Annotated in this window: 98 protein-coding genes and 1 riboswitch; of the genes, 85 read left to right on the top strand and 13 right to left on the bottom strand. The window is 30.5% G+C overall.

What is annotated here, in order from left to right; genetic code table 11:
- Positions 1-116: 116 nt before the first annotated feature.
- A complete protein-coding gene (locus tag ABWP20_RS01235) occupies positions 117-3,053 on the top strand; it encodes a ligand-binding sensor domain-containing protein (protein WP_353092942.1) in 2,937 nt (978 codons plus the stop codon).
- 140 nt (positions 3,054-3,193) lie between these two features.
- Complete coding sequence (locus ABWP20_RS01240) at positions 3,194-5,659, top strand: ABC transporter substrate-binding protein (RefSeq protein WP_353092944.1); 2,466 nt, start codon at positions 3,194-3,196, stop codon at positions 5,657-5,659.
- 52 nt (positions 5,660-5,711) lie between these two features.
- Here ABWP20_RS01240 and ABWP20_RS01245 read toward each other — a convergent pair whose 3' ends face one another.
- Positions 5,712-6,563, bottom strand: a complete 852-nt coding sequence (locus ABWP20_RS01245) for a YihY/virulence factor BrkB family protein (protein ID WP_353092946.1) — start codon at positions 6,561-6,563, stop codon at positions 5,712-5,714.
- A gap of 247 nt (positions 6,564-6,810) precedes the next feature.
- Here ABWP20_RS01245 and ABWP20_RS01250 point away from each other — a divergent pair, with 247 nt between their 5' ends.
- Positions 6,811-8,817 (top strand): methyl-accepting chemotaxis protein, encoded by a 2,007-nt coding sequence (locus ABWP20_RS01250; protein ID WP_353092948.1) that lies wholly within the window; start codon positions 6,811-6,813, stop codon positions 8,815-8,817.
- Positions 8,818-8,874: 57 nt separating this feature from the next.
- Here ABWP20_RS01250 and ABWP20_RS01255 read toward each other — a convergent pair whose 3' ends face one another.
- Positions 8,875-9,939 (bottom strand): ArsR family transcriptional regulator, encoded by a 1,065-nt coding sequence (locus ABWP20_RS01255; protein ID WP_353092950.1) that lies wholly within the window; start codon positions 9,937-9,939, stop codon positions 8,875-8,877.
- A gap of 190 nt (positions 9,940-10,129) precedes the next feature.
- Here ABWP20_RS01255 and ABWP20_RS01260 point away from each other — a divergent pair, with 190 nt between their 5' ends.
- The 7 genes from ABWP20_RS01260 (at position 10,130) to ABWP20_RS01290 (ending at position 18,500) form a co-directional block, all read left to right on the top strand.
- Positions 10,130-11,815 carry a peptide ABC transporter substrate-binding protein gene (locus tag ABWP20_RS01260; protein ID WP_353092952.1) on the top strand — a complete coding sequence of 562 codons (1,686 nt, stop codon included), beginning with the start codon at positions 10,130-10,132 and terminating at the stop codon, positions 11,813-11,815.
- A 73-nt stretch (positions 11,816-11,888) separates the two neighbouring features.
- A complete protein-coding gene (locus ABWP20_RS01265; protein ID WP_353092954.1) occupies positions 11,889-12,824 on the top strand; it encodes an ABC transporter permease in 936 nt (311 codons plus the stop codon).
- Positions 12,825-12,834: 10 nt separating this feature from the next.
- Positions 12,835-13,755, top strand: a complete 921-nt coding sequence (locus tag ABWP20_RS01270) for an ABC transporter permease (RefSeq protein WP_353092956.1) — start codon at positions 12,835-12,837, stop codon at positions 13,753-13,755.
- Positions 13,756-13,766: 11 nt separating this feature from the next.
- Positions 13,767-14,792, top strand: a complete 1,026-nt coding sequence (locus ABWP20_RS01275) for an ABC transporter ATP-binding protein (RefSeq protein WP_353092957.1) — start codon at positions 13,767-13,769, stop codon at positions 14,790-14,792.
- Positions 14,785-15,741: an ABC transporter ATP-binding protein gene (locus tag ABWP20_RS01280; RefSeq protein ID WP_353092959.1), complete on the top strand. Its 957-nt coding sequence runs from the start codon at positions 14,785-14,787 to the stop codon at positions 15,739-15,741. Before ABWP20_RS01275 ends, ABWP20_RS01280 begins: the two co-directional genes overlap by 8 nt.
- Positions 15,742-15,759: 18 nt before the next feature.
- On the top strand, positions 15,760-17,145 hold the full coding sequence (locus tag ABWP20_RS01285; RefSeq protein WP_353092960.1) for a TldD/PmbA family protein: 1,386 nt from the start codon (positions 15,760-15,762) through the stop codon (positions 17,143-17,145).
- Between the two features lie 2 nt (positions 17,146-17,147).
- The gene (locus ABWP20_RS01290; protein WP_353092962.1) at positions 17,148-18,500 is read left to right on the top strand and encodes a TldD/PmbA family protein; all 1,353 of its coding nucleotides are present in this window, start codon (positions 17,148-17,150) and stop codon (positions 18,498-18,500) included.
- Positions 18,501-18,794: 294 nt separating this feature from the next.
- Here ABWP20_RS01290 and ABWP20_RS01295 read toward each other — a convergent pair whose 3' ends face one another.
- Entirely contained in the window at positions 18,795-20,783 is a 1,989-nt protein-coding gene (locus ABWP20_RS01295; protein WP_353092964.1) for a S9 family peptidase, read from the bottom strand.
- 167 nt (positions 20,784-20,950) lie between these two features.
- Here ABWP20_RS01295 and ABWP20_RS01300 point away from each other — a divergent pair, with 167 nt between their 5' ends.
- The 4 genes from ABWP20_RS01300 (at position 20,951) to ABWP20_RS01315 (ending at position 25,000) form a co-directional block, all read left to right on the top strand.
- The gene (locus ABWP20_RS01300; RefSeq protein ID WP_353092966.1) at positions 20,951-21,493 is read left to right on the top strand and encodes an RNA polymerase sigma factor; all 543 of its coding nucleotides are present in this window, start codon (positions 20,951-20,953) and stop codon (positions 21,491-21,493) included.
- Positions 21,486-21,797, top strand: a complete 312-nt coding sequence (locus tag ABWP20_RS01305) for a hypothetical protein (RefSeq protein WP_353092968.1) — start codon at positions 21,486-21,488, stop codon at positions 21,795-21,797. Before ABWP20_RS01300 ends, ABWP20_RS01305 begins: the two co-directional genes overlap by 8 nt.
- Positions 21,787-23,913, top strand: coding sequence for a hypothetical protein (locus ABWP20_RS01310; RefSeq protein WP_353092970.1), 2,127 nt, complete (start codon positions 21,787-21,789; stop codon positions 23,911-23,913). Before ABWP20_RS01305 ends, ABWP20_RS01310 begins: the two co-directional genes overlap by 11 nt.
- 235 nt (positions 23,914-24,148) lie before the next feature.
- Complete coding sequence (locus ABWP20_RS01315; RefSeq protein WP_353092972.1) at positions 24,149-25,000, top strand: HDOD domain-containing protein; 852 nt, start codon at positions 24,149-24,151, stop codon at positions 24,998-25,000.
- Between the two features lie 14 nt (positions 25,001-25,014).
- Here ABWP20_RS01315 and ABWP20_RS01320 read toward each other — a convergent pair whose 3' ends face one another.
- The 5 genes from ABWP20_RS01320 to ABWP20_RS01340 form a co-directional block, all read right to left on the bottom strand.
- Positions 25,015-26,730 carry a DUF7986 domain-containing protein gene (locus ABWP20_RS01320; RefSeq protein WP_353092974.1) on the bottom strand — a complete coding sequence of 572 codons (1,716 nt, stop codon included), beginning with the start codon at positions 26,728-26,730 and terminating at the stop codon, positions 25,015-25,017.
- A 110-nt stretch (positions 26,731-26,840) separates the two neighbouring features.
- Entirely contained in the window at positions 26,841-27,872 is a 1,032-nt protein-coding gene (locus tag ABWP20_RS01325) for an ABC transporter permease subunit (protein ID WP_353092976.1), read from the bottom strand.
- On the bottom strand, positions 27,869-28,906 hold the full coding sequence (locus ABWP20_RS01330; RefSeq protein ID WP_353092978.1) for an ABC transporter permease subunit: 1,038 nt from the start codon (positions 28,904-28,906) through the stop codon (positions 27,869-27,871). Before ABWP20_RS01330 ends, ABWP20_RS01325 begins: the two co-directional genes overlap by 4 nt.
- Complete coding sequence (locus tag ABWP20_RS01335) at positions 28,907-30,490, bottom strand: sugar ABC transporter ATP-binding protein (RefSeq protein ID WP_353092980.1); 1,584 nt, start codon at positions 30,488-30,490, stop codon at positions 28,907-28,909.
- A gap of 62 nt (positions 30,491-30,552) precedes the next feature.
- On the bottom strand, positions 30,553-31,722 hold the full coding sequence (locus tag ABWP20_RS01340) for a DUF3798 domain-containing protein (RefSeq protein WP_353092981.1): 1,170 nt from the start codon (positions 31,720-31,722) through the stop codon (positions 30,553-30,555).
- 405 nt (positions 31,723-32,127) lie between these two features.
- On the opposite strand from ABWP20_RS01340, the gene ABWP20_RS01345 reads away from it, so the two are divergent.
- The 12 genes from ABWP20_RS01345 (at position 32,128) to ABWP20_RS01400 (ending at position 47,999) form a co-directional block, all read left to right on the top strand.
- Positions 32,128-33,825 (top strand): M3 family oligoendopeptidase, encoded by a 1,698-nt coding sequence (locus ABWP20_RS01345; protein ID WP_353092983.1) that lies wholly within the window; start codon positions 32,128-32,130, stop codon positions 33,823-33,825.
- A 134-nt stretch (positions 33,826-33,959) separates the two neighbouring features.
- On the top strand, positions 33,960-34,334 hold the full coding sequence (locus tag ABWP20_RS01350) for a flagellar protein FlaG (RefSeq protein ID WP_353092985.1): 375 nt from the start codon (positions 33,960-33,962) through the stop codon (positions 34,332-34,334).
- A gap of 11 nt (positions 34,335-34,345) precedes the next feature.
- Entirely contained in the window at positions 34,346-36,388 is a 2,043-nt protein-coding gene (gene fliD, locus ABWP20_RS01355) for a flagellar filament capping protein FliD (protein ID WP_353092987.1), read from the top strand.
- A gap of 16 nt (positions 36,389-36,404) precedes the next feature.
- The gene (fliS, locus tag ABWP20_RS01360) at positions 36,405-36,794 is read left to right on the top strand and encodes a flagellar export chaperone FliS (protein WP_353092989.1); all 390 of its coding nucleotides are present in this window, start codon (positions 36,405-36,407) and stop codon (positions 36,792-36,794) included.
- A gap of 8 nt (positions 36,795-36,802) precedes the next feature.
- Positions 36,803-37,273, top strand: coding sequence for a flagellar export chaperone FlgN (flgN, locus tag ABWP20_RS01365; RefSeq protein ID WP_353092990.1), 471 nt, complete (start codon positions 36,803-36,805; stop codon positions 37,271-37,273).
- A 477-nt stretch (positions 37,274-37,750) separates the two neighbouring features.
- Entirely contained in the window at positions 37,751-38,284 is a 534-nt protein-coding gene (hpf, locus tag ABWP20_RS01370) for a ribosome hibernation-promoting factor, HPF/YfiA family (RefSeq protein WP_353092992.1), read from the top strand.
- A 128-nt stretch (positions 38,285-38,412) separates the two neighbouring features.
- Positions 38,413-41,151, top strand: coding sequence for a preprotein translocase subunit SecA (secA, locus tag ABWP20_RS01375; protein ID WP_353092994.1), 2,739 nt, complete (start codon positions 38,413-38,415; stop codon positions 41,149-41,151).
- Positions 41,152-41,227: 76 nt separating this feature from the next.
- Positions 41,228-42,335 (top strand): peptide chain release factor 2 gene (gene prfB, locus ABWP20_RS01380; protein WP_353092996.1). Its coding sequence is split into 2 segments (ribosomal slippage): positions 41,228-41,302 and positions 41,304-42,335, totalling 1,107 coding nucleotides; the frame shifts between segments, so codons are not numbered across the junction.
- Between the two features lie 95 nt (positions 42,336-42,430).
- Complete coding sequence (locus ABWP20_RS01385) at positions 42,431-44,530, top strand: Tex family protein (RefSeq protein WP_353092998.1); 2,100 nt, start codon at positions 42,431-42,433, stop codon at positions 44,528-44,530.
- 93 nt (positions 44,531-44,623) lie between these two features.
- Positions 44,624-45,781: an amidohydrolase gene (locus ABWP20_RS01390; protein ID WP_353093000.1), complete on the top strand. Its 1,158-nt coding sequence runs from the start codon at positions 44,624-44,626 to the stop codon at positions 45,779-45,781.
- A 29-nt stretch (positions 45,782-45,810) separates the two neighbouring features.
- Positions 45,811-46,932, top strand: a complete 1,122-nt coding sequence (locus ABWP20_RS01395; protein WP_353093001.1) for an ATP-NAD kinase family protein — start codon at positions 45,811-45,813, stop codon at positions 46,930-46,932.
- 44 nt (positions 46,933-46,976) lie between these two features.
- Positions 46,977-47,096: riboswitch (FMN riboswitch) on the top strand.
- Positions 47,097-47,390: 294 nt separating this feature from the next.
- Positions 47,391-47,999, top strand: coding sequence for an ECF transporter S component (locus ABWP20_RS01400; RefSeq protein ID WP_353093003.1), 609 nt, complete (start codon positions 47,391-47,393; stop codon positions 47,997-47,999).
- A 35-nt stretch (positions 48,000-48,034) separates the two neighbouring features.
- On the opposite strand, the gene recQ is transcribed toward ABWP20_RS01400, so the two are convergent.
- Complete coding sequence (gene recQ / locus ABWP20_RS01405; protein ID WP_353093005.1) at positions 48,035-50,188, bottom strand: DNA helicase RecQ; 2,154 nt, start codon at positions 50,186-50,188, stop codon at positions 48,035-48,037.
- Between the two features lie 453 nt (positions 50,189-50,641).
- On the opposite strand from recQ, the gene ABWP20_RS01410 reads away from it, so the two are divergent.
- From ABWP20_RS01410 to tsaD, 14 genes are all read left to right on the top strand, one after another.
- Positions 50,642-51,142, top strand: a complete 501-nt coding sequence (locus ABWP20_RS01410) for a M15 family metallopeptidase (protein WP_353093007.1) — start codon at positions 50,642-50,644, stop codon at positions 51,140-51,142.
- Positions 51,143-51,149: 7 nt separating this feature from the next.
- A complete protein-coding gene (locus ABWP20_RS01415; RefSeq protein ID WP_353093009.1) occupies positions 51,150-51,374 on the top strand; it encodes a hypothetical protein in 225 nt (74 codons plus the stop codon).
- 11 nt (positions 51,375-51,385) lie between these two features.
- The gene (locus tag ABWP20_RS01420; RefSeq protein ID WP_353093011.1) at positions 51,386-51,640 is read left to right on the top strand and encodes a hypothetical protein; all 255 of its coding nucleotides are present in this window, start codon (positions 51,386-51,388) and stop codon (positions 51,638-51,640) included.
- A complete protein-coding gene (locus ABWP20_RS01425; RefSeq protein WP_353093013.1) occupies positions 51,630-51,881 on the top strand; it encodes a type II toxin-antitoxin system RelE family toxin in 252 nt (83 codons plus the stop codon). The genes ABWP20_RS01420 and ABWP20_RS01425 overlap by 11 nt, the downstream gene beginning before the upstream one ends.
- Before the next feature lie 518 nt (positions 51,882-52,399).
- Complete coding sequence (locus ABWP20_RS01430; protein WP_353093015.1) at positions 52,400-53,338, top strand: linear amide C-N hydrolase; 939 nt, start codon at positions 52,400-52,402, stop codon at positions 53,336-53,338.
- A gap of 197 nt (positions 53,339-53,535) precedes the next feature.
- Positions 53,536-53,781: a hypothetical protein gene (locus ABWP20_RS01435; protein WP_353093017.1), complete on the top strand. Its 246-nt coding sequence runs from the start codon at positions 53,536-53,538 to the stop codon at positions 53,779-53,781.
- A 1-nt stretch (position 53,782) separates the two neighbouring features.
- Positions 53,783-54,175: a retropepsin-like aspartic protease gene (locus tag ABWP20_RS01440; protein ID WP_353093019.1), complete on the top strand. Its 393-nt coding sequence runs from the start codon at positions 53,783-53,785 to the stop codon at positions 54,173-54,175.
- A gap of 114 nt (positions 54,176-54,289) precedes the next feature.
- A complete protein-coding gene (locus ABWP20_RS01445) occupies positions 54,290-54,631 on the top strand; it encodes a hypothetical protein (RefSeq protein WP_353093021.1) in 342 nt (113 codons plus the stop codon).
- Positions 54,632-54,770: 139 nt separating this feature from the next.
- The gene (locus ABWP20_RS01450; protein WP_353093022.1) at positions 54,771-55,871 is read left to right on the top strand and encodes a glycerol dehydrogenase; all 1,101 of its coding nucleotides are present in this window, start codon (positions 54,771-54,773) and stop codon (positions 55,869-55,871) included.
- Positions 55,872-56,354: 483 nt separating this feature from the next.
- The gene (locus ABWP20_RS01455) at positions 56,355-57,032 is read left to right on the top strand and encodes a DUF6199 family natural product biosynthesis protein (RefSeq protein WP_353093024.1); all 678 of its coding nucleotides are present in this window, start codon (positions 56,355-56,357) and stop codon (positions 57,030-57,032) included.
- A 301-nt stretch (positions 57,033-57,333) separates the two neighbouring features.
- A complete protein-coding gene (gene tsaE, locus ABWP20_RS01460) occupies positions 57,334-57,792 on the top strand; it encodes a tRNA (adenosine(37)-N6)-threonylcarbamoyltransferase complex ATPase subunit type 1 TsaE (RefSeq protein ID WP_353093025.1) in 459 nt (152 codons plus the stop codon).
- Complete coding sequence (tsaB, locus tag ABWP20_RS01465; protein ID WP_353093027.1) at positions 57,789-58,490, top strand: tRNA (adenosine(37)-N6)-threonylcarbamoyltransferase complex dimerization subunit type 1 TsaB; 702 nt, start codon at positions 57,789-57,791, stop codon at positions 58,488-58,490. The genes tsaE and tsaB overlap by 4 nt, the downstream gene beginning before the upstream one ends.
- A gap of 2 nt (positions 58,491-58,492) precedes the next feature.
- A complete protein-coding gene (gene rimI / locus ABWP20_RS01470; RefSeq protein WP_353093029.1) occupies positions 58,493-58,936 on the top strand; it encodes a ribosomal protein S18-alanine N-acetyltransferase in 444 nt (147 codons plus the stop codon).
- Positions 58,937-58,954: 18 nt separating this feature from the next.
- Positions 58,955-59,959: a tRNA (adenosine(37)-N6)-threonylcarbamoyltransferase complex transferase subunit TsaD gene (gene tsaD, locus ABWP20_RS01475; RefSeq protein ID WP_353093031.1), complete on the top strand. Its 1,005-nt coding sequence runs from the start codon at positions 58,955-58,957 to the stop codon at positions 59,957-59,959.
- Positions 59,960-60,123: 164 nt separating this feature from the next.
- Here tsaD and ABWP20_RS01480 read toward each other — a convergent pair whose 3' ends face one another.
- Positions 60,124-62,034 carry an ABC-F family ATP-binding cassette domain-containing protein gene (locus ABWP20_RS01480; RefSeq protein ID WP_353093033.1) on the bottom strand — a complete coding sequence of 637 codons (1,911 nt, stop codon included), beginning with the start codon at positions 62,032-62,034 and terminating at the stop codon, positions 60,124-60,126.
- Positions 62,035-62,153: 119 nt separating this feature from the next.
- Between ABWP20_RS01480 and ABWP20_RS01485 the strand changes: the two genes are divergently transcribed.
- Positions 62,154-62,441, top strand: coding sequence for a CC/Se motif family (seleno)protein (locus tag ABWP20_RS01485; RefSeq protein WP_353093035.1), 288 nt, complete (start codon positions 62,154-62,156; stop codon positions 62,439-62,441).
- 39 nt (positions 62,442-62,480) lie between these two features.
- On the opposite strand, the gene ABWP20_RS01490 is transcribed toward ABWP20_RS01485, so the two are convergent.
- Complete coding sequence (locus ABWP20_RS01490) at positions 62,481-62,708, bottom strand: hypothetical protein (protein ID WP_353093037.1); 228 nt, start codon at positions 62,706-62,708, stop codon at positions 62,481-62,483.
- 137 nt (positions 62,709-62,845) lie between these two features.
- Between ABWP20_RS01490 and ABWP20_RS01495 the strand changes: the two genes are divergently transcribed.
- From ABWP20_RS01495 to ABWP20_RS01530, 8 genes are all read left to right on the top strand, one after another.
- Entirely contained in the window at positions 62,846-63,481 is a 636-nt protein-coding gene (locus ABWP20_RS01495) for a redox-sensing transcriptional repressor Rex (RefSeq protein WP_353093039.1), read from the top strand.
- Between the two features lie 233 nt (positions 63,482-63,714).
- Positions 63,715-64,854, top strand: coding sequence for an acyl-CoA dehydrogenase (locus ABWP20_RS01500; RefSeq protein ID WP_353093040.1), 1,140 nt, complete (start codon positions 63,715-63,717; stop codon positions 64,852-64,854).
- An 18-nt stretch (positions 64,855-64,872) separates the two neighbouring features.
- The gene (locus tag ABWP20_RS01505) at positions 64,873-65,664 is read left to right on the top strand and encodes an electron transfer flavoprotein subunit beta/FixA family protein (RefSeq protein ID WP_353093042.1); all 792 of its coding nucleotides are present in this window, start codon (positions 64,873-64,875) and stop codon (positions 65,662-65,664) included.
- Between the two features lie 30 nt (positions 65,665-65,694).
- A complete protein-coding gene (locus ABWP20_RS01510) occupies positions 65,695-66,921 on the top strand; it encodes an FAD-binding protein (RefSeq protein WP_353093044.1) in 1,227 nt (408 codons plus the stop codon).
- A 234-nt stretch (positions 66,922-67,155) separates the two neighbouring features.
- Positions 67,156-68,421 carry a Glu/Leu/Phe/Val family dehydrogenase gene (locus ABWP20_RS01515; RefSeq protein WP_353093046.1) on the top strand — a complete coding sequence of 422 codons (1,266 nt, stop codon included), beginning with the start codon at positions 67,156-67,158 and terminating at the stop codon, positions 68,419-68,421.
- A gap of 97 nt (positions 68,422-68,518) precedes the next feature.
- A complete protein-coding gene (locus ABWP20_RS01520) occupies positions 68,519-69,406 on the top strand; it encodes a DNA-3-methyladenine glycosylase family protein (RefSeq protein ID WP_353093048.1) in 888 nt (295 codons plus the stop codon).
- Positions 69,407-69,561: 155 nt separating this feature from the next.
- Positions 69,562-70,275, top strand: a complete 714-nt coding sequence (locus ABWP20_RS01525; protein WP_353093050.1) for a hypothetical protein — start codon at positions 69,562-69,564, stop codon at positions 70,273-70,275.
- Between the two features lies 1 nt (position 70,276).
- Positions 70,277-72,463 (top strand): DUF3160 domain-containing protein, encoded by a 2,187-nt coding sequence (locus ABWP20_RS01530; protein ID WP_353093052.1) that lies wholly within the window; start codon positions 70,277-70,279, stop codon positions 72,461-72,463.
- A 30-nt stretch (positions 72,464-72,493) separates the two neighbouring features.
- Here the strand turns inward: ABWP20_RS01530 and ABWP20_RS01535 are convergent, their stop codons facing one another.
- The gene (locus tag ABWP20_RS01535) at positions 72,494-73,162 is read right to left on the bottom strand and encodes a Crp/Fnr family transcriptional regulator (RefSeq protein ID WP_353093054.1); all 669 of its coding nucleotides are present in this window, start codon (positions 73,160-73,162) and stop codon (positions 72,494-72,496) included.
- Positions 73,163-73,296: 134 nt separating this feature from the next.
- Here ABWP20_RS01535 and asrA point away from each other — a divergent pair, with 134 nt between their 5' ends.
- From asrA to ABWP20_RS01630, 19 genes are all read left to right on the top strand, one after another.
- Positions 73,297-74,319 (top strand): anaerobic sulfite reductase subunit AsrA, encoded by a 1,023-nt coding sequence (gene asrA, locus ABWP20_RS01540; RefSeq protein ID WP_353093056.1) that lies wholly within the window; start codon positions 73,297-73,299, stop codon positions 74,317-74,319.
- The gene (gene asrB, locus ABWP20_RS01545; RefSeq protein WP_353093057.1) at positions 74,319-75,107 is read left to right on the top strand and encodes an anaerobic sulfite reductase subunit AsrB; all 789 of its coding nucleotides are present in this window, start codon (positions 74,319-74,321) and stop codon (positions 75,105-75,107) included. The genes asrA and asrB overlap by 1 nt, the downstream gene beginning before the upstream one ends.
- Before the next feature lie 12 nt (positions 75,108-75,119).
- Entirely contained in the window at positions 75,120-76,076 is a 957-nt protein-coding gene (asrC, locus tag ABWP20_RS01550; protein ID WP_353093059.1) for a sulfite reductase subunit C, read from the top strand.
- Positions 76,077-76,103: 27 nt separating this feature from the next.
- Positions 76,104-78,176 carry a molybdopterin oxidoreductase family protein gene (locus ABWP20_RS01555; RefSeq protein ID WP_353093061.1) on the top strand — a complete coding sequence of 691 codons (2,073 nt, stop codon included), beginning with the start codon at positions 76,104-76,106 and terminating at the stop codon, positions 78,174-78,176.
- Between the two features lie 12 nt (positions 78,177-78,188).
- Positions 78,189-78,605, top strand: a complete 417-nt coding sequence (locus tag ABWP20_RS01560) for a 4Fe-4S dicluster domain-containing protein (protein ID WP_353093063.1) — start codon at positions 78,189-78,191, stop codon at positions 78,603-78,605.
- A gap of 1 nt (position 78,606) precedes the next feature.
- Complete coding sequence (locus ABWP20_RS01565) at positions 78,607-79,836, top strand: NAD(P)/FAD-dependent oxidoreductase (protein WP_353093064.1); 1,230 nt, start codon at positions 78,607-78,609, stop codon at positions 79,834-79,836.
- A 10-nt stretch (positions 79,837-79,846) separates the two neighbouring features.
- Complete coding sequence (locus ABWP20_RS01570) at positions 79,847-80,809, top strand: TDT family transporter (RefSeq protein WP_353093066.1); 963 nt, start codon at positions 79,847-79,849, stop codon at positions 80,807-80,809.
- 130 nt (positions 80,810-80,939) lie between these two features.
- On the top strand, positions 80,940-81,632 hold the full coding sequence (locus ABWP20_RS01575) for a response regulator transcription factor (protein WP_353093068.1): 693 nt from the start codon (positions 80,940-80,942) through the stop codon (positions 81,630-81,632).
- 195 nt (positions 81,633-81,827) lie between these two features.
- Positions 81,828-82,961, top strand: a complete 1,134-nt coding sequence (locus ABWP20_RS01580; RefSeq protein WP_353093070.1) for an MGDG synthase family glycosyltransferase — start codon at positions 81,828-81,830, stop codon at positions 82,959-82,961.
- Positions 82,951-84,057 carry an MGDG synthase family glycosyltransferase gene (locus tag ABWP20_RS01585; protein ID WP_353093072.1) on the top strand — a complete coding sequence of 369 codons (1,107 nt, stop codon included), beginning with the start codon at positions 82,951-82,953 and terminating at the stop codon, positions 84,055-84,057. Before ABWP20_RS01580 ends, ABWP20_RS01585 begins: the two co-directional genes overlap by 11 nt.
- 17 nt (positions 84,058-84,074) lie before the next feature.
- A complete protein-coding gene (locus ABWP20_RS01590) occupies positions 84,075-84,848 on the top strand; it encodes a polysaccharide deacetylase family protein (protein WP_353093074.1) in 774 nt (257 codons plus the stop codon).
- Entirely contained in the window at positions 84,845-85,870 is a 1,026-nt protein-coding gene (locus ABWP20_RS01595) for a lysylphosphatidylglycerol synthase transmembrane domain-containing protein (RefSeq protein ID WP_353093076.1), read from the top strand. Before ABWP20_RS01590 ends, ABWP20_RS01595 begins: the two co-directional genes overlap by 4 nt.
- A 30-nt stretch (positions 85,871-85,900) precedes the next feature.
- On the top strand, positions 85,901-86,965 hold the full coding sequence (locus ABWP20_RS01600; protein WP_353093078.1) for a sensor histidine kinase: 1,065 nt from the start codon (positions 85,901-85,903) through the stop codon (positions 86,963-86,965).
- Positions 86,966-87,080: 115 nt separating this feature from the next.
- Positions 87,081-87,848: an ABC transporter ATP-binding protein gene (locus ABWP20_RS01605; protein ID WP_353093080.1), complete on the top strand. Its 768-nt coding sequence runs from the start codon at positions 87,081-87,083 to the stop codon at positions 87,846-87,848.
- The gene (locus ABWP20_RS01610; RefSeq protein ID WP_353093082.1) at positions 87,835-89,790 is read left to right on the top strand and encodes an ABC transporter permease; all 1,956 of its coding nucleotides are present in this window, start codon (positions 87,835-87,837) and stop codon (positions 89,788-89,790) included. Before ABWP20_RS01605 ends, ABWP20_RS01610 begins: the two co-directional genes overlap by 14 nt.
- Positions 89,791-89,993: 203 nt before the next feature.
- Complete coding sequence (locus tag ABWP20_RS01615) at positions 89,994-90,689, top strand: DUF554 domain-containing protein (protein ID WP_353093084.1); 696 nt, start codon at positions 89,994-89,996, stop codon at positions 90,687-90,689.
- Between the two features lie 430 nt (positions 90,690-91,119).
- Positions 91,120-91,401, top strand: a complete 282-nt coding sequence (locus tag ABWP20_RS01620; RefSeq protein WP_353093086.1) for a co-chaperone GroES — start codon at positions 91,120-91,122, stop codon at positions 91,399-91,401.
- Between the two features lie 55 nt (positions 91,402-91,456).
- The gene (gene groL, locus ABWP20_RS01625) at positions 91,457-93,094 is read left to right on the top strand and encodes a chaperonin GroEL (RefSeq protein WP_353093088.1); all 1,638 of its coding nucleotides are present in this window, start codon (positions 91,457-91,459) and stop codon (positions 93,092-93,094) included.
- A gap of 86 nt (positions 93,095-93,180) precedes the next feature.
- Entirely contained in the window at positions 93,181-93,984 is an 804-nt protein-coding gene (locus ABWP20_RS01630; protein WP_353093090.1) for a divergent polysaccharide deacetylase family protein, read from the top strand.
- A gap of 179 nt (positions 93,985-94,163) precedes the next feature.
- Here the strand turns inward: ABWP20_RS01630 and ABWP20_RS01635 are convergent, their stop codons facing one another.
- A complete protein-coding gene (locus ABWP20_RS01635) occupies positions 94,164-95,774 on the bottom strand; it encodes a helix-turn-helix domain-containing protein (RefSeq protein WP_353093091.1) in 1,611 nt (536 codons plus the stop codon).
- A 197-nt stretch (positions 95,775-95,971) separates the two neighbouring features.
- On the opposite strand from ABWP20_RS01635, the gene ABWP20_RS01640 reads away from it, so the two are divergent.
- The 17 genes from ABWP20_RS01640 (at position 95,972) to ABWP20_RS01720 (ending at position 115,339) form a co-directional block, all read left to right on the top strand.
- Positions 95,972-97,975 carry a methyl-accepting chemotaxis protein gene (locus ABWP20_RS01640; RefSeq protein ID WP_353093093.1) on the top strand — a complete coding sequence of 668 codons (2,004 nt, stop codon included), beginning with the start codon at positions 95,972-95,974 and terminating at the stop codon, positions 97,973-97,975.
- A 315-nt stretch (positions 97,976-98,290) separates the two neighbouring features.
- Positions 98,291-98,992, top strand: a complete 702-nt coding sequence (locus ABWP20_RS01645; RefSeq protein WP_353093095.1) for a DUF5058 family protein — start codon at positions 98,291-98,293, stop codon at positions 98,990-98,992.
- Positions 98,993-99,003: 11 nt separating this feature from the next.
- Positions 99,004-99,684, top strand: a complete 681-nt coding sequence (locus ABWP20_RS01650) for a hypothetical protein (RefSeq protein ID WP_353093097.1) — start codon at positions 99,004-99,006, stop codon at positions 99,682-99,684.
- A gap of 32 nt (positions 99,685-99,716) precedes the next feature.
- Complete coding sequence (locus ABWP20_RS01655; protein WP_353093099.1) at positions 99,717-100,892, top strand: M20 family metallopeptidase; 1,176 nt, start codon at positions 99,717-99,719, stop codon at positions 100,890-100,892.
- A 31-nt stretch (positions 100,893-100,923) separates the two neighbouring features.
- Positions 100,924-102,108, top strand: a complete 1,185-nt coding sequence (locus ABWP20_RS01660; RefSeq protein ID WP_353093100.1) for a M20 metallopeptidase family protein — start codon at positions 100,924-100,926, stop codon at positions 102,106-102,108.
- A 143-nt stretch (positions 102,109-102,251) separates the two neighbouring features.
- On the top strand, positions 102,252-103,892 hold the full coding sequence (locus tag ABWP20_RS01665; RefSeq protein ID WP_353093102.1) for a PucR family transcriptional regulator: 1,641 nt from the start codon (positions 102,252-102,254) through the stop codon (positions 103,890-103,892).
- 124 nt (positions 103,893-104,016) lie between these two features.
- A complete protein-coding gene (locus ABWP20_RS01670) occupies positions 104,017-105,462 on the top strand; it encodes a flotillin family protein (protein ID WP_353093104.1) in 1,446 nt (481 codons plus the stop codon).
- 252 nt (positions 105,463-105,714) lie between these two features.
- Complete coding sequence (locus ABWP20_RS01675) at positions 105,715-106,221, top strand: hypothetical protein (RefSeq protein WP_353093106.1); 507 nt, start codon at positions 105,715-105,717, stop codon at positions 106,219-106,221.
- Between the two features lie 96 nt (positions 106,222-106,317).
- The gene (locus tag ABWP20_RS01680) at positions 106,318-106,872 is read left to right on the top strand and encodes an RNA polymerase sigma factor (protein WP_353093108.1); all 555 of its coding nucleotides are present in this window, start codon (positions 106,318-106,320) and stop codon (positions 106,870-106,872) included.
- Positions 106,869-107,354, top strand: coding sequence for a hypothetical protein (locus ABWP20_RS01685; RefSeq protein ID WP_353093110.1), 486 nt, complete (start codon positions 106,869-106,871; stop codon positions 107,352-107,354). Before ABWP20_RS01680 ends, ABWP20_RS01685 begins: the two co-directional genes overlap by 4 nt.
- Position 107,355: 1 nt before the next feature.
- Positions 107,356-108,129 (top strand): hypothetical protein, encoded by a 774-nt coding sequence (locus tag ABWP20_RS01690; RefSeq protein WP_353093112.1) that lies wholly within the window; start codon positions 107,356-107,358, stop codon positions 108,127-108,129.
- Positions 108,119-109,021 carry a hypothetical protein gene (locus ABWP20_RS01695; RefSeq protein WP_353093114.1) on the top strand — a complete coding sequence of 301 codons (903 nt, stop codon included), beginning with the start codon at positions 108,119-108,121 and terminating at the stop codon, positions 109,019-109,021. Before ABWP20_RS01690 ends, ABWP20_RS01695 begins: the two co-directional genes overlap by 11 nt.
- 601 nt (positions 109,022-109,622) lie before the next feature.
- Positions 109,623-110,624 carry an ABC transporter ATP-binding protein gene (locus tag ABWP20_RS01700; RefSeq protein ID WP_353093116.1) on the top strand — a complete coding sequence of 334 codons (1,002 nt, stop codon included), beginning with the start codon at positions 109,623-109,625 and terminating at the stop codon, positions 110,622-110,624.
- A gap of 1 nt (position 110,625) precedes the next feature.
- The gene (locus ABWP20_RS01705) at positions 110,626-111,591 is read left to right on the top strand and encodes an ATP-binding cassette domain-containing protein (protein WP_353093118.1); all 966 of its coding nucleotides are present in this window, start codon (positions 110,626-110,628) and stop codon (positions 111,589-111,591) included.
- Complete coding sequence (gene opp4B, locus ABWP20_RS01710; RefSeq protein WP_353093120.1) at positions 111,569-112,534, top strand: oligopeptide ABC transporter permease; 966 nt, start codon at positions 111,569-111,571, stop codon at positions 112,532-112,534. Before ABWP20_RS01705 ends, opp4B begins: the two co-directional genes overlap by 23 nt.
- A 12-nt stretch (positions 112,535-112,546) precedes the next feature.
- Complete coding sequence (locus ABWP20_RS01715) at positions 112,547-113,479, top strand: ABC transporter permease (protein WP_353093122.1); 933 nt, start codon at positions 112,547-112,549, stop codon at positions 113,477-113,479.
- A 15-nt stretch (positions 113,480-113,494) separates the two neighbouring features.
- Positions 113,495-115,339, top strand: a complete 1,845-nt coding sequence (locus ABWP20_RS01720) for an oligopeptide ABC transporter substrate-binding protein (protein ID WP_353093124.1) — start codon at positions 113,495-113,497, stop codon at positions 115,337-115,339.
- Positions 115,340-115,343 lie beyond the last annotated feature (4 nt).

The raw sequence follows: 115,343 nt of genomic DNA on the forward strand, positions 1-115,343 counted from the left end.
GCACGTACGGTTCTGTAGAGGAGTATGGGCGGTGACGCCTATGTTTACTCAAGGAGGAGTTACAAAAGGAAATCAATAAGTTTGAGTTAAGGGAAGAAAACTTAAATAAGGAAAAAATGAAATTAGAGGAATACTATGATTCAGTGAGCCTAATGTTTCCAGAAAGAATATTAGAGGATTTATTTGAGACAAAGAAAAGAACTGAGGAAGCTATAGATAGCTTAATTGAACAAAGAGAGATATATAAGGATATATTATCAGAACTTAGTAATGGTATAAATATATCCACATATGATTTAAAAGCTAAAGAAAATAAAATCAAGGCTTTAGAGGAGAATATAGAAGAAAAGGAAAGATATGAGATAGAATTGGCAAGAAGAGTTTCCAAACAATTATTAGAAAACTATGATGGTTCTTTACTTAATCATAGTTGGTTTACTAATAAATATAATAGTCTTATATATATAGAAGAAAAGAAGAAGAGTAATTTAGAAGATGTTCAAAGGTTCATATGGGAGAAAAGTATAGATAAACTATTAAATAAAGAAGATTATTTTATTCCAAATAAAGATATAGTCCTAATAAAAGAGGGGATAAATGGTATTGGAATCCATGCAGAAACAGGTGCTGAATATTTGAATGGATTAAATGATAAGGAGAAAGAAGAGATATTAGGATATTATCCTGGATTTCTATATTCTGTAGTTATAGCAAATGAAAGGGATTGGGAGTTAATAGATAAGAACATTGGCAGAGGATTATTTTTGAATAATATGGTACCAATTTATATTCGTTCTGAAATGAAATCAAGGGATAATTCATTTAAGGTTATCCTCGGTAAAGCCTACGAATTGGTAGAGAAATCTAGTTATGAATCTTGGAAAGCTCATATGGAAGAAGAATTTAAAGAATTGGCCGATACAGAAAATAATATAAGAAAAGATTTAAATAATATAGAAAACATAAAGCAAGAATTAATATTTATTGCCAAAAATGATACTGCTTATATATTAAATCAGAGATTAAAGGATTTTAAAAAGGATATATTAGAAATTACTGATAAAATAAAAACTTATGAGGAAGAAAAATTAAATTACGAGAATTTAATCTATAGAATCGAGAAAGAATTAAATAGAAATAATATTGAACTGGATAATATAAATTTTTCTGTTCAGAGAATTCAAGCATATATAAAGATGGTAAAGGAAGTTGAAAAAGAGAGAATAGAGATACTTAAAATTAAAGAAAATTTAAGTCAGATAAATATTGAAACTTCAAATCTTCAATATGATAATGAGAGTGTACAGGATAATCAGAATAGAGTAAGAGAGTCTTATAATGAGTGGAAAGTTAAGATTAAATATATAATAGAGGATTTAAAATCTGTTTCTAAAGATGTTGTATATGAACCTAAAATTGATTACGATTATATAAACTTTAAAATACCAGATTTTTCTGCATCTAATGATATTTTGAGAGTATTGATAAAAGAGAGGAAGGTTTTAGAAGAAGATATCCGGACTAAGAATAATAAAATTGTTAAAATAGATGCAGACATTGAATATTTAAATAAGGACATTAGTCGAAATATTAAAGAACTGATAAAATTAGATAATAATTGGATTAGATATCCTAAACTAAAACTTTCACCAAATGAGATAATTATGAAGATAGAAGAAATAAAGAAAGCCATTAAAATACTTGAAAAAGAGAGGGAAAATATAAAGTCAGTTTTAGATAGCTCACTTGGAAGCATTGGAACAATAAAGGAAGTATTTGAAACTAAAGGGAAACAAATACTAAAGGACCATAAAAGATCACCTATTATCTTAGAAATTGAAAATTTTTCTAGTGAGATAGATATTGTAAATAGGGATATAGAATCTAATAAAAAATATTTAACTCTTTGCATTGAAGAAATAGAAAAAAATAAGGATACTAAATATAGATTACAGAATAATTTAGCTAAGATAAAAACTGGATATGAGCTAGAGTGGACTAAAGGTAAGATGGATAGGATATTAAAGGAGAAGATTCAGAATAATGCAGATTTAATAGTTGATGATTGGATTCATAGATGTTTAAGTAATGAAAGGGAAATCAAGAAAACTGTAGACGAAGGAGAAAGATATAGAAGTGAGTTTATCAAAAAAATAAATATTAGGCTAGAAGAAGATAAGCTAAAGGAGCAAATTGTTTCCACAGTAAAGGAAGCAAATATCAATAATTTTAAAAATAATATAATATCCTTTAGAAGCATGAAAAGTCATTTTGAGAATGAAATCCTTACTTTGTCTAAGGATAAGGAAAAGGCTGAAAATGCTATGAAACAATGGAGTGATAGAGCATCTATATATGTAATTAGAATGATAGAGGGTTTAAAGGATATGGTAGCTAGTATGAATTATACCAATGAGCAGGATTATGTATTTCCTCTAGTTAAGCTAAAGGGAGCAGATAGACTTCCTAAGGCAGAATCTGAAATTATACATTTGTTAGAGGAATATTTTGTGGAGTCCATAACTAAGATTTTAGAAACAAATGAGAATATAGATAAGATAGATGGTAAAATATTAAATGAATTAATGGGGGATAAAGTTATATTTTCCAAGGCATTACAGGGGAGATATCCGACATTATTAGTATATAAAATGTCAGAGAAAAATGAATTTAAGTTTGCCAGACCTAGAGAAGAATATTATACAACTTGGGAAGCTATTAATAAAGGTGAGGGAGATTTACCGGAAGGCAGTGGGGGACAAACTCTTTCTGTAAATACATTTGTAATAATGATGATTATGAGTTTTAAGAAAAAGCATATTGGAAATGAAAATCCTTCTACTGTATTGATTTTAGATAATCCCTTTGGTAAGGCTTCTGCTAAGCATGTATTAGATCCGATATTTGAAATAGCAGATAAATTGAATTTCCAGCTAATATGCTTTGCGGCTCCTGAAATAATTAAAGTTGAAATAAGCGAGAGGTTTCCAATTTTTTGGGAACTAAAGATTGAGGATGGAAAGGTAATACATGGAGGGAGAATAATAAAATGATAAAGAAGTTAATTAAGTTTATCAATTCTTAATTCCTTATATTCTTTATTTTGAGCAGGATTATGTATTTCCTTTTAATTATGAAGGTCTTGTGATATAATTCTAACATGTAAGAATAATTTCTAACATAGGAGGCTGCCATGATTAAGGAATGGAGAAATAAATGGAACTCAAAAAGAGTAGAAAATATTGATAAAATTAATTTAGATGGTACAGGAGAGGTAAATGAAAAGTTTTTAAAAATAGGGATGATAAAACAAAATGAAGAAAATTTATTATATAATCTAAATATAAAGATTCAGGATTCAAATAATCAAACAGAAAGCTTAACAAGTATAATAGAAGCCCTATCAATAAAAACAGAAGAACAAATAGCATTTATATCTAAAGTAGTTGAAGAGATAGGTAATTACTCTGCTATGGCTGAAGAGCTGAATGCCAGTTCAAATACATCATATGAAACAGCAAAAAACACTCTTAGAGTAGTAGATGAAGGAAGTAAGGCTTTGTATAATACAATTCATTCAATGGATGATATAAAGCAGTCTATATCTTCTGTAATGGCAGAAATAAATGGATTAAAATCATCTACTGTTCAAATTGATAATATATTGAATATAATCAGGGATATAGCTAAACAAACTAATTTATTGTCTTTAAATGCTAGTATAGAAGCTGCTAGAGCAGGAGAGGCAGGACGAGGGTTTGCTGTTGTAGCCAATGAAGTAAAGGAATTGGCAGAGAAAAGTACAAAATCTGCAAATGACATTTCATCTATAATTAAGAATATAAATATAAATGTAGCTAGAACTATAGATGCTATAGAAAAGAGTAATGAAAAAATAATAGAAGGCTCTGAAATTGCAGAAGAATCAAATCTCTCATTTAAAAAAATTGAAATGGCTATAGAATCAATGTTAGAAACCATAGACGAAATAAATAATGCTATAACAATACAGACCAATAGTTTGGAAGAAATAGTAAGTTCTACAGATGAAATGTCAAATATATCCGAGAAGGCTATGTCCATGGTAGAGAGTGCATTGCTCAATACGCAATTTACTAAATCTGCCTTAGTAGCATTACATCAAGTAGCTAATCTATTAAATGGAATGACTAAGGAGCTAATTGGCGAGATAGATGAGCAGGAGAAAAAGGAAATTACAATAAGACATAACTTATCAGAATCTATATTTACCCTTGATCCAGCAATGGTAAATACAATGGAAAATATGAGGTTTTTAATGAATATACATACAGGATTATTGACTACAAGTGAAACTGGTGATGTACTGCCATCTTTGGCTAAGAATTGGTATGTAGAAGATGATAATCTGACTTGGATATTTAATCTTAAAAATAATGCTATATTTCATAACGGTAAGAAAATTTGCAGCAGAGATGTAAAGTATTCATTGGAAAGAATGTTATTGCCAGAACTTAAATCTCCTAATACTTGGTTTATAGATTATATAGAAGGAGCAAAGGAATATATTGATGGTAAGGCAAGAGAAGTTACTGGAATAAAAGTATTAAGTGATTATAGATTATCCATTAAACTATCAGAACCTTTTAGCGGATTTTTAATGTTTTTATCACAGATTTCTTGTGCAGTGATGGATCCAGAGGAATTAAAGAAAGGCAATATAGTAGGATGTGGTCCGTATATACTTAAAAGTTATAATGATAATATTTATAGATTAAAGGCTTTTGAAAATTACATAGGTGGAAGACCTTATTGTGATATCATGGAGATAGTGAGTAATGATGCAAAGCCTTTAAATAATTTTTTAGATAATAAATATGATTTTTATGTAGTTCAAGGTAAATCAGAGCTAGATAGATTAAAGAAGAATAAATACCTTAAAAATTTTAAGAGTACAGAATTATTGGCCACATTATATTTAGGATTTAAGATAAAAAATGAAGATTCTAGTTATACATTAAAACCAGTTAGACAGGCCATTAATCATGCTATAAATAAGAAAAGAATTATCGATGAAGTAGCAGGAAGTCTTGCATCAGAGGCAAAATGCATGATCCCTCCAGGATTAATACCATATGACCATGTTAAGGGATATGAATATAATCCTGAAAAAGCAAAGGCGATATTAAAGCAGAACAATGTAAATCTAAGTCGACCTTTAAATATTTTGTGTGGAGAGAGTATTAATCCATTATTTAAATTTGTGGAGGAGGATTTAAATAATATAGGAATTAAATGTAAGTATAATCAAGTATCAAATAAGGAATTTGCAAATTCAGCTAATTTATATAAGGGGTATGACATATATATGTATGGTTGGTATGCAGATGCAGTGGAACCTTCTTCATTTATAGAACCTTTATTTTCTCCAACTAGTGCATCTAATTTTAGTGGATATAATAATGAACAAGTTATGAGATTGCTTAAAATGGCAAAAGCCACAGTAAATCCTATGAAACGATTAGAATATTATAAAGAAATACAAAGCATAATATCTGATGATGCACCTTGTATACCTTTATATCATCCACATAATGGAGTTTGCACTCAAGATGGAATAACAAATGTAAATCTTTCCTCATTAGCTATGATTAAATTTGACAACATAATAAAAGAATAGAAGTAAAGAAAGGGACAGCTTATAATTTTCTGTCCCTTTTTCAACCTGATTTCTAACTATCTAATGATCTTAAAGTTGCATTAATTTCTCCGCCCATTATAATAACGATACTGCTTATATAAAGCCATATAAGTAGGACGATTATACCTCCCAAACTACCATAGGTTTTTCCATAATTACCAAAATTATTTACATAATAGGAAAAGATTGTAGATGTGATTATCCATCCAATAGATGTAAAAACAGCACCAGGTATTGCATGTTTAAAGCTAATTTTATGATCATTTTTAATGGATGGGACAAATCTATATAATAAAGTAAATATAAAAATCATAGAAAATAAGGATATAGTCACCCTAAAATATTTCCAAAAAGAAATAAATTTTTTGGTGATTCCTAGGAATTCAAATATTCTATTGCCTAAAACTTCACCGAAGACCAAAGTAAGGAGTACTAGAAGAAGTAATGCCAATAATGCTATAGTAAACAATACAGCTATTCCTCTTAATTCAAGATAAGTTCTAGTTTCTTCTACATCATAGGCTTTATTTAATACACGAATGAGAGCTAAGATACCTTTAGATGCAGCCCAGATACCGGTTATAGCACTTAAGGAAAGTAAAGTTTCATTACTAGTAACTATAGTTTCGATTAGCAAGGTATAGATTAGCCTTTGTGTGTCTAATGGCAATAATACTATTATGCTATGTAATACATCTTCTCTGGCAATAGATGTATAGCTTAATATATTTAGAAAAAATATAAGAAATGGAAAAGCAGATAATACCAAAAAATATGATAGCTGTGCACCTATGGCAGTGACACTATCATCCTTCATTCTAAAAATAAGTTCTTTTAAAAATTTTGCGTAATTATTATTATGTTTATTTAGCCAATTTAACAATATGTCCACCTCCTGCTATCAATGTATTATTATTTTATCATATAAATATATATTTAAACAGTATAGATGAAAGTAAAATACAGAAGTTAAGAAATAATTTGGTAAATTTTGTATAAAGAAAAGCAGAAATTTGTCGACTACTATTATAGTAGAGCTTTATTACAAAGAGCTATCTTGATTTAATATTATGGAAGGATAACCATTAAACCAAACTATGAATTAGACTACAGAACAGGAGGCGTATAGGATGAAATCAATAAAATCAAGATTAGTAATTATATTTACAGCAATTATATTTATCCTAACAGCAGGATTAGGATTTATATCAATTAAAACCATGGGTAACAGTCTTATGGAGGATGCTCATTATAATTTAAGGAGTATTGCAGAGGCAAATGCCAGATACATAGAAGCAAAGGTAAGTGAAGAAATTGAATATGTTCAAGGACTTGCTCAGAATCCAATGATAACAGATGAGGAAATCTCATTGGAAAAGAGACTTGCATTTTTAGAAAAAGAAGCAAAGAGGACAGGATATATTAGTTTTATTTTTGCAGATAAAGATGGAAATGGAAGTGAATTAAGTACCAAAGGTGCTGAATATAGAGTTGGTGATAGAGATTATTTTATAAGGGCCATGAAAGGTGAAGATGTGATATCAGATGTTATTATGAGTAAGGATACCGGTGAGCCAGTTATGGTATATGCATCACCAGTCTATGTAGGAGGAGTACAAACTGGAGTATTGCTTGGAGTGGCAGATGCTTTTGTTCTAAGTGATATTGTAGATGAAATTAAATATATGGAAACAGGCGGCGGCTATATAATTAATGGTGAAGGCACCGTTGTAGCAGATGAAGATAGAGATTTAATTGTTGAACAATTTAATTTTATAGAACGTGGTGAGGATAATAAGGAATTAGCAGAGCTTACAGAAAATGAAATGCTAAAGAGAGAAATAGGCAGTGGAGAATATAAGACTTTCACTGGAGTAGAAAAGATAGTAGGCTTTTCCCCTATTAAAGGAACTCCTTGGATAATGGTAATAGGAATTAAAGCTGATGAAGTACTAAGTGAAGTAAATAAAATGAAAGAATATTTATGTATTGCAGCTTTTATTGGAGTAGCTATAGGTGCTGTAGTTACCTATTTTGTAAGTAAAACTATTACAAAGCCTATTGTTGATGTGGCTACAAATTTACAAAAGTTATCTGAATATGATTTTTCATTTGATGAAAATAATAATATGAATAAATATTCAATGAGAAAAGATGAGATAGGAACTGCTAGTAAAGCATTAGATATAATGCAGCAGAATATAGTGGAACTCTTATCTAATATTACTCATGCATCAGAAACTGTATCGGCAACAGCTGAAGAACTAACTGCAACAGCACAGGAAACAGGGGTTGCCTCTGGTGAAGTAGCAAGGACTATTGAAGAAATTGCAAGAGGAGCAGGAGAGCAAGCACATGAAACAGAAGTTTCTGCATCTAATGTTGAAGTACTAGGAAACTTATTGGAACAAAATCAGCAATATACTATAGAATTAAATGCAGCGGCAGAAGAGATTAATAAAGAGAAAAATGAAGGTTTTATTATTCTTAAAGAGTTAATAGAAAATACTAGAAAAACTGATGAGACAACAGAAAATGTTTATAATATTATACTAGGTAATAATGAAAGTGCAGAAAAAATAGAAAGTGCCAGCACTATGATTCAAAGTATAGCGGAACAGACTAATCTATTGGCACTTAATGCTGCTATTGAAGCTGCTAGGGCAGGAGAACATGGCAGAGGATTTGCAGTTGTAGCAGAAGAGATTAGGAAGCTTGCAGAGCAATCTAACAACTTTACAAATGAAATCCAAGAAGTTATCCAAGAATTAAAGATAAGATCTGAAGATGCAGTAGAAAGCATAAAAGGAGCAAGAGAAATAACCGAATCTCAGTCAGAAAGTGTTAAACAGACAGAAGAAAAGTTTGAAATGATAGCATCTTCCATAGAAATTACAGGAGAAGTAATCAAAAAAATTACACAATCAGTAGAAACTATGGAAGAAAATAAAAATACTTTATTGGATTTGATGCAAAACTTATCATCTATTGCAGAGGAAAATGCAGCAGGAACAGAGGAGGCATCTGCTTCTATGGAAGAACAAGCTGCATCCATTGAGGAAGTAGCAAATGCTAGTCAAGAGTTAGCACATATTGCAGAAGAACTTCAATCCCTCATCGGTAAGTTTAGGATATAGATAGATAAATTAAAATAAGTATCATTTTTGGTGCCAGGCACCAAAAATGATACTTATTTATTCTAATAAATCCTTTAAAGCTGCATCAAATAGCTTTTTGAGATTTTCTTTATTTGTTGTATAGTAATACCTGTTATTTATAATACTAGGCTCAAAATTTAGTATCTCTAAATCTAATAATAGATTTAGATGATAGGAAAGTGTAGCAGTAGTTAGATTAAAATAATCTGCTAATTCTTTATTATACCACGGCCTCTTGGAGGTCATTTTTAAAATTTCAATTCTTTTTTCGTCAGATAGTGCTTTAAATAATGCTTTATAAGTATCTAGTGTTTTTCTGGATTCAAATCTATGCTCAATAGTTTGACCACAGTACATAACTAAAGTATCTTTATAGGTAAAATAGAATAAACCTACATCAATAAAGAAACTCATATATATAATAACTTTATTATGGAGCTCAATTGCTTTAGAATAATCCCCCATACCTATGGTATTTATAAAATAAATAGGGTCCTTTTTAAAAGTCTTATTGTGGAAATCCCGCCTTTTTTCCATATAACTATAAACTGTCTTCTCAAAGGGCTTATAAAACTTTTCATAAAAACTTAATAGTACTTCTCTTGCTCTGTTCTTATATTCATCTGGATGATTTTTAAAATGTAAAAAAGAGGATGCTATTTTGTCAGAATAGTTTTCATTTAAAGCAAGTTTTAATTTTTCCTCATTGTCTAATGGAGCATCAAGTTCATAATATTTATAGGCTATTTTTACCATAGTAGATGTGTCGATGGATGTTAAAGCTTCTATTAGTTCTAAAGGCTCTTTTATATCTTCCATTAGAACGAGATGAAAACAAACGTCTAATAATCTATAGATTTCATCTGTTATAAATATTATATCATTTCGTAAAAATGGGGAAATATTAGTGTCCACATATTTTAGCCATTCCTTTACCTTTTCGTTTGGAGAAAAGTCCATAATTTCTTTGGCAATATCTCTTTTAAGTTCCGGAGTGTTCCAATGGACCTGCCGTGATTTATTGATTCTATATTTTAGAACTGCTGTAATGAACTCTACCGCCTTATTGTACTGAATTTTACAGGGGAGATTAGATTCCATATTTTATCCTCCTAATAGTAGTATTAAGTCAATGATACATTATACAAAAAAATTATTCAATACTATAACGGAACATGTTAGAAGATTTTCTAACATAGTGTTAGACAATTCATTGACTTATGTTGAAAAATATTCTATACTAAAGTTAATAAAATTAATATACTTAATAACAAAAAAGGAGGATTCACAGATGAAAAATAAGAAGTTTTTAGCATTATCAATGGCGATTTTGTTAATTTTACTTACTGTAACAGGCTGTGGAGAAAAAGAAAATGTAGCAGAAACAAATGGTGAAACAAATGGTGAGGCGGCTATTGACAGTGAACAATATCTAAATCTTTATTTACTCGCAGAACCAAGTACCTTAGATTCTTCTAAAGGTTCAGATATGTATTCAAATAGAGTACTTTATAATGTATTAGAGCCGCTTGCTAGATTGGAAGAAGATGAGAATCAAAATAACTTCCTAGTACCAGCAGGAGCAGAAAGCTGGGAACATAGTGAAGATGGTACTGTATGGACATTTAAAATTAGAGAAAATACATGGTCAGATGGGGTTAAAGTAAGAGCTCAAGACTATGAATATGGTATAAAAAGATCAGTAGCTCAAGAGACAGCATCACCTTATGCGTGGATTTTGATGTCTATTAAAAATGCAGAGAAGGTAAATAGTGGGAAACTTACAGTTGATGAGCTAGGAGTTAAATCTTTAGATGATAATACTCTTGAAATAACTTTAGAGTCAGCAACTCCATATTTTGAGCAATTAACTTATCAAAGAGTAATGTACCCTCAAAGACAAGATATAGTTGAAGCACAAGGAGATAAATATGGTTCAGAATTCGATACCTTAGTATATAATGGACCATTTACTTTAACATCTTGGGTTCATAATAGTGAATTGCTTTTAACTAAGAACGATAATTATTGGGATAAAGATACTGTTAAATTACAAAATGTAAATCTGAAGATTATTTCAGATCAAAATGCTATTTACAACTCCCTAGCAAATGGTTCCTTTGATTCAGCAATGGTTAATAAGGGAGAATGGAAAGATAAGTTCATGAAAGATGAGAACTTAAATCATATAGAAATAATTTATCCAAGTATTAACTTCATGTTATTCAATACTCAAGATAAGGTATTTAAAAATGCAAATATAAGAAAAGCTTTTACAATAGCTTTAAACAGAGAAGAATTAGCTGATACTGTATTCTATGGAGTACCTGCTCCAGCTTATGGTTGGGTACCACCAAGTATAAATATAGGTGATGACGAATATAGACAAGTAGCAGAATCACCAATTAAGAAATTAGCTGATGAAAATAAAGATCCTAAAGCACTTTTAATCAAAGGGTTAGAAGAATTAGGAATGGATACAGACCCATCCAAATTAACAGTAAAGATTTCCTTAGGCGGAACAGATCAATGGTTCAGAACTTATGGAGAATATCTACAACAAACTTATATTAAAACATTGGGAATTAATTTCCAAGTTGAGCAAATGGAATGGCCAGTATTTGATGGTAATGTAAAAAAAGGAGATTTCCAAATTGGTTATATGCAGTGGGGGGCAGATTTCAATGACCCAATTAATATGCTAAACTTATTTAAATCAGATGCACCAGCTATAGGTACTGGCTGGGCAAATGAAAGATTTGATGAACTTATAACTTTAGCTTCTTCAGAGATGGATAGTGCTAAACGTTTAGAGTACTTTAAAGAAGCAGAAAATATATTATTATATGAAGAGGCAGTAGTAGCTCCAGTAGTATATCCAAGAGACCATGTATTTAGATATAAATATGTTCATGATTTACAAGTTACTCCATTTGGTACCCAAGGATATAAATATAGCTTTACTCAAGGCAGATAGTTTAAATTTATATAGCAGTCCATAGACATGTCTATAGACTGCTATATTGCTAAATAAGCAAAGGAGGAAGATTATGGGTAAGTATATAATGAAAAGAATTGGATATATGATTCTTACTCTATGGGTTGTTGTAACTATTACTTTTTTCTTGATGCATAGTATACCAGGAGATCCCTTAGCTCATATGGCTAAGAATTTGCCAGAACAAATTAAGTTAAATTATTATCAAAAATATGGATTGGATAAACCTGTTATAGTTCAATACGGAACATTTCTGAAAAATTTAATTACAAAGGGAAATTTAGGGGAATCTCTAAGATATCCAGGTAGGTCAGTTACAGAAACTGTACTAACAAATGCAAAGGTATCAGGTAGACTAGGCTTCCAAGCAATAGCCATAGGTATTACTATAGGTATTACTCTTGGAGTAATTGCTGCTTTAAATAGAAACAAATGGCCAGATTATTTAGTTATGTTTATAGCAATTTTAGGTATTACTGTTCCAGTATTTATTATTGCTGCACTTTTGCAATATACATTATCGGTTAAGTTTGAGCTTTTACCAACTACTGGCTGGGGCAAATTTAAGCATACTATTCTTCCTACAATAGCTATGTGTTTTAGTTCCATAGCCACATATGGAAGATATATGCGTTCAAATGTGTTAGAAGTATTAAATCAAGACTATATTCTTACAGCTCAGGCAAAAGGTGTAAGTCCTTTTAATGTTGTAAGAAAACATGTACTTAGAAATGCAATACTTCCTGCTATTACCATACTTGGACCACAAATTGCAGGAATATTTACAGGTTCTTTTGTTATTGAAAGGATATTTGGTATTCCAGGATTAGGCTCATATTATATTACTTCCATTAATGATAGAGATTATACTATGATTATTGGAACCACAGTTTTCTATGCAGCATTATTTGTAGTAGCTCAATTAGCAGTAGACTTACTTTATGGTGTTGCAGACCCTAGAATTAGAGTTTCAAAAAATAGCAAATAGGAGGTCCAAAATGGAAAGCATTTCAAAAGATAAATTTAGAAAAATTGGTATAGATCCATCATCAAATGAAGCCATGGCACGTCCTAGAGTCGGTTATTGGCAAGATGCTTGGAGAAGACTTAAAAGTAACAAAGTTGCAATGTTAGCCATTGTGATACTTTTAACCATATGTATAATGACTGTAATAGGACCACATATAAACGGTTATAAATATGAGGAAATGGATTCTACAAAGATTAATCTGAAACCAAATAGTGAGCATTGGTTTGGTACAGATGAATTAGGACGTGATGTTTTCTCTAGAGTATGGCAAGCAGGTAGAACATCTATGATAATAGGTATTGTAGGTGCATTTATTTCTACAATAGTGGGAAGTATTTATGGTGCCTTTTCTGCATACTTTGGGGGAAAAATAGACAATATTATGATGAGAATAGTTGAAGTTTTAACTTCTATTCCATATTTAATAATAGTTATTATAATTTCCATAGTTACAGAATCAAGAGACATAGGAACCTTGCTTTTAACTTTAACTTTAACTGGTTGGTGCAGTATGGCAAGACTTGTTAGGGGGCAGATGCTACAAATAAAACAGCAAGAATATATTATGGCAGCAGAAGCATTAGGAGTTAGTCCTTGGAAAATAATCATAAAACATTTAATTCCAAATTCTTTAGGTATAGTTATAGTAACTATTACTTTTGATATTCCGGGGTATATCTTTGCTGAGTCATTCCTATCCTATCTTGGACTTGGACCTCAGCCACCAGCAACTTCATGGGGTGCTTTAGCATCAGCTGCACAGCAAAACTTTATATTTTATCCGCATCAATTGTTTTTCCCGGCTCTTATGATTGCTTTAACCATGTTGTCATTTACATTACTAGGTGATGGACTTAGAGATGCTCTAGATCCTAAACTAAGACAATAGGAGGGAGAAAAATGGAAAAGGTACTAGAAATTAAAGACTTAAATATATCATTTCATACTTATGCAGGAGAGGTAAAGGCTGTTAGAGGTATTAGTTTTGACGTTCACAAGGGAGAAACATTAGCCATTGTTGGAGAATCAGGTTGTGGTAAAACTGTTACAGCAAAAGCTGTCCTAAGACTATTAAAAACTCCACCAGCAGAAATAAAAAAAGGTTCACAGATTTTATTTGATGGTGAAGATGTTGTAGAAATGGATAAAAAAAGACTGCTTTCCTATAGAGGGGAAGATGTAGCCATGATATTCCAAGACCCTATGACATCTTTAAACCCGACTATGACAGTAGGTAAACAAATAATGGAAACTTTACAGATTCATAAAAAGATCAGTAAGAAAGAAGCAGAAACAGAGGCAATAAAACTTCTTAAGTTAGTAAATATTCCAAATGCAGAAGAAAGAATAAATCAATATCCTCACGAACTATCAGGTGGAATGAGACAAAGGGTTATGATAGCTATAGCTTTATCTTGTAATCCTAGGGTGCTTATTGCAGACGAGCCAACTACTGCCCTTGATGTAACTATTCAAGCTCAGATTATGGATTTATTAAAGGAATTAAAAGATAAATTTGGTACTGCTATTATTCTTGTAACTCATGACCTCGGAGTTGTTGCAAACTTTGCAGATAGAATTCAAGTTATGTATGCAGGAAATATTGTGGAAACTGGAACTAAGGAAGAGATATTCTATAATAGCCAGCATCCATATACCTGGGCACTGCTTAACTCTGTACCAAGTGTAGATACAAAGAGTAAGGAAGAGCTTTACTCATTAGGTGGTACACCACCAGATTTAATTCTTCCATTACCAGGTTGTCCGTTTGCTTCAAGATGTGAGCATGCAATGGAAATATGTAAAGAAATGAGACCAGAAGAAACTAATCTTTCAGGTACACATAAAGTAAATTGCTGGTTACAGCATCCGGATGCTCCTAAAGTAGACAGAGTAAGGAACTTAGGAGGTGGAAAAAATGAGTAAGGATAATTTAATAGAAATAGTAGAGTTGAAAAAATATTTTCAAGTAGGAAAAAATGCAACTTTAAAGGCTGTAGATAATGTAACTTTTAATATAAAAAAAGGTGAAACCTTAGGCTTAGTTGGTGAGTCTGGATGTGGAAAGACTACTTGTGGTAGAACAATTTTAGGTATTTATCCAGCTACATCAGGTCAAGTTTTATTTAATGGAAAAGATGTTCATAAAATGAATAGAGCAGAAAAACTTGAGTTTAAGAAGAATGCTCAAATTATATTTCAAGACCCATATGCTTCCTTAGATCCTAGAATGACCATAGGCGATATTATAGGTGAAGGCATGGATGTTCACTTAAATTTAAGTTCTAAGGAAAGACAAGAAAAAATACACGATTTACTGAAGAAGGTAGGCTTGAATCCTGAGCATGGTTCAAGATTCCCCCATGAACTATCAGGAGGGCAAAGACAAAGGATAGGTATTGCAAGGGCCTTAGCAGTACAACCACAATTTATTATGTGTGATGAGCCTATTTCTGCTCTTGATGTATCTATTCAAGCTCAGATAGTAAATCTTCTTATAAAATTACAGAGGGAAATGGGGTTAACTTATTTGTTTATATCCCATGACCTTTCCATGGTAAAACATATATCAGACAGAGTAGGGGTAATGTATTTAGGTTCCATGGCAGAATTAGCAAGTAATGATGCCTTATATGACAATCCATTACATCCATATACAAAGGCATTAATATCTGCTATACCAGTGGCAGATCCTAGTGCAGAGGAAACAAGAAATAGAATAAAATTAGAAGGTGAAGTACCATCTCCTATTAACCCACCAGATGGATGTAAGTTTGTTAAGAGATGTGTTTATGCAAAGGACATATGCCATAAAATGACCCCACAACTAAAAGAAGTAGAAACGGATCATTTTGTAGCTTGTCACTTATATTAGAAAACTAGGGGGGATTTTATGTTAAGTAAATCCATAATTGAAGATATATTTTTTGAGGCCTTAGCTAATGGAGGCGACTTTGCTGAAGTATTCATGGAAGATAATTTTTCTACAGAAATAGCCACTGTAGGAGGTAATATTGAAAGAGGCATGAGCGGCAGAGATTTTGGTATAGGAATTAGAATATTTTCAGGATTAAGATATGTTTATTCATATACCAATGATTTATCTAGAGATAACCTTATAAATATTACTAGAAAGGCAGCAAGAACTATTAAAGAAGATAAAAAAGATATTGCAGTAAATTTTGATAAGAAAATAATCCCAATAGAGCATCCATATAGATTGTCCCCATCAAAAGTAAATTTTGCAAATAAAATGGAGTTTACAAAGAGGGCATATAATGCTGCTAAATCCTATGATGAAATCATATCTCAGGTTACAGTAAATTATCTAGACCAAGAGCAAAATGTATTAATAGCTAATACTGAAGGAGTCTATGCAGAAGATAAACGAGTAAGGACTAGAATGTTAATTGTAGTAGCTGCTGAGTATAATGGACAAATAGAGACAGGATATATTGGACCTGGTGCATTGATGGGCACTGAGTTTTATGAAAAGATAAGTATAGAAGATTATGCAAGGGAAGCTGCTAGAAATGCTAAAACCATGGCAATGGCTGATTATTGCCCTGCTGGAAATATGCCAGTAGTTGTAGACAATGGTTTTGGCGGGTTAATGTTCCATGAAGCATGTGGTCATAGTTTAGAGGCTTCATCTGTTGCTAAAGGTCTTTCAGTTTTTTCTAATAGAATAGGAGAGAAAATAGCTTCAGATGTAGTTACTTTAATAGATGATGGTTCCATTACTAATTCTTGGGGTTCTCTTGGAGTAGATGATGAGGGAATGAAAACTCAAAGGAATGTTTTAATTGAAAATGGAATCTTAAAAGGATATATGATAGATAAATTAAATGCTAGAAGGATGAATATGGCACCTACAGCTTCAGGACGAAGGCAAAACTATAGATTTGCTCCAACTTCTAGAATGACTAATACCTATATAGATAATGGTACTAGTACAAAGGAAGAGATAATCGGAAATACAGAAAAAGGCTTGTTTGCTAAATACCTTTCAGCAGGTTCTGTAAATCCAGCTACAGGTGATTTTAACTTTTCACTTTCAGAAGCTTATTTAATTGAAAATGGCAAAATAACTAAACCAGTTAAAGGGGCAACTCTAATAGGAAACGGAAATGCAATACTTCAGGATGTAGATATGGTAGGAAATAATCTTAAAATAGGACAAGGATATTGCTATGCAGGAAGCGGAGCATTATTTATTGGTGCTGGACAGCCTACCATTAGAGTTAAGACTATGACTGTTGGTGGGAGGGAAGAATAGATATGGACAGAGATAAATTAATAGAGAGATTATTTGAAAAAGCTAAATCATGTAATATTGAAGAAGTAGAAGTCTATATCAATAAAAATTCATCCTTGGATTTTAATATATATGAAGGTAAGTTAGAAGAATATGTAGTAGCAGAAGAAGAGGATTTATCTTTAAGGGGTATTTATAAGGGGAAAATGGGATATTCTTATACGGAAAAACTAAGTGAAGATAGTTTAGATGAATTGATAAATAATTTAATTCAATATGCAGAAAATAATCATAATGATGAAGTAGAAAAAATGTCTTCATCTACATTGGAAAGTAAGAAAACTGTTGAAAGAGAAAATTTATTAGATAAATTTACAGAGGACGAAAAGATTGAATATTTATTGGATTTAGAGAAAAGAGCTTATGCTTATGATAAAAGAGTAAAGACCATAGAAGATTGTAGGTATCAAGAGAAAATCCAAGAAATATATATTAGGAATACTAAGGGACTAGAATTAAAGGATAGTCATATTATTGGCATTATAAGTCTTTCAGCTGTTACGGAAGAGGAAAATAATATGCAAACAGGATATTCGCATTGTGTGTTCAATGAACTTTCTGAGAATTATAAGGAAAAGCTTATTAAAGACAGCGTTGGAGATGCTATATCCATGTTAGGAGCAAAGTCCATAGAATCTGGAAACTATAAAGTTATTCTTAGAAATAATGTAGCAGCAGATATGTTTAGCTATTTTTCTCCTATATTTTTAGGAAGTACAGTTCAAAAGGATCTTTCTCTAATGAAAGGGAAGTTAGGTTCAAAGGTTGCTGTAGATTCCTTTAATATAGTGGAAAATCCTTTAATGGAAAATGGAAAATATTATAGAACCTTTGATGATGAAGGAACTGCTACTTATTCAAAATATATAATAGAAGACGGAGTATTGAAGAACTTTCTTCACAACAATAAAACTGCCGAAAAAGATGGTACAAAGTCCACTGGAAATGGCTTTAGAAATTCCCATAAATCATCTATTGGAGTAATGTCTACAAATATGTATATTAGAGAAGGAGAGCGATCCTTAGAAGATTTGATAATTTCTATGGATAAAGGTATCATTATTACTGATATTCATGGACTACATGCAGGGATTAACCCTATATCAGGAGATTTTTCGTTATCATCAAATGGATTGCTTGTGGAAAATGGAAAAGTAATTAGATCTTTAGCCCAAATAACTGTGGCAGGTAATTTATATACTATGCTAAAAAATATAAAATATATAGGAAATGACATTAAATTTTCTCATCCTAGTTCAAGCTACTTCGGAGCTCCCTCTATTTATGTTGGTAGCTTAACTATATCAGGGAAATAAAGAAGGCTTTTAAAAGCCTTTTTTATTTCAAATATGAAAGAAAAAATAATCACCCTGTATTGCCGTACAAGGTGATTAAAGTAGTTTAATTCACTAGATGGTAATCGCATTTTTGCGAATCCGATTACCTTATTTATATTATACCATAATGTTCATTAAAGTAAACATACATATTTTATAAAGTAAATATAATGTTTATTAAAGTAAATATACATATTGTATAAAGTAAACTTATAAAAATAGTTAAATTGCCTATTTATTTAACAAAGACCAGATTAGTTTAACCAGTTTTTTTTATTTCAAATATTTATTAAACCAATTAGTTATTTCTTCTAATCTTTTAATTCTATGTTTTGGCTTTCCTGACCTACTTAGTTCATGGTTTTCTCCTCTAAACATAACTAATCTAGAATCTACTCCATGATATTTCAAGGAAGTAAACATCTGAATACCTTCAGGCAGCCAACAGCGGTAATCTTCCTCGGAATGGATAAATAGAGTAGGTGTAACTGCTTTATCGGCATATTTCATAGGAGAATGGAACCAAAGTTTTTCCACATCAGACCAAGGTGTAGCAGCTTGTTGGTCATCTACAAAATAATATCCAATATCCGTAGTTCCAAACTTAGAAATCCAGTTAGCTATAGATCTTTGAGATGCAGCAGCTTTAAATCTCTTAGTATGACCTATTATCCAGTTAGTCATAAAACCACCATAGGAACCACCAGTTACTCCAATTTTATCCCTATCTACAAAAGAATATTTCTCAAGAACTAAATCTGTGAATTTCATTAAATCATCATAATCAATAGTACCGTATTTACCTCTTATATCTGCAAATTCATTTCCTCTACCATCTGAACCTCTAGGATTACAGAAGAATACTGCATATCCTTCATTAGCCCAGTATTGCATTTCATGGAAAAATACTTCCCCATAGACAGTCTTTGGACCGCCATGAATATCTAATATTCCTGGATATTTTTTTCCTTCTTCAAAGTCTACAGGTTTGATTATCCACCCGTCAATTGTTATTCCATCAACTTCAAAACTTAGATATTCAGGAGTGGATAATTTCTTTTCATTTATTACCCATTCATTAAATTTAGTTAATTGAATTTCTTTTTTATTATCTAAACTATATAATTCTTGAAGTTTAAGTCCCCTAAGACCTATAAATCCAATCTTGCCATTTAATATATCAAATCCGTCTATAGAACCTTTTTGTTCAACTAATTTCTCAACATCTCCATCTTTGTTTATTCTATTAATATATGAGCTATCTCTCTCTGTTGTTGTGAAGTATAGATAATCTTCGTTTGATACCATAGCTCTGCTGCCACCAAATCTACAATCAGAACCTACAGAGTTCCAAAGACTATAATCAAAGCTATCATCAGTTATTCTAAGGGCATTGGAGCCATCTAGATTCATTGTATAGAAATGTGGATTTTCATTTATTCCATAGGATTTCATATTATGCCCAGTGAAAATTATTTTATCTCCAAGAAAATCTGCATAGTAATAGCTGAAAACATCTTTATGAGTTAATTTTTCTAATTTATTTTCTTTAATATTATATAAATGTAAATCTGATTTTAATGGCATTTTATCCATATATGAACTGGCAACTATAATTGCCATGGATTTATCTTTGTTAAGTTTAACACTTCCTACATCTGTAAATTCATCAGTAATAGGGGTAAGGATTTTACTATCTAAATTATAGATATAAAGTCTGTTTCTCCTTTTATTTGTAAAGCCTGTACCATTGGACCAAAATGGTATCTCATCTAATACTTCATAGTCTTTATCTTCTTCTATTTTCTTTATAGCTTTTTCCTTATCTTCACCAGATAGTTCTCGAAGATTTGGCATATTAGGATTAAAAGTAGCAGTTATTAGAAGATTATCCTTATCTATAAATTCAAGTGAATTTGCATTTAGTGGGATTTCAAATGTTTTATTGGCTTCTCCTCCATTTATACTGATCTCATAATAAGTGGTAAACTCTTCTTTTCTTTCTTTATCTTTTTTATCTCTAACAGCAGGGAATAGAATAGTACTATCATCTTTCCATATAAAGGACTTTTCTTCATCTAAGGATGTTAATTTAAATTCTGATTTTTTCTCTTCGTCATAGATATAGATATTAGACAGGTATTTATTTTCTTTTACATCCATTCTATGTACTATAAAACCTATATTTTTACCATTTGGCGAAAATCTAATGCCTGATAAAAACTTATATTTTGTAAAGTCATCTAGTTTTAAATTCTCCACTTACATCCCCCCAATAAATTATTTAGTGTATCTAAGATTTATTATATACTATTTATAATGGAATATAAAGTAGAGAACTACTTTGATATAGTAATAATGTAAAAATATTTAAAATAAATGCAACTTTTTTAAATCTCAGTCGTCTAAATAGTAAAGGAGGGTCAGGGGTGGCGGAGTATGGAGAAAAAGAATTAATAAAAAGGCTTAAAAGTGGAAATGAAGAAGCATATATACATCTTTTAGATATCTATGGAAATAGATTGTTAAAAACTTGCTACTTAGTCCTCAAAGATGAGAAAGATGCTGAGGATATAGTACAAGAAACCTTTCTTAAAATATTTAGCCAGATAAAATCTTTTAAGGGGAATAGTTCCATATACACTTGGATATATAAAATAGCTTTGAATCTATGTAAAGATAGAATGAAAACTAGAAGAGAATTTGAAATATATGAAGATATTATAGAAAGTAATGAAAGGGTAGAGGATATAGTATTTGATTCAATAGATAGGAAAGCTTTGAGAAATGAACTATTTAATCTAAACCTATTATATAAAGAAGTTATGATACTTTTTTATTTTGAAGAATTATCTATTAGGCAGATATCTGAAATACTAGAAGAAAAGGAAGGGACCATAAAAAGCAGATTAAGCAGAGGAAGGATTATACTTAAAAATTCTATTGAAAGGGGAGGAGAGTTTAATGGATAAAGATAGATTGGGAAATGAGTTGAAAATAATAATGGAAGATGAAGTAAAGGAGATAGAGATTTCTCAAGGTTTAAGAGATAGGATACTCATAAGTAGAAAGAAAACATTAAAAGATAGAATAAAAGATTTCTTAAATAAGGAAATAGAACTGCCTTTAGTGCCTATGATGGCATCTTTTATTATATTTTTCATAATAGTAGGAATCCCTAAGGACATAGTGGTTAAGAGTGAAAGCATTATAGACTTAGGTTCAACTCAGATTATAATAAGAGATGAAAGGAGAGTGAGTAGATGTGAAAATTAGAATAAAAGTGAAGACAATAATATTAATAGTAGTATTAATTTTAGTAGTAGTACCCATTGTTAATCTGACATTAGCTGAGATTTTTAATGAAACTAAGCCAGAGGTAGCAGAGAAACTCTATGACTACTATTTAAAGTACCCTGTTTCTTTTCAAAAAGACGAGGTACTATACAAAAGGGCTGATACTATAATCAGTGGATTAAGCAGATATAGAATAATGATGGGAATGAAGATGGGAGAGCGAATATTAGATTATGATACTATAGATAAGGCTATAAACAGCTATAAAGAAATAATAGAGGATTATCCTAAGAGTAAGAAATATACTTTGGCCTACAAGAGCATATTAGATTTATATATATATAATGGTGATTTAAATAATTTAGAAGATTGGATAGAATGGGGAAAATCTTCAGATAAAAATGAAATAAGAGATATATCTATGCTCTATGAAGGTTATGTATATTTTGCCAATAGGGAATATACTAAGGCAGAGGATATGCTTAGTTCCTTTGTACCAGGGGATAAGGATATTGATTATATGTATTATTTTTTAAGAGGGCATATAGAATTTGCTAGAGAGAATTTTCAGAAGGCAAATGAATATTATGGAAAAGCTGGTGAAACTAGGTGGAGATTCGATACTACTTTATTTGGTGGTTTAGTTCCAAGTCATAGAAAGTCATGGTTAGAAGAATTAGATTATAAAAACGGGAAAAATAAAATCAAGGGAAGGGTAACTGTTGATGGAGTAGGAATTCCATTTGTGGAAGTATATCTGCAAAAATCTAGGCAAGGCTATTCTTCACGAGGTATAGATTTCGTTGCCACTACAGATAAAGATGGATATTATGAAACCATTGGTGTGAAGGATGGGAAATATGATTTAGGTATTGGAGTAGGTACGGGAATATTATTTGAAAAGGCATATTTAGAGAAAAATAGATTTAACTTTGAGGTATTAGATGATGTAGAGTATGATTTTCAATTTAGCTCTGCTATGAAGATTATAAAGCCCAAATCTGAAGAATTAGTAGATGGAAATAAGTTTGAAGTAGAATGGGAAGAAGTCCAAGGGGCAGAATTTTATAGAGTTAAAGCTGTAGGGGTAAGAAATTCATCTATGTTTACTACTGTTATAATGGATGAAAAAAGGCAAGTAGATATAAGAGGAAATAATGCAGTATTTGATATAGAGATTCTCAAACATTCTCCTTCGGGGTACTCTATTGATGAAAATGGTGTTGTAAGTCCTGGAGCCATAATGGGATATGTATATAGTGAGACTACAGTCTATATTATGGTCGATGCCTATGATGAGAATGAAAATATGTTAAGCAGCAGTGCTCCGATGACTAATTATTATGATATGATGCCCAGCTTAAAGGTAGGAGGCGAGCAAACAGAGGGAGAAAAACTAATATCAAAAGTACAGTATAAAGAAGCCATAGATCATTATGAGAATTTGCTACTAGATGATGAAGAAAATATAGAAGCATTATCATATTTGGCTAAGCTATATATATATGGTTGGGGTGAAGGAACCTCAGATGCTGAAAAGGCTATAAATTATGGAAAAAAGGTTTATGATATAACAGGTAATGCTGATGTAATCCTTAGGGTTCTGGATCAAATGACTTCTAAGAATTATAGAGAAAATAAAGAAATTGTAAAAGAATTATTTGATATGATACCCAAGGAATATAGAGATGAGTATTTCTACTGGTATAGAGGGGCATATTATAGTTCATTAGGTGAATTTGAAAAAGCTAGGGAAGATTTACTTCTTGCAGATAATATAAGGGATTCTGATATTGTTTATATAGATCTTTATCTAGGTGAATATGAAAGAGCCATAGATTTTTTGAAGAATAAGGATGTTAAGCTTTATTATATGAGTAAGGGAAAGTTAATAGAAGGTATAGAGTTATTAAGCCAATTAGATAAAAATGATAAAGAATATATAATGTTTAAAGAATATCTGTCTAGGCTTTTAAAAAGAGAAGAGGATTATGAAGGAAGGGAAGAGGATTTTAGGAAAGTTTATAGTGCAGTAAAAAATCCTGGAATAAAAATTATTTTAAATGAAATAAAAGAGGATAATCATTGGGACTAAATGTCCCTTTTTTGTTACAATATAATTATAATTTGTAATAATGTATCTTTTTGAGTCTTTTTGTCTATATATTATAGAAATAATTTTGGGTATAATTATATAAAAGGTTTCTATTTGTAGTATTAATATATTAAGCAGGCTTTATGAAACCTAATTGATTTAAGCTTATATTTAGATAATGGGATTTTCTTATGATTATAAAAAATGGCAATAATGATTGGAGTGGAGAGATAATATGACAAAGTTAACTTTAGAGTATATAGTTAATAAGGTTGAGGATATGAAAGTTTTGCCTGAAATCATAAATAAGATAATAGTATTAACAGACGACCCAGATTCCACAGTTCATGATATAGAGAGAGTGATATTACAGGATCAGGTTCTAACTACTAAAATTCTTCGTCTTGCCAATTCAGCTTATTATGGATATGCAAGAAAGATTTCTACTATATCTCAAGCAACTGTTTTATTGGGATTTCAAGCGATAAAGGGAATTGCTCTTGCTTCTACTGTGAGAACATATCTAACAGAAGAATTAAAGGGATATTCTTTGGAAAAAAATGAATTATGGTCTCAGTCTCAAACTTGTGCTATAATATCAAGATTTATTGCAAAGAGTATAAAATATCCTAATCCAGAAGAAGCTTATATTGCAGGACTTCTTAGGGACATTGGGAAAACAATTTTGAATCAAAATATGGAAAAAGAATATACGGAAGTATTATCAAAGATGGAGGCTAACAATATATCCTTCTTAGAGTCAGAAAAAGAAGTACTTGGATTTGGACATGCAGAGATAGGAGAAAAAGTAGCTGAAAAATGGAATCTTCCTAAGGACTTAGTGGAGGCAATAGGATATCATCATACACCAGAGCTAGCAAATATAAATCCACTTTTAGTTTCTATAGTTCATATTGCTGATGCTATTACTATGATGATGGGAGTAGGACTTGGACTTGATGGTCTATCCTATAGTTTATCACCAATGGCAATAGAGACCTTAGAATTAGATGAATTACAATTTCAAAATATCATAGCACAGGTAGCAGACTTAATAAAAGATGAAGAAAGTTTCTTAACAGCATAAAAGCAGATAATTAATTATCTGCTTTTTCTGAATAGTTCTAAGTTTATTACACTACATTCGTGTTTTTTAGTATTTATTGATTCTATAAAATCTAGAATGATTTTTCCCAGAGGAGTTACCTTAAGTTTATAATTTGGATATAAATTGCATTTTATGATACCAAGATATTGCAAATATATATAAGATGCAAAGAAAAACTTAAAATTCTTTGAAAAATTAGGTAATATACTGCTGAGTTCATAATTTACATTTTCATTTAAGGATGATAATAAATTCATTAAATCTTTCTTTGATTTATCCAATGTCTTTGAATTTTCCATATTACAAATTTCAGATATAAACTCATTACTCATAATATATTTGTACAATATTGAATACTTATCTTCATCTCTCAATCTTAGATAGTTGTTACCTTTATTATTTATAGCTAGACTATCATCATCAACTGAAAGTAATCCTAGAGTAAGAGATAGTTTATAAAAGATATGAATTATAGGGAAATCTCTTTGGTTAGGTGAAGATTTATCTACATAATTAGATAATTCTAGCATTTGATTTATTTCTAAAAGATTTTTTCTTCTTATATATTTATTCTTTTTAGTTAAATCCAAAGGTCTATCTAATATATAAAGTATAAATTTATCATAATCCATTATAAGGGATATGGCATCCTCGTTTAAGAATCCCGATACAATATTTGCCAAATCTCTATCTATTGTAAATGGTGATTTAATTAATTTTAATTGGTTTATAAAGTCGAATCTATCTTTACTAATATCTAAAACTTCCTTATATATATCCTTATAATCTGAATTTTTATTACTTAAAAATCCTAAATAGTTTTTAAATGTAGCTATATAGGAATTCAAATCATCCTGAGATATTATAAATCCATCTTCTATGGCAGTTTTGAAAAAATCATGGAAATCTATTTGGTCAATATCAGATAAAGTTAAATCTTCATCTGCAAGATAATATTCAAAGAAATCCATTAAGTTTGCAATATATTTCTTTACAACTACTTTAGGTAATTTCAATTTAAGATATGCTTCAAATTCATCTAATTCATCATAAAATACTGAAACAATATCTTCTTCCATTTCAATTGCCTCAAGAATACAGTTTGTATATATTTTATATAGATTTATACTATGCTTTTTTAAATAGTCTTTAATAGTAAGAGTAGGTATTTCTAATCTAAGATGGTTAAAATCAAAGAATACTTCTTCTAAAAATAATGGTTTAACACATTCAGGTAAATAACTAATGTCTCCTATAAAAGTAAAATGTCCTAATAGGTTTCCAATTCTACCAAAAGCAAAGTCTCCAATAGACATGCTAGAAGCTAAATCTGGCTCTAATAGGCTATAATCTTTATTTTGAAGTAAATCTCTAACTTCAATAAATTTTTCGTTAGTATCAATAACTTCAAATAATGATACATTGGATTTATTTCTTTGTACTAAAATTTCTCTTTCTTGTGATGTTAACGGTGATGATTTTTCTTCAAGAAATTTTTCAATAAATGTTTTTCCGTTTTTTCCAATAAAATCAATACTTATCCATACATTAAATGCTATTGTATATTTTTGTTCTCCAAAATCAGGATAAAAAAACTCTAGTGTATCTAATATAGTTTCATATTGTATTTCTTCAGATATATATTTTAGCAACTTTTTAGTTGCTGATTTATCAATTTTTTGTATTTGTTTATAAGTCAGACTCTGCATATTTCCTCCCAAGATATATTACGAATAATTCTTTACCAAAATCTATTATATACTATAATAGAAAAGATTGCACAGAAAAAAATAAATCCCCTGTAATCGGGGATTTATTTTTATATATCAGATAATTGTGTTTTTATCTTATTTTGCTCCCACGCATGGAGTAGAAGAGCAAGACCTATAACTCCATAAGCTATGAATACTCTAAAGTATTCACCTATTTGAGCGTTGCCCATTAAGTTCTGACCAGCCAATGGAGAAATAATAAATAGCAAGTGGAATAGGAAAGTACCGATTAACGCTTCCTTCCAAGAAGCCTTATTTACAGATGCTCCACCTATTAGAAGAGAAGCTACTGCAAAAAGCCCTACTTGTTCATGGTTGTTAAATGTATTTAATGTACCCATATTTTGGAGATATACTATTTGTCCCCAAGCGGCTAATACTGTAGAAATTATTATGGCAATAATTCTAGTTCTATCTACATTGATACCAGAAACTCCAGCTATATTCATACTTTGCCCTACAGCTCTCATTTCTTGACCTAATTTAGTTTTTAGGAAGAAGTATAGAGCTACAAATAATAATGCAGTTACAATTAAAGTAACTATAGGGTAAGGGGTTATATTTTTAAAGATTAAACTATCTAAGGATTTTCTTATGGTAATTAAATCTATTGTGTTTCTAAGACCAACGCCTGTGGGCATTAACATATTTGGATTACTAAAAGGAATGACTTTACCAGCTAATACTATAAATACTAGCTGATATATTCCATTGGCGAAGAAGCCTAATATCATGGAAGTTATCATTTCTTTTCCTTTAGCTTTATTTAGGACTTTTCCAACTAAGTAACCAAAGAATATGGCAAAAGGAGTAGATACTAATATTGCAACTAGAAAACCACCTATTCCTCCTATACCATAGTTCATTATGAAGATAAGTCCAATTTGTCCAGCCATAGCTCCTAGAACTATACCAAAGTTTAAACCCATCCCAGTTATAACTGGGATTATAAGTGACATTACTAAAATTAAATTTCTAGATAATCTAAAGATCATCTCATTAAAAAGAAAATTAAGCGGTAAACCAGATAAGAAAAATCCAGCTACACATATTGCTAGGAATACTATTGGAACTATCATGCTGCGTCACCTGCCTTTCTAGTTAGTGCATATAGAATAATTCCATTACTGATTATTATTCTTATTATTTCAGCCATACTTCCTTCAGATAAAATATTAATTACAGGAAGTGCTACAACTAGCAGACCTTGAAATAGGAAGGTACCTATTATTACATGAATTATTTTTGCTTTTTGTAAAGTTGCACCACCTATTAATATAGAAGCAGCGGCAGGAAGTGCTACATAAAGAGGTGCATTATATAGCTGTAAGAAACCAAAGGATTGACTATATACTATGATACCAATAGCTGCTAAAACAGTTGATAATATTATACCTAAGATTCTTTGCTTATCTACATTTACTCCATTGGAAGTTGCAAAAGCTTCAGAACTCCCAGCTACTTTCATAGAAGTACCTTTTTTACTTTTGGAAAAGAGCCATACAATAGCTGCAAGAATTATAAATGTAAGGATTAAGCCAGTAGGGAACTTTATCTTACCAATATTAAATGATAAAAATTTGTCTAATATTCCGCCCATTGAGGATTCCAAGGAAAGTGTAACACGTAGTCCTGTTCCTCCCATTGCCCAAATTAAACTTTCATTTTTAAATGGAGCTACAAGCCAGAATATACACATGAAGGATACTATTGAATAACCGAAATAATTACCTACAGTCATCTCTTGACCCTTTACTCTATTGAGCATTAGACCATATAGATATCCTGCTATAATAGCCAATGGAATTGCAACAGCTAAGGCTATAATGAAGCTGGCAAAGCCAGTAAGTCCTAGTTCAATACTAACTAAAGCACCAATGAGTCCAAATATTACTCCAAGGGGTAGGTTAAAATTAATACCTATGCCTGATTGTATAGAAGGAACCATGGCTAGTACCAAAATTACATTCATACCAAATCTTGTGAATATATCTTGCCATATACCTGATAATGGAATGTCTAACATAGCTGCTGTAATTAATAAAACTAATAAAAATGCCGAAATTATTAATCTAGGGAATCCTATTTTCTTAAATGTTTTCTTAAAATCCATTTAGCTCACCACCTTATCTATATCTTCTCCAGCCATTGCTAAACCAAAGGCTTCATCTGATGCATCAGGTGGAAGAATAGCATGAACTTTACCTTCTGCAATGATAGCAATTCTATCTGAGATTTGTCTTAATTCAGCTAATTCGCTAGAGGTGATTATTATAGTCATATTGAGTTCTCTATTTAGTTTAACTAATGTGTCTAAAACCAACTTCTTGGCACCTATATCAATACCACGAGTAGGTTCTGATACCATTAATATATCTGGGTTTAGAGTTAAGGCTCGAGCAATACATACCTTTTGTTGATTTCCACCAGATAAAAATCTTGTATGTTGATTAGGACCCGTACATCTAATATCTAATTCCTTTATCATTTCTTGAGCATGAGATTTAATTTTTTTACTATCAACTATTTTTAAAGGACCAAAACTATTGAGGAATTTATTTTGAATTTCAAGGGATGTAAAGGCTATATTAAAATCAATAGGTTCATCTAATAGGAGTCCAACACCTTTTCTATCCTCAGAGAGGAAGGCTATAGAATTATTTAACATTTCCCTTGGATTGTTTAAAGGCATTTCTTTATTATCTTTCAATATACTGCCTTTAGTAGGATAGAGACCCATTATTCCATTAGATATACCAATTTTACCGTGACCAGCTAAGCCTCCAAGACCTAAAATTTCACCTTTTCTTATTTGAAGATTAACACCTTTTACTTTTTCACCAGGCATATTCACATATATATCTTTTAATTCTAAATAGGGTGTGTTGTCAGAGTTTACTTCTTTTTTTTGTGAAGTGGTTGAGGTGATTTCTCTTCCAACCATAAGTCTAGCCATTTCAATAATATTGGTTTCAGAAGTCTTTACAGATTTAACTAAGGAACCATCCCTTAGAACAGTTATGGAATCTGTAATTTGTTTAATTTCATCTAATCTATGAGTAATAAATAAAATAGCTATACCCATATGTGACAGATTTTTTATAACATCTAGAAACTGAGCAGCCTCAGATTCAGTAAGTACAGCAGTTGGCTCATCTAATATTAGAAGTTTAAGATTTGATTTGTCTATTTCCCTAGCAATTTCAATAAATTGCATATAGCCAACAGGTAGCCCTGCTACTGGGAGATATTCATCTATTGTCATATTTAGTTTATTTAAAGCCTTTTTAGCATCATCCTTCATCTTGTGAGTATCTAATTTTTCCATTTTTGGTCCTAAGATTTTGGATAATATAGTATGTTTAGTATTTTCACGGTTTAATTTTATATTTTCTGTAATAGTAAAACCAGGAATAAGCATAAACTCTTGATGTACCATGCCAATACCCATTTCCATAGCTTCTGTTGGAGTCTTTGGATTATATGCTTTACCGTTAAAGGTCATTTCACCTTCAAACCCTCCGGTGGAATGAATAACTGGCATACCAAATAATATATTCATCAAAGTTGATTTACCAGCACCATTTTCACCAACTAGACCATGAATTTCACCCTCTTTAATGGTCATAGATACACCTTTTAACACCTGATTACCAGAATAAGTTTTGGATATATTGTTCATTTGAAGTAAGTCCACTTTATTACCTCCTTTACTTAAAGAGAAGGGAGTCGTCGAAACGACTCCTTATATTTAATTTATTAGAATACTTGAGATCCCAGTACGAATAATAAGAAGTTTGGAGTATCTTCATTAAGTTCAGAGAATTTAACTTCGTCAGCCGTATCTTCAGTTACCTCTTTCATATATTTAATAATAGATTCTTTATCAAATTTTTCTATTGTACCTTCACAATATGCTTTAGCATACTCTACACCAGCTTCGATTATAGCTACATTTGCAGGTCTATTCCAAGTACCAAATCTGCCAGTACCACCTTTTTCAGCTATTTTAGCTGATATTTGTTCTGAAAGATAATCTAAATCTCCAGCCTTGTTTTGAGGTATTTCAATGCCTAAAGCTCCAGGATAAGCATGATATGGAGAAGGACAACATTGTTCTGGATAAATAGCACCAGTTTCAAGGGCTTGTTTAATTAAAGGTTCTTGCATGGAGCAGTTTGTACTGAAGAAAGCAGTATCTTTACCATATTTTTCTACTTGTCTAGGAACATCTTCTAATATAAATTGTTGTGCACCATTAACTCCTGCATCAGAAGTTGGGTCTGGAGCATCTACTTCAACAAATTCAATTCCTAATTTAGCACAGGTTTCTTTGAAAGCATCTCTTCTAGCAGCTAACAATTCCATAGACATATGTCTTGGGAATGAATAATGTATAAATGTTTTAGCTCCCATTTCTTGAGCTTTTCTAATTATAGACTCACCACGTTGAAGTTGGTCAAGTTCAAGCAATACATCTCCACGTGCCGCTATAGTTTCTGGGTCTTCATGAGGTACACCTAAAATGAATAATATATCAGGTCTAGTTTCTCTAACTTTGTCTATAGCTGGTGCAGCTCCACTAACTGCCTGAACGAAAACTATGGCCTTTACATCTGGATCAGCTGCCAATGAAGCAACTTGAGCAATAGTAGTTTCCTGTTCTTGAGCAAATTTATCAGGATAAGTAATATGTTTAATCATATTGCCATATTTAGCAACCATTCTTTCACCGGCACGGAATTCTTCCTCACCTTGGGATACGGTACCAGTTACAATTCCGATTTTGTAATTTGGCTTACTATCTGTATTTACTGGAGTGTCTGATGCAGCAGGGTCATTAACTACATCTGATGTATTCTTAGCACCACATCCAGCAGATGTAATAACTAGCATAGTAACTAAGAACAATACCAATATTTTTTTCATTTTTTACTCCCCCTTTAATTTTATATATTTAACTCCCTAAGCAGGAGAAAAATAACTGAATACATAGATAATTCCAAATAAATAAAAAGGACAAACTATTGAGAAAATTCTAAATGGAAAAATACTTATAAAAAAAGCTCAATCCGAGAGTTAACCTAGCTTAAGTTATACAGGTACATACTATCAGGTTGATACTTTAATGTGGCAATCTGTTTTTAATAAGTATAGTTTATTTTTATTAAATTGTCAATAAGAATATGACAATTAGGGAAATATCTTCTGATCTATTAAATGTATTTGATAGATTATTTTAGAAATAATAAAAAATAAAAATATTCAGCCTATTCTTTATTTCAAATATTTGGTATTATATAAGTTAAGAATAGTAAGTAGAGGGAGGTAATTATGTTTAAATTTAAAGATTATAAGTATGAAAGACCAGATTTATCTAAAATCACCGATGAGTTTAACAGACTTTTACAAGAGTTTAGTGAAGCAAAATCCTTTGATGAGCAAAATAAAGCAATGAAGGAAATAAATAAAATAAGAAATCATCTGGATACTATGATTACCTTGGTGAGTATTAGACATTCAATTGATACAGAAGATGAATTTTATGCCAAAGAAAATGATTTTATTGATGAAAATTCTCCAAAGGTTGAAAATTTAGTATCTAGGTTCTATAAAGAACTTGTTAACTCTAAGTTTAGAAGTGAATTAGAAAATGCTTGGGGTAAACAGATATTTACTTTGGCAGAATTAAAATTGCAAACTTTTTCAGAAGATATAATGGAAGATTTAATTAAAGAAAATAAACTTATAACTGAATATGACAAACTAATTGCCTCAGCTAAATTGAATTTTGAAGGAGAAATAAGAAATTTAAGTCAAATGCAGCCTTTTACCGAATCGGTAGATAGAAATATGAGAAGAAAGGCATCAGAAACCATTAGTGGATTTTTTAAAGAAAATGAAAAAGAATTTAATAGGATTTATGACGAATTAGTAAAAGTAAGAGATAAGATGGCCAAAACTTTAGGCTTTTCTAACTATGTAGAAATGGGATATAAACGATTGGGAAGATCTGATTATGATTTTAATATGGTTGCCAATTATAGAACTCAAGTATATGAAAGTTTAGTTCCATTAGTTGCAGAATTGAAGGATAGGCAGAGAAAGAGACTTGGACTTAAAGATATGAAGTATTATGATGAGCCTTTGGAGTATTTGACGGGAAATGCAATTCCAAAGGGTGGTCCGGAGTGGATACTTAAAAATGGGAAAAAAATGTACAAAGAATTGTCTAAAGAAACTGATGAATTTTTCTCATTTATGGTAGAAAGAGAGCTATTGGATTTAGTCAGTAGAAAAGGAAAGATGGCTGGAGGATATTGTACTATTATACCAGAATATGAATCACCATTTATATTTTCAAACTTTAATGGCACATCTGGAGATATAGACGTTTTAACCCATGAAGCAGGTCATGCTTTTCAGTCCTATTTAAGTATGGGATTTGAACTGCCAGAATATAAATTCCCTACTTATGAAGCCTGTGAAATTCACTCTATGAGCATGGAATTTATTACTTGGCCATGGATGAAATCTTTTTTCCAAGATGATGTAGATAAATATAAATTTAGTCATTTAACTGGAGCAATAAACTTTATACCCTATGGAGTAACCGTAGATGAATTCCAACATTATGTATATGAAAATCCAAATGCTACACCAGAAGAGAGAAAAAATAGATGGAGAGATATAGAGAGGAAATATCTTCCTTTTAGAGACTATGAAGATAATGAATTCCTAGAAAGTGGAGGATATTGGTTTAGACAAGGCCATATATTTAGCACTCCATTCTATTATATAGATTATACTTTGGCTCAAGTATGTGCATTTCAATTTTGGAATAAGACTATGGAAGATAGGGAAAAGGCTTGGGGAGATTATCTTCGTCTTTGTAAGGCAGGGGGAAGTTCACCTTTCTTAGATTTAGTTGAACTAGCTAATTTACAAAGCCCATTTAAAGATGGAACAATAAAAAAGGTAGTAGAACCTATTAAGGAATGGTTAGATAATATAGATGATAGTACATTTTAAGGATTGAGATTAAAGTAAGTTATATTTGTGGTTATAGAACTATAAATGTAACTTACTTTTTCTTTTTATTTATTAAAGGATATAAAATATTAGTCGATATAATGTGTAGAATACTATTAAGGGGGGTAATATAGGTGCAACTTAGTACTATGACAAATGTTTCAGTAAATCCAGGAATTAGTCAAGCTCAAGTTAGTACGAGTACATCGGGAAATGGAGAAATGAGAATTCCAAGACAGATGAAACAAAATGAACAACCAATATATAGAGAAGATAAAAGATTTTCAGAAGAAGATGCTATAGATTTAATAGAGAAAGCTAATAAGGATTTTGTTGCCTATGATAGAAGATTTGAATTTTCAATACATGAAAAGACAAAGGAAATAATGGTAAAGGTTATTGATGTAACAACTGAAGAAGTAATTAGAGAACTTCCCCCAGAGAAAATACTAGATATGGTTGCAGCTATGTGGGAAGTTGCAGGAATTATAGTAGATAGAAAAATATAGGTGGTGATTATATGGGTAATTTAAGAATAGCAGGATTAGCATCAGGTATGGATACAGATGCTATGGTTCAAAGTATGATGAAAGTAGAAAGGCTGAAGGTTGATAGATATGAACAAAGCAAGCAAATAGCCCTTTGGAGACAAGAAGCATATACTAGTATGAATAAAATGTTTGCTAATTTTATATTAAATACAAGAAAAAGTATGGGACTGACTAAGGTCACTAGTACAGGAGTATCCATTGGTAATTCATATTCAAATCTTGATTATATAAGAAAGGCAACATCATCTAATGAAACGGTAGCAACTGTGTCGACTACAAGTAAGGCTGTTAATGGTAGTTATAATATTGAAGTAGATAAATTAGCTAATGGGGCTAGTTTTACAAGTGCTGTATTAAAGGATGCTAATGGGAAAGAATTAGCTTTTGATAAGGAAGTAAAATTTGAATTAAGTACAGGAGCAAAGGATGCTGATGGCAAAGAAATAATACAGACAATAACAGTAGAGAATGCAAATGGTGTTACTGCAGATGATATCGTCAAGAAAATAAATTCTGCTAAGGTGAATATGTTAGATGGAAAGGTTGTAGATAATATTGAAAACCTTTCTGATGATGATAAGAAAAAGGTAAAAGAAGTGTCTCTAGGTGTAAGTGCATTCTATGATAAAGGCAATGGCAGATTATTTATGCAGACAACTGAAACAGGTAAGGATGCAGAAATCAAGCTCTCAGGAGTAGGTACTGAAGGCGAAAACTTTGTTGATAAAGTTGGCGGAAATAATTTGACATTTACAAGTGGAGATTTAGATTTTAAAGATGTTAAGTCTTTAGAATTTGAATTAAATGGTATAAAAATTATGGTAGAAGGTGAAACACCAAGTGAAGATATTACCATAGATAAATTACTTGAGGCAATAAATGCTGAAACAGATGCTCATGGAGTAACAGCTATAGAAAAAGATGGAAAATTAGTTTTGACAATGGAAAAAGCAGGGGAAAATGCAAAAATTGAATTGACCAACATAACGGGTGATACAAATAATAAATTTGATAATGCAATAAAAAATGGTAGCTTTAAAAAAGATGGAGCTCTATATAATAAAGGTGCAGATGCTCAAATTATATTTAATGGAGTTGAGCTAACTTATTCCTCCAATAATATTAATTTAAATGGTATGAATATTGAACTTAAGTCTACGGGGAAAACCAATATGAAGGTAGACACCAATATTGATGGAATAATGGAAAAGGTTCAACAGTTTGTCAATGATTATAATGAGTTGGTGGACAAGGCATCTAAAACTGTAAATGAGAAACGATATTCTAAATATCAGCCTCTATCCCAAGAAGAGAAAAACTCCATGCATGAAAATGATGTTAAGCTATGGGAAGAAAAGGCAAAATCAGGAATGTTAAATAGTGATGGAATTATCCAAGGAGCACTTCAAAGTATTAGAACTGATCTATATAGAACAGTAGAAAATGCTGAAGGTTCATTTAATCATATAACTCAAATAGGTATAAGTACAGAAAAATATTCTAGAGGAACTACTGGAGGAAAGCTCCAAATAGATGAAGAAAAGCTTAGAGCAGCAATAGAAAAAGACCCTGAAGGAGTAATGGAGCTATTATTTACAGAGCCAAGTAAATTAAAAAGAGACACTACTGAGTTTCCTAATACAGAAGAAGGAAATAGAAAATATGAATTAGCAGAAAGAAAAAATAGGAGAGATAGTGGTGGACTTTTCACTAGGATGTGTGATAATCTAATTGATGGAATGAAGTCAATTATAGATAAATCTGGTCCAGGTGAAGATGCAGAGTTGTTTAGGTCTGTAAAAACTAATATACTTTTAGATTTTGTAACAACAAAATCTAGTATATCTGATTTAGATAAAGAAGTATTAGATGCAAATAAAAAAATAGATGACTTAAATGTTATGCTATACAGAAAAGAAAATGCATATTATGCTAAATTTGCAAATATGGAAAAGATGTTAAGTCAGATGTACAGTCAAAGTAATTGGTTGACACAGCAGTCAGCGAGATAAATGAGGAGAGAATGAAATGACATATGATGCATTAAATAAATATAAACAGAATAGCGTACTGACAGCTACTCCAGAGGAACTTACTCTTATGCTATATGATGGTGCTATTAAGTTTATGAATATTGGTAAATATAGTATAGAATCTAAGGAATTAGAAAAAGCACATTCTTCCTTGATGAGAGCTCAAGACATTATTTTAGAATTAAATTATTCTTTAGATATGAACTATGATATATCTAAGGAGCTTAGAGGATTATATGATTTTGTTTTAGCTAAATTGGTTGATGCCAATATTAGTAAGGATAGCAAGGCTATAGAGGAAGCCATTGAAATTGTAAATAGTATGAGAGATACTTGGAAGGAAGTTATGAAGCAAATAAAACAGAAAGTTTACCAATCTAAGTAGGTGTTCTAATGACTTATGACAATGTAAAAAAAATGATAGAACTTTCTTTAAAGAAGAAAGATATATTGATTGAAATTTTGGAATTAACCAAAACTCAAGCTTCTGCCATAGAAAATGATAACATGGATAAACTGAGTACGATATTAAGTGAAAAAGAAAAGTTAATGGAAAAGATAGATATATTAGACCGTGATTTCTTATCCTTATATAATGCTGTAAAGTCAGAGGAAGGTATAGATAGCCTAGAGAAAATTAATATAGAGAAGTATGCTAATATAAAAAATTTAAAAGAAATAGTTGTTGAAATAAATACTATATTAAATAATATCTCTACTCTAGATAGAAATAATACAATAAAGATGAAATCAAATGTGGATAAAATAAAATCAGATTTAAAACAAGTAAAAGAAGCTAAAAGAGCATATAAAGGATATCATTATGAAGCTGTAGGAAGTATGCTTATAGATGAAAAGAAATAGGAAGTATAATATTATAATATAAGAATGTTATAAAACAAGCTGGATGCAAGATATTTTGTATCCAGCTTGTTTTATTATATATAGAAATATTTAAATATTAGTATTATTTAATATCTAATAAATTTAATAAAAATTATATAATATTGATAAATTTTATAATATTCAATTACTAACCACTTGTCCATATGTTATCCACATATAAAAATGGATAAACTTAAATTATTGACAGTTTTACACAGACTTATACACATTATCCACAGAATAATTAACAGATAACAATTGACAATTAACAAATTGCGCACAGAATGTGTTTTCTCAGAATATATTTTCTGTGGATAACTATAAAAAATAAAAAAAATTATGTTCTAGTTTTAATTTATATCCAATATAATGTTATTATTTTTAAATTTAGGGTAATATATATAACAAATAGTATAAGCTATTATATCTTATGCTTATATGAAAGGAGCTGGGTTTATGAAATTAAATTTCACTGGAAAAAATATGGAGATAACAGATGCATTACGCGATGTAACAGAGAAAAAGCTAGGGAAATTGGACAAATATTTTCAAAAAGATATTGAGGGTAATGTAACCTTCAGTTCAGAGAAGAATAGGAAAATAATTGAGGTAACCATAAACCTACCTGGTACTATTATTAGAGCTGAAGAATCTACGGATGATATGTATGTATCCATTGATAAAACAGTTGATGTATTAGAAAGGCAAATTAGGAAATATAAGACAAGATTACAAAAAAGATATAAAAACAATGAAACTATTAGATTTGAAAATGTAGTACCTTTACCAATGGAAGATGATCAGGAAAAACCAAAATTGGTAAAGAAGAAAAGATTTGGGTTAAAACCAATGTCATCAGAGGAAGCAATATTGCAAATGGAGTTACTTAGACATAACTTTTATGTATTCCTAGATTCAGATAATGATGGAGTAAGCATTGTATATAAGAGAAAAGATGGTAATTATGGATTAATAGAACCAGAGCTTTAATATAAAGTTAGTAAAATGCAGGATTATATCCTGCATTTTTTATGTCAATCTTATAGTTGAAAGGACTATCAATAAATGATAAAATAAAATGATAGCTGTGAGATCGAAGTTTGAAAGGTGGTTAATCAATGGCAAGCTTATTTGAGAAGATGTTTGGTACCTATAGTGATAGGGAGTTAAAAAAAGTTACACATATAGTTGATAAAATAATTTCATTAGATGGAGAAATACAGAAACTAACAGATGATCAGTTGAAGGACAAGACATTAGAATTTAAAAATAGATTAAGTAAAGGCGAGACTCTCGATGATATTTTACCTGAAGCTTTTGCAGTGGTAAGAGAAGCATCTTATAGGGTACTTGGTATGAAACATTTTAGAGTCCAATTACTTGGTGGAATAATACTTCACCAAGGAAGAATCGCAGAAATGAGAACAGGTGAAGGTAAGACTTTAGTAGCTACTTTGCCAGCATATTTAAATGCTTTAACAGGAAAAGGAGTTCATGTAGTTACAGTAAATGATTATTTAGCTAAAAGAGATAAGGAATGGATGGGAAAAGTTCATGAATTTTTAGGACTTAAAGTTGGATGCATTGTTCATGATATAACCAATGCAGATAGAAAAGCAGCATATAACTGCGATATTACTTATGGTACTAATAATGAATTTGGTTTTGACTACCTTAGGGATAATATGGTTATTTATAAGGAAGATATGGTACAAAGACCCCTTTATTTTTCCATAGTAGATGAGGTAGATAGTATATTAGTAGATGAAGCTAGAACCCCTTTGATTATTTCAGGAGTAGGTGATAAATCTACTAAGCTTTATGAAATGGCTGATAATTTTGTAAGGACATTAACTAGCAGAATAATGGATCCTAGTGAAGAAAAGGTTGATCCATTTAACAATGAATTTAAAGAAGAAACTGTAGATTATGTAATAGATGAAAAGGCTAAGTCTTGTTCTATTACTGAAAAGGGTACTGCAAAGGCAGAAGCATTCTTTGGTATTGAAAATCTATCAGATATAGAAAATATGGAAATAGCTCATCATGTTAATCAAGCATTGAAAGCTAGATCTATAATGAAAAGAGATATAGACTATGTAGTGAAAGATGGAGAAGTAGTTATTGTAGATGAATTTACTGGAAGGCTTATGTATGGTAGAAGGTATAGTGATGGTCTTCATCAAGCAATTGAAGCTAAGGAAAAATTAAATGTAAGGTCTGAATCAAAGACTTTAGCAACTATTACATTCCAAAACTATTTTAGAATGTATACTAAATTATCTGGTATGACTGGTACTGCAAAAACAGAAGAATCAGAGTTTAGGGAAATATATGATATGGACGTAGTTGAGATACCAACAAATAAACCAATATTAAGACAGGATTTAGCTGATGTTATTTATAGAAACGAAGAGGCTAAGTTTAAAGCAGTGGTTAGGGAAATAAAGGAAAGACATACAACAGGACAACCAATATTAGTAGGTACAATTACTATAGAAAGATCTGAAATACTTTCTAAGATGCTTAAAAAAGAGGGAATTTCCCACGAAGTATTAAATGCGAAACATCATGATAGGGAAGCGGAAATAGTAGCCCAAGCTGGTAGATTTGGAGCAGTTACCATAGCTACAAATATGGCTGGTAGAGGTACAGATATAGTTCTTGGAGGTAATCCAGAATTCCTTGCAAAGCAAGAAATGAAGAAAAAAGGATTTACAGATGAGACAATATCATTAGTAGATAGCTTCTATGAAACAGATAATGAGGAAGTCTTGGAAGCAAGAAGAATATATCAGGAATTACATGATAAATATAAGGTAGAAACTGATGCAGAAAATCTAAAGGTATTAGAAGCTGGAGGACTTCATATAATCGGTACAGAAAGACATGAGTCGAGACGTATTGATAATCAGCTTAGAGGTCGTGCTGGTAGACAAGGAGACCCTGGTTCTTCTAGATTTTATATATCTTTGGAAGATGATTTAATGAGATTATTCGGCGGAGAAAGAATAATCAATCTAATTGACAATTTAAAAATGCCTGAAGATGAGCCTTTAGAGCATTCCATGCTTACAAGAGCCATAGAAAATGCCCAAAAGAAAGTAGAGGGAAATAACTTTGGCATTAGAAAGCATGTATTAAAATATGATGATGTTATGAATAAACAAAGAGAAGTTATATATGGAGAACGTAAAAAAGTATTGGAAGGAGAAGATTTGAGATCTCATATCCAAGAAATGGTTAAGTCTTTGATTACAGACAATGTTGAAATATATACAAGACAAAGTAAATATCCAGAAGAATGGGATATTGAAGGTTTAGAAAACTATGCAATGAACCTTTTAAATCTTGATAAGAAATTCTTATCATTTAAAGATATAGAAGGACTTACTAAGGAAGATCTAATAGATAAAATATTAGAAAATGCTGAGGAGAGATATCATTCTAAGGAATCAGACTTTGGAGAAGAAAGATTTAGAGAAGTAGAAAGAGTAGTTTTACTTCAAGTAGTAGATAGTAAATGGATGGATCATATAGATGCTATGGATCAATTAAGACAAGGTATTGGTTTAAGAGCCTATGGTCAAGAGGACCCTGTTCGTGCATATCAAAATGAAGGATATGATATGTTTAACGAAATGACTCATAGTATTTGGGAAGATACTGTAAGATTTTTATATCAAGTGGTAAATCCAGAAAAGATTCAGAGGAAAAAGGTAGCAGAACCTATAGCTACAAATTCTGGAGAAATAAGTAAAACTATTGTAAATAAAGAGAAAAAGGTAGGAAGAAATGACCCTTGTCCATGTGGTAGTGGAAAGAAATATAAAAAATGCTGCGGACAGGATGAATAGTGAATAGTTAAAAGACAAAAGACTCTAAACATCTGCTAAGAACTTTTTGCTTTAACTAAAAAAACGAGGTGATATATTGCAGGACATATATTTGAACAAAGAAAAACTTAGTGAAATAAAAAATATGATTACAGAATTGGGTGTTTCACTTTGACATCCAAGGTCTTAGGGATAAAGCCTTTGATTTAGAACAGTTATCTTATGAGGAAGATTTTTGGAAAGATGTAGACAAAGCTCAAAAAACTATGCAGGAAATAAAGGCTTTAAAGAATCAGATAAAAGAATATGATGATTTAATTGAATCAATAGGTAATCTGGAAGCTTTAATAGAATTGGTTCTTGAAGAAGAAGCCTATGATATGTACAAGGATATAGAAGATGGACTTAAGGAATTAAGTATAAATGCAGATAAATTTAAACTAAGTACTTTACTTTCAGGTGAATTTGATAGAAACAATGCTATTCTTTCCATACATTCTGGAGCTGGAGGATTGGAAGCTCAGGATTGGGCTGAGATGCTTTTAAGATTATATAGAAGATGGGCAGAAGGAAAAGGATTTCAAGTTGAAGTCTTAGACATTTTGGCAGATACAGAAGGCGGTATAAAATCTGTTACTTTGCTTATAAAGGGATATAATGCCTATGGATATCTAAAATCTGAAAAGGGAGTTCATAGACTAGTAAGAATATCTCCCTTTGATTCTGCTGGAAAAAGACATACATCCTTTGCCAGCATAGATGTATATCCAGAGTTAGATAATGATGTAAATATTGAAATCAATCCTTCTGATTTAAAGATAGATACCTATAGATCTGGTGGTGCTGGAGGTCAGCATGTAAATACTACGGATTCTGCAGTGAGAATTACACATATTCCTACAGGAATAGTAGTTCAATGCCAGAATGAAAGGTCCCAAATTACTAATAGACAGACGGCTATGAATATGCTAAAAGCTAAGTTAGTTCAGTTAAAAGAAGAAGAGAAAAAAGAGAAGATAGAAGATTTACATGGAAGCTATAGTCAAATAGCTTGGGGAGCACAAATAAGATCCTATGTATTTCATCCATATAGTATGGTAAAAGACCATAGAACCAATGCTGAAGTTGGAGATGTATATGGAGTAATGGATGGAGACATTGATATATTTATAAATGAATATTTAAAACAGAAAGCCCTTTCGTAAAAAAGGGCTAAATTTTTCTGTAAAAGAGGAATTTTTGATTTTGTGTAGAATAATACATAAAAAGGCTTGTAAATAAATTGAAGGGAAAGATGTAAATGGATATTTTAAAAATGCTTACTGATGAGTTTAAATTAAAACCCTATCAGGTAAAAAATACAGTTCAGTTATTAGATGAAGGTAATACTATACCATTTATAGCTAGATATAGAAAGGAACAAACTGGAGAGTTACAGGATATCGTTATAAGGGAGTTATCTAATAGATTAACTTATTTAAGAAATTTAGAAGCAAGAAAAGAAGAAGTTATAAGATTAATAGACGAGCAAGGAAAGCTTACAGAGGAATTGAAAAAAGAAATAATAGATTCAGAAACTCTTCAAAGAGTTGACGATTTATATAGACCATTTAGACCAAAGAGAAGAACTAGAGCTACTATTGCAAAGGAAAAAGGCTTAGAGCCTCTTGCTGAAATTATACTTAATCAATCTTTAGATAAGGAAGAATTTAGAAATAAGGTAATCAGCTTCATAGATGAAGAAAAGGGAGTTAATAATGAAGAAGAAGCATTAAATGGTGCAATGGATATTATAGCAGAAATAGTATCTGATGATGCTGATAATAGAGAGATTATGAAGAAGTTTATAAATGATAGGGGAATTTTAATAGTAGAAGGAATAGATAAAGAAGAAAAAACAGTATATGAAATGTACTATGATTATAAGGAACCTATAAAATCCATTGCAAATCATAGAATACTGGCTATAAATAGGGGAGAGAAGGATAAAAAACTAAAGGTAGGGTTAAATATAGATGATGCTTATTTAATAGAATTATTGGAAAACAAACTAATAAAAGATAAAAATAAAGATACATCTGTTTATATAGAAAAAGCTATAGATGATGGATATAAACGACTTTTATTCCCTTCATTAGAGAGAGAAATAAGGAATAATTTAACAGAGAGAGCTGAAGAAGAAGCTATAAAAGTATTTGCTATAAATTTAAAACCATTGCTTATGCAGCCTCCTATTAAGGGGAAAACTGTAATAGCAATAGACCCTGGATTTAGGACAGGCTGTAAGGTCGCAGTTGTAGATGAAACAGGTAAGATGCTTGATTATATTACAGTGTATCCTACACAACCTCAAAACAAAGTAGAGGAAACAAAGACTAAATTAAAAGAATTAATTGATAAACATAATGTTGATTTAATATCCATTGGAAATGGTACTGCATCTAGGGAAACTGAAATGGTTGTAGCTGAAATGTTAAAGGAAATAGAAAAGAAGGTTTCATATATAATAGTTAGCGAAGCTGGTGCATCAATTTATTCAGCATCAGAAGTAGGCATAAAAGAATTTCCAGATTTAGACGTTTCAATTAGAGGAGCTGTATCTATTGGAAGAAGACTGCAGGACCCTATGGCAGAACTTGTAAAGATTGAGCCAAGACATATTGGAGTAGGACAATATCAGCATGATTTAAATCAAGGGAAACTTGATGAAGCTCTTACAGGAGTTGTAGAAGACTGTGTAAATAGTGTAGGTGTAGATTTAAATACTGCCAGTCCATCTCTATTAAAATATGTATCAGGAGTATCTACTAGAGTTGCCAATAGTTTAGTTAAGACTAGGGAAGAAATAGGCAAGTTTACAAATAGAAAAGAACTTCTTAAAGTAAAGGGATTGGGAGAAAAAACCTTTATCCAATGTGCAGGATTCTTGCGTATTCCTGAAGGAGATAATCCATTGGATAATACTGGAGTCCATCCAGAATCCTATGAGGTAGCAGAAAAATTACTTAAGATGGATTATTCCAAGGGAGAAATAGAAAAGATATCTGAGGAATTAAACATTGGTATCCCAACTCTTGAAGATATAATTAAGGAACTTGAAAAACCAGGGAGAGACCCTAGAGATGAGATGCCGAAGCCTATTTTAAGACAAGATGTACTTAAGATAGAAGATTTGAATCCAGATATGGTTTTAAATGGGACTGTAAGAAATGTAGTAGATTTTGGTGCTTTTGTTGATATAGGTGTAAAAGAAGATGGATTAGTTCATATATCTCAACTTTCCAACAGATTTATTAAACACCCTAAGGAAGTAGTTAAAGTAGGGGATATTGTTAAAGTTAAAATAGTAGAAGTAGATATGGGAAGAGGAAGAATTGCTCTAAGTATGAAAGAAGTTTAAATAATGGTTTCCTTATATTGGTAAAAACAGTTGAATAATCAAAATATTGTAGATATAATATTATTTAGAGTTACGAAATAAGGGGGAGATTGTATGATACTTATTAAAAACGGTAAAATATATACTGTGGCAGGAGATATAATTGAAAATGGTTCAATCCTCATAAAAGAGGGTAAAATAGTAGAAGTAGGAAAGGATATAATTGCTCCATTAGATGCAGAGGTAATTGATGTAGAAGGTAGAATGGTGACTCCTGGATTTATTGATGCTCATTGTCATTTAGGTATGTGGGAAGAAGGTATAGGATTTGAAGGTGATGACGGAAATGAAATGACAGACCCTGTAACACCACATTTGAGGGCGATAGATGCTATAAACCCTATGGATATTTCCTTTGAAGAGGCATATCAAGGGGGAGTAACTACGGCTATAACTGGTCCTGGCAGTGCAAATGTAATAGGCGGTACATTTGTAGCTTTAAAGACCTATGGAAATAGAGTAGACGATATGATAATAAAGAACCCCGTTGCTATGAAGATTGCCTTTGGTGAAAATCCTAAAAGAGTATATAATGGTCAAAAGAAATCTCCTATGACTAGAATGGCTACAGCAGCCATACTTAGGGATACTTTATTTAAAGCTAAGACTTATTTAGAAAAGAAAGAGAGGGCAGAAGACTTTTCTAAGATGCCTGATTATGATATAAAAATGGAAGCTTTAATACCGGTATTAAAGAAGGAAATTCCTCTAAAGGCTCATGCTCATAGGGCTGACGATATATTTACATCTATTAGAATAGCTAAGGAATTTGATGTAGATATTACATTGGACCATTGCACAGAGGGACATTTAATAGTTGACCAATTGGCTAAGGAAGGCAAACCAGCTTTAGTAGGACCAACATTTGGAAATAGGTCTAAATTTGAATTAAAAAATAAAACCTTTGATACACCTAGAATATTAAATGAAGCAGGAATTAAAATAGCAATTATTACAGATTCACCAGTAATACCTTTACAGCATCTGCCACTATGTGCAGGGCTTGCTCATAATGCAGGACTTCCTGAAATGGAAGCTTTAAAAGCCATTACAATCAATGCAGCAGAAATAGCAGGTTTGCAGGATAGAATAGGAAGTATAGAAGTAGGAAAAGATGCAGATATCGCAATATTTGATGGTAATCCATTAAAAGATATAGATTGTAAGACCTTTGCTACCATAATAAATGGAGAAGTAGTTTATAGAAGATAATTGATCATTGGTGAAAGGCTGGTGGTTTTATGAAACTTGGATTTATAGTTAATCCTATTGCAGGTATGGGGGGCAGAGTAGGATTAAAGGGTACAGATGGAGATGAGGTCTTAGAGAAGGCCAAAAGTCTTGGTGCAATACCTGAATCTCCAGATAAAGCTAAGAAAGCATTGAAAGTTTTATTACCTATTAAAGATAAATTAGAAATCTACACATATCCAGGAAGCATGGGTGAGGAAGAAGCTTTAGAAGTAGGATTTAAACCTATAGTCTTGAAAAATGATAACAATAATTTTGGTCCAAAGGATACAGAAGAAGCAGCGAAGGAAATGGTTGAAAAGGGAGTAGATTTAATACTATTTGCTGGTGGAGATGGTACTGCCAGAAATATTTACTCTGCCATTGGTACAGAAGTGCCAGTTGTGGGAATACCCGCAGGAGTTAAAATTCATTCTGGGGTTTATGCAAATCATCCAAAGGCAGCAGGAGAAATAGTCCTTAAATATTTTCAAGGTGAGGATATGGAAATAGTAGAGGCAGAAGTAATGGATATAGATGAAAATGCCTTTAGAGAAGGAATAGTTACAGCAAAGCTATATGGCTATATGAGAATTCCTCTAGAGCCAAAATTAATTCAAACAACTAAATCAGGTGGCGGACTAGGGTCAGAGGAAGAAGTATTAAATGGAATTGCTGATAGAATTATTGAAGAAATGGAAGAGGAACCAGATACCTTCTTTATAATAGGTTCTGGAACATCTACTAGACCTATTATGGAGAACCTTGGTTTACCTGATACTCTATTGGGAATAGATATAGTAAAGAATAAAGAACTAATAGCTTCAGATGTGAATGAGAAAGAGATTTTAGATATAATAGACGGACATAATGCAAAGATAGTTGTGACTGTAATAGGAGGTCAGGGTTATATCTTTGGAAGAGGTAACCAACAAATTAGTGCAGAAGTTATTAAAAAAGTAGGAAAAGAAAATATTCGAATTGTTGCATCTAAGAGTAAAATTTTATCCTTAGAAGGAAGACCTCTATTGGTTGATACAGGAAATGAAGAAGTAAATAGTATGTTTAATGGATATATGAAGGTATTAAATACCTATTATTCAGAATCCATAGAAAAAGTAGAAGGATTATAAAAGATTCTTGACAATAAGAATTTATATTATATAATTAAATTAAGATATATCTTCAGGGGGAGGTGTAAGTCCTCACCGGCGGTAAAGCCCGCGAGCCGATAAATTCGGTTGACTTGGTTAGATTCCAAGGCCGACAGTTATAGTCTGGATGGAAGAAGATGTAGTAGACTTAAATTATTTAACTAGTCTATTTTTGGACCCCGAAGATTTTCTTCGGGGTTTTTTATGACCTAACTTAGCGAACGCTAGGTCCTAACGGACACCACTGAATTATACCCTACGGGGTAAATAGAGGTTGTGAGCTTTAGGAGGTCAAACGCAATGAGCACCAACCTTAATGTAGCATTTATCATTAGGAGTGTCCATTAGGACCAAATCTATGTGAGCGTAGCGAGCAAATAGATTTGAGTTGCGAAACTGCGGAAAATCCCGAGAAAATAAAATTTTGGAGGGATATTATGTACACATTAAGTAAAGAGACATGGAATACTAAAACCATGGTAAAGATTTCAGTACTTGGAGTAATTTCATTTGTCCTTATGTTTTTTGAACTGCCACTACCATGGCTAGCACCACCATTTATGAAGATCGATATTTCAGATTTACCTTCATTAATTGGTTCTTTTGCCATAGGACCTATGGCAGGAGTAATTATTCAATTCTTAAAGAATATTTTAAACCTTTTAATTGATGGAACTACAACTGGTGGAGTAGGAGAGCTTGCTAATTTTGTAGTAGGTTCTGCATTTGCTTATACGGCAGGTTTTGTTTATTATAAGAAAAAGACCTTTGGCAGAGCCGTAGTAGGATTATTTTTAGGAACCATAGCTATGACCATAGTTATTACCCTTGCAAATTATTTTGTAATGTTTCCCCTTTATGCAAAGTTAATGGGACAGGATATACAAGCATTTGTAGAAATGGGTACTAAAATAAATAAAAATATTACAGATCTAAGATCTATGATGTTAATAGCAGTAGTACCTTTCAATCTTTTAAAAGGAACTATGGTAACAGCATTAACATTATTAATATATAAAAGAGTATCACCAATACTTCATAAATAAAAAATTTGATAGAGAATATTCTCTATCAAGTTTTTTTATCTTAAACCATTTTTAGCAATAACTATTTTTATATCTTCATAACTAATTTCTTCAGGTAAGGATTCTTTTATTGGTTTTAATTTTCCTAATCCTATTTTGTTTATTACAGATAATATTTTTTCTTCTTTCATAGGATCATCTATAAATTTTGACCAATCTATATTTTGCCCCTGTTCTTCACATTTTATTAAATGCTCGATTATGGTATTTATAGTAAAGTTTCTTTTCTCTGATATTTCTTTTAATAACAGACCTTCTAGATAACAATCATATGTTGATTTATATCTGTCTATTAAGTCTTCTCTTATATTTTCTTCTTTTTCAACTTCTATTGAATTAATTCCATTTTTCATACAATAGTCTACAACTATCTTTAAAAACCTTTCTCCGTAGCTTTCATATTTTTTTAAACCTATTCCTTTTATCATAAGCATAGATTCTCTATCTTTTGGAAAGTATGATGCCATTTCCTTTAGGGTAGAATCATGGAATATCATAAATGGTGCTAGTTCATTTTCCTGGGATATTGAATATCTTAAAGATTTTAATTCTTGGAATAATTCTTCATCAAAATTCTCATTCATATCTTTTAATTTATTTGTTTCTTTAGATGATGTTCTCTCTACCAAATGTTTTTTATGATATACATTGATTTGTCCCCTTAATATTTCACCAGCAGTTCGTGATAATTTTAATACTGGGAATTTATCTGCTGTAATATAGATATATCCTTTAGATACTAAAGTCATAATGATTTCTCTTAATGTATCTGCATTATATTCTTTCATAATCCCATAAGTAGAAACTTTATCTAGTCCAAAATCCAATAGTTTTTTATTTTTTGAACCTCTAAGTACTTGAATTACCATAGTTAAGCCATATCTTTCCTGAACTCTATATATACAAGAGAGTATTTTTTGAGACTCTATTGTAATATCTACCATTTCTGATTTATCTAAGCAGTTTCCACAGTTATTACAATTAGAATTCTTTATGGTTTCTCCAAAGTAGGTTAATATACTATTTCTAAGACAATCGTTAGTATGGCAGTAATCAATAAGATATTGAAGGTTTTTATAAAGAATAGTTTCCCGTTCCAATGATATTGGATTATTCTGTATTAGAAGTTTTTGCTTTACTATATCAGATGGTGAATACAAAAGTGTACAATGACTAGGCTCTCCATCACGACCAGCACGTCCAGCTTCTTGATAGTATGCTTCCATATTTTGAGGCATATTATAATGGATTACAAATCTAACATCTGGTTTATCTATTCCCATACCGAAAGCATTTGTAGCCACTATTATTTGTACTCTATTAAATATGAAATCATCTTGATTTCTTTGACGAGTATTTGCATCCATTCCCCCATGATAATCTACCACAGAAAAACCTTGTTTTCTTAGTTTGTCGGTTAATGCTTCTACGGTTTTTCTTGTAGAGCAATATATAATTCCAGATTCATTAGGGAAATTATCTTTTATATAATCTACAACATAGGAGTATTTATTACTTACTTTTATAACTTGATAGAATAAATTTGGTCTATCAAATCCTATTATTGATTCTATGGGACTTCGAAGCTCTATTAGAGATTTAATCTCTTCTACTACTTCCTTAGTAGCTGTTGCAGTATATGCTGCAACTATAGGTCTATTGAAAAAAGTTTTAATAAACTTTGGAATTTCTACATAAGACGGTCTAAAATCATGACCCCATTGTGAGATACAATGAGCCTCATCAACGGCAACCATAGATACCTTTATATCATTTACTAAATTAATAAAGGAGTATGTATTTAGACGTTCAGGGGCTACATAGATTATTTTATATTTTCCTTCTTTGATTTCTTGCACTCTATAATTAAATTCACTATCATCTAAGGTACTATTAATAAAAGTGCCAGATATTCCAATTTCATTTAAGGAATCTACTTGGTCTTTCATTAAAGATATTAGAGGTGAAACAACTATAGTAATTCCATCTAATAATATAGCTGGCAATTGATAGCAAAGGGACTTTCCGCCGCCAGTAGGCATTATACCTAAGACATCTCGTCCGCTTAAAACTCCTTTTATTAATTTTTCTTGACCCTCTTTAAATTCAGTATATCCAAAATAAGTTTTAAGAGCTTTATAAATATCCAAAAAACAACACCTCCTACATAATCTTATACTTTTATTTAGTGAATATCAAGAATAGAAGATTAGATATAAAGGGAATCTAATGAAAAAGTCATGAATATAATTGATTTAAAAGAAAGATTAAAAAAGTTTTCCTGACGAGTTATCGGTAGGGGAACAACGTAGATGAGTCAATAGGTAACTTATACAGAAAAAACAGAAATATAATATTCAAATTCAGCTTTCAATCAAACTATGTTAATAGTAAGTCATGAGGAAGAAATAGTTAATAAAACTGATAGAATGTTTCAAATATAAGTATGATTTTTTCGGGACCTTTGAGGTATTATTAAATATAAAAATTTATCTCTGGTTATTATATTTACTATCGATATATATAATTCTTAGGAGAAATTATCTTAAGAATTCAAAAGATGTGGGATTGACGTTGAATAGTAGAATTGTGTAGGTGAGAATATGAGAAAGAGTATAATATTATTTTTATTGCTTTTATTGTTATTATTTGTAATTTTTCCAAGGACTGGTGTATATGGATTTCTATTTGATAGAGGAAAGTATGGGGATATAGACGAATCTTCCACTGAAATAATTTCAGATTTAGATGAACTTAGCCCCAAGACCAGAGAATTAGCTATTAAGTTTTTAGAGAGGTGTGAAGAAGATGGTCTTTCTGTACGAATTACAGAGACTTATAGGACTCAAGCTCGACAAAACATGTTATATGAACAAGGGAGGACTATATCCGGTTTAATAGTTACGTGGACTAAAAATAGTAAGCATACAAAGAGGCGTGCATTTGACATTTGTGAAGACAATACTGATGAGCCCTATGGGGATTTGGAATTCTTTAGAAAATGTGCAGAAATTGGTAAAGAAGTCGGACTTACGGCAGGCTATTATTTCAAGAGGTATCAAGATATGCCTCATTATGAATTAAATAGATGGTGGTTACGGTGATTATTAAGTGAAGATATGTTTAATATTGAAATTAGAATATGAAAATAATTGTGTAATTGAAATAATTGCTGGTGGTGGAAGTCAAGGCTTATTGAACTCTACTTGGGGAGCTGAAATAAGTAGAATTAAAGAAATTATAGGTGAGATTAAAAATATATTTAAAATAATTTCTTATAAATTATTATGTACAGAAAATTATGATATAATAGCAGCAAGAGTAATTGTAAATTAGGAGGGATTACTATGACCCTGGCGAAAAAAATTGAAGAAATATTAAAAAATGAATTAAGTCCGGAGAATATTAAAACAGTTATAGATATTACTGAATTTTTGAAGTTTAAAGAAAATAAAGTTATATGGAATACAATAAATGAGGCAGAGCATGAATATATATCAGAAGAAGAAAATCAACATTTAGAAGAAATTAAGATAAATGGTGAATTTATTGATCAAGATGATCTTTTAGAAGAATTGAGGATCAATAAGGATGAAATATGATATAAAATATGAGAAAAGATGTTTAAAATATCTAAAGAAATTAGATAAAAATACACGATTAGGAATAGTTAAAGCAATAAATGAACTACCACTTGGAGATGTGAAAAGACTGCAAGGAAATACAGAAAATTATAGACTTAGAGTAGGTGATTATAGGATTATATTTAGTAAAGATGATAAAAGTTTAATCATATTAATTATTGAAATTGGATCACGTGGAGAAGTTTATAATAAATTATAGGAAGTGAAAAATAAAATATAAATATATGTCAAGGGATGGAGAGTGTCTGCTAACCATCCTTTTTTCTTTCAAAGATATATGCAGTAAATTTTCTAACAAAAGAGAGAGTAGTAAATAAGTTCAAAGTTCCAGTGTATTATATAGAAAAAAGTTATCTATGGACACTGTAGAAGTAATTTTGGAAGAAAGACCTAGACTCAAAAGATGAAAGCTTTCAATTTCTACTCGACTAATGCCTGTGGAAAATATATTGTAATAATATGCGTGCAGAAAATTTGACGAATTAGTAGGGTTGAAGTCTTGTCCTTAATAGTTTATTGAAAATGTAAGTATATTTGCAATGATATCATATATCATTGCAAATACTGAAAACTTATTATAAAATCTCATTATAGATATTGGAAAGTAGTCACTAAGGAAAAGAAAAAAGTATAATCTAGAATTAAAAAAGATATAACGAGATCATTTCTAAAACATTTCTTTTCAAAAAAATATATTATGATAATAAGAGGGATTATATGTGTACAGGTATAAAAATAAATTATGAAGATGGTTGTGTAATGGGAAGGACAATGGATTATGAAGTTCCTTTAAACTACAATGTAATATATTTACCAGAAAAGTATAATTTTTGTAATGATTTAATGGGACAACCATTGTACACAAAATACAAAACATTAGGAATATGTTTTGAAAATCGAGATCCATTGAAGGATGGCATAAATGAGCATGGCTTAATAGGGATTACCAATGCTTTTTCAGGATTCAATCTTTATTCTAATAAAATAAAATCAGGAAAGACTAATATTTCTAGTTTGAATTATTTTACCTATGTGCTTACAAACTACAAATCTGTAGAGGAATTAATTGAAGATTTGTCAAATATTCGTATTTCGACTAAAGATCATAAGGGAGAAAATGTAATATCACCAGACTTTCATTTTATGTTTACCGATTCTACTAAAAGATGTATAGTTATTGAACCTAGAAAAGGGGAATTGATATATTATGAAAATCCATATAATGTAATGACAAATTCACCAAGTTTTGAATCTCATATTAGAAGATTGAATCAAACCTTAGATTTAGACAACCTTGAAAACTTTAACTCTTCTAAAAATTTGCCAGGAGGTTATGATCCTGTTTCTAGATTTATTAAAGCTTTTTATCTAACTAAAATGAATATTAAACCTAATAATTATAAGGAGGCACTTTCATACTCTTATAATATAATGGCAGCGATGACTATGCCAAATGGATTTGTTAGAAATGAAAAGTATAATTACACTACTTATACTAGATATATTTGTTCCTATGATTCAAAGCATAAACTATTAACTGTAAAGTCTAATACTAATCCAACAGTTTATCAGCTAGGATTTGAAGATATAGGAAATAAGGATAAAAGACAAGAATTTTTCTTAGATACAGATTTTGTTGCAGAAAAGTTAAGATAGTAAAGATTAAAAACTCTTTATAAAAGAGCTTTTTAAAATAGATAAATATGAATATCAATTTGGAAAAGGATAATTTTCAAAATTTAAAGAGGATTAATCAATAAACCAATCCTCTTTAAATTTATATCCCAAAATATAAATTAGAAATAGAAGATTATGATATAATAAAGGCAAATATACATGTGGAGGTGTGAGATATGAAATGGCAAGAAGTCAGAGAGATATATCCAAATCAATTTGTTAAATTTGAAGTATTGGAATCAAAGGTTATAGGAAATAAGGAATATGTGGATGATGTGACAGTGATTAGGGCTATTTCAGATGGAAAAGAAGCAATGAAAGAATTTGTTAATTGCAAACCTGGACAACTTGTATATAGTACTAAGAATGAAGAAGTAGTAATACAATTAGTGGAGAATATTGGGATAAGAAGGAGTATGTAATATGAACAAATTACAATATAAGAAAGGCCTATTATATACTTCCATAGAAATTAAATTCAAAGAAAAATCTATTGTTATAGAAGATGTAATAATAGATACAGGGGCTTCTCATACAATTATTACAACAGAATATTTGGAAGAAATGGATATTCCACTTTTGGATGATGACGAGTTGATAAAAGCTATAGGCTATGGTGGAATGACATGTTATTCTATTAGAAAAAGGTTAGATGAAATAAGATGCGGAAATTTAGTTTTAAAAGATATCAAATTGGACTTTGGTGTTATTGACCCTAAGGATAGAATTAATGGTCTTATAGGCTTGGATTTTATGATTGGTGCTAAAACAATAATCAATTTAGTAGATTTTACCCTTTATGAAAAAGAATTGTAATTTATTAATGTATATTTATAGATTTATGTTCATTTTTGTAAATTATTCACTTATATTTTATCATAATATAGTATAAATTTATATGAATGACCATTTTTGGAGGGGGGATAAACTGTGGAGAGTAAAAGGTTAGTAATAAAAAGTAAAAGTGTAGGGGAAATTGTTAATTACATAAATAATGATATGAAAGAATACACTATTCAACCATCGGATAATATTCGTATTTTTATGAGTGAGAAATATTATTTTAGAAATAATACACAGTTAATGACATCTTTAATATTTAAGATAAAAGATGAAAATAACTGTGTAATTGATATAATTGCTGGTGGTGGAGATTATGGACTATTTAGCTCCGATTGGGGTGCAAAGAAAAGTAGGATTAAAGAGATTGAAGATGAAATCAAAAGTATCTGTATGGATAAAGGTTGGGAAATGAACACAATATGGACATAAATAATTTGAATTTATTATTTTTCATTTTTTATTTATCTTTATCTATATTGCCATGATGCAATATAAAACATCTCTATAATTTGATTGTTAATTACCAATCATGGGTATATTAATTAAAAATAATTAAGGAGGTATGCTTATGGCAAAAATCATAATTTCACCAGGAAAATACATACAAGGTGCTGGTGAGTTAAAGAGAATTAAGGATCATGTAGGAAATTTAGGAAAATCATTCTTTATTATAATTAGTGAATCAGGTTATAAAAGATTTGGAGAAACTGTGAAAGAAAGTTTCGGAGACTCTGCTAACATCCATTTTGCAAAGTTTAATGGTGAATGTTCAAAAGGAGAAATAAAAAGACTTGAAGAAGAAGTAAAATCAATAGGTGCAGATGTTATTATTGGTATAGGTGGAGGAAAAATTCATGATACTGCAAAAGCTATTGCCTATTATGAGGGTATGCCAGTAGTCATAATTCCAACTATTGCAAGTACTGATGCGCCTTGTAGTGCATTATCTGTATTATATACAGATGAAGGAGAATTCGATGAATATTTACTTTTACCAAAGAATCCAGACGTTGTATTGATTGATTTAGAAGCAGTTGCATCTGCTCCAGTAAGATTACTTGTTGCAGGTATGGGAGATGCTTTGGCTACAAAGTTTGAAGCTAGGGCTAGTTTTCAATCAGGCTCAACAACTATGGCTGGTGGACTTGCTACAGACGCTGCTATTTCTTTAGCTAATTTATGCTATGATACGCTGATAAACGAAGGACTAAAGGCAAAGCTAGCTGTAGAAAAGAAAGTTGTAACTAAGGCAGTAGAAAAAATAGTAGAAGCCAATACACTTCTAAGTGGTCTTGGATTTGAAAGTGGCGGACTTGGTGCTGCTCATGCTGTTCACAACGGATTAACTGTAATAGAAGAAGCTCATGAGTTTTATCATGGTGAAAAAGTTGCTTTTGGAGTATTAGTTCAATTAGTATTAGAGAATGCATCTATGGAAGAATTAGATGAAGTACTATATTTCTGTAATGAAGTAGGACTACCAACTACATTGGCTGATTTAAATATGTCTAATGTTTCAAAAGAAAAGTTAATGGAGGCAGCAAAAATAAGTTGTGTAGAAGGGGAAACTATTCATTACATGCCATTTAAAGTAACAGCAGAAGATGTATATGCAGCAATATTAGCTGCAGATGCCATAGGAGAAAACTTTAAGAAACAATATATTTAAAGTATATTATAAGTATTTAAATAATTAAATCATAAGAACCTGTCCCTGTAAATATATGGACAGGTTTTATCTATTTGAATGAAAAAATAATTTTATATTCATATTCAGGTGGGAAAGTTCATTTGCTAGAATATTTAGAGGAAAAACGCTTCGTAATCAAAATTATAGGTGCAAAAGGAATTCTTTCAAACATACAAGATTAGAGATAATTAGACTAGCCAGCTTAGACTATGAATTTAAGCACACTTATTTAATGGAAATAAAAAAGGTAAATAATCTTCTAACTTTCATTATGGTGCTAGGATTGATAAACCAACATAATTCTATGTATATAATGTAAATAAAATAGGAGAAATAACTGTATTTGCTATATAGAATAGTATTGTGATAGATAGAATAGAAAGGTCAAAGAATAAGGATATGACTGTCATATTAAGTAAATCATGGGTATAATGTAATAAAGTATATAAAGGGGGAGAGGAAATGGAGGAATTAAATAATAGAATAAAGAAAAAGAGGATTTATATAATTTCATTTATATGTATAGTCACAGTTTTAGGAATAATTATATTGACTACTAATCAAATTAACAAAAGGTTTTCAATAGATAAAGAAAGATTCAGATATATAGGAGAAGAAATAAATGATACAAAAAACATTATATTTAAAGATAAGAAAGATAATATCCTAACCGTAAGTATAGAAGAAAAAGGAGATACAAGCTTATATCTTGCAGAAAAATATACTATTTATTATTTAGATAAAGTAATAATTTGTGATGCATCTCATGGGTCTGGGATTGGGAGAAAAATTATTTTATCTGATGGCAGGACATATGAGCATTATGTTTTTAGCTCATTACCAAGAATGAAAGAAAAAAATAATAAGCCTTATGATGTTCAATTGGCTGATGGAATCGAAGAGGTTATAAATTTTAATGAGGGATTAGAAGGTTATGTACTTCCATTTTTTTTAATATTATCAATCTTAATAGCTGTAGGATTAGCGAGAGTTATATATCCAAGAGAACTCTGGAAATTCCAGCATTTTCTATGTGTAGAAAATGGAGAGCCTACTGAATTTGCAATAAATATGAATGTTTTAGGAGGGATATTAATAATCTTATTTGCACTGATATTGTATCCTATAGTTATAAAATAGAAAAGTTACAAAATAGAAAAAATATTATCTAAAGAAAAGAATAATAGGGAGATAAATAGAAAGATTAGCTTAGTGATATGAGAAGAATAGGAAGTATTCTAATTTATAAAAAGAGATAAAAACTTATATTAGGAGAATAAGGGATTGCTGGTTTTGTGCGGCATCAATTTTAAATTATAAAAGTAAGTTAGAAAGTTGTTTCCTAGCTTACTGTATTATAAAATGTAGATTGTATGCTGTGCATTGTGAATTGACTATGATATAATATAATATTAGCAATATATTTGAAAGGTTGATACTTTTGGAAATAAAATTAAATGGATTGGAAGAAACAACAGATTTCGGAATTAAATTGGGCAGTATCCTAAGAGCTGGTGATATTCTTTGTTTAAATGGCGATTTAGGGGCAGGAAAGACTACTTTAACTAAATCAATAGGATTAGGTCTTGGAGTTACTGATTATATAACTAGTCCAACATTTGCTTTGATAAATGAATATAGCGGAAATATGCCGGTTTATCATTTTGATGTATATAGATTGGAAAATGTAGAAGAAATTTATGATTTAGGATTTGATGAATACTTTTATGGAAATGGTGTTTGCATAATAGAATGGGCAGAGAGAATAGAAAAATTGCTGCCTAAGGAAAGAATAGTTCTAAACATTGAAAAGGGTAAAGATATATGTGATAGGGTAATAAATATTACAGGAAATGGTAATAGATATATAGAGATACTTAAGGAGTTGGAGAAAAATTGAAGATATTAGCTTTAGATACATCAACAATGATGGCAACTTGTGCTGTATTAGATGAAAATAGAGTATTAGGAGAATATTCATTAAATCAAGAAGAGACTCATTCAGAGAAATTAGTCCCTATGGTTAAGGAAGTCTTAGATAGTTTAGATTTAAAGGTAAGCGATATTGACCTTTATGGAGTAGCCATAGGACCTGGCTCCTTTACAGGACTTAGAATTGGTGTTGCAACAATAAAGGCATTTGCCCATTTGTTTAAAAAACCAGTAGTAGGTATATCTACTTTGGAAGCTTTAGCTTTTAATTTGCCTTATGGAGAAATTGTTGTACCAATGATTGATGCAAGGAGAGACAGGGTTTATACTGGTATATATACTTGGGAAAATGGCAAAATTAAGACAATAATGGATCCAGATGTATTGGATATATATTATCTTTTAGATATTCTCGATAAATCCTATGATAAGGTACTAGTAAACGGAGATGGTTCTCTATTACATAAGGGAAAAATTCAAGAAGGATTAAAAGAAAAAGTAAGATTTTCAACTATTGGTCAAAATTTTTGTAGAGCAACTAGTGTTGGAGAATTAGCCCTTATAAAATATAATGAGGGTCATACAGATGATTGTTATACTTTAGTACCAGAATATTTAAGGGAATCTCAAGCTCAGAGGGAGTTGAGGGAAAAGGAGCAGCGATAAATATGGATATAATTATCCGTAAAATGGAAGAGAAAGATTTAGATAGGATAATGGAAATAGAGAAGGATGCTTTTACTACTCCTTGGTCAAAGGAGGCATTTTTACTTGAAATTACAAAAAATCAGCTAGCTAGGTATATGGTGGCAGAAGTTGATAATATTGTAGTTGGATATGGTGGTATATGGCTTATATTAGATGAAGGACATATAACTAATATAGCAGTAGAAAGTAAATATAGGAAAATAGGTGCAGGTAAAGCTATAGTAGAGGCGCTTATTTATTTATGTGAGGAACAAAGAATTAGTGCAATGACATTGGAAGTTAGAGAATCTAATATAGTTGCTCAAAGCTTATATAAGAAATATGATTTTGTTGAATCGGGAATTAGACCAAATTATTATGCAGATGATAATGAGGATGCAATAATTATGTGGAAAAAATTATAGAATTAAGAGGTGTATATTATGTTGACATTAGCCATAGAGACTTCCTGTGATGAGACCTCTTGTGCTGTGATTAAAGATGGCAGGGAGGTTTTATCTAATATAATATCTTCCCAGATAGATATTCATAGGAAATTTGGAGGTGTAGTACCAGAAATAGCTTCAAGAAAACATATAGAAAGTATAGATCCAATTATCCAAGAAGCATTGGATAAAGCAAATATTGGATTTAGTGATATAGATTTAATAGGGGTTACTCAGGGACCAGGCTTAGTTGGAGCTTTGTTAATAGGCATATCAACTGCCAAAGCATTAGCTTATGGTTTAGATATACCTATTATTGGAGTAAACCATATTCAGGGACATGTTTGTGCAAACTATATTGAGCATAAAGATTTGGAGCCACCTTTTACATGTTTAATAGTATCAGGTGGACATACCTATTTAGTACAGGCCAATAGTTATACTGATTATGAATTAATAGGCAGAACAAGAGATGATGCGGCAGGAGAAGCCTTTGATAAAGTAGCTAGAGCTTTGGGACTTCCCTATCCAGGAGGACCAGTCATAGATAAACTAGCTGAATCTGGAAACAAAGGAGCAATAGATTTTCCAAGAGTATTATTAGAGCCAAAGTCCTATGATTTTAGCTTTAGTGGTCTTAAAACAGCAGTATTAAATTATTTAAATCAGGCAAGACAAAAAGGTGAAGAGATTGTAATAGAAGATGTAGCAGCATCTTTTCAACAAGCTGTATTAGATGTGCTTGTGGATAAGTCCTTTAGATTGGCCAGTGAAAGAAAATCAAATAAAATAGTTATAGCTGGTGGAGTAGCATCAAATCAAGGTTTGAGAGATATGATGGAAGAAAGAGGAAAGAAAGAAAATATAGAAATATTTTATCCTTCTAGGATATTATGCACAGATAATGCTGCAATGATTGGTGCAGCTGCTTATTTCAACTATAAAGAAGGTAAAGAATCGGATCTTCATTTAAATGTTGTGCCAAATTTAGAGTTAATTTAGCATTTTCAAACAAATTATTTCATATATTGTCCACATATAATAGGATAATTTATTGTAAAAATATGTGGACAATGTGGATAATCTAGAGAAAACCTTAAAATAAAGGCCTTGAGATGTGGATAAACTTGTGGGTACTGTGTATAACATGTGAATTATATGTGAAATTACCCTTCAGTTAATAAAATCCATTCTTCATATAGTCCATCTAGTTTAAGCTTAGCTTCCTCTCTTTTTTTCGTTAGTTCAACAATTTTTTCGGGATTTTCATATATTTGAGGGTCACAAAGAAGATTATCTAACCCTTCAAGTTTGGATTCTTCTTCTGCTATTTTCTCTTCTAAATTATTTATTTTCTTTTTTTTAGTTCTTTCTTCTTGTATTAATTCTTTTTCTCTTCTTTTTTCTAGTTTAATTTGAGTTTTGGTTTTACCATTATCATCATCTTCTACATATATTATTTCGTTTTTCTTTTCCAAATAATAATCATAATTTCCCAAGTATTCCTTAATTCCATCTTTAGTTAATTCTAGGATTTTATTGGTTACTCTATTTAAGAAATATCTATCATGGGAGATCACAAATAATGTGCCCTCATAATCAAGTAGTGCTTCTTCTAAAATTTCCTTAGAATCAATATCTAAATGGTTTGTAGGTTCATCCATTAATAAAAAGTTTGAATTGGATAACATTAGTTTCAGCAGAGAAAGTCTACCTTTTTCTCCTCCACTAAGTTCTGAGATTTCCTTAAATATATCATCACCTATAAACATAAATTGACTAAGCATAGTTCTTATTTGATAATGGTCAAAGTTTGGATTTTCGTCCCATATTTCATCTATAATAGTTTTATTTAGGTTAAGCTTGGACATTTCTTGGTCAAAATATCCACTGACAACATGATGTCCAACAAGAATATTTCCATTACCCTTAGGAATTTGGCCTAGGATTATTTTAAATAAGGTTGTCTTTCCTATACCATTAGTCCCAATAAGACCTACTCTTTCTCCTCTATAAATGTTAAAGTTTATATCCTTTAGTAAATTAAATTCTCCAAAGGATTTTTCCAATTTTTCAACTCTTAGAACATCTCTTCCAGATTTAATTTTTGGTTCGAATTTTATCCTAGTTTTTTTCTGCTCAGTAGGTTTCGTCATTATTTTCATTTTTTCTAATGTTTTTTGTCTACTTTGAGCCTGCTTTATATATCTAGAGCCTCCATAGTTCATAAATCGACTAATTATTTCTTCTTGCCTTTTTATTTCTTTTTGCTGGTCTTCAAAATGTTTCTTATATATTTCTAATTCTTTTTTTCTTCTAATCATAAAATTAGAGTAATTAGTATTGTAAATGTTTAATTTTAAATTTTCTATATGAAATATTCTATTTGCAACATTATCTAAAAAGTATCTATCGTGGGAAATTATAAGGGCTGCTCCCTTATAATCTTTTAAAAACTTTTCTAACCAATCTATGGCATCTATATCTAAATGGTTAGTAGGCTCGTCTAATAAGAGAATATTAGGCTTTTCAAGAAGCAGCTTAGCTAAGGATAAGCGTGATTTCTGTCCTCCGCTAAGGACATTAACTTGCTTTTCTAAGTCTTCATCATTAAAGCCTAAGCCTTTAAGGGTTCCTTTAATTTCTGATTTATATCCATATCCATTTAAGGATAAGAATTTTTCTGACATATGAGCATATTCATCCATTAAATCATTAAGTTTTTCAGTTGTACCTTTTTCACTTTCTAATGATATTTCATGTTCAAGTATTCTCAGGTCTTCTTCCATCTTTATTAATGGAAGAAAAACATTTAAACATTCATTAAATATAGTTTTATCACTTTCTATTTTTGTATGCTGTTTTAAGTATCCAAGCTTTATATCTTTTTGAATATATATATCTCCGCTATCTTCTGTAATTTCTCCACTTAAAATATTGAAAAGGGTGGTTTTACCTGAACCATTTAGTCCAATTACCCCAATTTTATCTCCATCTTCTACAGTAAAGCTAAGACCATCTAAAATAGTGTCTGTTACATAAGATTTAGTTATATTGCTACATGAAAGGACTAACATTTTATTTCCTCCTAAATATTATTCTTTTATATTGTATCAAAAAATATATTCGTTTTCCATTGTCTTTGATACCCCCATATGGTAAAATAAACTAAAGTTATGTAATGATGAGGGAGAAAATGGATATATATATTGATAGAAAAGCAAAAGAGTATATAAAAAATAAATCTGGAGATAATTCTATACAAATTATAATTGAGAGGATAGGCGGAGGATGATGTGCTAGCTATCAACCATCGGTGAAGGTTGGAAAACCATATAATAATGATTCTTTTATTATGCATAAAGAAGGAGATATAGACATATATATTTCTCCAAATATAAAGGTACGTAATGATGGATTGAAAATTGGTCTTAACAAGATTTTATGGATAAAGTCTTTAAATGTAGATGGTTTAATATTATGATTTAATAAAGAAAATACTCCTATAAATTTTAGGAGTATTTCAAGATTTTAAATCCTGTTCCATTGCCATTGAAGATAGAATAGGATCAATTAAATTTAAATTACATTTACCATCCTTAGTATAATGAATACAATTTATACAGTTTTCATACTTATCTTCATAAGCACGTACAGAGGAGGTTAGAGTATTTGATGTTAGATTATTTCTTGATGGGTCATATTCATTACAATATAAGGCTATTTTTCTAAGTTGCTCTTTGCTTGCCATATAAATTGCTCCTTTCAAGAATTATTATGTCAAAAAAGGTAATAAAATATTCAAAAAAACATTATGTAAGTAAATTGACATATTAATATCACGATGTTATAATAATCTGTAAAATATTATTGGGTGGTGATTACAGGATGGACAGAGACAGCAAGGTTTCCATAACAGTTATAAGAAGGTTACCTAAATATTATAGATATTTGGGAGAATTATTAAATAAAGGAATTAACAGAATTTCATCTCAAGAATTAAGTAATATGACAGGCTTTACAGCTTCTCAGATAAGACAAGATTTAAATAATTTCGGTGGATTCGGACAACAGGGATATGGATATAATGTAGAAGAGTTACATGGACAGCTAGCTAAAATCCTTGGATTAGAGACTATATATAAAGCTGTAATAGCAGGTGCAGGAAACCTAGGTCAGGCCATAGCTAATTATAAAGGTTTTGAAGATGCTGGTTTCAAAGTACTTTCACTTTTTGATAAAAATCCAAAACTCATAGGGTTGAAGATTAGAGATATTGAAATAAGAGATGTAGATACTATGATTGATTTTATTAAGGAAAATAATGTAGATATAGGAATCATTACCTCTCCAAAAGATAATGCTCAAGAAATAGCAGATGCTTTTATAAAAGCTGGAGTAAAAGGAATTTGGAACTTTGCTCCAACAGACTTAAATGTTCCTGAAGAAATGATAGTGGAGAATGTACGCTTAAATGAAAGCTTATTTACACTTTCATATTTTCTAAAAGATAAATATAATTAGAGATGGATATAAACAAATTGAGATGTTAAAATAATAACTGAAATCATAAAGAATATAAATTAAATGAACAAAAGATTAATGAAAAAGCCTAATTATTCAACTATATTGAATAATTAGGCTTTTTATATTAAAAATTAAGGATAAAAATTTAACGATATCACTGGAAATAAAAAGATAAAAGGCTTATAATGTAATCATAGGGATAGCCAATATATTAGGGAGGGAAATAATATATGAATTTCAAACTAACTAAAGAGCAACAAATGGTAAGAAATGTAATGAAGGAATTCACCGAAAAAGAGGTAAAGCCTATTGCTGCAGAGATAGATGAAACGGAACAATTTCCGCGAGAAACTGTCAATAAAATGGCAAAGTATAATATGCTTGGTATACCTTTTCCAGTTGAATACGGTGGTTCAGGTGGAGATGAATTATCATATGCTATAGCTGTGGAAGAATTATCAAAGGCTTGTGCTACTACAGGAGTTATATTATCAGCTCATACATCCTTAGGATGTTGGCCAATATACAAATTCGGAACAGAAGAACAAAAACAAAAATATTTAGTTCCTTTAGCAAAGGGAGAACATTTAGGTGCTTTTGGTTTAACAGAACCTAATGCTGGTACAGATGCGGCAGGACAACAAACTACAGCAGTACTTCATGGAGACGACTATATTTTAAATGGCTCAAAGATATTTATTACAAATGGAGGACAGGCAGATACATATATAATATTTGCTATGACTGATAAGAGTAAGGGAACAAGAGGAATATCTGCTTTTATAGTTGAGAAAGATCGTGAAGGATTTAGTATAGGAAAGATTGAAGAGAAAATGGGCATTAGAGCTTCAGCTACAGCAGAACTAATATTCCAAAATTGCAAGATTCCAAAAGAAAACTTATTAGGTAAAGAAGGAGAAGGATTTAAAATAGCTATGGCTACCCTTGATGGCGGTAGAATTGGTATAGCTTCTCAAGCTCTTGGTATAGCTGCAGGTGCTTTAGATGAAACTGTAAAATATTTAAAAGAAAGACAACAGTTTGGCAGACCACTAGCTAAATTCCAAGGACTTCAATGGATGGTGGCAGATTTGGCTACAGAAATTGATGCAGCTAGACTTTTGGTTTATAGAGCAGCATATAACAAAGCTAATAATTTTCCATATAGCAAAGAAGCAGCTATGGCTAAACTTTTCGCAGCAAATTGTGCTATGAATGTAACTACTAAATGTGTTCAACTATTTGGCGGATATGGATATACAAAAGATTATCCTATGGAAAGAATGATGAGAGATGCTAAGATTACGGAAATATACGAAGGTACATCTCAAGTTCAACAAATGGTTATAGCAGCTCAGGTGTTAAAATAATAAGTTAGGAGGAAGAAAATGAATATTATAGTATGTTTAAAACAAGTACCAGATACTAATGAAGTTAAAATAGATCCAGTTCGTGGAACGCTTATTCGTGAAGGAGTACCAAGCATTATAAATCCAGATGATAGAAATGCTCTGGAAGAAGCTTTAAGACTTAAAGATGAACATAAGGATATTAAAATAACAGTATTAAGTATGGGACCTCCTCAAGCGGATGTTGCTCTTAGGGAAGCTTTAGCTATGGGTGCAGATGAGGCTGTATTATTATCAGATAGAGCTTTTGCAGGTTCTGATACTTGGGCTACATCTACAGCTTTAGCAACAGGAATTAAAAATATAAAAGATTATGATATTATTTTCTGTGGAAGACAAGCAATAGATGGAGATACAGCACAAGTTGGACCTCAAATTGCAGAACATTTAAATTTACCTCAAATAACTTATGTTGAAGAATTAAAGATCAAAGATGACAAGGTTATAGCTAAAAGAGCATTGGAAGATGGACATTTTGTTATAGAATCAGAAATGCCTGTGCTTTTAACAGCTATAAAAGAATTAAATGAGCCAAGATATCCTTCTATTAAGGGTATATATGATGCTTATAAGAGTGATAATGTAAAAATTTGGTCTGCTAAAGATATAGATGCTGATTTTAGCAATTTAGGATTAGATGGTTCTCCTACTCAAGTAAATAAATCATTTACACCACAAGGAAGAACAGGTGTAGGTGAAATTTTACAAGGAAATGCCAAGGAATCTGCTAGAGGGTTAGTAGTGAAATTAAAAGAAAAACATCTTATTTAATATGATCATTAGATAAAGGAGGAAATTTAAATGGCTGTGAAAGTTATAGAAATGAAATGTATTAGCTGCGGAAAATGCGTTAGAGTATGTCCATTTGAAGCTATTGATATGGTAAATAAGAAGGCTAAAATAAACGAAAAATGTACGGCTTGTGGGCAATGTGTAGAGGCTTGTCCTGTAAATGCAATCGAAAAAGAAGAAAAGAAACATAGAGCGGGCGGAGTAGACGTAGATTTATATAGAGGTGTGTGGGTTTTTGCAGAGCAAAGGGACGGAGAATTGCTTAATGTAGCTATAGAATTAGTTGGAGAAGGAAGGAAAATAGCAAATGCTCTAAATACAGAGTTAACTGCTGTATTATTAGGTAAAGATGTGGATAATTTAGCTGAAAAGCTTGTTAAATATGGTGCGGATAATGTTTTATATGCTGATCATGAACTATTAAATGTATATACAACGGAGGGATATACTAAGGTAATATATGATTTAGTTAAAGAAAGAAAACCTGAAATTATTTTAATTGGTGCTACAAATATTGGTAGAGATTTAGGACCTAGAATATCTGCTAGAGTACACACAGGACTTACAGCTGACTGTACTAAACTAGACGTGGATTTAGAAAATAGAAGACTTATGCAAACACGTCCAGCATTTGGCGGTAATCTAATGGCAACAATCATATGTCCAGACCATAGACCACAAATGTCTACAGTTAGACCAGGAGTTATGGAAAAAGCTAAATATGATGAAAGCAGAAAAGGCAATATAGTTAAATTTGTACCAGAATTAAAAGATGAAGATATAAGAGCTAAAGTTACAGAAGTGGTTAAAGGTGAAAAAGCAGAAGTACAATTAGAAGAGTCTAAGATAATAGTATCTGGTGGTAGAGGACTTGGAAATCCAGAAGGATTTAAGCTAATCGAAGACTTAGCTAAAAAACTTGGAGGAGTAGTAGGTGCTTCTCGTGCTACTGTTGATGCTGGTTGGATAGAACATAATCACCAAGTAGGACAAACAGGAAAAACTGTTAGACCTTCACTTTATGTTGCTTGTGGTATATCAGGAGCTATTCAGCATTTAGCTGGTATGCAAGAATCTAAAGTTATAGTTGCTATAAATAAAGATGCAGATGCACCTATATTTAAAATTGCTGACTATGGTATAGTTGGAGATGTTTATGAAGTATTACCAGAACTTATAGAAGCATTAGATAATGTAGATGATATAATGGAAGCATTTAAGGCATTAAATAATTAGTAATTAATAATGTAAAATGGACAGTTAACGTTTAACAATTAAGATTTCAGAGAAAGTAAGAATTATAAAGCTTTTATTTGATTTTCAGTTTTAATTGTTCTTTGTTAACTGTTCTCTGCTAATTGCTAATATTCTGAAATGTTTACAAAAAAATTCCATTGTGTTATAATTTCAGTGAAATGCTGTATGACTAAATAAAGTTTCGCTATTTAAATTATAGGGGGGTTTTGTACAATGTCAAAAGAAAATTTAAATCCATTAGAAAGTGCCCAATTACAAGTAAAATCTGCTTGTGATGCATTAGGTTTAGAACCAGCAGTTTATGAATTACTTAAAGAACCACAAAGAGTTATAGAAATCTCTATTCCTGTTAAAATGGATGATGGTTCAGTAAAAATATTTAAAGGCTATAGATCAGTTCATAATGATGCTATAGGACCTGCTAAAGGTGGAGTTAGATTCCATCCAGGAGTTAATGTAGATGAAGTTAAGGCTTTATCAATTTGGATGACTTTTAAATGCTGCGTAACAGGTATCCCATATGGTGGAGGAAAAGGCGGAATCACTGTTGATCCAAGTACTCTATCACAAGGAGAATTAGAAAGATTAGCAAGAGGATATGTTCAAGGACTTTATAAGTATTTAGGAGAAAAAATAGATGTTCCAGCTCCAGACGTAAATACTAATGGTCAAATTATGGCTTGGATGGTTGACGAATACAACAAATTAAATGGTTCAGCTGCAGTTGGAGTATTTACTGGTAAACCAGTTGCATGGGGTGGATCAAAAGGTAGAAATGAAGCTACTGGATTTGGTGTATCAGTTATCGTTAGAGAAGCAGCAGCTAAATTAGGCATAGATATGAAACAAGCAAAAGTAGCTGTTCAAGGATTCGGAAACGTAGGTAGTTTCACTGTTAAAAACATTCAAGGACAAGGAGCTAAAATAGTAGCTATTGGTGAATGGGCAAAAGAAGTAGGTACTTATGCTATATACAATGAAGAAGGATTAGACTATGATGATATGGCAGCTTATATGAAAGAACATAGAAATCTAGTTAATTATCCAAAAGGAAAAATGATTACATTAGATGAATTCTGGGAATTAAACGTTGATGTTATGGTTCCAGCTGCATTAGAAAATGCTGTTACAGTTGAAGTTGCTGAAAAAATCAATGCTAAATTAGTATGTGAAGCTGCTAATGGACCTATTACTCCAGATGCAGACGTAGTACTTGAAAAGAGAGGAATTACAGTTACTCCAGATATACTTACAAACTCTGGTGGAGTTACAGTTTCCTACTTTGAGTGGGTACAAAACCTATACGGATACTATTGGGGAGAAGACGAAGTTGTACAAAAACAAGAAGTTGCTATGGTTAATGCATTCAACGATATTTACAAAATCGTTAAAGACCATAATGTAACATTCAGAAAAGCTGCTTACATGCATTCAGTTAAAAAAGTAGCGGAAGTAATGAAATTAAGAGGATGGTATTAATATAAATATAGAAAAACTGGCTTAGGCCAGTTTTTTTATATTTAATAAGGGTAATATATAATTATTAGAGATATTTTTAAATAAAAAGGAGAATTATATGAACTATAACATTATTGAAGAAAAAGATAGAATAATATTAAAGGACATGAAAAATTTTGATCCTAAGCATATATTTGAATGTGGTCAAGCTTTTAGGTGGACAGTAGAAGAAGATAATTCCTATACTACAGTAGCTTATGGGAAAGTACTTAATGTAAAGAAAGAAAATAATGACATTATACTATCTAATACAAATAGGGAAGATTTTGATAATATCTGGTATAATTATTTTGATTTAGATAGGGATTATGATGAGATAAAGAAAGAATTATCTAAGGATAAAATATTAGCTGAAGCAATTAAATTTGGTGAAGGAATTAGAATACTTAATCAAGAACCTTTTGAAATGGTAATATCCTTTATAACATCAGCTAATAATCAAATCCCTAGAATAAAAAAATCCATAGAACTAATGTCTAAACATTATGGAGAGAAAATAAATACGGATGATTTATCTAGAAAAGAATATTATAGCTTTCCTAAGGCTGAAAGTTTGTCAAAGGCTAAGGCAGAAGATTTAAAGGAAATATGCAAAGTAGGATTTAGAGGAGAGAGGATAGTACAGACATCAAAGATTATAGCAGATGGAGAATTGAATCTAGATTCCATTTACAATTTAAGTAGAAACGAAGGCAAGGAACTTTTAATGACTTTACCGGGAGTAGGACCAAAAGTAAGTGATTGTATTTTGCTTTTTGCTTTTAATAAAGATGATGCTTTTCCAGTGGATGTATGGGTTAAAAGAGTTATGGAACATTTTTATTTAAAGGAAGATACAAATGTGAAACTAATAGGTTCCCATGGAGCTAGGATATTTGGCAGTCTTGCAGGCTTTGCACAACAATATTTATTTTATTATGCAAGGGAATTAGGTATAGGAAAATAGGATAGTTGACAATTAAAATAGAGATCATTATTTGGAAAATAATGTAGGTAGGCATAACCAGAGTCCATTGGACACTGGTTATTTTAATATTGTAAATTATTTGTAATTTGTTTTTTAACATAATATTGATATACTGATAGTAAAGAGGTGAAAAAATGTGTAGGTTAAAAGCTAAAATAATTGTGCCCTCAGTTTTCTTAATTTTAATTAGCTTATTTTTATTTTTTTCAGGAAATCAAGTTAAACTTCCTATAGAAATAAAAGAAAAGGTTAAAGACTATGCCATAGGAAATATCATTGAAGATAATAATGAGTATCTAGTGGTATTGACAGGATCAAGGTGGAAAAAATTCGGTAATGAAATAATTATATTTTCCTTAGAAGATAAGAAGGAAATATATAGGGAGGATTTTTCAGAGTTTAATCCTTGGAAGGTCATAACTGGAGATATAGATGGAGATGGAAAAGATGAAATATCTATTGGAGTGTATAAAAAATCTCCATTTCATCAAGTAATGGCTAAAAGACCATTTATATATTCTTTTGAACATGGAAAATTAGAACCTAAATGGAGAGGGTCAAGACTAGCAAGACCTTTTATTGACTATAACTTTTATGATATAGATGGAGATAATGTTGAGGAAATAATCTCCGTTGAGATACTAGAGAATAATAGAAATGTTATTAATACATATAAATGGAAAGGATTTGGCTTTGAAGGATATCTGGAATCTAAAGATTATGAAAATATAAAGGAGTTGACAATAGAAGATGGAGAAGCACATATTCAAGTTAGAGAAGGAAAAGAGACATATTTAGGGTTGGTAAAACTTAAAGGTAATAATTTAATAATAGAAAGGGAGAATTAAAGTGAAAAGAAATTTATTATATTCAATTATTTCATTTATGCTAATAATATCTATTTTAACTACTGGATGTGTTTCTAAAGAAGTAGGTAAAATTGAGAAAGGAGATTTAACTAATTCGTCAGAAGATAATACAAATGACAAAGAAACTAATATGGAAGTAAACCATGGATTAATAAATATAGAAGTTCCATATGAGCCTTTGAAGTTTGAGGCAAAGGTTAAGCCATATAAAGTAAAAGATGATTTATCTAATATTGAAAATTTAAACATATTCGGTGAATTTTCTAAAGAACAATTAGAGTTTATAGTAAAGAATAATTTTGTGGTAAATCCTAGTAAGAATGAGCAATTATTTTATATTTACGAAGATAATGAATATAAGGATATACCATCCTTTGTCACAACTGACTCAGTTTTGCAGGTATATCATATATTCTATGATTATACACTGCGAACATTGGAGAATGATAAATTATTAGGATTAGTAGAAGAAATGACAGATAGTATGTTAAAAGATTCTATTAGTATCTATAATAAACTAAATGATAAAGAGATGAAGGATATTCAGTTAAAAAATATTGCATTTTTTCTTACTGCACAATTAGCATTAGAAAAAGACATTCCAGAGGGGGTGCCTAGTGATGCAATGAACATGGCTTTGGAAGAACAGGAAAAGATTGATAACCATTTAGGTTTTAATAAGTCAACTATATTTCCATATGATTTAGATTATAGTCAATTTACCATAAGAGGACATTATACTAGGTCAAAGGAATTTGAGAGATATTTCAAGACTATGATGTGGTATGGGCAAGCTCCATTTCCACTATATTTCAAAGAAAAAGAAGAAAGAAATATAGAACAGACTCTACAGGCTCTCTTAATTACCTATAGTTTGTATTCTGATAAAAATGTTTATAATAAATGGGAAAATATATATGAGCCAACTAATTTCTTTGTTGGAAGCTCTGATGATTTAAGTATTTATCAATATGGAGAATTATTATTTAAAATATATGGAAAGACTCCAAATCTAAACAAGCTAAATGACAGAAAAAAATTAGATGAATTCTATAAAGAAGCTGATAAATTACCTGAGCCAAGGGTAAAGGCAAAATATACTACTGTATCTACTCCATCAGGAAAACAATTTAGGCTTATGGGACAGAGATATACATTAGATGCTGAAACAATCCAAGAATTGGTGGAGCCTATAGTTAGACCAATACCTTCAGGATTAGATGTAATGGGAGTATTAGGTTCGGAAAAAGCAAAGGAAATTCAGTTATCTAAAGAAAATCAATTTAGGGAAGATTATCTAAAAGAATTTAATAGGATGAAAGATAAATTTTCAAAACTATCTCATAAGGATTGGACCAGCAATATGTATCAAGGATGGCTTTGGACATTGCTAGGATTCCTTGAACCTTTTGATAAAGGTTATCCATCTTTTATGACCAATGAAGCTTGGATAGATAAAGACTTAAATACAGCATTAGGTTCTTGGGCAGAGTTAAAACATGATACTATTCTCTATGGAAAACAATCTGCTGCAGAATGTGGTGGTGGAGGATCTGAAGAGGTAGTAGGATATGTGGAACCTAATATCGAAGTATATGAAAAACTACTATGGCTAACTAAATTTTCAAGGAAAAACTTATCTGCTAGAAGTTTAACTATAGAAAATATAGATATGAAAATGGAACAATTTGAAGAACTTTTAAGTTTTCTAATAAATTGCTCAGTAAAAGAACTTAGAAATGAAGAATTGACTAGTGATGAATATTTTCAAATTCAAGTTTACGGAGGTATGTTAGAGAGTTTAACAGCTTCTTTCTCTGGAGAGAATTTACGATGGTTTGAGATAACTTCTGAAACAGATAAAAACATGGCAGTAATAGCAGATTTCCATACTATTGCACCAAATCCCCAAAGTGATGAAGGATATATGGAAGCAGGAGTAGGTCCAGCATATGAGATTTATGCAGTGGTGCCTATAGGAGGTAAATTATATCTTACAAGAGGTGCAGTATTTAGTTATCATGAATTTAGTTCAGATGAAAGATTGACAGATGAAAAATGGCAAGAGCTCATAAAAGAAGATAAGCAGCCACCTATGCCTAATTGGACAAATTCTTTTATAAGAGAAGGAAAAGGAGAAATACCTTATCCAGAATATGATGAGTAATTAAAAGCATGCTGAATATCCAGCATGCTTTTAATTTATGTATTCCAAGAGTCTATCCCTATCTGTAATTATAATACTATGACCTTTTAGAAGGATAATTCCTTTAGTTTCCAGTTCTTTAAAGAATCTATTGACAGTTTCCCTAGATGCTCCTACCATATGAGAAATATCAGTTTGATTTATGGGAGCATTGATTAATATATAATCACCTATCTTTTCGCCATAATCCCTAGATAGTTTCCATAATCTAGAGGCTATTCTCTGGCTAGTATTATAACTTCCCAAATTTAGGATTTGACGTTGACTTCTACGGATTATATTTGCTAAGGATTTAAGCATAAGGAGATTAAAATCAAAATCTTCTTTCATTAAATTAAGTAAAATATCTTTATTTATACCAATTAGAGATGAATCGCTGACAACCTTTGCAGTAGTAGCAGTACCCCTTCCATCAATGACACATTGATTTATAAAATCCCCCTTTGAAAGATAATATAAATATTTTTCTTTTCCTTCTATAGATGTTTTGGATAATACTATATATCCGGAAAGAATGAGATAGATTAATGGATTTGGGTCTGATTCTAGATAGATAGTAGTTCCTTTAGCATATTCCAGATAAGAAGAATTATCTAAAAATTTTTCCTTTGTTTTTTCTGAAATGTTTTTCCAAGACTTTAAATTATTTAATTGAATCATAATATCCACCTCCATTATCTATTTTTAATTTATATTATTATTTTATCATAATTGTGATATATTTCACAGTTCATTTACTTTATATAGACTATAATGAGTTAAAGCATCATTATAATTAGCGAGGAGGATACTTAATGGGCTACGAAATAATAAATACTAAATTTAATTTATATCTTGAAAAATGGAGCAAAGATTATGAAGTTTATGGACCTGTTCGAATAACAGGAGGAGGAAGGTTTTCTGATACGGATAATATACGTTATGAGAAAATTACAAATGTGGAGGAAATTGAGTATAAAGAAAAATCCATTTTTTCAGCAAAGGAAGTATTGTTTCCAGTAACAGAAACAATTTTTAATATTCAAGAAGAAAGACTTAGTGAACCTTATTATGAGGAAAAGAAATATATAATTTTTCTTCGTGCATGCGATATTCATGCAATAGATAAAATGGATTATATATTTTTAAAAAATGGAAGTTTTAAAGACCCTTACTATGAAAGAAGAAGAAAAAATACTAAATTTATTTTAATGGGATGCAGTAATAGTTTTGAGAATTGTTTCTGTGTATCCATGGGAACTAATAAAACAGATAATTATTCCATGGCAATTAAGTTTTTTGATGATAAGGTTCATATTGAAGTTAAAGATACTGAATTTAAAGAAGACTTTAAGGGAGAAAGCGAAATTGAATTTATTCCTGAATATGTTTTAGAAAATCATTATAATGTGACAATTCCTGATGCAGAAAAATTGGATTTTTCCTTATTTAATGATGATATGTGGAAGGATTATGAAAATAGATGTATTGCCTGTGGCCGCTGCAATTTTTCATGTCCAACATGCACTTGCTTTACAACAACAGATATTCATTATAAAGAAAATCCAGATAATGGTGAAAGACGTCGTGTATGGGCAGGATGCCAGGTAGACAAATTCACTGATATGGCAGGAGGACATTCCTTTAGGAGAGATTATGGCTCGAGAATGCGTTTCAAGACAATGCATAAAATCTATGATTTCAAGAAACGATTTGGAGAAACAATGTGTGTTGGCTGTGGGCGTTGTGATGATAGATGTCCAGAATATATATCCTTTGCACAATGCATTAATTTAGTTTCTAAAAAGGTTAATGAAGAAAATAAGGAGGAAAAATAATGAATCCATATATGACTTATCCTGCAGAAATAAAGAAAATCCTTAAACATACAGATATTGATTATACATTTTTTGTTGAAAGGATTATGGATGTTAAAGGAGGGCAATTTGTTCAGGTATCTGTTCCTAAATTTGGGGAAGTACCTATTTCCATCAGTGATTTTGATAATGAATTAATAGAGTTAACCATAAGAAAAGTAGGGCATGTAACAGATGCAATTTTTAATAAAAAAGCAGGAGATTTTTTACAGATTCGTGGACCCTATGGTAATAACTTTGAACCAGAAATTCATTTTGGTAAGGATTTAATTATGGTAACAGGTGGAACAGGTCTTGCTCCTGTAAAAAGTGTAATTAATTATTTTCATAAGAATTTAGATAAAATAAATAGCTTTAAGTTAATTAGTGGATTTAAATCTTCTCAAGATATTCTATTTAAAGATTCTTTTAGAGAGTGGGAAAAGAATATGGATATTTGTCTAACTATTGATAAACCAGAAGAAGGTTGGATGGGAAATACAGGATTTGTAACAGAGCATGTATCTAAACTTAATCTTCCTAATATAGAAAATATCAGTGTGATCATGGTGGGACCGCCGCCAATGATGAAGTTTACTGGAATTGAGTTATCAAAACTAGGTATTAAGGATGAACAAATTTGGGTTTCATTTGAAAGAAAAATGTCCTGTGGAATTGGAAAATGCGGACATTGTAAAATTGATGAAACTTATATATGTCTAGAGGGTCCAGTATTTAGATATGATAAGGCTGCTAAATTAATAGATTAAGGAGGAAAATAAATGTTAGACTTAAATACCAAAAAAATTAAAAAGAATGCATTTAGAATTACTAAACAACGAAATAAAACCTCTATACGTATAAGAATTCCTGGAGGGCAGTTACCAGCAGAGGTTATCCCTACATTGTATGAGATTGCCACAAAATACGGAGATGGTAAATTACATATTACCTCAAGACAAGGCTTTGAAATAACTGGAATTGACTTTGTCAATATGGACAAAATTAACGAAATAATAAGCCCAATAATTGAGAAATTAGAACTGCCATATGGAGTTCAAATTGACAATCCAAGAGAAGGATATCCTGCTTCAGGAACGAGAAATATATCTTCATGTATTGGAAATAGAGTCTGTCCTTATGCGAATTACAATACTACAGAGTTTGCAAAAAGAATAGAAGGAGCCATATTTCCCCATGACCATCATTTTAAAATAGCAACTACTGGATGCCCAAATGATTGTGCAAAGGCACATATGCAGGATTTTGGAATTATAGGAATGGCAGGTGTAAGATATGACTCTTACAGATGTGTAGGATGTGAAGCCTGTGTGAAGAACTGTAAGAAACGTGTTGTTGGTGCGTTAAAGATAGTAGATGGAAAGGTAGTAAGAAATGAAGACATTTGTATAGAATGTGGTGAATGTGTTTTGACTTGCCCTATGCAGGCATGGTCAAGAAAAGAAGAAAAACGATATAAATTAGTTATTATGGGTCGAACTGGAAAGAAAGGTCCCCGTTTAGCTCAGACTTTTATAAAAGGAGTTGATGAAGCATCAATTATTAAAATCATTCAAAACACCTATGATTATGTGGATGAATATATTGATCGTACTCTTCCAAAGGAACATGTTGGATATATAGTGGATCGTACAGGATATCAAGAATTTAAAAAATGGGCATTAAAAGATGTGAATTTGCCAAAGGATGCAAAAGTAGCTGAGCATATTTATTGGTAAAATAATAAAAAGAGTAGGGGGATAGATATGAAGAAGGTACAATCAACCTGTAATTATTGTGCATTAGACTGTAATTTAGACTTTTATGTAGAGGACAATCAAATTATAAAAGTTCTTCCAACTAAAGGATATCCAGTTAATAATGGTTTTTCATGCATTAAAGGCCTATCCTTAGATAAGCAACAGACTACAGTGAATTGCTCACCTTTGCCTAAGATAAAACAGCCTGACGGAAGTTTTAAATATGTTTCATGGGAAGAAGGATTTGAATATGTAGCAAATAAATTATTGGAATTACAAGAAAAGTACGGAAAAGAAAGTATTGCTGGGATTAGTACGGGACAACTTACTATGGAGGAATTTGCCATATTTGGCCATGTTATGAGAAATTTCCTCAAAACCAATGTAGATGGCAATACAAGACTTTGTATGGCTACTGCTGTTGTTGCACATAAGCAAAGTTTTGGTTTTGATGCGCCCGGTTTTACTTTAAAGGATATCGAATTGTCCGATAGAATTATTCTAATTGGTGCAAACCCAGTAGTTGCTCATCCAATTCTATGGGGACGTATTTTAAAAAATAAAAATAAAAAATTAATTGTAATTGACCCAAGAAAATCTGAAACGGCTGAGAATGCTGATTATTGGTATGGATTAAAGGGAAAAACTGATTTAGTTTTATTATATACAATTGCCAATATTTTAATTGAAAAAGATTATATTGATAAGGAATATATAGAAAAAAATACAGAAGGATTTGAGGATTTTAAATCCTTTGTAAAGTCCTATACACTGAATAAGGCAGCAAAGATTACAGAATTAAGAGAAGAACAGATTCTAGAACTGGTAGAATTAATTCATAGTGGAGAAAGGGTATCTTTCTGGTGGACAATGGGAGTTAACCAAGGATATGAGGCAGTACGTACTGCACAGGCTATTATCAATCTAGCTTTAATGACTGGAAATATTGGAAGAAAAGGAACAGGGGCTAATTCCATTACAGGACAGTGTAATGCAATGGGTTCTAGGGTCTATAGTAATACTGCATGTTTCTTTGGTGGTGGAGATTTTAACAATACTGATAGAAGAAAACGTATTGCTGAGGTTTTAGGAGTTAAGGATTCGGATTTAGCAGAAAAGCCAACTGCAACATATAATCAGATTATTGAAGGTATCAATGAAGGTAAGATTAAGGGATTGTGGATTCTATGTACTAATCCACGCCATAGCTGGACAAATAATGAAACATTTGCAAAGGCAATTGAGAAACTTGAACTATTTGTAGTTCAGGATATTTATGATGATACAGATAGTGCAAATCATTGTACTGTATTTTTCCCAGCAGTTTCTGGTATAAAAAAGGAAGGGACATATATAAATCTTGAAAGAAGAGTTTCTGCCATGAGACCTTGCTTAGAAAAAGGTGAAAATGAAAAAAATGATTATGAAATTATCTATGGAGTAGGTAAGGCTTTAGGTATGGGTTCTCTTTTAGATAAATGGAAGACCTCTAAGGACTGTTTTGAACTTATGAAGGAGTGTTCTAGGGGAATGCCTTGTGATATAACAGGTATAACATGGGAAGGTCTTGAGAACTCCAATGGTATTCAATGGCCATTTAGAGAAGGGGAAGAATTGAAAGAAGATGAAAGGCGACTTTATGAAGATGGAAGATTTTATACTCCATCAAAAAAAGCAAAGTTTATCTTCGAAGATGTAAGAGAAAATCCACTTCCTACTACAGAAAAATTCCCATATATATTGAATACTGGAAGGGGAACAGTAGGGCAATGGCATACTCAGACTCGTACAAAAGAGGTCCAATTTATTGAAGATGTTAGTATTAAGAAATCATATATTTATATGAATACTAAATTAGCTTCGGAAAATAAAATTAAAGAGAATGATTTAATACGTGTTTATTCTATTAATGGAGAAGATGCAGATTTCTTTGTAAAAATAACGGATAATTTACGATATGAGCAGCTTTATGCACCAATACACTATATTGAATGTAATAAGCTTACTCCTTCACTTTATGATTCATATTCAAAGGAGCCGTCTTATAAAACAACACCAATCTATTTTGAAAAACTCTAAGGAGGTATAGAGATGAAAAGAATAAAGATAGATAGAAATAAATGTATTGGTTGTTTAACTTGTGTTACTGCCTGTGTAGTATCCCATGAAAGTAATGATGCAAGAAATCGTGTTGTAATAGATAGTGAAACAAACGCGGCGCCTATTTTCTGCCGTCATTGTGATTTGCCTGAATGTACTTATACTTGTATGACTGGTGCAATGCATAAAAATTTGGAAACTGGATTTGTGGAATACGATAGTGAACAATGTGCTAGCTGCTATATGTGTATTATGGCCTGTCCTTATGGAGTTCTTAAAAGTGATAGAATCAACCATGAAGTAATTATGAAATGTAATATGTGTGTTCATCGTACTGAGAATGGATTGCTGAAGCCAATGTGTGTTGAAAAATGTCCAATGCATGCAATTACTTTAGAGGAGGTATAGTATGAGATATGTGATTTTAGGTTCATCTGCAGCAGGTATAAATGGTGCAAAAGAGATTAGAAAATTAGATTCCACTGGGGAGATTATCATGATTTCTAAAGATGAGACTATATATTCCAGATGTATACTTCATCATTATATGTCTAAACAGAGGACAATGGATAGGCTTAGGTTTGTAGAAGAGGATTTTTTTAAGTGTTATAGGATTAAATGGATTGGAAGTACAGAGGCAATAGGAGTAGATGCAGAGAAAAAAGAAGTGTATTTATCTAATGGGGAAACTACTAATTATGATAAACTTCTTATTGCAACAGGTTCTAATTCTTTTTTCCCTCCCATTGAAAATATGAATAAGGCTAAAAATGTCTTAGGATTTCGCAATATAAATGATTGTATAGAGATTATGGAGAAGATAGATAAGGTAGATAATATAGCTATAATGGGTGGCGGATTAGTAGGAGTAGATGCTCTCACTGGACTAATAGATACTAAGAAAAATCTATATTTAGTAGAGATGCAGGACAGATTATTATCTATTCAATTAGATAAAAGAGCTGCTAAGACTTATGAAGATGCTTTTCTAGAAAGAGGAGTAAATTTTTATTTTGGAATTGGTGCCGAAAGGTTAAACATTGATGGGGAAGATAATATTAAAAGTCTTACTTTAAGCAATGGGGAAGAAATTCCCTGCGAATTACTTATTGTAACTGCTGGAGTTCGCTCTAATATTGGATTTCTAAAGGACTCTACAATTGAAGTAGATAAAAAGGGTCTCATTATTGATAGAAGTGGAATAACTAATATACCTGATGTCTATGGTGCAGGTGATGTTACTGGTCGAGGACCTATATGGCCTGTTGCAGTAAAGGAAGGAGTTATTGCCGGTAGCAATATGGCTGGAGTCAATAAAGAAATGACGGATTTTTTTACTAGTAAATCTACTATGAATTTTTTTGGCATACCAACTATGTCATTAGGCATAAATGAGCCAGTAGATCATAGCTATCTAGTAGAGATAGAAGATGATAATAAGGGAAATTACAAGAAGATTATTCATAAAGATGGGAAAATACAAGGAGCTATTCTTCAAGGTGATTTATCCTATGCTGGAGTGTTAACACAACTAATTAAAGAGAATATAGATATCTCTAAGGTAAAGAAACCAATTTTTAAAATCGACTACTCGGATTTTTTCAATATTAGAAATAATTTTGAATTTAGTTATGAATAGGGGGATTATTGTGGATAAATCGTTTATAGAAAGATTAGAAAATATGCCAGTTCCTGTTTTACCTACTATGGTTGGAGTTTTAACTTTATCTAATGTATATCAAGGTTTAGGTTTTACTGGAATACGACATGGATTTATGTGGCTTGGAACCTGTATCTGGATTCTTTATCTAATAAAGATTTTGAAATACCCTAAGACATTTCTAAAAGAATATACTACTACAGTTCCAAGTAGTTTATATGCTGGTTTTACAATGGTTATGATGCTTTTAGGCAGTTATTATTTTGCTTTTAATAAATCTTTAGGAAAAGGAATTTGGTTAATTGGATTGAGTCTTCACGTAATTCATATCCTTATATTTACTTATAGAAATATAGTTAAAAATTTTAATAAGGAAACTTTTTTGCCTAGTTGGTTTGTTACTTATAATGGTATTATGGTTTCCGCAGTAGTAGGTGGAGCTATGAATGAGCCATTTATCATTAAGATAGTTGTTTATTATGGTATTGTTGTTTATCTATTACTTTTACCTTTTATACTTAATAGATTGATAAAAGTAGAAGTTAAAGCACCGGTTTATCATACAATGGCAATTTTATTGGCACCGTGTAGTTTATGTTTAGTGAGCTATTTAAATAATATAGAAAATCCAAATTCATATTTAGTATTTGGTCTTTATTTTGCAGTTCTTTGTTCATTGGCTTTTGTAATTTATAAATTGCCAAGGTTCTTTTCCTTTGATTTTGCACCAAGTTATGCAGGAATGACTTTCCCAATGGCAATAGGAATTGTTGCTTCTCTACAAATGTCCAAATTTATAGGAGGACTTGGATATGAGAAATTATCTATTGCTATTAAACAATTAGCTGGATTTCAAATTTATTTAACTACTGCCATAATAGGCTATGTATTAATTCAATTTTTAATAATGTTTTTGGGAAGTAAAAAGAAAATAAGTAAAGAATTAGTATAGTTTGAAATTATATTTTTTATTGCTTAAAATGGAATTCTTAGGTGAATTCCATTTTTTATGTGGAAAGATTACAATGAATGGGATATCCTAAATATATAATTGTATGGTAATTAGAATAAGAGGTGAAGAAATGTATAAGGTATTTGTAGTAGAAGATGATGAAAAAATTTTAAAACTTATTAGAGATAAATTAGAAAGATATAACTATACTGTAGTTACAGTAAAGGACTATTCCAATATAAAAGGAGAATTCATAGAAGAAAACCCACATCTAGTTCTTTTAGATATAAATTTACCTAATTATGATGGGTTCTTTTGGTGTAGGGAACTGAGAAGTATATCTAAGGTACCTATTATATTTATATCAGCTAGATTTTCAGATATGGATCAAGTACTAGCAATAGAAAATGGTGGTGATGATTATATTATAAAACCATTTTCCTTTGATTTATTATTAGCAAAAATAAAAGGAGTAATAAGAAGAACCTATGGAGAATATGCGGGAGATGTTTCTAAAGATATTTATGAAATAGATGGGGTATATTTATATAAAAGCCAATCAACAGTTGAATGGCAAGGGAGAAAAATAGAATTAAGTAAGAAGGAATTTGGGTTATTATATATACTTATGTCGAATATAAATAAAATAGTATCGAGAGAAATTTTATTAGAAGAATTATGGGATGATGTAGAGTTTGTTGATGATAATACTTTATCAGTAAATATTACAAGGCTTAGAAAGAGATTAGAAGATATTGGAATAAAAGACTGTATTCAGACAAAAAGGGGTCAAGGATATTCGATGATAAAGACATGGGATTAGATAAGTTTAGATTGAATCTGACAGGATTGTAAGATATATTTTTCACTTGAAAGGGAAATCAATAGATAACCTCTATTTAATTTTATATAGTATAGTAAGTGGATTAAATAAATTTAAATGCAGTAGTCCTAATTTAAATTTCGTTATATCTAATGACATATTATTTGAGGTTAAGGCAGTAAAGGAGGAAAAGATATGAAAAAGGTATTGATATTTACTGCATCTATAGGTGGTGGTCATAATGAGGCTGCATCTTGTTTAGAAAAAGAGTTTAAAAAACATGGTTTTATAGTGAAAAAATTAGATGCTTTACTGGAAATAAACAAAACCTTGGATGCATTTATAATTGGTTCTTGCAAAGTTTTAGTTAATAATTTTCCTAAATTATACGGAAGTCTATACAGTATTAGCAATAAAGAAAAATCCAATAAGTTAATTACACATTCTTTTTCAAGGATTTCCAGAGAGAAGATTTATGATATAATCTTACGAGAAAATCCTGACTTAATTATATCGACTCATGCCTTTATGGTAGGAGTAATAGGATCTTTGAAGGAAAGGGGACTAATAAATATACCTTTTATTTCAATAGTAACAGACTATGAAGCGCACCGAACTTATATAGATAAAAATGTAGATGCATATATTGCAGGTAGTGATTATACAAGCAGGACATTAATGAAACAAGGAATATCTAGAGATAAGATATATTCATATGGTATACCTATTAAGGAAGAATTTCTAAGAAGATTTAAACCAATTCATTTGAAATCAACTTCATTTCAGATTTTACTTATGGCAGGCAGTTTAGGACTTAAAGGAATGAAAAAGGTATTGAGAAATATTGTTCAAATGGAAGGGGACTATAATATTGTAACAATCTGTGGTAAAAATAGAAAACTACAAGCAAGTATAGAGAAAGAATATATGGAATTAATAGAAAGCAATAAACTTACTGTATATGGATTTACAAATAATATTCCGTTTATTATGGAAAATTCCGATATAATCATAACGAAACCTGGAGGATTGACTATTTCTGAATCAATAGCAAAACAACTACCTATAATTATTCCCTATTATATTCCGGGGCAAGAAAAAGAAAATCTTGAATTTTTGCTTAGAGAGGGACTAGCTATATATGTGCCTGAAGTAGATTCCATTAAAGGCCTTTTAGAATCTATAATGAAAGAGCCAGAAATATTGAATATTATGAAAAAGAACATGGAAGAAAGGTATAATAAGTCTTGTCTTGATAATATTATTTATCTTAGCGAGAATTTAATTGAGAATTGTAACTATAGAATGGAATTAGGATATGGCTCATAATATAGATATATTAATTTTAACAGCTGGTTTTGGATCGGGACATCTTTTAGCTGCTAAGGGAATTAAAGAGAGTATAGAGAAGGCGGATAAAACATTAAACATAGAGATTGAAGATGCTTTTAAGATATCTATACCTAGATTGTCTGATGCTATGTATAGAAGTTATAATATTTTAATAAGGAAAAATACAGGATTATATAATTATTTTCATTATAAAGATAATGAAAAACCAAAAGATAATGCTAAAAAATTTTCAAATAAATATATTATAAATAGATTAAAAAATCATATTATAAATATTAATCCTAAGTTAATTATTTCAACATTTCCAGTAATATCCCAGTATCTTTCAATATTAAAAGATAAAGATGAAATCTCAGTTCCATTGATTACTTGTATTACAGATGTAGTTAATGGATGGGAGTGGATAACAACTAATAGTGATATGTATTTTGTTGCAACAAAACATGTTAAAAATAATATGTTAGATATGGGGATAGAAGATGAAAAGATTACTGTTACAGGTATTCCATTGAGAAAAGAATTTTTAGAGTTGCCAAGACCTATAAATAATATTAAATTGCCGCAAAATAATAAACTTATAATGATTATGGGTGGCGGTATGGGATTAGTTCCAGAGGATGATATGTTTTATCGTTGGATTAATGGAATAAATAATACTAAGACCTTAGTATTGACAGGGAATAATCAGAATCTATATAAATCTATATCTAGATTGGAATTAGAAAATATTATAACTTTTAGATATACCAATGAAGTACCTTCCCTTATGGCACAATCAGATTTGTTAATAAGTAAAGCAGGAGGTATTACTTTATTTGAGGCTATTTCTTCTGATTTACCTTTCATTGCTTATGAGCCAAAATTAGGTCAGGAAATAGAAAATGCTGAGTTTATTTATGAAGAGAAAATAGGCAGTGTAGCTTCAGATATGGAAGAATTAAAAAGGATTATTCTAGAATTAATCAATGATGAAAATAAGATTAATATATATAAAACAAATATAGAAAAAATTAAAGAAAATATAAATATGGACATTTTAGCAGATAAAGCTATTAGTTTATTAAGAGAATGACAAAGAAGGATGATTAAATGAATAGTTATAGAACAATAGGCATATTAGCCCTAGGGGTTTTAACATATATTATTTTAGTTAGTTTTTATTTTAGAAAAATTTCTGCAAAGGTAAGAAGGAAATTTGTTGATTCTAAAGATATATTTTTGACCTTTGATGATGGACCAAATCCAGAGTATACTTTAAAAATATTAGATTTACTTAAAAAATATAAAATTAAAGCTACATTCTTTATAGTGGCACAAAAGGCTGATGAGAACAAAGATATAATATATAGAATTATAGAAGATGGCCATGCATTGGGACTTCATTCTAATAAACATAGTAATCCATGGTTAAGGACTTTTTGGCAGATTAAACAGGATTTCCAAAAATCAATTAAAGTTTTTGAGAAACTAAATTACCCAGTAAGGTACTATAGGGCACCTTGGGGGCTTTTTAATCCATTTACTTATTATTATTCACATAAGTATGGACTTAAGTCTGTGTTGTGGTCAATAATCACCAATGATTGGATGCCTGATACCAATGTGGACAAGATTGTCAACAAGGTTCTTGATAATGTACAAAATGGAGATATAATAGTCCTTCATGATAGTAATCATAAGGCTAATATTGATAATGGAGCACCAAAGAATACCATAGAAGCTTTAAATATAATCTTACCAGTTTTAATAGAAAGAGGATTTCATTTTGGAACTATAGATGAAGGATTTAAGTTTGAAGCAATAGAAAAAGGAGTGCTGGATCATATTGATGAAGGAACTTATCTATCAGGTGCTGATATATGAAGAAGATAGTAAATTATATTATTCTAATATTTTTATTAGGATTAACAGCATGGATATTAATTTCTAATAATGATTTTTCAGAATTTCCTATATTAATAGAGAAAACAAATAAAAGTTTTATATTATTAGCTTTTCTTTGTATGATATTGTTTTGGATATGTGATGCTTTTATAATTCATAAAATGAAGAAAATTCTAAATATTAAAGGAGGATTTGGTTCCTCCTTTAAACTTGCTATGATAGGTCAATATTATGGGGCAATTACTCCATTTGCAACAGGTGGACAGCCCGCGCAGGTATATTTATTAGCAAATGATGGGGTCCAAGTAGGGACTGCTTCTTCATTATTAATAACTAAATTTTTAATATATCAGCTGGTAGTTACATTTTATTCTGCATTTATGTTTATACTAAAATTTAGATTAATATCAGGAGAGGCAAAACTAGCCATTCCTTTCATAATAACTGGATGTTTTTTAAATTTTTCTGCATTGTTAATAATAATGGGATTCTTTTTTAATGAAAGATTATTTAAGAAAATATTTACTAAGATTTTTAACCTTGGGTATAAAATAAAACTGGTAAAGGATATTAAAAATCAAGAGGATAAACTAGATAAGTATCTTATGGATTTCAAAGAAAGTATAGATAGGATGAGAGAAGATAAGAAGAATACTTTCATGTTGATCTTAGCTACATTTATTCAATTAACATTTTATTTTTCAATAACTTATTTTGTATATTTGGCAGTTGGACTTAGGGGTGAACCATATTCTAATATTATTGGAATACAGTCCTTACTTTATATGGCAGTATCTTTTATGCCTACTCCTGGGACCATAGGTGTAGCTGAAGGTGGATTTTATATTTTATATAGTAGTATATTTCCAGATAATACTTTAACCTTTACTATGTTATTGTGGAGATTTATAGACTATTATTTTGGGATTATAGTTGGTGGATTATTTACATTATTTGATTTTATTATTAGAAAAAGTAAGATTAGTCATTCTAAGGCCTAGTAGATGGCTAACACATGGGAGTAGATAAAATTGAAATTTAAAGATTATATAAAAGACAAACTCTTATATATTGTTATTTATTTTATAAGTATATTTTTAGTTATAGCAGTAATGATGTTGGATATTATAATTAGAAAAGACAGATTGAATATAGCAAATATTATTTATAGTATTATTCTAGCATCTATAGGGTTAGGAGTAGTAATATTGTTGGAATATATTAAGAAAAAAAGATTTTACGCCCCGATTAACTATTGTCTAGAAAAAGATGAAGATCTCCAATATATTTATAATATCCCTGATAATATTAATAATGAATATGATTTCTTGAAGCAAATCTTAGTAAGAGATTATAATATTTATATAAATACATTGGAGAAATATAAGAAGACTACAAAGAGTCAAATGGATTTTAATAATATATGGATTCACGCAATGAAAACTCCTGTGTCTGTAATAAGGCTTATGCTAGAAAATGAGAAAGATAAAAACATAGATGAAAACACTAGAAAAAGTTATGAAAGTATAGAGGAAGAAATAGAAAAATTAGCTCATGGATTAGAGATGGCTTTATACACCCTTCGGATAAATGATTTTGGACTTGATTTTAAAGTAGAAGATATATCTTTGTTGGAAATAGTAAGAACTGTGATTAATGAAAATAAATCTACTTTTATAGTAAATTCCATATATCCTAAGGTTCTTTCGCGAGAAGATATATTTGTAAAAAGCGATAAGAAATGGGTAAAATTTGTTATTAGTCAAATAATATCTAATGCTATAAAATATTCAAAAGTAAAGGAAAGTGAAAACAAGGATATAATAATAAAGATTTATAAGGAAGATGATAATACTATAGTTTCCATAAAAGATAGTGGAGTTGGAATACCAAAGGTAGATTTAGAAAGAGTATTCGATCCTTTCTTTACAGGTATAAATGGCAGAAAGTATTTAGAATCTACGGGAATGGGATTATATCTATCTAAAGATATATGTAGTAGATTGGGACATGGTATAAATATAGACTCCATTGAAGGAGAAGAAACTATGGTTAGTATTACATTTTATAGTGGAAAGAGCATTTATAATTTATAAATAATTAATATGACAGTTTTGTAAGAGATAATTAAAACTTGAAAGGGAAATCAATATGATGATTTCCCTTAATTTATTATGATATATATAGAAAAACAAATTAGGAGGTAATGAAATGACAGTATTGCAAACTAAAGATTTATCTAAAATATATGGTAGTAAAGGTAAGGGTATATCTGTAAAAGCATTAGACAATCTTAATATGAATATAAAAGAAGGAGAATTTGTGGGGATAATGGGACCTTCCGGCAGTGGTAAAACCACATTGTTAAATATCCTTGCTACTATAGATTCCCCATCTTCTGGAGAAGTTTTAATAAATGGAGAAAATCCTTACAGGTTAAACGAAGATAAGTTAGCTATATTTAGAAGAAAGAATTTAGGATTTATATTCCAAGACTTTAACTTATTAGATACATTATCAGTAAAAGAAAATATTATACTTCCTTTAGTATTGGAGGGGTATCTAAAAAGAGAAATAGAGAAGAAACTAGATGAAATAACATCAGTATTAAATATCAAAGAGATTTTGGATAAAAGAACCTATGAAATATCAGGAGGTCAACAACAGAGAACTGCTTGTGCAAGAGCATTGATAAATGACCCTGCCATTATATTAGCAGATGAGCCTACTGGAAATTTAGATTCTAAAGCATCATTTGATTTAATGAGCTCCTTAGAAAATATAAATGAAAAAAGGAAAGCTACTATAGTAATGGTAACACATGATGCCTTTGCTGCAAGTTTTTGTAAGAGAATAATAATGATAAAAGATGGAAAGTTCTTCGCTGAAATAGTTAAGAGTTCTAATAGACAGATATTCTTCAAAGAAATATTAGATGCCCTATCCCTTCTTGGAGGTGGATATAATGAAAATCTCTAATATGGCTCTTAGTAATGTTAAAGGGAATTTATATAGATATATAATGTATTACTTAAGTAATTCCTTTGCAGTTACAGCATTTTTCATATTTTCCAATTTTGTATTTCATCCTTCATTAGAGATTAAAAATATAGGGGGTAGTGGTGTATCTTTAATGGGTGTAGTTAATAGTATGATAGCTTGTCAAGTTATAATAGTAATATTCTCAGTATTATTTGTAAGCTATTCTACTTCCATATTTCTAAAATCTAGGGGAAAGGAATTTGGACTTCTTTCTTTATATGGAATGACTAGGAAGCAAATAAAGAAATATGTTTTCATAGAAAATACTATAATCTCTGTTTTTTCCATAGCAACTGGTATATTGTCAGGAGTAGTATTTTCAAAACTGTTTCTTATGGCAATGGAAGCATTTATGGATATAAGTCTTCCATTTAATATATCTTTTAAGTCATTGGGACTTACAATTTTAATCTTCTTTGCCTTATTTGAAACAGTAAGTCTTCTAATGCTTTTTAAAATAAGGAATAAGGAAATAATACAACAAATTAAAAGTAGTAAAATACCTAAGGAAATACCAAAGTTCTCAAAGGCAAAATCAATTATTGGTGTTGCTCTGTTGGTATTAGGCTATGGTACAGCTTGGTTTGTAAAAGGGGCATTAGTGCCTTTGGCTATGTTGCCAGTTATATTTATAGTCATAATTGGTACTTACTTTACATTTACCCAATTTAGTATAGCCGTAGCTAATAAAATCCTAAAAAACAAGGATATAATTTATAAAAAAACTAATCTAATATCATATTCTCAAATGATATTTAAATTACAGGATACAGCTAAGGTTCTATTTGCAGCAGCTATTTTAGGAGCAATTACATTTACCGCTACAGAGACTATATATTCTTTCTTTACAGAAATAGCAAATCTATCAGGAATTGATACACCAGAGGATATTGCAATAATCCAAAAAGGAGAAACAGTAGGTGATATCAATAGTATAGATAGAATAAATGAGATATTAGAAAAACATGATTTAAAAACTAAAGAGATATATACAGTTAAAAATATATTGGTTAAAAATGAATCTAATAAGGATAATTCTGATATTAAAGAAAAAATTTTAATTATGTCTAATACGGATTATAATAAATTAGCAGTTTCTCAAAATAAGGAGGAGATTATGGTAAAAGAAAATGAAGCAGTATATAATTTCCCTTATAAGGCATTTGGCTATGATGATAATCCAGAGAAAATAAAAAGATATCCGCTTGAAACAGCAAAATTAAGTTTAAATGGAGAAGTAAATGAATATAAGGTAAATGAGGAAATCCATGATAGTATTATGGCTTTAGGTAAATTAGGATATTTTGATGCATTTATATTAAATGATAAAGACTATAACCATCTATTAGAAATATCTAATGAAGATAATATGGTTATATATAATGGTATAAAATTAGATAAGTGGAAAAGCTCCTTTAATGCATCTGTAGAAATAAGAGATATGCTAGGTGACAAATACCAAGGCAATTATTATGCTAAATCAATTCCATATAAAGATATTAGAAATAACTTTGGACTTACATTATTTATAGGATTCTTTATAGCATTTTTATTTTTCATAGCTTCAGGTAGTATAATATATTTCAAATTATTTAACGAAGTAAAACAAGATAAGGTAGAATATGATATACTAAGAAAAATTGGAGCAACAGAAAATGAAATAAATAAAATAATTACAAAGCAAATAGGAATTATATTCTTTTTACCATTTGTAGTTAGTACTATACATTCCTTGTTTGCACTGAAATCCCTTTCTAATTTACTTGAGAGAAATCTATTTACAAATGGACTTGTAGTTGCATTTGGATATTTAGTGTTTCAGATGATTTATTTTATTATAATAAGGATAATGTATATAAGAAAAGTAAAATATAATTAGAACATAGTCAATAATTAAAAGTGAATAGTGTAAAAAATGGAGTTCTGAAAAGAACTCCATTTTTTTGTAGAAATATTTGTCAAAATAGTGTATTCTTATAAGAATAATAAAAATAATTAACAAAGAATAATTGAAAGATAATATTCATTATTTTTTAATATTTTCATTGTTAACGGTTAGCTGATATAGGAGGTAGATGAACTATGCTAGGAACAATAGTAAATGTTGCGGCAATTATAGTAGGAGCATTATTTGGAATAGGGATTAGAAAAGGTATTAAAGAGGATTATAAGAATACAATAATGGACGGAATAGGTCTTTCAGTTATAGTTATTGGTGTAATGGGAGGCATTAAGTCTGATAATATTATTTTAGTAATAGGCAGCATAGTATTGGGAAGTATAATAGGAGAAGTTATTGGTATAGAAAATAAACTTGATAATTTAGGAAACTTTCTTCAAAGTAAATTTGGAGGAAAAGATAGTAATTTTTCTAAAGGATTTGTAACAGGCTCTTTAGTTTACTGTGTAGGAGCAATGGCAATAGTAGGATCTCTTGAATCTGGCATACAAGGAAGTCATGAGACTTTGTTTGCAAAGTCAATCCTAGATGGTATTTCTTCTATAATATTTGCTTCAACTTTAGGTATTGGAGTAGCATTTTCTAGTATTCCAGTATTTATTTATCAAGGAAGCATTACTATACTAGCCAATTCAGTAAGGAGTTTACTTACTCCAGAAGTAGTAAATGAAATGTCTTCAGTAGGGGGATTATTAATTATGGCAATAGGAATAAATATATTAGGAATAAAAAAGATAAAGGTAGGAAATATGTTGCCAGCAATTTTTATTCCTGTTATTTACTATATCCTAGTAAATTTGATTAATTTCCTAAGATAAAAAACTAAAATAAGAGATAGGGATAAGTGAGAACAAAAATACTGGCATAAGATTAATAAAGCAGATGGAGATGGCAGTTGGTATAAATATAATGAATATAGAAAATTAATGTTAGATGCTGGAGAATTACTTGTAAAAGGCACATATGAGTGATATTATGGGAATACCTAAGGTGTTCCCATTTAATTTATTTGCATATATTGAGAAGATTAGGAGATTTAATAAGATAAAAATAGAAAATTAGAGAAAGTATAAGATTAATGGATTAAAACACATATTTTAGTAAATAATACCTAAATATAGTCTAATTTCAGACTTGATTAGATGATTTCATTTAAGTAACATATATATTGTAAGCGTTAGCACTCATTGACAGTGAGTGCTAATAAAATGAAGGATAAAATTAATATTAACATAAGGAGGTAATATAATGAACCTTAAACCATTAGGTGATAGAATTGTAATTAAAAAGGTTGAAGTTGAAGAAAAAACAAAGAGTGGTATAGTTTTACCAAGTACTGCTAAGGAACAACCACAAATGGCAGAAGTAGTTGCTATTGGTGCTGACATTACAAATGATGAAAAGAAAAAAGACCAAATTAATGTTGGAGACAAAGTAATATTCTCAAAATATGCTGGAACAGAAATCAAAGTAGATGGCAATGAATTAACTATATTAAAGTTAGCTGATATTTTAGCAGTAGTGGAATAAAACTAATTGTCAATTTTAAATTTACAAAGTAAATTAAAAAGGAGTGTGGATATAAATGGCGAAGGAAATTATGTTTGGCGAAGACGCACGTCGTGCCATGGAAAGAGGTATAAATCAATTAGCAGATACTGTAAAAGTTACATTAGGACCAAAGGGAAGAAATGTAGTATTAGATAAAAAATTTGGTGCTCCACTTATTACAAATGATGGTGTAACTATAGCTCGTGAAATAGAATTAGAAGATAAATATGAAAATATGGGCGCTCAACTTGTTAAAGAAGTAGCTACAAAAACTAATGATGTAGCAGGAGATGGAACTACAACGGCTACTCTACTTGCTCAAGCTATTATTAGAGAAGGATTAAAGAATGTAGCAGCAGGTGCAAACCCAATGATTCTTCAAAAAGGAATTAAATCAGCTGTAAATACTACAGTAGAAGAAATCAAAAGATTTTCTAAGAAAGTTGAATCAAAGGAATCTATCGCTCAAGTTGCTTCAATTTCAGCTGGAGATGAAGAAATAGGTAACTTAATAGCTGATGCTATGGAAAAGGTAGGTAATGATGGAGTTATAACTGTAGAAGAATCTAGATCTATGGGAACTACTTTAGATGTAGTAGAAGGTATGCAATTTGATAGAGGATATGTATCAGCTTATATGGTAACTGACACTGAAAAAATGATAGCAGAATATGAAAATCCATATATATTAATCACTGACAAGAAGATTAGCAATATCCAAGAAATCCTTCCAATCCTTGAACAAATAGTACAATTAGGTAAACCACTTGTAATTATTGCTGAAGATATCGAAGGAGAAGCAATGGCTACATTAGTAGTTAATAAATTAAGAGGAACATTTAACTGTGTTGCTGTTAAGGCACCTGGTTTTGGAGATAGAAGAAAAGAAATGTTACAAGATATAGCAATTTTAACAGGCGGAGAAGTAATATCAGAAGAATTAGGATATGACTTAAAAGAAGCTACTATTGAAATGTTAGGTAGAGCAGCAAAAATTAAAGTAGATAAAGAAAATACTGTAATAGTTAATGGAGAAGGCAATCAAGAAGAAATCCAAAATAGAGTTAAACAAATTAAAGCTCAACTTGAAGAAACTGAATCAGAATTTGATTCTGAAAAACTTCAAGAAAGACTTGCCAAATTATCAGGTGGAGTAGCAGTAATCCAAGTAGGTGCTGCAACTGAAACTGAATTAAAAGAAAGAAAACTTAGAATAGAAGATGCTCTTGCAGCAACTCGTGCAGCAGTAGAAGAAGGAATTGTACCTGGTGGTGGAACAGTATTAGTAGATTCAATACCAGCTGTAGCTAAATTACTTGAAAATGCTCATGGAGATGAGAAAACAGGTATTAGCATTATTCTTCGTGCATTAGAGGAACCAGTTAGACAAATTGCAGCTAATGCTGGACTTGAAGGTTCTGTAATAGTTGAAAAAGTAAGATCAGAAGCTGATGGAATAGGATTTGATGCTCTAAACGAAAAATATATAAATATGATTGAAGCAGGTATAGTTGACCCAACTAAGGTAACTAGATCAGCATTACAAAATGCTTCATCTGTAGCATCTATGGTACTTACTACAGAAGGTGCAGTAGTAGATATAGAAAAAGAAGATCCAATGGCATCCATGGCAGGCATGGGGGGCATGGGTGGAATGGGCGGTATGATGTAATAAAAAAAACTTCCGAAGGAAACTTCGGGAGTTTTTTTGCATATATTTACATATGGATTGAAATATAATTAGTTAGGAGGCTTTATATGATTCTTATTATAAATAAGAGGAAATTAATAATTATTTTTTTAGTAATCATTATAATTTGCTTTATTCTCAAATTTGCTTTCACGGAAAGATATGTTGAGACAAATACTATTCCCAAGGGATATATTGCCATAGTCATAGATGATTTAGGCAATAACGATGAGGGAACAGAGGAACTAATTAAACTTGATATACCTATTACTGCAGCTGTAATGCCTTTTCTTGAATATAGTGAGGTAGATGCAAAAAAGGCCTATGATGCTGGAATGGAAATAATATTGCATTTGCCAATGGAACCAGAAGTAGGTGACCCAAATTGGTTGGGACCTAGAGCAATAAAAGCTGGCTTTTCTAATGATGAAGTTAAAAAAGTTGTTTATGATGCTTTGGAACAAGTAAAATGGGCGAAGGGAATCAATAATCATATGGGATCTAAGGTCATGAAGAATGAAATGACTATGAGAGAAATACTAAATATAGCAAAGGAAAAAGATATTTACTTTTTAAATAGCAGAACAGATGAATCAACGATTTGTGAAGAACTAAGTAGAGAAATAGGAGTGGAATATTTCATAAGAAATATTTTTTTGGATAATGAGAAAACAGAATATTACATATCAAGGGCTATGGAAGAACTTAGTAAGACAGCTTTAGAAAAAGGTTATGCAATAGGAATTGGACATGTAGGAGGGCAAGGAGGCAAGATAACAATAGATACAATAAATAAGATGTCTAAGAAATTAAAAGAAGAAGGAATAGAATTTATATATGTATCTCAGATATCTAATATTTTAAATAAGTAATATATTTTAATTATATGATGAATGAGATTTTATACAATTTTAAAAACTACTTTATGCTGTTAATGAAGATAAAAAGGAACTTCCTTATATTTTGTCTATGAACAAAATATAAGGAAGTTCCTTTTTTAAAAGATAAATCTTGTATCGATAAAAGACTAAAATCTTGGATATTAACTTGCTTAATTATTGAGTATGTCTATATGAGCTTTTAACATGGCAATAACTTCTTCTTTTTCTTTATTAATAGGGGAAATTTGTGACATAGTATGCTTAAAATATTCATAAAATGATTTAATCACCATATCTTCTTCAACAGACAATTGTATTTCTGATATATCCTCTGATGAGCTAAATGTTTTTAATAATACATATTGCCTTTCTTTAACTGTACAGTATATATCAATATTATTTAGAAAATTATCTATATTTTTTGGCATAAAAGCAATATTAAAATTATCATATGTTTCAAGAAGGTAGATGATATTCTGCAAAATTTCCACTATATCCTGTAATTCTAAATTAATTATCTCAATTCCAATAGAATAATTAAAATGAAATTGTTTATTGATAATTAAATATTCAATGGAATCTATACAATATATATCTGTATATTTATAATTTTGTATATTTTTTAGGAATGAATTAATTCGCCTTTCATGAATATTTAATGCTATTATTATTTCATTATCAGGGATACCCTTTTTTCTAAGAAGCTTTTCAAATAAATTTTTAGTTAGCATAAGCATACTAAAACAATATTTGTATTGAAATCTATTTCCAATACTTTCTTCAGATTCAACTAAGTCATAATAATATTCTAAGTATTTTGGTTGATATTTTATAAGGGGTAGAGTATGATTTGTAAGTATCATATTAAGGTAGTTTGTGAAAACATCTATTCCAGTTTTATTTCTTAAATAAAATCCACAGTCAATTTTAGTATCTGAAACAGTGGGAAAGCAAGATAATAAGCCGATATCAGAAACTAAAAATACTTCTCTATATATGACGTAGGTATTATATATATTATAATAAGATATATTGATTTTGCCAGTTATTATAACTGGATATATAAAATCTATTAACTTTATTATTCTATTAACATTATTATCTAATTTCAATAATAGAATTACTTGCCAACCTTTATCTATGGCATTTAATAGGGCATTGCGAAAATGAATTAATTTATCATAGTCATTTATTGTACTTGTACTATTATAGGTTATATAAATTATCTTATTATTCTCATATTCTTGCTCTATTGCAATTTCAAGTAGAGATATATAAGCAGAAAAAATGTTTTCAATTCCCAAGATTATTTTGTCTTCATCTGATAAACTTACACTTTGATTTAGAAAATTAATATTATCATGTTGATTAGAATAAATTTGTTCTTCATTAAAGGGATTAGTAATTTGTTTTTTATCTATCAATTTATTTTTTTTTTGATTTTTCTCTTTTTTTTTACACTCAATTGAGTATCCTTGTGATTCCAACAACATTTTTTTAGTTTTCTCTACTATATCCCCATGAAATTCTTTAGTTTTACACACTTTAATAAAATATTCATCTATATACCTTTCTTGAAATGAATTCTTAATATTTTTTGAAAGGTATTCAGTAATACTCTCGATATATACTGTATTATATGCAGGAATTCTTTTTCCATTAGCCCATCGATTGACAAGTGAACTATCAACATTTATAGCTTTTGCTAATTGATTCATACTTATATCCAAAGTGGAAAGTAAAAAGGATAGACATTCACCAAATTTTACATTAGTTGTCAAAGGGTTCCCTCCTTAAAATAAATGACAATAAATTTATATTATCATATTGGATATAGATAGATATATAATGTCACAACCGAGGCAATGACTTTAATGTTAATATTGTATAACTAATATGGATATTAATATATAATTATACAATAATATACAAAAAAATACATAGTTTTATATTTTACATTAATGAGGAGGAGTATGTTTTGAGATTAAAGAGTATAAAAACAAAATTAACTTTATCATATGGAGTGCTTTTACTTGTGATTTGCATAGGTTTTGGGCTTGTATCTTATGGTAGAGCATCAAAAGCACTTTCGGAAAATATTAATGAATCACTTTATCAAATTGCAAAAGAAGATGCTAAGTTTGTTTCTGAAGGTATGAAAGTACAGCTTAATGCACTTGAGGCATTGGCAGAAAGCCATTGGATAAAAAGTGATGAATTAACTATAGATGAAAAGTTAGAGTTATTAGATACTGAAGTAAAAAGAAGTGGACATATAGATATGAGTATAGCAGATATCAATGGTAATGCAAAAAATACCAATGGTGTAATCTACAATATTTCAGATAGACAGTACTACATTGAGGTGTTATCAGGCGAAAGTGCAGTATCAGATCCAATTGTAAGCAGGACGGAAAATGAAGTGGTAATATGCTATGCAGTTCCTATTAGAGATGGGGATAAGATAAAAGGAGTGCTAATTGCTGATCGTGATGGAAATGTCTTAAGTGATTTTACTAGTGATATGCAATATGGTGAAAATAGTTCAGTATTTATGATAAATAAACAGGGGACATCTATAGCTGATAAAGATAGAAGTATTGTTATGGAAATGTATAATGCTATTGAAAATGCTAAAGATAACCCTGAATTAGAAACTTTAGCTGAAATGGAGAGACGAATGATTGAAGAGGAAGCGGGAGTAGGGGAATATGTTTATAAAGGCATAACTAAATATATGGGATTCGCTCCAGTGGAAGGAACAGAATGGTTGTTAGCCATAACTGCACCAAAGTCAGAAGTTATGTCAGGAGTAAATAGTCTAGCAGTTTCTATGTTCATTGTCTCAATTATTTGTATTGCAATTGGTTTAGTTGTTACTTCATTTATAGCAATGGGTATTTCAAGCCCTGTAAGAGAGGCAGCAGATTATTTAAATATAGTAGCTACTGGAGATTTTACAGGAGTAATATCTTCAAGACTTCTTGAAATGGAAGATGAAACAGGTACCCTTGCAAATGCAATAAATACTATGCAGCAATCCGTAAAAAATATTATTGAAGAGGTCATTAATGAATCATCTAATGTAAGTGAGATGCTTATTAATATTGATGCAAATATGGGCGAGCTTAATAAAAGTATAGAAGAAATTTCTGCCACTACAGAAGAATTATCTGCAGGAACCGAAGAAAATGCCGCATCTACAGAAGAAATGAGTGCAACGACTACAGAGATTGAAAGAGCTATTGAATCTGCTGCATCTAAAGCACAAGAAGGTGCAATTATGGTAAATGAAATAAATAATATGAGTCAAGATATGAAACAAAAAGCAATAGCGGCAAAAGGAGATACAATTGAAGTGTATACAAAAACAAAGAGTGATTTGAGAAATGCTATTGAGCAATCAAAATCAGTTAATCAAATAAACGAACTATCTGAGGCAATTCTTGAAATAACTTCACAGACTAATTTATTGGCATTAAATGCTGCTATTGAGGCTGCTAGGGCAGGGGAGGCTGGTAAAGGCTTTGCAGTTGTTGCAGATGAAATTAGAAAACTCGCAGAAGGGTCTAAAAATATGGTTTCTAGGATACAAGAAGTAACTAAGGTGATCTTTGAAGCTGTGAATAATCTTTCATTTACTTCAGGTGAAGTTATGGAGTTTATTGATAAGAAGGTACTACAGGATTATGAGAATCTCGTTAATACTAGTGAAGAATATAGTCAAAATTCCATAGGAATAAATGACATGGTAAATGAATTTAGTGCCACATCTGAGGAGCTTTTAGCGTCAATGCAAAATATGGTACGAGCTATTGATGACATAGCAGTTGCCGCTAATGAAGAAGCAGAAGGGGCTACTAGCATAGCACAGGAAACATCGGTTATAACACAGATGTCAGATGATGTAATTAAATTGGCAAAATCAGCAAAAGAAAAATCTGAATTGTTATTGAAGGCAGTTTCAAAATTTAGTATATAATTAATGAATTAAGCAATAGGATATATTTAAAAAGAATAGTAGTTATATTTAAACTTCCTTATGGTGATTTCACCATAAAGGAAGTTTTTTTATATAAATATGAAAAGACGACTGTAGTTTTTGTACAAAACTACAAAGCTACAAAAGGATTAAATATTTTATAAGAAATTACAAATCTACAAAACAACTAAATATTTTATAAAAAAATGCAAAGCTACAAAATCCAATATTAATATCTTAAATACTCACAAAAAAATTAGGGAGAAAATGTAGTAGTATAAAGTCACAAATAAAAATACACAGGAGGTAATAAACGTGAAGGAATACTTAAAAGTAGCTAATGATCCAGTATTGTGGCTAATGTGTTTACCAGTAGTAACAGTAGTAGCAATTCAAGCAATTATATTTTCTAAGAAAGCATTTCAAACGGCTAGTATTGTAAAACTTACTAAAAAAGAAGCGAAGGATGCATTTAGAATAGGTGCAATATCAGCAATAGGACCTGCTGTAGCAGTATTTGTAGTAATGCTAGGCATGATGGCTGTAGTAGGAGGACCAATGACTTGGCTAAGATTAGCTATAATTGGGGCGGCACCAACAGAATTGGCCGCATCTACTATGGGTGCAAAAGCTATGGGGGTAGAATTCGGTGGAGAAAACTATGGAGTATTAGAATATGCCAATTCTGTTTGGGCAATGACTTTAAATGGTATTGGATGGCTTTTATTCGTTGGCTTATTTACTCATAAACTAGAGGGATTAAGACACAAAGTATCAAAGGGAGATCCAAAGCTTACGGGTGAAATAGGTGGTGCTGCAATGTTAGGAGCAATGGCATATTTAGTAGGAGGCCATTTAATAGCAGGTGGTGGAAGACTAATAGCAGCATTAGCAGCAGGAATATCAATGATAATCTTTGGGAAATTAGCAGAAAAACATCCTAAGATTGCAGAGTATAATCTAGGATTAGCAATGGTTGTAGGAATGGTTGTCGCAGTAGCGTATGTAGGATACTAGGAGGGATAGAAATGGAAAGTAATAAAAATCAAGCATACTATGAAAGTTTTACAAAACCAATAATTAAGACTGGAAAGTGGACTTTACTCCTTGCAGTAGCATTATGTTTTCTACCACCACTATATTTGTGGGTAAGATATGGGGCATTACCGCCATTTCGTGCAATAGTGACAGGATGGTTTTTAATATTTTCAATCTATGGAACTTATTATTTTATTGAGCCTATATCATATTTCCCAATATTAGGAATGGCAGGAACATATATGTCTTTCTTAGCAGGAAATATAGGTAATATGAGGGTGCCTTGTGCAGCAGTTGCTCAAGAAGCATTAAAAGTTGAACCGGGTTCCGAAAAAGCAGAACTAGTGGCTACATTAGGAATTGCAGGTTCAATTATTACAAATTTAATAGTGGTTACAATAGCAGCAGTTGCTGGAAATGAATTGATGAAATTATTTCCACCAGTGATACTTAAAGCTTTTGAATTTGTATTACCATCAATATTTGGAGCAATGTTTGCAATGTTTGCAGTTAAGTATCCAAAATATGGTGCATTTGCCATAGGTATAACATTATTCCTTTTAGGTGTGGTAAAGGTACTGCCAGTATATATTTTAATTCCTTTATGTGTATTCAGTACAATAGTTTTTGCTACAACTTCATATAAAAATAAAGCAAAGAAACAACAATAATAAAAAATAACAATGCATTGGAGGGGGACGTAATGAAAGATAATAGTATATTAAAACTAGTTGATAAAGATGAAACAATAGAATTGCTTCAAAAGATGATAGGCTTTAAGACAGTAAATGAGCCAGGAGACGAATTACCTCTAGCTAAGTTTATAAAAGAAAGACTAGATGATATTGGACTAGAGTCAATAGTTGATGATTTAGGAAATAACCGAGGAAATGTAATAGGAAGATTAAGAGGTACTGGTGAAAGAGAGGCATTATTGTTTAATGGACATTTAGATATTGTTCCTCCAGGAGATATTCAGTGGGATTACGATCCATATAGTGGAGAGGTAGTAGATGGAAAAATCTATGGTAGAGGTTCTGCTGATATGAAGGGTGGATTAGCAGCAATGTTTATAGCACTAAAGGCAGTAAAAGAGGCAGGATGGAAATTAAAAGGTGATTTTATTTATTCTGCTACTGCAGGGGAAGAGATAGATAGCATAGGTGCAGTAAAATTTGTACAAGATGGTGGATTAGATGAAGTAGGGGCAATAATTATTGGGGAACCAAGTGCAGGTGAAATAAATATTGCAGAAAAAGGTGCATTTTGGGTTGAGATAACCACTTATGGCAAGACTTCTCATGGGGCTTTTCCAGAGAAAGGCACTAATGCAGTAATTCATATGAATGCCCTATTATCTGAGTTAATAAGTTATAAGTTTAAATATGAAGAAAATTCAACATTAGGACATCCTACAATGAATATTTCCACTATTGATGGCGGAGTAAAGACTAATGTTGTACCAGATAAATGCAGTATTACCATAGATATGAGAACCGTACCTGGTATGGTTCATAGTGAAATTGTAAAGGATTTCGAAATGATAATTGAAAAATTATCTAAAGAAATAGATGATTTTAAAGCAGATATTAAAATATTAAATGATAGAGCAGCTGTAGAAACTAAACCAAATCATCCATTTATTAAATTAGCTGAAGAAACTGTTAAAGAAGAGTTTGGTAAAGAAGTTAAAGCTAAGGGAGTAAATTTTTATACAGATGCCTCAATATTTTTACCAGCTAAACAAATACCTTGTATATTTTATGGACCAGGAGATTCAATCATGGCTCATCAGCCAAATGAGTATATAACAATAGATAGTCTAATGGAATCAGTTCATTTTTATATAGCTATGATAGAAAGGTATCTTGTATTATAAATTATTATTTATTAATATAGGGGGAATTAGATTGGATATAACTAAAACTGCCAAAGAAGTAGGAAATAGTATTATAAACTGGCGAAGAGGCTTACATCAAATTCCTGAAATAGGATTCAACTTACAACAGACTTCTCAGTATGTAATCAAACAACTTGAAGAAATGGGAATTGAATACAAAAATAACGTTGGAATTTCTGGTATAGTAGGACTTATAAAGGGAGAAAAACCAGGAAAGACAATAGCATTAAGAGCTGATATGGACGCTCTTCCCATTAAAGAAGAAACAGGACTTTCATTTGCATCTAAGAATGGCAATATGCATGCTTGTGGTCATGATGCTCATACTGCAATTCTTTTAGGAGTAGCTAAAGTATTAAATGAAAACAAAGATAAGTTAAAGGGAAATATAAAATTAATATTCCAACCTGCAGAAGAGGGACCTGGCGGAGCAAAGCCAATGATAGAAGATGGTGCTTTGGAAAATCCAAAGGTAGATGCTATTATGGGACTTCATGTAGGGAATTTAACTAGCAATAGTAAATCAGGATCCATAATGATATCTTATAATAATATGATGGCTTGTTTAGATAGGTTTAAATTAAAGTTAATAGGAAAAGGATGCCACGGTGCTTATCCTGAAACAGGAGTAGATCCAATTGCCATGGCAGGATATTTTATATCTAATGTACAATCTATAATCAGTAGGGAATTAAGTCCCACTGATCCAGCAGTTATTACTATTGGAAAGATTAACGGAGGATTTGCGTACAATATAATTCCAGATAGTGTAGAGCTAGAGGGAACCGTAAGGGCAGTAGACCAAAGCGTAAGAGAAAATATAGCTAAGAGAATAGAAGATTTCGCAAAAGGTATTTCTGAAACCATGAGAGGAACCTATGAATATGAATATATATTTGGATATCCTCCATTAGTAAATGATGAAGAATTCACTAAGAATTTTATAGAATCTGCCAAAAAAATTATTCCAGAAGAAGACATAATTGAAATGAGAAAGCCTGCAATGGGTGGAGAAGATATGGCATATTTTTTAAATGAAGTTCCGGGGACATTCTTCTTTATGAGTACTCCAGAAGCAGTTAATGGAGAATGTTATCCTCATCATAATTCTAAATTTGATATAAATGAAGAAGTACTTTGGATAGGAGCAGCATTACTTGTTCAAGGGGCTATGGATTATTTAGAGGAAAATTAAATTTATATTTAATATCTGATAACTTCCTAGTTTCAAGGGTTAACCTAAAACTAGGAAGTTATTTATTTTTTGCCATTGTCGAAAAATGTCTTACTTATGATATAATAAAGTTATAATATATTAAATAGGAGAGAGAATATAATATGGGAGTGACAATAAGAGAGGTATTAAACACAAAGTTTTTTGCAGACTATTATTTGATTGCTGGAGAAAAAGGTTTAGATAGAGAGATACAAGCAGTATCCCTTTTTGATGCCCCAGACGGATATAAATGGGTTAAGGGTAAGGAGTTTATGCTTTCTTCTGGATATTTGTTTAAAGATAATATTTCTCTATTTAAGGAAGTGATTTTATTTTTATATAAACAAAATTCAACATGTATGGCAATAAAAAGAGATAGATATTTAAGAGAAATTCCAATGGAAATAATAGATTTATGTAATGATTTAGGATTTCCACTAATTAATGTTCCAAATAATGTACCTTGGATTGATATAATAAATGCCGTAAACTCTATTGTTATGAATAGGTATATAACTCATATTATTGATAAAAAAAATGCTGATAAGTTGGTATTGAGAAGTGATGACTTTCATAAAAAAATTGAAAAGACAATAATATGTCTTTCAGAAGAATTAAACTGTCCATTATCTATAGTTGATATTTTGGAGAAAGAAATTTTTGATTATCCTAAGAAACAATCTTTTTTGAAAGATAATATTTCTTTTAATAAGGAAGATGATTTTTCTTTTAATTATCAGAAAGAAATATTATGTGATAAATTAAATATTTATAGAATAACAAACATAGAAGATAAAGAGAAATGTCCATTTATAATAATGCCCATATTAATAAAAGGGGTAGCTGTATCAAAACTAATGGTATGGGAACATAATGGAAAACTTGATTACTATGATTTGTTTGTTTTAAGACTTAGTTATACTTTACTTTTAGAAATATATGAACAAATTTATCTTATGAACTCTTTTGAGAGACGTTTTTATGATGATTTAATTAAGTCTTTAATCAATGAGGAATTGGACTCTAAACAAAGTTTAATTAAGGCAATAAACAGTATTCAAGATTTTAAGCTAAATATAGAAAATAAGTTTGTATGTATATGTATAAAACAAGACGAGAATAATCCATCATTTTATAATGATCGAGAAAAGATATCTTCTACATTCTTATTAAATCTTTCAAAGGATAAATCTATATTTGGTATATTAGATGATAATACTATAATTCTTATATATGATGTTGAAAACTATAGTAAGGATATTGTCAAAAAGGTAAAAAAGGATTTTGATGGAATATTTAAAGAGATAAAAAATAACTTCCCAGATAGAAAGATAAAATTAGGTATAGGAGATATGGTAGAAGATATTTGCGGCATAAGAAAAAGTTATGTAGGGTCTTTAAAGGCTGTAGATATTGGTTCTTATATTTACACAGATGGAGAAATGATAGCCTATGAAGATTTGGGACCATTTGGTTTATTACGCTTAGAGAGTATTCAAAGAAAAGATTTTGATAATAATTTTAGTCAGGTATATCCATTATTAAAAGAGCAAGATAGTAAGGAACTGATATCAACATTAAAAGTTTATCTAGAAAGTGAATCAAATTGTAATATTGCTGCAAAGAAATTATTTATTCATAGTAATACAGTAAGATATAGAATTGCAAAAATACAACAAATTTGTAATATTGATTTAGAGAATCCCATAGAAAGGTTGAAAATGGAAATTACATTGAAGTTTATCGATGTATTGGCCCATTAAAAGAATCTTGATTGGATCTTTTTATTACAATAACGTTACAATTGTTAAAATATTGTTTAACTAAAATTCACATAGGTATATAATATATATCTATTTTATATAATTCTAAAAAGGGGGTTTTGCCATGCAGTATATATTTATCATAGGTGGAGTGCTAGGATTTTTAATACTCCTATTATTGTTTTGGAGGAAGGCGCCTGCAGATAAGGCAATGGTAATTACAGGTTTAAGAAAAAGGGTTTTATCAGGTAAAGGTGGATTTATGATTCCATTTTTAGAGACTTCTTGTACAATTTCCCTGGAAAACATCAGTATGACTACTGATGTAAATGAGGCACCTTCTAAACAAGGTATATTTGTAAACATTGTAGGCACAGCCATAGTAAAGGTAAACAATGAAGATACTAGTATACTTAAAGCGGTAGAACAATTTTGTAATGGGGGAGCAAAAAACACAGTTTCAGTTATTAGCAGCATGGTAGAACAAATATTAGAAGGTAAATTAAGAGGGATAATATCAACCCTTACTGTAGAACAAATAAATGAAGATAGAGCTGCTTTTGAACAAAGAATAGAAGATGATATTAGAGAGGAATTACACTCTATGGGATTATTATTAATCTCTTATTCTATTCTTAGAATATCAACTCAAGGAGGCTATTTAGAGAATAGAGCCATACCTCAAATCGCTTCAGCAAAGGCAGATGCAGATATTGCTACTGCTGAAAGAAAAAGAGATACTGAAATACGTACTGCCAATGCAGTAAGGGAAGGTGAAAGGGCAAAGCTATTGGCTGATACAGAAATAGCAGAAAGCCAAAGAGATAAATCTATAAAAGTTGAGAGCTATAGAGCAGAGCAAGATAAGGCTAGGGCAGATGCTGACGTGGCATATAAGTTAAAAGAAATTGAAAATGAATCTTTAGTAGCAGAACAACAGGCGGCGTTAGCTAAGAAAAATGCTACAGTAGTTGAAGAAAGACTTGTAGCTGAAGTAAAGAAACCAGCAGATGCGAAGAAATATGAAACTGAGGTAAATGCTGAGGCAGAGAAAATAAGATCCATAAAACAGGCTGAAGCGCAGGCTGAGGCAATAAGAATTAAGGCAGTGGCAGAGGCAGACGCATTAAAGATAGCAGCCATAGCAGAAGCAGAAGCAATTAAAGCAAAGGGTATAGCAGAAGCAGAAGCAATTAAAGCAAAGGGTATAGCTGAAGCTGAGTCTAAGGATAAATTAGCAGAAGCCATGGCTAAATATGGAGATGCAGCCATAGTAGAGTTAGTAGTAGGTAAATTACCAGAAATAATGGCAGAAGTTGCTAAGCCAATGGAACAAGTTGATAAGATAACTATAATAGATAATGGTGGTAAAGAAGGTGCGTCAAAACTTACAAAATTGGTAACTGATGTGACAACCAACGGATTTCAAACGGTTAAAGATATAACAGGCATAGATTTAACCAGTATTATAACTTCCTTTGCTAATAAGGAAAACAATGTTTTACCAAAAGAAGAGAAAAAAGAAAATGAAGATTTAGATGAGATGGAAGAAGCACTTGCAGATAATTAAATAATATATAAATAAAAAGAATTATTTTAAAGTGCACCCCAAAAGTCAGACAATAAATTTGACTTTTGGAGGTGTATTTTTATGCAGTAATATATTTTTTTCTTTCGTTATATTAATTGAATATATAATTATTGATATTATTATAAAAAGGATGTAATATTAATAAAGAAATATATTTAAATGTATTAGAACAGGGGGTGCAGTAACATAAAAAAGCATATAATCTATATATTACTTACTTATAGTGGTTCAATGCTTTCCAAGGTTATAAATAAATATACTAAAGAACCATATTCTCATGTATCCATTGCTTTTGATGAGGAATTAAAGGAATTATATAGCTTTGGAAGACTAAGACCTAGCAATCCAATTTTTGCAGGATTTGTAAAAGAAGATGTAATTAATGGAACATATGCAAGATTTCCAGAAACCACATGTGCATTATATTCCCTTGAAATTAATGAAAGACAATATAAAAAGTTAATGAAAGAATTGCAGAAGTTTAAGAGAGATGGGGATAAGTATGGATATAATTTAATAGGACTTTTAGGAGTCATGGTTAATTATCCAATTGAGAGAAAATATAATTATTTTTGTTCTCAGTTTGTGTCATCATTACTTAGGAAAAGTGGTATAAAATTAATTGACAAACATACAGCTTTAACATCACCAAGGGATTTTAGGGAATGTAAGGAATTAAATCTTGTATACGAAGGAAAGCTGCAAAATTATGGTCTACAGCAATCATATATCTATTAATAAATTATTTTAAAAAGAAGAACAAAAAGTTCTTCTTTTTTTGCAGTATTTTAATTTTACTTTGCGTTATAATTAATGAAAGGAAGGAGGGGAGATATGATTAATGAATCAGTATTGATAAAAAAGGCATTGGAAGGAGATGAAAATTCCTTTGCTCAAATAGTTGATTTGTATAAAAACTATGTATTTGCTATTATACTTAATTTTATTAAAGATTATAATGAAGTGGAAAATGTTGCACAAGAAGTATTTTTACAGGTTTATCTCTCCCTTTCAACTTACGAATCTAATAATTTTAAAGGATGGATTGGTAGAATTGCATCAAACAAGTCTATAGATTGGCTTAGAAAGAAAAAAACCAAATTTAGAGAAGAAGTAATGGAGGATAGTGAAGATTTAATAGATAATCCTAAATTTAGCCATAGTCATACTCCAGAGGAAATATTAATAGAAAAGGAAAAGAAAGAAGAGATATCAAAGTTATGTAAATCTATTCCTCCTATATATGAAGAAACTATAACAAAATTTTACTTACAGGGAAAATCATATGAAGAGATTGCGACAGAAGAAGGAACAACTGTTAAGACCATAGCTTCAAGATTATATCGAGGAAGGAATATGTTAAAAGAGAAATGGAGGGAAAGAGTATGAAACATTATGATTATGTAGAATGGGTTTTATATAAAAATAATCTTCTTGATGATGAAATCCATGAAAAAATGGAAGAACATTTACTTTTATGTGATGAATGTATGGAGATTTTTCTTTCTCTCATAGATGAAAAAGATATTGAAATGGCAGAAGCTTTTATACCAGAAGATTTTACAGATAAGGTCTTAGGCAGTATTAAAAATATTACTCCTGTAAAGAGAACAGTAAAGAAAAAAACAAAGGGAAAAGTATCTAATGATTTCTTTATATATTATGCATCAGTAGCATCAGTGGCAATTATTCTTACGGCAGGAGGATTTTTCGGAAAAGTGGTGGATACTGTGCCACAAATAGTATCAAATGTATCTATGGAAGAAAGTAGATTCAAAGCAAATAGAATATATGATATTACAGAGGAAATAACAAATAGAACCTCTCAATTTATAAATAATTTTCAATTTAGAATAAGTAAGGAGGATTAATATGAGACGAAAAAGCAAGTTTACTACATTTTTATTATCATTTGTACCCGGATTATCTCATTTTTATTTAGGATATGTCGATAGAGGATTTATCTATCTAATCATATTTGGAATGTTATGTGTAAGCTCTGTTGGTTTAGGGATTTTGATATCAGATGATGCACCGCTTCTAATTGCACTTGTAGGTGTTCCGATTATTTGGCTAGTAGCATTAATAGATGCATTTTCCACAATTAATAATATGAGATATGGTGATAGTTCACAAATAGAAAATAGTTGGGAATCAGAAGAAATGAAGTTAGCAAACAAAAAAATTATTACTTTAGCTTTATCTATGATACCAGGAGCAGGTCATATGTATTTAGGGCATCAGAAAAAAGGTTTAATATTTATGGGCGGATTTTTCTTTGCTATATTTTTCATGGGATGGTTGCAATTAAGTTTTTTACTATTTTTATTGCCTCTAATTTGGTTCTATTCTTTCTTTGATGCTTTCCATACATTAAATGGAAGCAATGTTGAAGATATAGATCTCTCAAGAGTATTACCAGTGATAAAACATGAATATATAGGTATGGGACTTATTGGAATGGGTATATTTATTGCATTACAAAAAATACTATATCCAGTTTTAGCTCCATATATAGGCTATGAAATAAGAAACTATATCCAAACATCCATAGTGTCTTTGATATTTATCATAGGTGGTATAAAAATGCTTCAAAAGAAAAAAGAAGTGGAAGATATAGAGGGGGATGAAGAGGATGAAGAGTAAACGAGTAGGTACCATATCAATGGCAATAGTTCTAATTGGATTTGGTATACTAATATTTATTGCTCAGATTAATAAAATATCAGCTGTAGAACTATCTATTAAATTTTGGCCTAGTATATTAGTTTTGCTAGGAGGAGAAATACTTTGGTTTAGCTTTAAAGAAAAGAAAGAAAATGAAAATATATCAATAAGATATGATATCTTCTCTGTATTTATTGTAATGGTTATATTAGGAATTAATATATGTATTTATGGACTTATTGAAACAGGTGCAATGAAATGGATAAAAACAAAGATATCCTTAGAAACATATAATTATGAATTACCATTTGAAGAACATAGTGTTGAAGAGAATATAGAAAAAATAGTGATTAATAGTCGTGGATATTCAAATTTAACTGTTAGAGCTGATGACAATAATAAAATAATATCTTCAGGAAATATTAATGTAATATCAGATAGTGAAGAAAATGCTAAGAAAGTACTAAATGAAGATTATATTAACATAAATAAATCAGGTAATACAATGTATATAAGCTTTAAAGAAAATTATAACTTTCAAAATCTAAGCATTACAATACCAGATAGTAAAAAAGTTGAGATAAATGGTGGTAATGATTTAGATCTAATAATTGATAGTATTAATAATGATCTTATAATAGACAATATTAATAATGTAAAACTAAGGATAAATAAAGATGCAAATATTAAATTAGAAACTACTGTTAATCATGAAGATGGTCTGAGAGGAAATGCAAAATGGAATATTACTTCAATTGGGGATGAAGATTCACCTGAATATGATAAATATAAGGGAGAATTAGTATATGGTGATGGAAAAAACAAGATAAATATACTTAATTGTTATAATATAGCAGTAGATGAAATATAAAAGAATTGAAATTATCTTATAAAATGGCTCTTATAAAATAGGCAATTATTGCCTATTTTATAAGAGCCATTTTAATATTTGGTCATATTCCTAGTTTATTATTAGCAATTAGCTTATTTAATAACTAAATTTTTAAATAGTTGTTTTAAACAATTTGTTAAATGACAATTTAAAAATAATTTTTGTAAAAAAGAAATTTAACTATCCAGATATAATATTACACTAATGGAAACATGTCTAATCAACAACTTAAATGATAAACCGAACTAAATTTTACTTGTAAATATTCATAAAAAATATCCTATATAATTCTGAGAGAGTAATATTATATTATTATCATTTCATAAGATAGAATCATAAGATGAAATAAAGTATAAAGAAACATTTTTATTTTTATATTTATTAAATCAATCCCATAAATGCTGAAAATTTAAATAGCCATAGATATGATTAATTCAAATTTTAATAAATAGCTATAAAATAAGATGAGCTGAATATTTGACAAAGCTTATTATTTATTGAATATGCAAAATGCTAAGAGCTAGTGTTCTGACTTAAATATTGCACTAGTAAATATATATATTAAGAAAGGAAATGAGAAATGGCAAATGAAAGAATATTAGAAATTAAAGATTTGCATACTGCATTTAGATTTCAAGATGAATATTTTGATGCAGTAGACGGAGTTTCCTTATCTCTACACAAGAATGAACTGTTGGCAATAGTAGGAGAATCAGGTTGTGGTAAAAGTACAGTTGCTAATTCCATAGTTGGATTACATGATAAGAATTTTACTAGGGTAAGTGGAGAGATTATCTACAAAGGTGAAAATATAATTAACTATTCTGAGGAAGAACTGAATAAAATAAGGGGCAAGGAAATTGGTTTTATTTTTCAAGATCCATTGGCGTCATTAAATCCATTACATAAAATTGGGAAACAAATAGAGGAATCCCTCATTTATCATACTGATTTGAGTAAGGAAGAAAGGCATAAAAGAATGCTAGAACTTTTAGAACTAGTAGGTATAGTTAATCCTAAGATGACAGCCAATCAATTTCCCCATCAATTATCTGGAGGAATGAGGCAGAGAGTATTGATTGCCATAGCCCTTTCATGTAAACCTAATATAATTATAGCAGATGAACCAACTACTGCTTTAGACGTTACAATTCAAGCACAGATATTAGATCTATTAACAGAACTAAAGAATGAAATTAATGCAGGAATTATTCTTATAACTCACGATTTAGGAGTTGTTGCTCAGATGGCTGATAGAGTTGCTGTAATGTATGCTGGACAGATTGTTGAGATTGCTGAGGCAAAAGAACTCTTTGGAAATCCCCTTCATCCCTATACAAGATCATTACTAGATTCAATACCTCAATCGGATTCAGTAGGAAAAGAGTTACATGTTATTCAGGGAATAGTTCCATCTTTAAAAAATTTACCAAGGGAAGGGTGTCGATTTGCACCGAGAATTCCATGGATATCAGAATCAGAACACGAGAGAAATCCAATACTTCGTGAGATTTCAAAAGAACATTTTGTAAGATGCAGTTGCTGGAAAAATTTCCACTTTGAAAATGAAGGAGGTCATTAAAATGAGTTTCTTAGAAATAAGTGATTTAAAAGTTCATTTTCCTATTCGTGGAGGTTTTTTTAATACTATAGAAGATTATACTCGGGCAGTTGATGGCGTTACTTTTTCAATTGAAGAAGGAAAAACATATGGACTTATTGGAGAATCAGGTTCAGGAAAAACCACTATCGGAAAAGCTATAGTTGGTTTAGAAAATCCAACTGGCGGAGAAATTTTATATAATGGACAAAGAGTAAACTCAAAAAGACTTAGAAAAAGATTAGGTTATAACAAAGAAGTACAAATGATATTTCAAGATGTTTTGTCTAGTTTAGATCCTAAAAAAAGAATTCGAGATATAATAGCTGAGCCAATTCGAAATTATGAAAATTTATCAAAAGAAGAAGAACTGAAAAAAATTTTAACACTATTAAATATAGTGGGAATGCCAGAAGATGCTTTATATAAATATCCACATGAATTCTCAGGAGGACAAAGACAAAGAATAGGTGTTGCAAGGGCTGTAGCTTTAAATCCAAAACTTATTGTTGCAGATGAACCTGTTTCAGCTCTTGATTTATCAGTCCAAGCACAGGTTCTTAATTTTTTAAAAAGGATACAAAAAGATTTTAATTTAAGTTATCTTTTTATATCACATGATTTAGGAGTGGTTAAGCATATGTGTGATTATATATATATTATGTATAGGGGAAGATTTGTGGAAACGGGTACGAGAGATGACATATATAATAATCCTCAACATATTTATACTAAAAGGCTAATTGCGGCTATTCCAGAAGTTGATGCTTATAATAGAGAGAAAGTCCGTGAGAATAGAATCAAAGTGGAGCAGGAATATATAGAAAAGAAAAATTTGTTTTATGACGAAAATGGCAAGGTATTTGATTTGGTTCAAATATCAAAAACTCATTATGTTGCAATAAAGGATAAGGAGGTTTTAAATAATGTGGAAAACAGTATTGCGTAGAGTCCTGTTAATGATACCTCAAATTATAATATTAAGCATAATTGTTTTTGTCCTTGGTAAAATGATGCCAGGGGATCCATTTACTGGTTTAATAACTCCAGATATTGATCCTCTAGCTCTTGAAGAATTGAGAGAGAAAGCTGGATTAAATGATCCTATACCAACTCAGTATAAAAATTGGATAGTTAGAATTATTAAAGACAAAGATTTTGGAAAATCTTATACTTATAAAATGCCAGTTGCTACATTAATTGGGGAGAGAGCTAGAAATACACTATGGTTGTCATTGTTAACATTAATACTTACATACTTAATAGCTATACCCCTAGGAATATATTCTGGCCGGTATCAGAACTCTCTCTTTGATAAAATTGTAATAGCATATAATTTTATTAGCTATGCTATACCTTCATTTATTATTTCACTAATACTTTTGTTGATATTTGGATATAGGCTTAAATGGTTTCCAACTACTGGATCTGTTGAAATTGGTATCTCAAAAGGTACATTTTCTTATTTCCTTAGCAGATTACATTACATGATTTTGCCAGCCATTGCAGGCGCAATTGTAAGAACTACTGGAACTATACAATATCTTAGAAATGAAATAATAGATGCTAAGACTCAAGATTATGTTAAAACTGCAAGAAGTAAAGGAGTCCCTATAAATAAGGTTTACACTCACCATATATTTAGAAATTCTCTGCTTCCAGTAGCTGCATTTTTTGGATTTACAATTACTGGACTTTTAAGTGGATCTGTTTTTATAGAAACTATTTTTAGCTATTCAGGTATGGGAGAGTTGTTTATTTCTTCAATTACCAGCAGAGATTATTCAGTAATGAATGCTTTAGTTTTATTGTTTGGAGTTTTAACATTATTTGGAAGCCTACTGTCGGATATAATAATGACAATTGTTGATCCAAGAATAAGAATAGAATAGGGGGTAGCGAGTATGAATAAGAATCAGGTCGGCAAAAAATCTGTTGCCTCTAAGATAGATAAAGAAGGATTAAAGTCTATTAGCGAAGTCCCTTCATTTTGGAAGATTTTAAAGAGAGAATTTAAAGTAGATAAAGTTGCGACTACTTGTTTGATTATTTTAATTATTATTTTCGCAGCTGTATTAATAGGAACTTTAATATTAGACCAAAAAGAAATTATGAAAATTAGTTTAAAAAATAAATATAAAGCACCAGGGAAAGAGTTTATTTTAGGAACAGATATTGGTGGAAGGTCAATAGTTGGGCAACTGATAATAGGAGGAAGAAATTCTATTTTAATCGGATTTGCCGTCACTCTATTGACATCAGGAATAGGCATGGTTGTAGGATTAATTGTAGGATTTTATGGAGGAAAGGTTGATAATATAATAATGAGAATATGTGATTTTATTTCAATATTACCTACGACTTTACTTATTATTACCTTTGTAGTTGTTATACCTACTTATAATATGTGGCATTTTATATTTATAATGAGTGTATTTTACTGGGTAGGTATGACTAGGCTAGTAAGAAGCAAGGCATTGTCAGAAAATAAAAGGGATTATGTGAATGCTTCTAAAATAATGGGAACTAGCGATTTGAAAATCATGTATGGAGGTATTTTACCCAATATTAGCTCCATTATCATAGTTGATTTAATTTTAAGCCTTGCTGGTAATATTGGGATTGAAACTGGATTATCCTTTTTAGGATTTGGATTACCACCTTCAACACCTTCCTTAGGAACGTTGATTTCTTATGCTAGAACTCCAGGGGCAATGTCAAACAAACTATGGCTGTGGTTACCTGCATCATTATTGACATTAGTGATGATGCTGTGTATAAATTATGTCGGGCAAGCAGTTAGAAGAGCTTCCGATGCAAAACAAAGATTAGGTTAAAGGGGGATTTAAAAAATGAAAAAAGGTTGGAAAGTTATTATTCCATTATTTATGGTACTCTCACTTGTATTAACATCTTGTGGAAATAAGAATGTAAGTGTACCAGAGGAAGATGTTACTCAAGTAGAAGATACCAATCATGGAGAAGAGGTACAAGAAGAAAAGGATTTTGGAGAAGTAAAGTTACCTTATCCACAGGTACTAGAAAAAGCAGGGGAAACAATTGGCGGAACACTTAATATTGGATTAGTTACACCTACACCTTTTGAGGGGGTTTTTAACACATTTTTATATTCAAACAATGTAGATTATAAATTAATGCAACCTACAAATGGAACATTTATGAAGTCTGGTCCGAATCATGAAATTGTAGACGGGGGATACTGTAATGTTGAATTTAATAAGGATACCAAGACAGCTACTTATAAAATTCATAAAGATTTAACTTGGTGCGATGGAGTGCCAGTAACAGTTGATGATATAATATTCGTATATGAATCTATAGCAGATAAAGCTTATACAGGTGTAAGATTTGATGGTGATTATAAAAATGTTGTAGGCATGGTAGAATACCATGAAGGAACTGCTGATACTATTTCAGGTCTTAAAAAGATTGATGATAAGACACTTGAAGTATCCTTCAAAGAATTTTCTCCGGGGATACTGTGGGGGTCAGGGATTACTTACAATGCTGAGCCAGCACATTATCTTAAGGATATTCCATTAGAGGATATGGAAGGTCATGAAAGGGTTAGAATCAAACCTTTATCTTGTGGTCCATTTATGGTTTCAAATATAGTACCAGGTGAATCAGTGGAATATGTTCCAAATCCATATTGGTTCGGAGAAAAACCTAAAGTCGATAAGATTATTTATAAAAGAACAACTCCTGATACTATAGTAGAAGCATTAAAATCTGGTACCTTTGATTTAGTTGATGAGGTAAATGTTGATAGCTATCTAGAATATAAAGATTTAAAAAATATTACATTACTTTCAAATATAAGTGAAACTTATGGATATATAGGATTTAAATGTGGGAAATGGGATAAGGAAAAAGGCGAAGTTGTAATGGATCCAAATAAGAAGATGTCAGATCTTAAGCTAAGACAGGCAATTGGCTATGCTATGAATAATGAAGAGGTAGCAGAGGTGTTTTATAATAATTTGAGAATACCTGCTAACGCATTACTTACACCTTCCCATGCTACATTTTGGAATTCTAACCAAGAAAGATATGATTATAATCCAGAGAAAGCAAAAAAAATTCTTGACGAAGCTGGTTATATAGATATAGATGGAGACGGTATGAGGGAAGACCCAAATGGAAATAAATTAAAGATTAATTTGCTTTCAATGTCAGGTGGAGATATTGCAGAACCATTGGCACAGTTTTATATCCAATGCTGGAATGAGATTGGGTTAGATGTAGGTCTACAGAATGGTAGATTAATAGAAATGAACGCATTTTATGATATGGTTAAGAAAGATAATGAAGATATTGATTTATTTATGGGAGCGTTTGGAACGGGATCTAATCCAGACCCATCAGGATTATATGGAAGAGATGCTTTATTTAACTATTCAAGATTTGCAACAGAGGAAAATGATAAATTATTAAAAGCTATTGCTTCTGAAGATGCATTCGGAGAAGATGGAATTGATAATGATTATTTAATAAAAGCTTATCATGATTGGGAAAAATATGCACATGATCAGGCTATAATGATACCAACTCACTATAGAATTACTTTAGCGGCAGTTAATAATAGAGTTAGTAGTTTTGATTTAAGTATAGTCACTGATTGGGGATGGGAGAATATTGGTTTATTGTCAGATACTCCTGAAATAGCAAAATAACAAA

Source organism: Tissierella praeacuta, assembly GCF_040396155.1.
GTDB lineage: Bacteria > Bacillota > Clostridia > Tissierellales > Tissierellaceae > Tissierella > Tissierella praeacuta_A.

What these genes read in the sequence shown, in the direction of transcription:
- ABWP20_RS01565 (WP_353093064.1), top strand. Translation starts at nt 78,607, where the DNA reads ATGAGATATGTGATTTTAGGTTCATCTGCAGCAGGTATAAATGGTGCA.
- ABWP20_RS01605 (WP_353093080.1), top strand. Translation starts at nt 87,081, where the DNA reads ATGACAGTATTGCAAACTAAAGATTTATCTAAAATATATGGTAGTAAA.
- ABWP20_RS01705 (WP_353093118.1), top strand. Translation starts at nt 110,626, where the DNA reads ATGAGTTTCTTAGAAATAAGTGATTTAAAAGTTCATTTTCCTATTCGT.
- ABWP20_RS01590 (WP_353093074.1), top strand. Translation starts at nt 84,075, where the DNA reads ATGAATAGTTATAGAACAATAGGCATATTAGCCCTAGGGGTTTTAACA.
- ABWP20_RS01695 (WP_353093114.1), top strand. Translation starts at nt 108,119, where the DNA reads ATGAAGAGTAAACGAGTAGGTACCATATCAATGGCAATAGTTCTAATT.
- ABWP20_RS01525 (WP_353093050.1), top strand. Translation starts at nt 69,562, where the DNA reads ATGTGTAGGTTAAAAGCTAAAATAATTGTGCCCTCAGTTTTCTTAATT.
- ABWP20_RS01240 (WP_353092944.1), top strand. Translation starts at nt 3,194, where the DNA reads ATGATTAAGGAATGGAGAAATAAATGGAACTCAAAAAGAGTAGAAAAT.
- ABWP20_RS01620 (WP_353093086.1), top strand. Translation starts at nt 91,120, where the DNA reads ATGAACCTTAAACCATTAGGTGATAGAATTGTAATTAAAAAGGTTGAA.
- ABWP20_RS01330 (WP_353092978.1), bottom strand. Translation starts at nt 28,906, where the DNA reads ATGGATTTTAAGAAAACATTTAAGAAAATAGGATTCCCTAGATTAATA.
- asrB (WP_353093057.1), top strand. Translation starts at nt 74,319, where the DNA reads ATGAATCCATATATGACTTATCCTGCAGAAATAAAGAAAATCCTTAAA.
- tsaD (WP_353093031.1), top strand. Translation starts at nt 58,955, where the DNA reads ATGTTGACATTAGCCATAGAGACTTCCTGTGATGAGACCTCTTGTGCT.
- fliD (WP_353092987.1), top strand. Translation starts at nt 34,346, where the DNA reads ATGGGTAATTTAAGAATAGCAGGATTAGCATCAGGTATGGATACAGAT.
- ABWP20_RS01345 (WP_353092983.1), top strand. Translation starts at nt 32,128, where the DNA reads ATGTTTAAATTTAAAGATTATAAGTATGAAAGACCAGATTTATCTAAA.
- ABWP20_RS01685 (WP_353093110.1), top strand. Translation starts at nt 106,869, where the DNA reads ATGAAACATTATGATTATGTAGAATGGGTTTTATATAAAAATAATCTT.
- secA (WP_353092994.1), top strand. Translation starts at nt 38,413, where the DNA reads ATGGCAAGCTTATTTGAGAAGATGTTTGGTACCTATAGTGATAGGGAG.
- ABWP20_RS01285 (WP_353092960.1), top strand. Translation starts at nt 15,760, where the DNA reads ATGTTAAGTAAATCCATAATTGAAGATATATTTTTTGAGGCCTTAGCT.
- groL (WP_353093088.1), top strand. Translation starts at nt 91,457, where the DNA reads ATGGCGAAGGAAATTATGTTTGGCGAAGACGCACGTCGTGCCATGGAA.
- ABWP20_RS01410 (WP_353093007.1), top strand. Translation starts at nt 50,642, where the DNA reads ATGAGAAAGAGTATAATATTATTTTTATTGCTTTTATTGTTATTATTT.
- asrA (WP_353093056.1), top strand. Translation starts at nt 73,297, where the DNA reads ATGGGCTACGAAATAATAAATACTAAATTTAATTTATATCTTGAAAAA.
- ABWP20_RS01615 (WP_353093084.1), top strand. Translation starts at nt 89,994, where the DNA reads ATGCTAGGAACAATAGTAAATGTTGCGGCAATTATAGTAGGAGCATTA.
- ABWP20_RS01495 (WP_353093039.1), top strand. Translation starts at nt 62,846, where the DNA reads ATGGACAGAGACAGCAAGGTTTCCATAACAGTTATAAGAAGGTTACCT.
- ABWP20_RS01315 (WP_353092972.1), top strand. Translation starts at nt 24,149, where the DNA reads ATGACAAAGTTAACTTTAGAGTATATAGTTAATAAGGTTGAGGATATG.
- ABWP20_RS01255 (WP_353092950.1), bottom strand. Translation starts at nt 9,939, where the DNA reads ATGGAATCTAATCTCCCCTGTAAAATTCAGTACAATAAGGCGGTAGAG.
- ABWP20_RS01505 (WP_353093042.1), top strand. Translation starts at nt 64,873, where the DNA reads ATGAATATTATAGTATGTTTAAAACAAGTACCAGATACTAATGAAGTT.
- ABWP20_RS01555 (WP_353093061.1), top strand. Translation starts at nt 76,104, where the DNA reads ATGAAGAAGGTACAATCAACCTGTAATTATTGTGCATTAGACTGTAAT.
- ABWP20_RS01490 (WP_353093037.1), bottom strand. Translation starts at nt 62,708, where the DNA reads ATGGCAAGCAAAGAGCAACTTAGAAAAATAGCCTTATATTGTAATGAA.
- rimI (WP_353093029.1), top strand. Translation starts at nt 58,493, where the DNA reads ATGGATATAATTATCCGTAAAATGGAAGAGAAAGATTTAGATAGGATA.
- ABWP20_RS01340 (WP_353092981.1), bottom strand. Translation starts at nt 31,722, where the DNA reads ATGAAAAAAATATTGGTATTGTTCTTAGTTACTATGCTAGTTATTACA.
- ABWP20_RS01235 (WP_353092942.1), top strand. Translation starts at nt 117, where the DNA reads ATGAAATTAGAGGAATACTATGATTCAGTGAGCCTAATGTTTCCAGAA.
- hpf (WP_353092992.1), top strand. Translation starts at nt 37,751, where the DNA reads ATGAAATTAAATTTCACTGGAAAAAATATGGAGATAACAGATGCATTA.
- ABWP20_RS01250 (WP_353092948.1), top strand. Translation starts at nt 6,811, where the DNA reads ATGAAATCAATAAAATCAAGATTAGTAATTATATTTACAGCAATTATA.
- ABWP20_RS01520 (WP_353093048.1), top strand. Translation starts at nt 68,519, where the DNA reads ATGAACTATAACATTATTGAAGAAAAAGATAGAATAATATTAAAGGAC.
- ABWP20_RS01430 (WP_353093015.1), top strand. Translation starts at nt 52,400, where the DNA reads ATGTGTACAGGTATAAAAATAAATTATGAAGATGGTTGTGTAATGGGA.
- ABWP20_RS01480 (WP_353093033.1), bottom strand. Translation starts at nt 62,034, where the DNA reads ATGTTAGTCCTTTCATGTAGCAATATAACTAAATCTTATGTAACAGAC.
- ABWP20_RS01595 (WP_353093076.1), top strand. Translation starts at nt 84,845, where the DNA reads ATGAAGAAGATAGTAAATTATATTATTCTAATATTTTTATTAGGATTA.
- flgN (WP_353092990.1), top strand. Translation starts at nt 36,803, where the DNA reads ATGACTTATGACAATGTAAAAAAAATGATAGAACTTTCTTTAAAGAAG.
- ABWP20_RS01715 (WP_353093122.1), top strand. Translation starts at nt 112,547, where the DNA reads ATGAATAAGAATCAGGTCGGCAAAAAATCTGTTGCCTCTAAGATAGAT.
- ABWP20_RS01275 (WP_353092957.1), top strand. Translation starts at nt 13,767, where the DNA reads ATGGAAAAGGTACTAGAAATTAAAGACTTAAATATATCATTTCATACT.
- ABWP20_RS01320 (WP_353092974.1), bottom strand. Translation starts at nt 26,730, where the DNA reads ATGCAGAGTCTGACTTATAAACAAATACAAAAAATTGATAAATCAGCA.
- ABWP20_RS01585 (WP_353093072.1), top strand. Translation starts at nt 82,951, where the DNA reads ATGGCTCATAATATAGATATATTAATTTTAACAGCTGGTTTTGGATCG.
- ABWP20_RS01720 (WP_353093124.1), top strand. Translation starts at nt 113,495, where the DNA reads ATGAAAAAAGGTTGGAAAGTTATTATTCCATTATTTATGGTACTCTCA.
- asrC (WP_353093059.1), top strand. Translation starts at nt 75,120, where the DNA reads ATGTTAGACTTAAATACCAAAAAAATTAAAAAGAATGCATTTAGAATT.
- ABWP20_RS01535 (WP_353093054.1), bottom strand. Translation starts at nt 73,162, where the DNA reads ATGATTCAATTAAATAATTTAAAGTCTTGGAAAAACATTTCAGAAAAA.
- ABWP20_RS01450 (WP_353093022.1), top strand. Translation starts at nt 54,771, where the DNA reads ATGGCAAAAATCATAATTTCACCAGGAAAATACATACAAGGTGCTGGT.
- ABWP20_RS01675 (WP_353093106.1), top strand. Translation starts at nt 105,715, where the DNA reads ATGCTTTCCAAGGTTATAAATAAATATACTAAAGAACCATATTCTCAT.
- ABWP20_RS01655 (WP_353093099.1), top strand. Translation starts at nt 99,717, where the DNA reads ATGAAAGATAATAGTATATTAAAACTAGTTGATAAAGATGAAACAATA.
- ABWP20_RS01665 (WP_353093102.1), top strand. Translation starts at nt 102,252, where the DNA reads ATGGGAGTGACAATAAGAGAGGTATTAAACACAAAGTTTTTTGCAGAC.
- ABWP20_RS01280 (WP_353092959.1), top strand. Translation starts at nt 14,785, where the DNA reads ATGAGTAAGGATAATTTAATAGAAATAGTAGAGTTGAAAAAATATTTT.
- ABWP20_RS01400 (WP_353093003.1), top strand. Translation starts at nt 47,391, where the DNA reads ATGTACACATTAAGTAAAGAGACATGGAATACTAAAACCATGGTAAAG.
- ABWP20_RS01440 (WP_353093019.1), top strand. Translation starts at nt 53,783, where the DNA reads ATGAACAAATTACAATATAAGAAAGGCCTATTATATACTTCCATAGAA.
- ABWP20_RS01425 (WP_353093013.1), top strand. Translation starts at nt 51,630, where the DNA reads ATGAAATATGATATAAAATATGAGAAAAGATGTTTAAAATATCTAAAG.
- opp4B (WP_353093120.1), top strand. Translation starts at nt 111,569, where the DNA reads ATGTGGAAAACAGTATTGCGTAGAGTCCTGTTAATGATACCTCAAATT.
- ABWP20_RS01515 (WP_353093046.1), top strand. Translation starts at nt 67,156, where the DNA reads ATGTCAAAAGAAAATTTAAATCCATTAGAAAGTGCCCAATTACAAGTA.
- ABWP20_RS01630 (WP_353093090.1), top strand. Translation starts at nt 93,181, where the DNA reads ATGATTCTTATTATAAATAAGAGGAAATTAATAATTATTTTTTTAGTA.
- ABWP20_RS01260 (WP_353092952.1), top strand. Translation starts at nt 10,130, where the DNA reads ATGAAAAATAAGAAGTTTTTAGCATTATCAATGGCGATTTTGTTAATT.
- fliS (WP_353092989.1), top strand. Translation starts at nt 36,405, where the DNA reads ATGACATATGATGCATTAAATAAATATAAACAGAATAGCGTACTGACA.
- ABWP20_RS01575 (WP_353093068.1), top strand. Translation starts at nt 80,940, where the DNA reads ATGTATAAGGTATTTGTAGTAGAAGATGATGAAAAAATTTTAAAACTT.
- ABWP20_RS01680 (WP_353093108.1), top strand. Translation starts at nt 106,318, where the DNA reads ATGATTAATGAATCAGTATTGATAAAAAAGGCATTGGAAGGAGATGAA.
- ABWP20_RS01385 (WP_353092998.1), top strand. Translation starts at nt 42,431, where the DNA reads ATGGATATTTTAAAAATGCTTACTGATGAGTTTAAATTAAAACCCTAT.
- ABWP20_RS01650 (WP_353093097.1), top strand. Translation starts at nt 99,004, where the DNA reads ATGGAAAGTAATAAAAATCAAGCATACTATGAAAGTTTTACAAAACCA.
- ABWP20_RS01395 (WP_353093001.1), top strand. Translation starts at nt 45,811, where the DNA reads ATGAAACTTGGATTTATAGTTAATCCTATTGCAGGTATGGGGGGCAGA.
- ABWP20_RS01510 (WP_353093044.1), top strand. Translation starts at nt 65,695, where the DNA reads ATGGCTGTGAAAGTTATAGAAATGAAATGTATTAGCTGCGGAAAATGC.
- ABWP20_RS01390 (WP_353093000.1), top strand. Translation starts at nt 44,624, where the DNA reads ATGATACTTATTAAAAACGGTAAAATATATACTGTGGCAGGAGATATA.
- ABWP20_RS01420 (WP_353093011.1), top strand. Translation starts at nt 51,386, where the DNA reads ATGACCCTGGCGAAAAAAATTGAAGAAATATTAAAAAATGAATTAAGT.
- ABWP20_RS01700 (WP_353093116.1), top strand. Translation starts at nt 109,623, where the DNA reads ATGGCAAATGAAAGAATATTAGAAATTAAAGATTTGCATACTGCATTT.
- ABWP20_RS01265 (WP_353092954.1), top strand. Translation starts at nt 11,889, where the DNA reads ATGGGTAAGTATATAATGAAAAGAATTGGATATATGATTCTTACTCTA.
- ABWP20_RS01325 (WP_353092976.1), bottom strand. Translation starts at nt 27,872, where the DNA reads ATGATAGTTCCAATAGTATTCCTAGCAATATGTGTAGCTGGATTTTTC.
- ABWP20_RS01290 (WP_353092962.1), top strand. Translation starts at nt 17,148, where the DNA reads ATGGACAGAGATAAATTAATAGAGAGATTATTTGAAAAAGCTAAATCA.
- ABWP20_RS01610 (WP_353093082.1), top strand. Translation starts at nt 87,835, where the DNA reads ATGAAAATCTCTAATATGGCTCTTAGTAATGTTAAAGGGAATTTATAT.
- ABWP20_RS01455 (WP_353093024.1), top strand. Translation starts at nt 56,355, where the DNA reads ATGGAGGAATTAAATAATAGAATAAAGAAAAAGAGGATTTATATAATT.
- ABWP20_RS01560 (WP_353093063.1), top strand. Translation starts at nt 78,189, where the DNA reads ATGAAAAGAATAAAGATAGATAGAAATAAATGTATTGGTTGTTTAACT.
- ABWP20_RS01670 (WP_353093104.1), top strand. Translation starts at nt 104,017, where the DNA reads ATGCAGTATATATTTATCATAGGTGGAGTGCTAGGATTTTTAATACTC.
- ABWP20_RS01305 (WP_353092968.1), top strand. Translation starts at nt 21,486, where the DNA reads ATGGATAAAGATAGATTGGGAAATGAGTTGAAAATAATAATGGAAGAT.
- ABWP20_RS01690 (WP_353093112.1), top strand. Translation starts at nt 107,356, where the DNA reads ATGAGACGAAAAAGCAAGTTTACTACATTTTTATTATCATTTGTACCC.
- ABWP20_RS01435 (WP_353093017.1), top strand. Translation starts at nt 53,536, where the DNA reads ATGAAATGGCAAGAAGTCAGAGAGATATATCCAAATCAATTTGTTAAA.
- ABWP20_RS01580 (WP_353093070.1), top strand. Translation starts at nt 81,828, where the DNA reads ATGAAAAAGGTATTGATATTTACTGCATCTATAGGTGGTGGTCATAAT.
- ABWP20_RS01270 (WP_353092956.1), top strand. Translation starts at nt 12,835, where the DNA reads ATGGAAAGCATTTCAAAAGATAAATTTAGAAAAATTGGTATAGATCCA.
- ABWP20_RS01500 (WP_353093040.1), top strand. Translation starts at nt 63,715, where the DNA reads ATGAATTTCAAACTAACTAAAGAGCAACAAATGGTAAGAAATGTAATG.